Origin of the sequence: Bradyrhizobium sp. 76, from assembly GCF_023073025.1 — a bacterium.
GTDB lineage: Bacteria > Pseudomonadota > Alphaproteobacteria > Rhizobiales > Xanthobacteraceae > Bradyrhizobium.
The window spans coordinates 848188-962590 of record NZ_JADPIS010000149.1 but is presented as its reverse complement, the minus strand read 5'-3'; the positions used below and the strand labels follow the sequence as shown (position 1 = coordinate 962590).

Below are 114403 nucleotides of genomic sequence, written 5' to 3'. Positions count from 1 at the left end.
GCGACCGCGAACACCAGCACGCCGAGGCCCATGCCGGCGCCCATGTACCATTTCCAGTAAGGGAAATTGCTGATCGGCTGGCCCGGCGGATATTTCAGGCTCCGGCGCACCGAATCATAGAGGCCCCAATAGCCGCCGACGGTGCCTTCCAGCTTGCGCTTCCACGGCTGGTCGTAGGACTCGATCAGATTGACGCGGAATTTCTGCGCTTTCGCGAGACTCAGGATCTCCGAGACCACGCGCGCCTGGTTGGTGCGCGACGGCAGCGCGCCCTCGCGCATGCGCCCTTCGCTCGGCCAGCCGGTTTCGCCGATCAGGATCTCCTTGCCGGGAAATGCGACTGCCATGCGCTCGCGGATCTGCTCGACATGGGAAGCGGCAAACTTCGCCTTGACCGGGAAGTCCTCCCAATAGGGCAGGATGTGGATCGTGACGAAGTCGACGGCGTCATAGATCTCGCGGTTCCTGAGCCAGAACTCCCAGACATCGGCATAGGTGACGGGCACGCTGACCTGGGCCTTCACGGAGCGGATGATGGAGACCAGGTCCGCGGTCGTCATCTCGCCGCGCAGCAGCACTTCGTTGCCGACGATGATGCTGGTGATGATTCCGGGGAAATCCTTGGAAAGGCGAATGGCGAGCGCGGCCTGCTCGAAATTCTTGGTGCGGTTGCTGGAGAGCCAGATGCCCTGGAGCACTTTCAGCCCGCCGATCCGGGCCGCGATCGCCGGCACCTGGTCCAGCCCGTTCTCCATCGAATAGGTGCGGACGCAGTCGGTGATCTCCTTGAGCTGGCGCAGGTCCTGCTCGATCTGGTCGGCCTCGATATGAGTCCATGCGTTCAGCGGCGACTGCTCGCCGCGGAACGGCGCGTAGGAGACGCACCGGACCTTGTCGGCGGGATCGATCGGGGCGCGCGCGAGCGAGATCGGCGTGGCAAGCCACCACCACACGGCAGCGATCGCACCCAGTGAAACGAGCAGAAGCGCCAGTGGCGTACGAAGAGAAATCGGTTCCGTCCTCCGCGAAGGGCCGTCGATTACCTGCTAGCACGCCGTCTGCCAAGGGGGTGACTCCGTTATGGATCCATCCCTCCCCTGAGGAATTTACCTGCGGCCGTTCGACCGAGGCCTAGGATCGTGACTTTGCTGGACAAAATTCCAAATTCAGGCCATGGACTCGGGAGGACTTTTCCGCCGCATTGGAGACCCATTTGGACGCCATCACCGGCGCGTCCGCGAAGGTCCTGACGCGGACGGTCAGTGATATATTGGGGAATTCATGCGGCAACGGGTGTTCGAGTTACGAAATGCGGTCCTGCGGCAGTTCGCCGCCACCTTGGCCGTTTCTTCCCTTGTCATCCTGATGGGTATCGGCGCCGCCTCCGCCCAGAGCGGCACGCCCGCCCCGGACCAGAGCAAGGCAACAGCCCAACCCGCCGACGCGGCCAAGGATGCCGCCCAGAACCAGCGCCGCACCGACGAGTTCGCCGAAGCAGCCCAGGTCATCAGCGGCCCGGCCGGCAATCCCGAATGCGTCTGGCTCGGCCGCCGCGTGGTGCGGCTGATGTGGCGGGATGACCTCGATACCGCATTCCGCCATCTCGACCTCTACGACCGCTTCGGCTGCCCCGGCGGCCACATCCAGGCTGCGTTCCGCTGCCTGACCCGCTTCGGCGGCCAGATCGATCCCAAGGTCGCCGAGACCCTGGATAGCCGTGTGCACGCCTGCTGGATCAATCCGGCGTCGCAGCCACAGCAGGCGGCGGCCGCGGCCGCGGCATCGCAGCCGGCCGCGCCGGCCGCGGGCAATGCGCAGCCGCAGCCGGCCGCGAGCCCCTCGCCGGCGGCAAGCCCGTCACCGGCGCCCCCGAAATAGCCGCGATTGTTTCAGCCTCCGTTCAGGAACGATGGGCGATAGAGGCAATTGGCACTGCTGCGAATTCCGAAATGTGCATGCCCTCATATGGTCATGAGGCGATGACAGTTGTGAAACCGCGCGGCAGAGGTATGCTCCATTTGCCGCGGACTTGGTCGGATCTCGGGGTCGGATCCGCTTCCCTGCCCCCTCAGCCCCTTTTTGGTTAGCCGCGATGCGGGTTGTCGCCGCCGTTCTGTTGCTTGTGTCCGCGCTCCACGCCGGCCTCTGGGGAGTCTTGCGCGACAAGGAACCCGCGCCCGACTTCAAGGGCCTGTTGCCCAGCCTCTCCTACATGCCATTCGAGCCAGGGCATGTCGTCGACCTCAACGTCGATCCCGACAAGATTCGCGCGGACATGAAGAAGCTCTCAACCCTCACGCGGGCCATCCGATGCTACGCAGCGGCAGAGGGCAACGAACTGGTGCCGCCGATTGCCGCCGAGTTCGGTCTCAAGGTGATGGTCGGTGCCTGGATCGGCAAGGACGAGGATCGCAATGAGCGGGAGATCAAGGCGGCGATCGAACTCGCCCGCAAGAACAGCAACGTCAACGGCGTCGTCGTCGGCAACGAGGTGATCTATCGCGCCGACCAGAAGGTCGAAGCCCTCATCGAGATGATCAAGAAGGTCAAGGGCTCGGTCCGCGTGCCCGTCACCACCGGCGAAATCTGGAACATCTGGCGCGACAACCCCGACCTCGCCTCCAACGTCGACTTCATCGCTGCCCACGTGCTGCCCTATTGGGAGTTTTTCCACTCGAACGAGGCGGTCGACCAGGCCGTCGACCGATATAACCTGCTGCGCAACCTGTTTCCCGGCAAGCGCATCGTGATCGCAGAGTTCGGCTGGCCCAGCGCCGGCTATAATCTGGGCAGGGCCGATCCGGGTCCGTTCCAGCAGGCGCTGACCTTGCGCAACTTCGTCAGCCGCGCCGACGCCATCGGCATGGAATACAACATCGTCGAGGCCATCGATCAGCCCTGGAAGTATTCCGAGGGCGGCGTCGGTCCGTACTGGGGCATCCTCAACGCCAGCCGCGAGCCGAAATTCGCCTGGACCGGCCCGGTGGAGAATCCCGACTATTGGAAACTGATGGGTGTCGCGCTCCTGGTCGGAATTCTGCTGTCGCTACCGATCCTGCGGCTGCAGCAGCCGACGGCGAAGCAGGCGTTCCTGCTGTCGGCCACCGCCAATGGCGTCGGCGCGTGGGCCGCCACGGTGTTCGCGTTCTGGAACGGGCACTATTTCATCTTCGGCTCCGCCTTCGCGCTCACGCTCGGTATGATCCTGCTTGTTCCCCTCGTGCTGATCGCGATGGCGCGCATCGACGAGATCGCGGCCGTCGCGTTCGGCCGGCCGCCGCAGCGGCTGCTCACAAAGGGCAAGCCGGTCGAGAGCGTTCCGGAGAATTACTTCCCAAAAGTCTCGATCCACATCCCCGCTTATTTCGAGCCGGTCGAGATGCTCAAGCAGACGCTCGATGCGCTGTCGCGGCTGAACTATCCGAACTACGAATGCGTCGTCATCATCAACAACACGCCGGACCCTGCCTTCTGGCAGCCGATCCAGGATCATTGCCGCGCGCTCGGTGAACGCTTCAAGTTCATCAACGCCGAGAAGGTGCAGGGCTTCAAGGCCGGTGCGCTACGCATCGCGATGGACCGCACCGCCGTCGACGCCGAGATCATCGGCATCCTTGATGCCGACTACGTCGTCGATCCCGACTGGTTGAAGGACCTCGTGCCGGCTTTCGCCGATCCCAGCGTCGGCCTGGTGCAGGCGCCGCAGGAACATCGCGACGGCGATCTGTCGATCATGCACTACATCATGAACGGCGAATATGCCGGCTTCTTCGACATCGGCATGGTCCAGCGCAACGAGACCAACGCCATCATCGTGCACGGCACGATGTGTCTGATCCGCCGCGCCGCGATGGACAGGGCCGGCGGCTGGTCGTCCGACACGATCTGCGAGGACAGTGATCTCGGCCTTTCGATTCAGCAACTCGGCTGGACCACGCACTACACCAACCACCGCTACGGCCAGGGCCTGCTCCCCGACACCTACGAGGCGTTCAAGAAGCAGCGTCACCGCTGGGCCTATGGCGGTCTCCAGATCGTCAAGAAGCACTGGCGGAACTTCCTGCCGGGACGAAGCCGGCTGACGCCCGACCAGAAGCGCGAATATGGCCTGGGCTGGCTGAACTGGCTGGGCGCCGAAAGCCTCGGCGTGGTCGTGGCGCTGCTCAACCTGGTCTGGGTGCCGATCGTCGCCTTCGCCGACATCGCCATCCCCGACAAGATCCTGACGCTACCGATCATCGGCGCCTTCGTCGTCTCGCTCGCGCATTTCTTGTCGATGTACCGCGCCCGCGTCGCGATCAAGCCCGGCCAGATGCTGGGCGCGATGATCGCCGCGATGAGCGTGCAGTGGACGGTGTCGCGCGCGGTGGCGCAGGGACTGATCACCGAGCACATCGCGTTCGCGCGCACGTCCAAGGGCGGCCTGTCCAGGATGTCGATCGAGTTCCAGGCGTTCTGGGAGGCCGTGATCGGCGCCCTGCTCCTGATCGGCGCCGGCGTGCTGGTGGCCTCCAACAGCTATCGCCAGATCACCGAGATCTACATCTTCGCCGGCGTACTGGTGCTCCAAAGCCTGCCGTTCCTGGCCGCGGTCGCGATCGCCATCCTCGAGCTCAGCCGCATCAACTCGTTCCAGTTCTGGCGCGACAGCGCGATCCGCACCGCCGAGCTGATCGGCCTGCGCCCGGTCGCGCTGCCGACCCCCGCCGGCACGCCGCAGCAAGTGCCCGTGCCGAGCGAGGTCCGGCGGGAGGCGAACTGACGGGGCTCCGAACGCGGCATCCGTCCTGTGGGGCGGACGTCGCGGCTTCTTCGGCGTGGATGACGGCCGCTATTCCGGTTGAGAATCCCGGCTCAAGCATTGGAAACGGCGAGCGAATTCCCGCTGTTGCCTTCAACTTCGGCACCCTCGCCTGCTATTGACCTCCGGGCCCCGTCCCCCTACACAGCGCGGGCCGAAAGCATGATCCGGAAACAGCCGGTTTTCCGCAACGCTTGCGTCGATGTGGCAGCAAGACATGCTTTTCCAAATGTCCGAAGACGATGGCGATTTCTTCAAAGCCATCGGCGGCCATGGGAGCGCGTAGCTCAGCCGGTAGAGCACGTGACTTTTAATCACGGGGTCCTGGGTTCGAGCCCCAGCGCGCTCACCACATTAAGCAATTACTTACGCCGAGACGACGCGCTCCGATAAGACTGTGTGTCTGCAGATCGGCTGCCGGTGTTGGCACGCGCGGCGCTTCGATGCCCCCTCTGCACCGCGCGCGGCAGGCGCGCCGCGGACATGAGGCCCGACTGGACGGCAAAAGTCCTGCATCGGTGATCGCTGCCCTCTCGCTCTGTGACTATCGCCGGAATGAACGTTCGATCTCGCGCAGCATTGCCAAGACCCGGTCAGTATACCGCCCGTAGGACAACTGCTGGTCTGCGAGACTCGCCGCCGCCAGGACGAGAGCAGCCATGGCCACGCCCTTGATCATGGGCCCTTCCGCTTTTGCGTCACCAGTCGCAATGGAATGTTGTGCAAATTCGCGCGGCCTCGCACGGCCGGTTCTGTCCTGCCCAGCGCCTGCGCGATCTCGCTGGGTCGACACCCGGCCGCCGCCATCGCCAGCAGTTGTTGATGCTCCTCCGGTGTCCACCTCCGGATCAACGGATAGCGTGACTGTGCCATCGCCCGGCGTCCCCAGCCTGTTGCAGTTTATCCTCGGCTGCATTTGCTGAGTCGCGCTTTAACCTATGATAGCCAACCCCCGCAGGACGGGGGCGAGCGGATGGCGCCGGACTGGCGCGTCCACAGGGCCAGGGCTTGGACGTAGGCTCCACGGCGGCGTAAGCCGGTAGTTTTCCGGGCTGTAGATTTTCGCCGGTCTTAATAATTCTGGCGAATGATTGCTCCGATGATTGGAGACCTCGACCATCAAGCAGAAGCCATCGCCGCGATGCAGAAGGCGATCGCCGCGACATGTCCCGCCGAGCGGTTGAAGTGGTTGCGGACCGCCTTGGCCTGGAAGGACCTTGCAAGCCTGGCGAAGGGCAAGGCGGCAGCCTGAAGGTCACAGCCAACCCCTGCTAGCCGCTCAAGATCTCGCGCAGTTTTCGATCATCTTCCCGAGTGCGGAGCGGAGAACCGGCTTCTCCAATCGGGGACATTGCGGAAGCCAACTGACAATCCATCGGATGTGTGGCTGGTCAGGAAGAAAAATGGCAAGCCGCGACCACGAGTGATCTCCGCCACCAGTTCGGTCGTTTCATCGCCAAGCCTCAGGTCGAGAATGGCCAAATCGAAGTCAGCCACCCGCGCGACTTCGATTGCTTCCTTCAGGGTGCCTGCTTCGGCGACGACTTTGTGACCCAACTCCTCGAGCATGTCGCAGACCATCATACGAATGTACGGATCAGCGCTACGTCCTCCACGGCGAAAATTGTGAGTGCGCCCATGCTCCGTCGTTGGCCTGATGTCAATGTACGTCGCGTCATGCGGCCCAACAGTTCCTGGGGCCTCGGCACCCTCCTGTGTTCACTTTTGGACACATTTTGGGGAAAGAAAGCCGGGGCAAAATCGTAGGTTCCAGCCTTCGGAGACGGACAGCGCCGTCGCCTCTCATCCTGGTGGTGGAGGATGAATATCCATTGCAGGCGGTGGTCGAGGAAGCCCTGCTGGAGGCCGGCTTCGCGACTGACATCCTGTCGTCTGCCGAGGAAGCTCTGACTCTCTTCAGAAGCGGAATGAAGGAGTACCGGGCGCTCGTCGCGGATGTAAACCTCAAGGGCAGGCTCAGCGGCTGGGACTTGGCCAGACAGGTCAGAGAACGAGAGCCGACGTTGCCCGTAGTCTACATGACCGGTGGTGTGGCGGACGATTGGGGCTCGCTAGGGGTCCCAAGCAGTATCTTGCTGCAGAAGCCGTTCGCGCCGGCCCAGCTCATCACTGCGGTCTCGCAGCTCCTCAATCACGTCACTCGTGAGTAAAACCGCCGTCGGGCGAACCACAATCTCATTTATATCGACATTGGCGGGTTGCTCCATTGCAAACGCGATTGTACGAGCTACCGCTTCGGGCGAAATCGCATTTTTATAGATCTCAAGCATGCGCGCACTGTCGGACCCTGTGGTCTTATGTTGGATGCCGGTGTCGACGGCACCTGGCGTGATTAAAGTCGACCGTATTGGCGTAGTTGCAAGTTCGGCTCGAAGACCTTCGGATAGCGCCCGGAGCGCAAATTTAGAAGCCGAATGCACTGCGCCGCCTGGCGAAAATCCTTGAGGCCATGGATGGAACTGAGACTGATGATATGCCCGCGCTGCTGGCGCATGAAAACCGGCAGAACAGCCGCGATTGCCCACAGCGCCCCCTTTATATTTAAGTCGATAGTGGCCTCCCATTCCACGGTGTTGATCTCGATCAGCGGGCGGACAAACATGATCCCGGCGCAGTTGATCAGCGTATCCAGCGAACCAAAATCCTGAGCGACCTTCGCGACTGTTGCCCTTACTGCTCTTTCTGTGTCACGTCGACGGGATAGACGCGGCTTTCGCCACCCATGTTGCGTATCGCCCTTGCAACATCCTCGGCCTTCGCTTCGTTGATCTCGGCGACCGCGATCTTCGCCCCTTTTGATGCGAGATCCTTTGCCGCTGCTGATCCGATGCCGCCAGCGCCACCAAGAATATGAACAACTTTGTCTTTAACGTCGCTCATCCACCATCCCTCTACGTTGTGCGAACGTAGCTCACTAAAGTGCCGTGTTGAATGAGCGTTTTTGATTGCCGACGGCGAAAAAATGAGTCGGCTTGATCTGCTTTGGCCCGCACCTCTATCGCGCTCGCAACTCATCGAACTGTTCTTCAACAGGATCAAGCAGTGCGGTCGGGTGGCGACGCGCTACGACAGGCTTGCAAGAACCTACCTCACCTTCGTCCACCTCGCATCTATCCGGCTATGGCTGGCCGCGCGCTATGAGTCCGCGCCCTAGGTTTCACCAACTGCCTGCGCAGACTGGCACAAACTGCACATCACAGCCGTCCAATCTTCGGATACCGTTTGCAACCTTAGCGAGATGAGCGGACACGCTCTGCGGATGGCAGAGCGCATGCGGCATGGATTTGCCGCGTGCTCAAGACGTGCGTGCAAAGGAAAGAGATGTTGACGCAACGCAAGCGTCCGCCTCTCCCCCGAGCGCCAAAAAGAGGAGACCAGACAATGCGTCTAATGAGCAGGGCAAAGAGCTATCGTCGAAGTCTCCCAGAGTTGGCGCAGTAGCATCGGGTGGAATGCGCGTATCGGAGCTTCCACCATGTTGCGAGCGGATCTGGATCACTGCGAGTGGTTGCCGGATGATTTGAAGAGCGGCGAGATGGTCTTCATTCCCGGCGGAACCTTTCGCATGGGTTCGGACCATCATTATTCCGAAGAGGCGCCGAGCCATCGCGTCGCTGTCGACGGCTTCTGGATTGACCGCACGCCCGTGACCAACCGGCAGTTCAAGCAGTTCGTCAACGCAACCGGCCATGTCACCGAGGCGCAGGTCGTTCCCGATCCGAAGGACTATCCAGGCGCGCTGGCGGAGATGCTCTACGCGGGATCGCTAGTGTTCTCCCCGCTGCCGCGCATCACCGATCTCACCGACTGGAGCCAGTGGTGGACTTTCCTGCGCGGCGCCAGCTGGCGCCATCCCTATGGTCCCGGCAGCAACATCAAGGACCTCGACGACCATCCCGTCGTCCACGTCTCCTTCAGCGATGCGGCAGCGTATGCCCGCTGGGCCGGCAAGGACTTGCCGACGGAGGCGGAGTGGGAGTTCGCGGCGCGTGGCGGCCTCGAGGCGGAGGAATACGCCTGGGGCGACGCGCTGATGCCGGGCGGCAAGCACATGGCCAATATCTGGCAGGGCAACTTCCCCGTCCAGAATCTCGGCGAGGATGGGTACGAGCGTACCTCGCCGGTCATGGCCTTCCCGCCGAACGGCTACGGCCTCTACGACATGATCGGCAATGTCTGGGAGTGGACCTCCGACTGGTGGTCGTCAAAGCACGCCGCCGATGCCGCAAAACCCTGCTGCATCCCCAAGAATCCTCGCGGCGGCGGTGAGCACACAAGTTACGACCCGCGCCTCCCCGACATCCAGATTCCGCGCAAGGTCCTCAAGGGCGGCTCGCACCTCTGCGCGCCGAATTATTGCCGCCGATATCGCCCGGCCGCGCGGCACGCCGAACCGGTCGACACCTCGACCAGCCATGTCGGGTTCCGCTGCGTGGTGCGAATGCCGTCTGTGACCGAACACCAACAAGGACGCGCTGCAATCTAGCGAGCGCCGCTGGCGGATGCCGGCGTCAGCGGTGCGCTCCGCGCGTCGGATGATTTCGATATGCAACTTTATCTATCGGCGATCCGACAGACGTCTTCAGCATTTTTGGACAAGGCGGGCCGGTTACAGGCAAGAGCCTGCCCCATTTCCCCGGTAAGAGTCGCCTCATCGCTTTCGCGACGCGCGCGCCGTCAACCCCGAAACGCTCGCGCCCGCGACGTGCCGAGGAGACATGCCATGAAGATCGTCGTGATCGGCGGGACCGGATTGATCGGATCCAAGCTCGTAGCGAAGCTCAAGCAACAAGGCCACGACGCCGTCGCGGCTTCGCCGAAATCGGGCGTGAACGCCGTCACCGGAGAAGGCCTGGCAGCAGTGCTGGCGGGCGCGGATGTCGTGGTCGACGTTGCCAACGCGCCGTCGTGGGAGCCCGCCGCCGTGCTCGAATTTTTCGAGCGTTCGAGCAAGAACCTCGCCGCGACCGAGGCGGCTGCGGCCGTGAGGCATCATGTGGCGCTCTCGATCGTCGGGACCGAGCGTTCGCCCGACATCGCGTATTTTCGGGCCAAGCTGGCGCAAGAGACCATCGTCAAGGCATCTCCGGTCCCCTACTCGATCGTCCGCGCCACCCAGTTCTTCGAATTCCTCGGCGCCATCGGCGATATGGGTGCGGCCGATGGCCGGATCGTCGTTCCCTCGGCGTTGTTTCAGCCGATCGCCGCCGAGGACGTCGCCGATCGCCTCGCGGAGGTCGCAATGGGCCAGCCGCTCAACGGCACCATCGATATCGCAGGACCTGAGAAGGCGCCCTTCAATGACTTCATCGCACGGCGCCTGAAGGCGTCCGGCGACGCTCGACCGGTGGTGGGAGACCCAAGGGCGCCGTACTACGGCGCTCCCATCGACGACACGTCGCTGAACCCTCTCGGCGAGGCGCGGCTCGGGAAAACGTCGCTCGCAACCTGGCTCGCGAAACTTTGAGGAGACTCCCATGCGCAGATTGCTGATCGCAACCGCTGTTTATGCCGCATCATTCCTGACGGCCCATGCCGCCGAGACGGCGACACCCACGGCCAAGGTGACCGTCGTGTTCGACCAGGCGCTGCCCAATGTTCCCGGCAAGAGCATGAAGGGCGTGCTGGTCGAGTACGGCCCAGGAGGCTCCTCGCCCGCCCACATGCACCCGCGCTCCGCATTCATCTATGCCACAATCCTGGAAGGAGCGATCCGCAGCCAGGTCAATGACGAGCCTGCCAAGGTTTATCACAAGGGAGAGAACTTCTCTGAAAAGCCCGGCGACCGCCACGCCGTCAGCGCCAATGCCAGCGACACCGAGCCCGCGAAGCTGTTGGCGGTCTTTGTCGTGGATACTGCTGACAAGGAGCTCGTGACGCCTGTCGCGAAGTAACGCCAGGTCATCGCGTGTAATCAGGTGGCGCGCGGAGCGGCCATCTCCGCGGCGAGCAGCACCGCGGAGATGGCCGGCGCCGAGCGATGCAATGCCCTGGCCGGCGATGTCGTAGGCGCGACCGTGGGCAGGCGTGCAGATCGGGAATGGCCGCTCGGCGGCAATGCCCGCCCTTGCCCCACTTGCGCCGTCTTGCCCGAGACAAGAAGGCCGCTTGCCTCCCGCAACCACTGGGAGCATGCTCAGCCCCGCGGTGCCGGAGATCAAGACCCCTTGAGGTAAGCTGTGAATCTTCCGCAAGAGCCAGATTTATCAATCGAGAGAGACGCTCACGGGAACGTTCGGGAGCTGCGCCATTTGCAGGCCCCGGCAGTGGGCGAAGCGGGCCAATCGGCGAAGCGCGCAGCGCTCGCCTATCTGAAAGAGGCCGCGCTCGACAGAGGGTTGTTTCCACTGGCGCAGAGCGATTGGGACCACCTGAGCGATACGGTCGAGACGGATGGACCGGCTCGATCCGGCAAATCGAGATATCGATGGGAAGCCCCTCGTGAACTGAAGCGGAATTCGGAGCTCGAGACGACGATCGTCTGGTGCCAGCAGACCGCTCCACTTGAGGAGAACTCTGAATTCGTCCCCGATACGCTGGGGCACAGTATACGCGTGGTTGTCCATCATCGGCGGGGGATCCCTCACATCACCAGCCTGCGATTGACGACGATCGGGCACGCAAGTCTGTCGATCGCGTTGGAGAGTATCGAGCGAACGTTCGTCCGCCTCGATCCGGCATGGGCGGACGAGCTCGATGCCAACCTGGCCCTTCGATTTCTAGCCCCGGTTCTTGGCCTTGCCGATTCCGACTCAGAGGGTGCTATCACCGATGCCAGGCTCGTTGCCTATCGTCGTGACGACCGCAACGCGATTTATGGTGGCGTGCTGGGCCTGGCGATCAGCGCCACTGTCTTCATGCCTGCGGCAGGCGGTGATTCGATTGCGCATCAAATCCTGTTCGACCCTCTGGAGGACGAGCTTCTGCGCCGGGCGCCGATCGCCTCGGCTTGCGCCGGTTATGCCTTCCTCAACGATCCCGACAGCAAGACAGGCGCCCTCCATCTGCGTCCAGACAGCGGTGCCGACCTGCTCGATCACGAGCGCGATCCGGTCGGACTGCTCGACCTCGATCATGGCACCGGCGGACGCCGCAAGCTGTCAGGTCCGCGCGTGCGGGTGCTGACACCGGCTACACTCGGGAAAGATTTCGATCCGCCACACCAGCGACCTCCCTTCGCGTTCTCCGCCCGAACCAACGAGTTTGCCGCCGTCAGCGCCTACTGTCATTGCGACTCAATGATGCAACTGGTCGAACAATTCGGATTTGTTCTCAAAGACCATTTCGGAAAGGTCGCCCTGCCTTTGACCGTCGAACACCGGGCCAAGATGTTGACGGGCTCGGGAGCGCGCGATGGCCGTGGCATCAATGCGTATGTAACGCCATTCCGCGCTGACCAATTGGCGCCATCCTGGGACGTCAGGATGCTGTTCGGGCTCGCCGATTTTGCCGATACCTGGAAACACCCGTTGGGGCTCGCCGCCGACGTCCGCTTCGTGTGGCACGAGTTCTGCCATGTCCTGATCCTTGCCGCGACCGGTTCGACGGAGTTCGACTTCGCTCATAGCGCAGGCGACGCGCTGGCGGCGATCATGTGCGATCCCTCATCGAAGCTTCCCGCCCGGTATCGCGGCGTCACGTTTCCCTTCATCCAACTGCCGTTGCGGCGCCACGACCGCAAGGTCGAGGACGGATGGGGTTGGAACGGCACGCAGTATGAGAAACCTCTCCCCACCTACGGGCTACGGGATCCCGCCGGCTACAACGCGGAGCAGATCCTGTCGAGCACACTGTTCCAGCTCTATTGCGCCTTGGGCGGGGACGCGCTCCGCCGCAACGACGCGGGCCAATGTGAGCCGGACGTCGAAAGCCGCAGGGCGTCGGCCTATCATTGTGCATACCTCATCGTGCGCGCGATCGCTTCGCTGGGGAAGGTCAAGACCGAGCCGACCCGTGAGGCCACCCAGTTCGCCACGGCGTTGATGGATGCGGATATCGGCACACCTGATCTCGACTATGACGGATCGCCGATGCTGGGCGGAATGGTCCACAAAGTCATCCGCTGGGCGTTCGAGCAGCAGGGCCTTTATCGGGGCACAGCGGCCGGCACACAGGACGAGCCGGGGCGCGCGACGGCGATCGACATCTACGTCGACGATGGCCGCGCCGGCACATACGCGTACAGCGCGCACTGGCACGCACTTCCTGATGTCCTGTGGATCTGTAGCACTCCGGATTGCAGCGCTCCCGGCGAGCAGCCAATCCCGGAACGGGTCAATTATGTCTACGTCGCTCTGCGCAATCGGGGCGACCAAACGGCAAGGGCGGCGTCAGTTGATGTTTTTGCAGCCTTCGGAGACGCCGCCGAAACCTGGGATGCGACGTCAGGCCTTTGGCAAAAGCTGCAAGGAAGCAACGCGGGCAAGGACGTTGAGAGCGGATACTCAGTGATTTTTGGTCCCTTCGAGTGGAGACCGCGGGCCGACGTCAAAAATGCACTCCTTGTCCGCGCGACCGTTACTGGAGACCAGAGCAACATCGACGACTACTCCACCCTGCCCTGTGCCGTCGGACCCGTGCCGGTCGCAGATCTAGTCCGCGCCGACAACAACCTTGGCTACCGGGCGTGGCCAAGTCCGTAGCCGCCGTGCCAGGGCCAAGCCAACCCGCCACGGCGGGAGGTTCGGTCCGGACGCCGCCGTGGTCTTAAGGGAAGTTGGGGAACGGGTCGCTCGCAGGTGCCGTCGAGAGATTCCACTCGGTCTGGGCATCTTGGAACAGCTTCGGGATCTCGTGGCACTGGTGCTTGATCATGTCCGTGCACGCGCGAGCAATGAATTCACCCGCCGCACTGTCGCTCGGATAGTGCAGGCCGGCACGTTCACGATTGAACGCAACCCGCCTCGCAAGCCATTCGAGCTGTTCCTTGTAGTCGGGCAACACTTCCGCGAGGAAGAGCGACATCAGCCAGCTCTGGAGTGAATGGCCGCTCGGGAACGAGGCATGAGCCGGCGGACCGAAAGCCGGCAACAAGCCGGGACACACGAACGAGGCTCGCGGCCGACTGTAAAACTTCTTGTAGTGGGCCGCCACGATCTGGCCAATGCGCACCGCGAGGTTGATGATCACCAACGTCTTGAAGTGCGAACGGTTGTTGATGTCCAGCATATTCACCCAGTAGCCAGGCGCGTTGTCGTGCTGGAACACGATCTCGTTCATATAGCGTTCGCGATCGGTCTGCATGAGTTGCTGAAGGTGGCGAATCTCGGCGTTGACGAATTTGACGAAGTTCTTCTTGCTCGGCTGCCAACCCAGCAGGTCCGGAGTCTGTCCGGCAAGGTTGATCGACTTCCAGCCGGGACCGCACTTTTCCATGAACTCGGTGAGAAAGAGCAACGAGAGGACGTCGGGATCCCAAGGTCCGACCCTGCCCTGCCAGTCCGCCGTTGGCAGCGACTTGTCCGGGAAACTCGGATCGCTGTTCGGCCCAAGCTCGTATTGCAGCGTGAGAGGTCGGAAGCCGAGTTCAGGCGGGGTGGCCCCGAAGGCCATCCCCATGCCCATCCCCATACCCATTCCCATACCCATGCCCATACCCATTCCCATGCCCATTCCCATGTCGTCCTCCTGAGGTTGTTTTGCGAAAACTGTTTCTCGAAGGCGACCAGGCACTGCGGCGCAATTCGTCTCGCGATCAGCGAGGCAGCCCGGCTTCAATCAATCTTTCACCAAGCAGTGCGCGCCGCGCTGGCTGCTTGATCGGGTACCAAGTGCAATATTTGTCGACAGAGAATGACGGATCAATTCGCATGTGCGCGGCTCCAACTTCGCGCGCCTGATCGAGAGAACCAGCGGCCACCAGGCTCGCCGCGAGAAGCCGCAGGTTTGCGACAAACTGCGGAGCCGCCGCCATCACCTTGGTGCCCCAGTGCACCGCCTCGTCAAAGGTCTCGTTGGTATAATGGGCGTTGGTGAGGGCCGATTGATAGAAATAAGCGTAGGGGTCGAGCGGCGACAGCGACATCCCGTATGACGCGCGCGCGACCGCCCGCGGTCCATCGCCGAGATAGCAGTATGTCGACGCGCTCAGAGACCAGGCAATCGCGGAATTCGGCGTTCCGCCGATTGCACGGTCGAAGGCATCGACAGCGCGATCATAGGCGGCAAACAGAAAGGAATTGATATGCCCGAAGATAGCGAGCGCCATCGGGTCCGATGGCTCGAACTCAAGGGCGCGCGAAGCAAGCCTGAGGGCCTCGCGTGAGTCGGCCTCGAAGTCGGTCGTATGCCCCTCGCCAATGTGCAAGATGTACCACTTGGCCATCAGCGCATAGGCCGCCGCATAGTGAGGGTCATGGTCCAGGGCCCGCTCGAACAGGGTTCGCGCCACCAGCATGTCGTCATGGCCAAGACGGTACAGGCGGTACATCCCTTGCAGCACCAGGTCGTAGGCATTCATGCTTTGCGGGATTTTGCGCTCGGCATGCTTCAGTTCGGATATATGGATGTGGGGCAGTAGCGCGTAAGCGATGCTTGTGGCGATCTTCTCCTGCACGTCGAACAATTGGCTGATCGATGCCTCGTACTGATTGGTCCACAACATGGATCGGGTATCGACGTCGATCAACTCCACCCGCATTCTCAGCAGCTCGCCGCTGCGCTTGAGCGTTCCCGTGACGAGATATCGCACGCCCAGGCGATGGCAAACCGCACCGGGGTCGATGGTAGGGTCGGTGAAACCAAGCGTCGAGGTGCTTGACACGACGAACAGCTCTCGGATGCCCGCCAGCGATGCCACGATATCGTGGACGATACCCTGCGCGAGATAAGCGTCCCCCGGCTCAAGGCCGAGCATCTGCAAGGGCAGGACGGCCACAGATGGCTTCAGCGCATGAGCCACGGAGATGGTCGGAGCCCGGAGATCGCGATGGGCGATCTTGAACGCCCGGATGCGTCGCTCGATGTTCTTGAGCGTGAGAAACCCGAGGTCGGCGGCCTGGTAATGCAGATGATCCTTCACCTGATCGTGGATGGCCCCCGAAATGACGACCCCGCCTGAGCCGGCGAACTCCTGAAGCCGGGACGCAATATTGACGCCGTCCCCATAGATGTCGTCGCGCTCGGCGATGATCTCGCCGACATTAGCCGACATCCGCAACTGGAGCGGGTTACCGCCGTCGGAGGATGATTGGGCCAAATGCAGCTGCGTGCCAAGCGCGAAGCTGATCGCGTCAGCCGGGTTCTCGAATTCTAGGAGCAGGCCGTCGCCGGTGCTCTTGATCACCTTGCCGCCATTCGAAGCAACCCGCGGCTCGATCAGGTCTGCCCGCATCGACATCCATCGTCGATGCGTGCCGTCCTCGTCACTTCCCATCAGCCGGGAATATCCGACGACGTCGATGAAGACAGTGGCAGTGGTGCGCCGTTTCGATCGACTTGGATCGGAGCCGGCGTCCGGGGACGTGTTGTCGACTTTGATCATCATCAAGCGCAACAACCGACGGGCGGCCACACCATTGCGGCGCCTCGAGATTGTAGCAGACAGGGACTGTCGGGCAAATGCAAGGCTTCCACGGCCGCCGCCAAAGCTGACGGTTGGCAACGCCAATCATCTTCACGCCACGGTGACGCGACCAAAGCCTCGTTCAACAAGCAAATGGGAACACTCGCCTTTTACGCGAAAGTGCCTGGACCGTTGCGACAACAGAGCCGCCGCAGACCAGCACCCACAACCATGGGGCGCATTCCCTTCAGGAGACCAACGGGTGTCGAAATTGCGGCCTCGCCCCGAACCGGGACATCGCGCCCTGGGCGGCGTGCCAGGCAATGCGCCCGCGCCTGGCTTGCGGACCCCGAGCCGCCAGCCCTGTCCTCAAGGCCGACATGTGAGCCTGCCGTCCGATACGCTTCAGGCCACGCGGTGCGCGGCCATCTCCGCGGCGAGCAACACCGCGGCGCGGCTGGCACCGATTGATGCAATGCCCTGGCCCGCGATGTCGTAGGCGGTGCCGTGGGCGGGCGTGCAGATCGGGAACGGAAAGCCGCCGAGCAACGTCACGCCGCGATCAAAACCCATCAGCTTCATCGCGATCTGGCCCTGGTCGTGATACATCGTCAGCACCGCATCGAAGGCGCCGCCCTTGGCGCGCAGGAACACCGTGTCGGCAGGGAACGGCCCCTCGGCGGCAATGCCCTCCCGCTGGCCGGCCGCGACCACGGGCGCGATGACATCGATCTCCTCACGGCCGAAATTGCCGCCGTCGCCGGCATGCGGATTGAGACCGGCGACCGCGATGCGCGGCCGGGCGAAGCCGGCATTGCGCATGCACACATCGGTCAGCTTGAGCGCGCGATGGATGCGTTCGCCGGACAGTCGCGCAGCGACGTCCTTGAGCGGGATATGGGACGTCACGCGGGCGTTCCAGAGCCGGTCCAGCACGTTGAACTCGCTTGCGGGGGTTTTGAGCCCGACCACTTCCGCGGAGAACGCGATCTCGTCGTCATACTCGGCGCGGGCCAGCCGCATCGCCTGCTTGTTGAACGGCGTGAAGCAGACGGCATCGACCCGGCCGTCGCGGCCGAGCTCGAGCGCCTGCTTGTAGTTGGCAAGCGCGAACCTGCCGCCGGCGAGGCTCGCGACCCCCTGTTGGACGTCGCTAGGATCGAGGTGCCCGAGATCGACGAACAGCGTTTCGCCCTCCGCCAGGCGCAGATCGGCCCCCGGCTCCACTGTTGTCAGCTCCGGCTTGACGCCGGCAATGCGCGCGCCTTCGTCGAAGATGCGGCGGTCGCCGATCACGACGATCCGGCTACGCGCGCGGATGTCGTCCTGCACCACGAGCTTGGCGGTCAATTCCGGGCTGATGCCGGCGGGATCTCCCATTGCCAATGCAATGAGCGGCTGTGCGGTCATATGATCACTTTCTCCCGAGCGGTCTCTTGAGCTCTCTCTTGGGCTGTAATCTCGTCAGCGGACGGCGCAGGCTTGCGCACCAGGCGCGCAAGCTGCAGCACGAGCGGGAGCAGCAACAGCACGATGCCGGCCACGATCAGGCACGTCACGAGCTTGTTGGCGAAGAATATCCCGAGCGATCCCTTGGACATCAGCATCGACTGCCGAAACGCATCCTCGGCCTTGTCGCCGATGACGATCGCGAGCACGAGCGGCGCCAGCGGATAGAACAGCTTCTTGAAGAGGTAGCCGACGATGCCGAAGCCGAGCATCATGACGACATCGAGATAGGAGTTCGACACCGAATAGGCGCCGACGACGCAGATGATCACGATCAGCGGCGCGATGATCACGAAGGGAATCCGCATCAGGGCGGCGAAGACCGGCACGGTCAGCAGCACCAGCACGACGGCGACGATGTTGCCGACATACATCGAGGCAATCAGGCCCCAGACGAAGTCCTTCTGGTCCACGAACAGCATCGGCCCGGGATTGAGGCCCCAGATCATCAGCCCGCCCATCATGACGGCCGCAGTGGCCGAGCCGGGAATGCCGAGCGAGAGCATGGGCAGAAGCGCGCTGGTGCCGGCGGCATGATCGGCCGTCTCCGGCGAGATGATGCCCTCGACCTCTCCGGTGCCGAAGTATCGGCCGCGGCGCGAGAAGCGGCGGGCGATGCCGTAGCTCATGAAGGATGCCGCGGTCGGGCCGCCTGGCGTGATCCCCATCCAGCATCCGATGGCCGCGCTGCGCAGCAGTGCCACACTATGCCGCGGCAGGCGGCCGATCGCGCGAAATACCTCGCGCCACTCTATCTTCGACGAGACCGCGCGGGCATGAAACTCCTCTTCGACGGCGACGAGCAGCTCGCCAATGCCGAACAGCCCCATCACCGCGACAACGAAGTTCACGCCCTTGACCAGTTCGTCGACGCCCATGGTGAGACGCACGCTGCCGGAAACGGTGTCGATGCCGATGGCGGCAATGGCGAAGCCGATCGCCAGCGCGACGACGGTCTTGATCGGCGCCGCCCCGCCCATGCCCACGAAGCTGGCGAAGGCCAGGAAATAGACCGCGAAATATTCCGCCGGCCCGAAAGCGAGTGCGACCTGCGCCACCCATGATGCGAGGAAGGTGATCAGGATGACGCCGATCAGCGCGCCGAACGCCGCCGAGCCGAAGGCGGTGGCGAGCGCCGTCGTCGGCCGTCCATCGCGCGCCATCGGATAGCCGTCGAAGGTGGTGGCGACAGACGACGGCTCGCCCGGGATGTTGAACAGGATCGAGGTCACGGATCCCCCGAACAACGCGCCCCAATACATGCTGGAGAGCAGGATGATGGCGGAGACCGGCTGCATGCCGAAGGTCAGCGGTAGCAGCAGCGACACCCCGTTCGGAGCACCCAGCCCGGGCAGCACGCCGACAAGAATGCCGAGCAGCACGCCGATCACCATCAGCGCCAGATGCGGCAGCGTGATCGCGATGCTAAAGCCGTGAAGGAGTTCCTGGAGATTGTCCATCGGCCTCTCCGTCAGAAGCCGAAGGCCGCGGCGAGCGCGCCGTGCGGCAAGCTCACCTGGAACATGCGCTCGAACACGATGTAGAGCGCGAGCGCCGTCGCCGCCGCCATGCCAAGCGCGCGCGGCACGGATTGTTGTCGGGGGATCGCCAGCACCGCGAAGATGTACAGGGCTGAGGCGACGTACATCCCGGCCAACGGGATCGCAGCCACAAAAATTGCCGCCGGCACGAACAGGCCGGCAAGGCGGCGCAACTCGATCGACGTGATCGCGATGGGGACATTCGCCAGTGACGTAACCGGCATCAAACCGCGCACCAGATTGTAGAGACTTCCAAGCATGATGATGATGCCGGTCAGGAACGGGAACGTGCCGGCGTCCACGCCCGCGCTCGACCAGCCGATACCGTTATCGAGGCTGGAGACAACGACGGCCACACCAAAGCTGCCGGTGAGGATTGCGGTCGCAAGTTCGAGGGCGCGGCGCGATATCATGGGAGGCTCCGGTCAGGCTAAGTACAATGGCCGGCTATGGCGCACATGTTCCCCAACGCTCGGTGTCGTCCCGGCCTAGTGCGCAATTGCGCACTAGGCCGGGACGACGGAGGGGTTGGAGGCTTGCGCCGCCTCACTTGACCAACCAGCCCTGCTCGCCCGCGACCTGCTTGACGTGTTCGAGGTCGTCCTTGATGAACTTGTCAAAATCGGCGCCGGTCAGGAACGTGTCGACCTGGGAGGTTTTCTCGATGTAGTCCTTCCACTCCGGGGTCGCCTGCACCTTCTTCATCAGGTCAACATAGAACGTCGCCTGGTCCGGGGTGACCTTGCCGGGGAGCCACACCGTCCGCGGCTGCTCATATTGCTTGATGTCGAGACCCTGCTCGACGCAGGTCGGAACGTCGCCCCAGCCTTCGGTGGCGGTGACCTTGGCGCCCTGCGGCAACCGCTTCGGGCTGAAAACGCAAAGCGGCCGCTGCGTTCCACCGCGCCATTGCCCGAGACTTTCGCTGGGATTGTTGACGTGGGAGTCGAGGTGTCCGCCGGCGAGCTGCACGGCAGTCTCGGCCCCGCTCTTGAAGGGGATGTAGGTCAGCTTGATGTGGCCGGCCTTCTCGATCATGCGGGTCAGCACCTCGTCGGTATCCTTCGACTGCGCGCCGCCCATCTTGAACTCGCCGGATGCGGCCGCCTTCAGATAGTCGCCCGCCGTCTTGTAGGGCGCGTCCTGCTTGACCCAGAGCAGGAACTCGTCCTGCGCCATTGCCGCGATGGCAGTGAGATCGGTGTAGTTGAAGGCGACCTTGGAGACGAGCGGCTGCTGCCAGGCATTCGACGTGCCGAAGATCACCTTGTAGGGATCGCCGGCGGATGCCTTGCCGTAGACATAGCCTTCCGCTCCGCTGCCGCCGCCCTTGTTGACGACGACGATCGGCTGCTCCACCAGCTTGTGCTTGGTGATGATGTTCTGCACGGCGCGCGCGAGATTGTCGGTGCCGCCGCCGGGTCCCGCGGTCGCCACGAACTCGATCGGCTTTTGCGGCTGCCAGGCGCTGAGCGCCGGCACCGTGCCGGCGAGCACGGTTGCGGCGGCGGAGAGCAGAAGTATTGACGTCCGACCCATGATGTCCTCCAGCTGATTTTTGTCTCTTGTTCTTGTCGTTTTCGACGCCCGGTCAGGCGACGCGTTCCTCGCGTCTTCCCGATGCCAGCACGATTGCGCCTTCTTTTTCGAGCGCTTCGATCTGCTTCTGGTCGAACCCGTGCTCGACCAGGACCTCGCTTGTATGCTCACCGTAGACCGGCGCGCCCGTACGCACTTTGCCTGGGGTCTCCGAAAACTTGACCGGCAAGCCGATCGTCTTCACCGGACCGAGCGTGGAATGCTCGACCTCGACGACCATCTCGCGCGCCAGCGTCTGCGGATCGCTGAGCGCCTCCAGCATGTCGTGCACGGGTCCGCACGGCACGCCCTTCTCGTCCAGTGCCGCCAGCCAGTGCGCCCGCGTCCGGGTGCGGAAGCGCTCGCTCAGGACGGCTTCGAGCTCCTTCAGATTGGCCATGCGGTCGGCGCCGTTGATGAAACGCGGATCGGATGCGAGCTCGCTCGCACCGAGCGCGTCCAGCATCAACAGCCAGTGCTTCTTGTTGGCGCCGCCGACCACCAGCCAGCCGTCGGAGGCCTCGAAGGCCTGATATGGCGCGTTGAGCGGATGGGCCGAACCCATCGCGCGCGGCGCGGTGCCCGCGGCGAGCGCGATGGTCGACTGCCAGTAGGTCTGCACCAGCGCGGCCTCATAGAGCGAGGTCTCGACCCACTGCCCTTCGCCGGTCTTGAGACGGTGCGTGTAGGCTGCGAGGATGCCCATGCTCGCCAGCAGGCCGGCGGTGATGTCGGACAGCGGCGGGCCGCATTTCACGGGCGGACCATCGGGACGTTCGCCCGTGAAGCTCATGATGCCGCTCATGGCCTGGGCGACCAGATCGAAGCCGCGGCGATGCTTGTAGGGCCCGGTGCGGCCGAAGCCCGACAGCGAGCAATAGATCAGCGCTGGATGCTGCTTGTGCAGGTCTTCATAGCCGAAGCCGAGGCGCTCCATGGCGCCCGGCGCAAAGTTCTCGACCAGCACGTCAGCGCCCGCGATCAGCCGCCGCAACACCCGCTTGCCGCCATCGGTCTTCAGATCCAGCACGATGCCGCGCTTGTTGCGGTTCATCATCAGAAAGGAGGCCGCCTCGTCGCCAATCTTCGGCGGCACCGAATGGCGGGTGTCGTCACCGTTCGGCGATTTCTCGATCTTGATCACGTCGGCGCCCATATCGGCCAGCATCAAGGTGCAGGTCGGCCCTGCCATGACATGGGTGAGGTCGATGACCTTGAGGCCGGCAAGCGGCCCCGAACGGGCGGAGGTTGATTGCGAGCGATCGCTTTGCATCGGGGCGTCCTATTGGCCGCGCCATTGCGGCGCGCGCTTGGTGAGGAAAGCATCGAGCCCTTCGCGAAAATCCTGGCTCGTGTAGCACATCAGGATGAGGTCTTCGCCCTCGTCCGGCGTCAGCCGCCTTTGCAGGCGCGCCACGGCCTGCTTGGTCGCATTCAGCGTCAGCGGCGCGTGGCTGGCGAGCAGCCGGGCAACCTCATCGGCGCGCCGGTCGAGCGCGGCGAGATCCTCGACGATCTCGCCGAGCAGCCCGACGCTGGCGGCCTCCGTCGCGTCGACCAAGCGCGCGGTGAAGATCAGATCCTTGACACGGGCAGCGCCGATCAGCGCGGTGAGACGACTGACATTGGACATCGACAGGCAATTGCCGAGCGTGCGGGCAATGGGAAAGCCGATTTTCGCGCTTTGGGTGCCGATGCGGAGGTCGCAGGCCGCGGCAATGCCGGCGCCGCCGCCGGTGCAGAACCCATTGATCGCGGCGATCGTCGGCACGCGGCACTGTTCGAGTGTGGTCAGCACCCGATCGATGCGGTTCTCGTAGTCGACCGCGTCCTGCGGCGACTTGAAATCGCGGAACTGATTGATGTCGGTGCCCGCGGCAAACGCCTTGTCGCCGGCCCCGCGCAGCACCAGCACCTTGATCGCCTGATCGTCGTTGATCTCCTCGCAGATCGCGGCAAGCCGCTCGTACATCGCGAAGGTGAAGGCGTTGCGGGCCTGCGGACGATTGAAGGTGATCCGCCCGATACCGTCCTGGCGCTCGAAAACGAGGTCTTCCGCCACCACCTGCTGGTCCATTTCCTCATGTCCTTCTGCTTTTCTACATTTTTGAATGCAAAATTGTCGATTTACAAGCTGGAACTTGCCTTAATCCGCATATATCTTCATTTTTGCATTCAAATGGACTTCAGACCCATGCTTCATGAGGAAGTCGTCGGCCGCATCCGGGCCATCCTGCTCGACGGCGAAATCCCGCCGGGCGCGCGGATTCCCGAGCGTGAGCTGTGCGAGCGGCTCCAGATATCGCGCACGCCGCTACGCGAGGCTCTCAAGGTGCTCGCCGCCGAAGGGCTCGTGCAGCTCCTGCCCCACCGTGGCTCGCGTGCGGCAAAACTGACCGACAAGGACATGCGCGACCTGTTCGAGGTCTGCCAGGGTCTCGAGGCGCTCGCCGGCGAACTCGCCTGCGAACGCATCACCGATGCCGAGATCGACGCGATCGCCGCCGCGCACGCAGACATGGTGCGGCATTATCGTGATGGCGACCTCATCCAGTACTATCGCGGCAACCGCGCCATTCACGAAGGCATCGTCGCTGCGGCCGGCAACCCGGTGCTCGCGGGGTTGTATGCGTCCGTGACCGCGCGCATCCGGCGCGCGCGTTATGTCACGCCGATGACGCCCGAGCGCTGGGCGGTCGCAGTGCAGGAGCATGACGCCATCCTGAATGCACTGCAGAGGCGCGACGGCGTCGGCCTCGCCCATATCCTGCGCGCGCATCTACGCCACAAGCGCGAAGAGGTTTTGCAGGCGGGCTTTGCCGAAACGGAAGGCAGTGACCTGGTGCCGCGGATTGCGTGAGACGGCATTCGCCACGCAGAAAGAAACCTGCGGTCCCGCCACAACGCTCGGTCAAGAGACACAATCGCGACACAATCATTGATTGCATTTGACTGCATCGGTCGGATCGTGCTGACGCGAGGCGATCGGCGCAGGCCGAAGGTAACGCGCGAACAATTGCGCAAAACAAAACACAAAAGCGGAGGAAACGCATGACAATCGATGTCTCACGTCGGTCCTTGTTTGCCCTCGGGGCTGGCCTTGGTGCCAGCGCAATGCTCGGCAGCAGCGCGATGGCGCGCGCTCCCAAGCTCGGCACCCAGACGCCTTACTGGCACCGCTTCGTTCTCGGCGATGCCGAAGTCACGATCGTCTCCGACGGACCGCTTCCGCTCGGCGACCCCTCCGGGACCTTCACCGGCGTTCCCAAGGAAGAGGTGAAGAAGATGCTCGCCGACAATTTCCTGTCGCCGGACAATGTCGTGCTCGAACAGAACTCGCCGATCGTCAACACCGGCGACAAGCTCATCCTGTTCGATACCGGCATGGGCAGCTCCAAGCTGTTCGGCGCCACCACCGGCCGGCAGCAGAAGAGCATGACCGAGGCCGGCATCAAGCCCGGGGACATCGATGCGGTGGTCTGCTCACATGCCCATATCGACCACATCGGCGGCATCGTGGACGACGGCGGCAAGCCGCTGTTTCCGAACGCGCAGATCTACATCTCGCAGACCGATTTCGACTTCTGGACCGACGAAGGCAAGCTCGGCAGCGACGCCAAGGATTTCGTCGTTCACGCCCGCAAGAACCTGCTGCCGGTGCGCGACCGCATCGTGTTCTTCAAGGACGGCCAGGAATTCCTGCCGGGCGTGCAGGCGATCTCGGCCCCCGGTCATACCGTCGGCCATACCATCTTCATGGTCTCGTCGGCCGGCAAGTCCTTCGCCTTCATGGGCGACCTCTCGCATCATTCGGTGCTGCTGCTGGAGCGGCCGCGGATGGAATTCTCCTACGACACCGATCCCAAGCAGGCGGCCGAGTCGCGCGTCAAGCTGCTGACCATGCTTGCGGCGAACAAGGTGCCCGTGATGTCCTATCACTTCGCCTGGCCGGGCTATGGCCATGTCGCCAAGGCCGGCGAAGGATTCCATTATTATCCCGAACCGATGCAGATGACGTTGTAATCGCCGGATCAGGTCCGGGTGGCGCAAGCGCCGCCCGGACCATCCGAACGATCACCGCCGTCCGGCTGACCGGCAAGCAACTGCAATCCGCAATGTCTCCGGCGGCGTTGGCAGGCGGACATTTTGGTGTTATTGAATTACATCTACTAATTGCAAACCGAATTTATTCACGCGAATTTGTTTGGGAGCGTCAATGTCCCGCGAGAACGATGGTTTTGTCTTCCATCGCGGCCTGCTCCAATGGGTCCCGGATGTTGTCTATCGGGCCATCAACTTCTTTGTCAGATGGGACAAACTGCCGAGGCTGCTCGGAGCTGCCAATCTCTCGGCGTTCCGCGACCGGCTGCGGGAGCACAATCTGCACCATACCGGCTACGGCACGACATCGCCTCGCTGGAGCACGGGCAATGACCGCTGGCGTTCCGCCGACGGCTCGTTCAACAGCCTCGACCATCCGCGCATGGGTATGGCTGGCGCGCGGTTCGGACGCAATTTCGCGCTGCCTGAATGCGTGCCGGACCGCCTGGACGACCTGCTCGAACCCAGTCCGCGCGTGATCTCGGAGGAGTTGCTGGCGCGCCGCGAATTCATTCCCGCGACCAGCCTCAATCTGCTGGCCGCCGCCTGGATCCAGTTCGAAACCCATAATTGGTTCAGCCATGGGGCCCCTAAGTCGAGAAACGAGTTCAAAATTCCGCTGAAGCCAAACGACGAATGGCCTGCGGATGAGCGGATCGACGGCTGCATGAAGATCCGTCGGACCGTTTGCGACGAGACGCCACGTGAACCATGGCTCGGCGCGACCCCCACGTTCCGCAACCTCAACTCGCACTGGTGGGACGCCGGACAGATCTACGGCAGCGACCGCGCGAGGCAGATGCAGATCCGTTCGCGGGCAGATGGGAAGATCGCAGTCGGCAATGATGGGATGCTTCCAGCCGATCCGGTGCATCCGGGCGCCGATCTCACCGGCTTCAACGACAATTGGTGGGTGGGGCTCAGCCTGCTGCACAACCTCTTCGCACGCGAGCACAATTTCATCTGCGACGGCTTGAAGGCGCGGTATCCGACCTGGAAGGACCAGGAGCTATTCCAGCGCGCTCGCCTGATCAACGCGGCCCTGATCGCCAAGATCCACACCGTCGAATGGACGCCAGGCATCCTCGGCCATCCCGCACTGGACTTCGGCATGCACGCCAACTGGTCGGGGATCCCGTGCCGGGTGCTGCGCGCCGTGCTCGGCAAGAACAGCGAAGCCGCCTTTGGCATCATCGGCTCTCCGACGGATCAGCACAGCGCGCCCTATGCGATGACCGAGGAATTCACCGCCGTGTACCGCCTGCACCCGCTGATCCCCGAAACGATGGATGTACGGCGGCTCGATAGCACAGAGATTACCCCTAGCGACTTGGTCAATATGCAGGGGCGCGCCTCCCGGGAGTTCATGCAGACTCACGGCTTCGTCGACCTGCTGTACTCGTTCGGCACCGCTCATCCCGGCGCCATTCGCCTCCACAATTATCCCAACTTTCTGCGCCGGTTCACGAAAGACGACCAGCCGCTGCTCGACGTGGCGGCGATCGACATCATGCGTGATCGCGAGCGCGGCGTGCCGCGCTACAATCGGTTCCGCGAACTGGTCGGCAAAAAGCGAGTCAAGACGTTCGAGGAAATCACCAGCATCCCCGGCGCGGCCGGGAAGATGCGCGCGATCTACAAGGGCGACGTCGATCGCGTTGATCTGATGGTCGGACTATTGGCCGAGGACCTGCCGGACGGTTTTGGCTTCAGCGATACCGCCTTCCGCATTTTCATCCTGATGGCATCGCGGCGTTTGAAGAGCGACCGGTTCTTCACCGATGACTACCGGGCGGAAGTCTACACCAATTTCGGTCTGGACTGGATCCACAACAACGGAATGAAATCGGTGCTGCTGCGGCATATGCCGCAACTCGGACCGGCGCTCGAGGGTATCAACAACGCCTTCGCGCCGTGGAACGTGCTGCGACGCTGAGCCTTGGCCCTCTGCAAAGTCGCAGCCGCCCTAGCACCCGAGCTTGTCCGCGATTCCGACAAAATCCCTGGCGACGATGTCCCAATTGCCGGTGGCCTCGAAATCGACTTTCTGGAGCGGACCGTATTCGGTCGGCCGCGCCACGAAGGCCGTCTTCAGCCCGTTCTTCTGCGCGGCGGCGAGATCTCCGTTGTGGGCGGCGACCATCATCACCTCTTCCGGCTTGAGGCACAGCAGGCGCGCGGCGCCAAGATAGGTTTCGGGATCGGGCTTGTAGTGCTCGAACAGCTCGGCCGACATGATGAGGTCCCAGGGAAGCCCCGCGAACTTTGCCATGTTGGTCAGCAGCGCGACATTGCCGTTCGACAGCGGCGAGATCACGAATTTCGTCTTCAACCGCGTCAGGCCCGCGACGCTGTCGGGCCACGGGTGCAGGCGGTGCCACCCCTTGGTGAGGTGATCGAGATCGGCTTCGGTCAGGCCTTGAATCGAAAATTGCGCGACCAGCTTTTCCAGCGAGCGGCGATGCAGATCATCGAGCATGACATAGCCGCGCTCGGGATGTTTGCGCACGTCATCCATCGAAGCCATGTACATGCCGCGCCAGCCGTCGACCAGTGCGGTCCAGTCGGCGGAGATGCCGCGGCCCTTCGCCCACCACATGAAGTCCGTGATCAGGCTGGTGCGCCAGTCGACGACGGTGCCGAACACATCGAAGACGAGCGCTTTGACGACGGACAGATCAGACATGGGCGCTCCCCTGATTTTTTTTGTTGTCATTCCGGGACGCAACGAAGTCGCGAACCCGGAATCCAAAAGTTGTGGCGCGAGATTCCGGCTTCTCGCTTTGCGAGCCCCGGAATGACGGAGAAAATCAGTCCAAATGGAACTTCGCCAGTTCGCGGTGCTCGGCCTTGATGTAGCGTACGGTGCCGGTGACGGAACGCATCACCACCGTCTCGGTCTCGATCACGCCGTCCTTGCGGAATTTGACGCCTGACAGCAGCGAGCCCGTGGTGACGCCGGTGGCGGCGAACAGGCAGTCGCCGCGCGCCATGTCCTCGATGCCGTAGATCATCTTGGGATCGTTGACGCCCATCTTGGCGGCGCGCTCCCGCTTTTCGTCGGAGTCGAGGATGAGACGGCACTGCATCTGGCCGCCGATGCAGCGCAGCGCCACGGCCGCGAGCACGCCTTCCGGCGCGCCGCCGGTGCCGAGATACATGTCGACGCCGGTATTGTCGGGGTCGGCGCAATGGATCACGCCGGCGACGTCGCCGTCGGTGATCAGGCGCACGGCGGCGCCGGTCGAGCGCACGCTCTCGATGATGCTGGCATGGCGCGGACGGTCGAGCACGAGCACGGTGATGCCGTCCGGCTTGACGCCCTTGGCCTTGGCGAGGCGGCGGACGTTTTCGGCCGGCGTCGCATCGAGCTCGACGACGCCCTTGTCATAGCCAGGACCGATCGCGAGCTTCTGCATGTAGACGTCGGGGGCGTGCAACAGCGTGCCGCCGTCGGCCATCGCCATCGTGGCGATCGAGCCTGGCATGTTCTTGGCGCACAGCGTGGTGCCTTCGAGCGGATCGACGGCGATGTCGACCTGCGGGCCGGCGTTCATGCCGACCTTTTCGCCGATGAAGAGCATCGGCGCCTCGTCGCGCTCGCCCTCGCCGATGACGATGGTGCCCTCGATCGGGAGCTTGTTGAGCTCGCGCCGCATCGCGTCCACCGCGGCCTGATCGGCCGCCTTCTCGTTGCCGTGCCCGCGCAGACGCGCCGAAGACACCGCCGCCCGCTCCGTCACCCGCACGATCTCCAGCGTGAGAATGCGCTCGAGCAATGCTTGCGGCGGGACTGAAATATGGGTCGACATCGGCTCACTCCTTCGAAACAGTTTTGGACGGACATCTCCGCCGCATCAACTCGTAACACCCACAGTTCGTTCGAACCGTGTCATTGCTTAAGCATGCTCAGTTCTTCTCGATCCGTATCACCTGCGGCCGTCCGCTGATCACCTTGTCCTTCTGCACGGCCGCGAGCGCGCGGCGCACGGCGTCCTCGTGCGTGGCATAGGTGATGAGGATGACGGGCACCGGGACCGCCTTCCCGTCTGCCGGCGCAGCGCCGCCATTGGGATGGCGCTGCACGATCGACTCGATCGAAATCTTCTGCTCCGCGAGCCGCGTCGCGATCGCAGCCGCGGTGCCCGGGAAATCGCGGGCCAGAAGGCGGATATAGTAGCCGCCCTCGTGGCGCTCCATCGGCGCCTTCTTGGTATCGCGCAGCTGCGAAATCGGCCGGCCGAACGGATTGGCGCGGATGCCACGCGCGACGTCGGCGATGTCGGCCACGACGGCGGATGCGGTCGCCGCTCCCCCGGCACCGGGGCCGACCAGCGTGATCGGCGGGATGCCTTCGCCATCGATCGTGACCGCATTGGTGACACCCATCACCTGCGCGATCGACGAGGATTTCGGAACCATGGTCGGATGGACGCGCTGCTCGATGCCCTTGGCGGTGCGAACGGCGACGCCGAGCAGCTTGAGCCGGTAACCAAGATCGTCGGCGGCACGGAGATCTTCCGGCGCGATGGAGGAGATACCTTCGACATACACCGCGCTTTGAGCAACTTTCGTGCCGAAAGCGAGGCTGGCGAGAATGGCGAGCTTTTGCGCGGTATCGTGGCCGTCGACGTCGAACGACGGATTGGCCTCGGCATAGCCGAGCCGTTGCGCGTCCTTCAGGCATTCGGCGAAGGACAGGCCCTCCTGCTCCATCCGGGTCAGGATGTAATTGCAGGTGCCGTTGAGGATGCCGTAGACCCGGTCGATGCCGGTTCCGGCAAGACCTTCGCGTAACGTCTTGATGACAGGGATCGCAGCGCCGACAGCTGCCTCGAAATTCAGCGCGCCGCCGTGCTTTTCGGCGGCCTTTGCCAGCTTGAGGCCGTGCTTTGCCAGCAACGCCTTGTTGGCGGTGACAACGGACTTGCCGGCGTTCAGCGCAGCTTCCACCGCCGCCAGCGCGGGATCGCCGGAGCCACCCATCAGCTCGACGAAGCAGTCGATGCCGGGATGCGTGGCGAGGGCAAGCGGATCCTTGACCCATTCGATGCCGCGCAGATCGACGCCGCGCTTCTTCGCCTTCGAGCGCGCGGTGACGGCGACCACCCGGATGCCGCGGCCGCTGCGGCCGGCAAGCACGCGCGCCTGCGTTTCAATCAGACGGACAACTTCGGCGCCCACGGTGCCGAGCCCCGCTATGCCCACTTTCAGGGGTGCAACCATGATGCCTTGGAAAACCTGCGGAAGAGAACTTAACGCCGAGTGGCGAGCGGAACGACGTTGTGCAACGTTTCGATGCCGCTTTCAAGGAAGCGGCGCACGCCGCGCGCGGCCTGCCTGATCCGTTGCTCGTTTTCCACCATGGCGATGCGGACATATCCTTCACCATGCTCGCCAAAGCCGACGCCGGGCGAGACCGCGACACCGGATTTCTCAACCATCAGGGTCGCGAACTGCATGCTGCCGACGCTGCGGAAGGCTTCCGGCAGCGGCACCCAGGCAAACATCGACGCTTCCGGCGGCGGGATCTCCCAGCCGGCACGGCCGAACGATTCCACCAGCGCGTCGCGCCGCTTGCGGTAGGTGTCGCGCATCTCCTTGATGCAATCGTCCGGTCCGTTCAGCGCGGCGGTCGCTGCGACCTGGATCGGCGTGAACGCACCGTAGTCGAGATAGGATTTGACGCGGCCGAGTGCCGCAATCACCCGCTCGTTGCCGACCGCGAAGCCCATACGCCAGCCAGCCATCGAATAGGTCTTCGACATCGAGGTGAACTCGACGGCGACGTCCATCGCGCCCGGCACCTGGAGCACCGACGGAGGCGGGTTGTTCTCGTCGAAATAGACCTCGGCATAAGCGAGATCGGACAGGATCAGGATCTCGTGCTTCTTCGCGAATGCGACCAGGTCCTTGTAGAAATCGAGGCTCGCGACATAGGCGGTCGGGTTCGAAGGATAGCAGACGACGAGCGCCAGCGGCTTCGGGATCGAATGCACGATCGCCCGCTCGACCGCCTCGAAGAATTGCGGCGTCGGCTCCGAGGGCACCGAGCGGATCACGCCGCCCGCCATCAAGAAGCCGAAGGCGTGAATCGGGTAGCTCGGATTCGGACAAAGGATGACGTCGCCGGGCGCGGTGATCGCCTGCGCCACGTTGGCAAACCCCTCCTTGGAGCCGAGCGTCGCCACCACCTGGGTGTCGGGATTGAGCTTCACGCCGAAGCGGCGGGCGTAGTAGCCGGCCTGGGCCCGGCGCAGCCCGGGAATGCCGCGGGAGGCCGAGTAGCGGTCGGTGCGCGGCTTGCCCAGCGTCTCCTTCAGCTTCTCCAGCACGTGCGCCGGCGCCGGCAGGTCGGGATTGCCCATGCCGAGGTCGATGATGTCGGCGCCGGCATTCCGCGCGGCTGCCTTGGCCCGGTTGACCTGTTCGAACACATAAGGCGGAAGGCGGCGGATGCGGTAAAACTCTTCCATGGCTCTCTCGGCTCCGGGCAACCGGTCAGGACAGAATCGACAGGCCATAAAAGACCAGGCGGAAAGGCGCCCGCATCCCTCGCGAAAATTACTCAAGATCAAATACTTAGAGCAATTATCGACGACGCTGACTGAAGTCGTTCGCCCTGACTCTCGGCTGAACTAAGGTCTTTTAGCACGGCGAGGCGGAGGCGCCAGCGATTACCTTGCAGCGCCCTATTTCGCGTCCTTGGTGGCAACCGCCTGACGGTCGCGCGCGGCAGCAAGTTCGGCCTCGATCTTGGCGCGTTGGTCCGGCGGCATCACCGCCTGATCGCGATCCGGCGGCAGATCGTGCACCGGCAGATAGCTACCGGCCTCCCTGGGATGCGCTTGCGCATCGGAAGGCGTCATATCCGCGAGCTGGCTCGAGCAGCCGCCCAGGGCGAGCGTCGCCATCAGCAGCGCGCCACAGATCCGTCGCGACTTTTGCAGGTCCCTCAACGCCAACACCAGGGAAATCCCCACTTCGTCCCAAAGCACGGCCCCGGGCAACCTTACCCAAGTCCGCGCCCAAGCTCAAACCATTGCTGCCCAAATGGTCCGAGCGAGAAAATAGCCCCGGTCCACCAAGCCGAGCGGTGCGGCTCGATTGTGACGGAACCAAGAAAATTTATCGCACTGCAACACATCTTCGAGAGTGTTTAATGCCAAACATGCGAGCTTCGCGGTGACGAATACGGAATGAATCGTTACTGTTCTGCTCATGAGTATGGCCACGACCGATACGCCCAAACCCGAGACGAAGTTCGATGCGGAAGCCTTCGCGATAAATGTCGCGCGGGCGATGGAAAGCGGCGGCAAGGCGCTCGCCGCGTACCTGAAGCCGCGCGAGAGCGGCGAGGTGCAGGATCGTCCGCCGGCGGAGCTTACCGAGGTCGTCAAGACCTTCACTGCCGTCGCCGAATACTGGCTGTCGGATACGTCGCGGTCCTCCGTACTCCAGACCAAGCTCGCCAAGGACTATCTCGATCTCTGGGGCTCGGCGGCGCGCCGCATGGCCGGTCAGGACGCCCCGCCCGCGATCGCGCCGTCGCCGCGCGACAAGCGCTTTGCCGATCCGGAATGGAAGTCGAACCAGTTCTTCGATTTCCTGATGCAGCTCTACCTGCTCACGACCAAATTTGCGCAGGAGCTTGTGCGCGACGCCGAGGGGCTCGATCCGCTGACCCGCCGCAAGGCCGAGTTCTACGTCCAGCAGCTCACCAACGCGATGTCGCCCTCCAACTTCGTGCTGACCAATCCGGAAGTGCTGCGCGCGACGGTGGCCAGCAGCGGCGAAAATCTTGCGCGCGGGCTGAAGATGCTGGCCGAGGACATCGCCGCCGGCAAGGGCACGCTGAAGATCCGTCAGTCCAATCCGGACAATCTCGTCGTCGGCGTGAACATGGCGACGACGCCCGGCAAGGTGATCTACCAGAACGAGATGATGCAGCTGATCCAGTATGCGCCGGCGACGGAGAACGTGCTGCGCACGCCGCTCCTGATCATCCCGCCCTGGATCAACAAGTTCTACATCCTCGATCTCAAGCCGGAGAAATCCTACATCAAGTGGTGCGTCGATCAGGGCATCACCGTGTTCGTGATCTCATGGGTCAATCCCGACAAGCGGCTCGGTGCCAAGAGCTGGGAAGACTACATGAAGGAAGGCCCGCTCACGGCGATGGACGTGATCGAGAAGGTCACCGGCGAGATGAAGGTGCACACCGCCGGCTATTGCGTCGGCGGCACCATGCTCGCGACCACGCTGGCCTGGCTCGCCGAGAAGCGCCGCCAGCGCGTGGCCTCCGCGACGTTCTTCGCGGCACAGGTCGACTTCACCCATGCCGGTGATTTGCTCGTGTTCGTCGACGAGGAGCAGATCGCATCCCTCGAGCAGGACATGAAGGCGGCGGGCGTGCTCGAAGGCTCGAAGATGGCGATGGCCTTCAACATGCTGCGCTCCAACGATTTGATCTGGTCCTATGTCGTCAGCAACTACCTCAAGGGCCAGCAGCCGAGCGCGTTCGACCTGCTGCACTGGAATTCGGACGCGACGCGCATGACCGCGTCGAACCATTCTTACTATCTGCGCAATTGCTATCTGGAGAACCGGCTCTCGACCGGCACGTTGGTGCTGGACAACACCTTGCTCGATCTCTCCAAGGTCATGGTGCCGATCTACAATCTCGCAACCCGCGAAGACCATATCGCGCCGGCGGAATCGGTGCTGTACGGCTCCCAGTTCTTCGGCGGCCCGGTGAAATACGTGCTGTCCGGCTCGGGCCACATCGCCGGCGTAGTCAATCCGCCCGCCTCGAACAAATACCAGTACTGGACCAACGACAACGCGAAGTCCGCCAACGTCGCCGAGTGGATGAAGGGCGCGGTCGAGCACAAGGGCTCGTGGTGGCCGGACTGGCGGCAATGGCTGGGCGCACTCGATCCCGAGGAAGTCCCGGCCCGCACGGTCGGCAGCGAGGCGTTTCCCCCGATCGAGGACGCGCCCGGCAGCTATGTCAGGGTTCGCGCATAGCAGAATCTTCCGCGCTTTCGTATAAGCTCCACGCCTGCAGCAGAAATTGATGAGGGGACCGGGTTATGACGCGTGAATTGTTCTGGCTGACACTGACGGTGGTCCTGACCGGAATCCTCTGGATTCCCTACACCATCAACCGCTGCCAGATTCGCGGTCTCGGTGGCGCGATGGCCAATCCCTCGCGCACCGACAAGCCGCAATCGGAATGGGCGAACCGCCTGATGTTCGCGCATGACAACGCCGTCGAGAACCTCGTGCTGTTCGCGCCGCTGGTGCTGATCCTGAACGCGATCGACTACTCCTCGCAATGGACGGTGCTTGCTTGCGCCGTCTATTTCTGGTCGCGCGTCGCGCATCTGATCGTCTATGCGCTCGGGATCCCAGTGTTCCGCACGGTGGCCTTCACCGTCGGCTTCATCGCGCAGGCCGTGCTGGCCGTCGCGATTTTCAAGGTGGTTTGATCGGATCTCCGATGGCTTAGCGCCTGCAACAAAGGGGTGAAATGCTCGAAGGCCTGCCGCGGCCGCCGGTGTTGCCAAAGGATGACAGTGCGACAAAAACAGGGATGCGATCCCTAGGCTGACACGAAGGATCACCCATCCACAGGTATATTTGCCCATCGCATTGATGATTCGGGGCAAACATGAATTGGAAGATTGCATCCGCGCTCGCCGGCCTCTCGCTCGCGGCCGTCGCGACCCAGGCCAGTGCCGCAGATCTCGCCGCCCGTCCCTACACCAAGGCGCCGCCGATGATCGCGGCGATCTATGATTGGAGCGGCTTCTACATTGGCGCCAACGGCGGCTATGGCTCGTCGCGCAATTGCTGGGACCAGACTGTTGGTTTCGCGCCCGGCGTTGCGGAAGGCTGCCATGACGCGACGGGCGCCGTCGCCGGCGGCCAGATCGGTTATCGCTGGCAGAGCAGCGCCTTCGTGTTCGGCCTCGAAGCACAGGGCGACTGGGCCGATCTCTCGGGCCGGAACACCAGCACCGTAGCCGGCGTCGCGAACCGCACCCGCGTCGATGCTTTCGGCCTGTTCACGGGCCAGGTCGGCTACGCCTGGAATAACGCACTGCTTTACGTGAAGGGCGGCGCCGCCGTCACCCGCGATCGCTACCGCGGTATCGGAACGGGTGGTCTGGCCGGAGCCGAGTTCGATCATGCCGACGACACCCGCTGGGGCGGCACGGTCGGCATCGGCATCGAATACGGCTTCGCCCCGAACTGGTCGGTCGGCCTCGAATACGACCATCTGTTCATGGGCCGTCACGACGTCACGCTCACTTCCAACGGCGCGCTGACGCCGGTCGGCACGTTCTCACGCACCGACCGCATCGGCCAGGACGTCGATTTGATCACCGCCCGCATCAACTACAAATTCGGCGGCCCGATCATCGCGAAGTACTGAGGAAGCGTCTCGCAACCGTCATGCCCGGGACAAGCCCGGCCATGACGAGCAGCGAATGTTGCTGCTACTCGTCAGCGCATTCGATCGTCTATGCGCTCGGGATCCCGGTGTTCCGCACGGTGGCCTTCACCGTCGGCCTCATCGCGCAGGCCGTGCTGACCGTCGCGATTTTCAAGGTGGTTTAAGATCAGGCCTTGTTGTTTTAGATCAGGCCTTGCGAACGACGAGATGCAGCATGTTCGCCGGCGTCTCGTCAAAGCTCTGGATCACGTTCCTGTCCGACGACAGCGTGATCCATGGGCCTGCGCTGGCGTAAGTCGCATCGAGCCATTCTGGCGACGCATAATTGTAATAGCGCCCGAGACTGTCCCGGCCGTCGCCCTCGCCCATCTTGTAGCTGGCATAGAATACGGCTGACGGCCTGAGCGCACGATGAATCCGCGCCAGGATGCTGGCGAGTTCGTCGCGCGGCACGTGCAGGAGACAGGCGCTGGCCCAGACGCCGTCATAGGCCTCGTGCGCGTCAAGCTGGTCGAACCGCATCGCCTCGACGGCATGACCGAGCCGCTGCGACGCGATCTCGGCCATTTCAGGCGAGCCGTCGGTGGCGCGCACCGAAAAACCTTCGGCCAGCATCACCGCCGAATGATTGCCGGCGCCACAGCCGAGCTCGAGGATCGAGCCGCCGGACGGCAGCAGAGCAAGAAAGCCTCGCAGCCGCGTCGAGGGCGCCTTCGCCCAGTCCGCATAGGACCGGGCGTTGCTGCGATAGAATTGCAAAGTCCCTTCGTCCACGGCGACCACTCCGATCAGGGAAACAGCGCGATCTGCTCCAGTCCAGCGGTCTCGGGGAATCCGAACATCAGGTTCATGTTCTGGATCGCTTGACCGGCCGAGCCCTTCACCAGATTATCGAGCACCGAAATCACGATGGCGCGGTTCTTGATCCGGTCGGCGATGACACCGATCTGGACATAGTTCGAGCCGCGTACGTTCTGGGTCTGCGGCAGCACGCCCTTCTTGACGACATGCACGAACGGCTCTTTCGCGTAGGCTTTCTCGAGGGCGGCCCGCAAATCGTCCGGCGTCGCGCCGTTGAGCTTGACGTAGGACGTGCAGAGTTCGCCCCGCGACATCGGTATGAGATGCGGCGTGAAATTGACGGTCACGCTCGCGCCCGCCGCAACGCCGATCTCTTGTTCGATCTCCGGCGCATGCCGGTGCGTGCCGACCGAATATGGCGAAATCCCCTCGCCCGCCTCGCTGAATAGCGTGTTCTGTTTCAGGCCGCGTCCGGCGCCGGTGACGCCTGACTTGGCGTCGATCAGGATGTCATCGACGTCGATCAGTTTTGCTTTCGCCAGCGGCACCAGCGCCAACAACGCTGCCGTCGGATAGCAGCCGGGACAGGCGACCAGCCGCGCCGCGGTAATCTTCTCCCGATAGAATTCGGTCAGGCCGTAGACGGCTTCGCCCTGCAACTCGAGCGCCTGATGTTCGTGGCCGTACCACTGCGCGTAGGTTTCCTTGTCGCGCAGCCGGAAATCGGCGGACATGTCGAGGACCTTGATCTTCGGGTTGGCCTTCAGCACGGCCGCGATGATCTGCTGCGTGGTGCCGTGCGGCAGTCCGCAGAACACCGCGTCGAGCTTGGTCCAGTCGACCTTTTCCCATCCCACGAGTTGGGGCAAATCCAGCATGAAGAAATGCGGAAACACCTCGCTCATGGCCTTGCCGGCATGGGTATTGGCGGTGAGTGCCGTGATTTCCGCATTCGGATGCCGCGCCAGCAGGCGCACCGCATCGGCGCCGGTGTAGCCGGAGGCGCCGAGAATGCCGATTTTCTTCAAACTCATCACACGTTCCTTTCAGGCGTCGCTGGATCGTCTTGCCGGAGTAGAAAGTTGCAGCGTCGCTTCGTCCACCGGACCGGTCTGGCAGGCAACGCTCATCGGCTACTCCTCGGCAAGGCCCAGCATCAGCCGCATGTTCTGCACTGCCGCGCCGGACGCGCCCTTGCCGAGATTGTCGAGCCGGGCGACCAGCACCGCCTGGTGGTACTTGTCGCTGGCGAAGACGTAGAGCTCGAGCGTGTTGGTCTCGTTGAGCGCTTCCGGCTCGATTCGGCCGCCCCTGGTCGCCTCGTTTTGCAGCGGCATCGCCGAGACGTATTTTGAGCCGGCGTAACGCTTTGCCAACGCGGCCTGGAGATCGGCACTGCTGGGCTTGCCGGGCAGCGTGTCGAGCTGGAGCGGCACCGACACCAGCATGCCCTGCCGGTAGTTGCCGACCGACGGGATGAAGATCGGTCGCCGCGTCAGGTTCGAATAGAGCTGCATCTCCGGCAGGTGCTTGTGCTCGAAGCCGAGGCCGTAGAGCTCGAAGGACGGCGCACTGCCGTCCTCGAAACTCGCGATCATCGACTTGCCGCCGCCGGAATAGCCGCTCACCGCATTGACGGTGACGGGATAGTCCGCAGGCAGCAGGCCGGCATCGACGATCGGTCGCAGCAGCGCGATCGCGCCGGTCGGATAACAGCCGGGATTGGAGACCTTCTTCGCAGCCTTGATCTTGCCAGCCTGATCCGGCGTCAGTTCCGGAAAGCCATAGGCCCAATCGGGCGCGACCCGGTACGCGGTCGATGCATCCAGCACCTTCGGGCCTGACGGTCCCATGCTGTCGATGAGCGCAACCGTTTCCCTGGCAGCGTCGTCCGGCAGGCAGAGGATGACGAGATCAACCTCCTCCATCAGCGCCTTCTTGGCCGCGGGATCCTTGCGCTTGTCGTCGGCGATGGTCTTCACGACCACGTCGTTCTGCAGTTTCAGCCGCTCGTTGATGCCGAGCCCGGTGGTGCCGGAGCCGCCGTCGACGAAGACGGTGGCGGGCTTTGTCGCAGCGCCCGGCTTCGGGGCATTTTTGGTATCAACGAGGCTGGCTTCAGAAAAGGTCATGGCGCGCTCCTTTCGAGCGTGTTGGTTTCGGACGCGAAGGCCTCCGGCCTGACGTCCTGCATCAGTTGCGCGATCTCCCTGGCGTCGGCATGGGCTTGCGCGCCAAGCGCGTTGGCGATCGCCGTATAGTCGGCGTCGGACTTGTGCTGGTTGAGCTTGAAGCTGCCTTCGACCTCTTCGACCGTCATGACCAGACCCACGATTCCCTTCTTCAACGCCTCGAGCCGCCCCGCCGTCATTTTGGCTGAGGTCCACGGCTTCTTCGGCAACAGCCAGCTCTCGAACTTGTCGCTGAGCGTGTCGATCTGCACGGCCAGTTCACCATCCGACAACAACCGCACCGGCCCGGTCAGATGGACCGACTGGTAGAGCCAGGTCGGCACCTGATCCGGCGAGACGTACCAGTCCGGTGACACGTAGGCATCGGGGCCGTTGACCGCGAGCAGCCAGGAGGTCGTCCCGTCCGCAAGCTTTAGCAGCGGATTGTGACGGGCGACGTGAAAGGCGGCATGCGGCGTGCCGTCGGCGGCATAGGTCAAATAGAACGGAATTGGCGAGGCGATCGGCTTGAGGCCGTCGAACGCGCACATGGTGCCGAAGCCGCGCGTGTCGGCGAACTTCAGGCTCGCGGCGCGGTCCTGCTTGAAAAAGGGTGGCGTGTACATCGTTGTCTCCTGCTGGGCCTCCTTGGGGCCGCCGGATCAGATCGCACTGACAGGAGAGAGAATGCCGCGGATCGGATCCAGCGGCAAAGACGATGATCTCAAACGCGATCGACCGCCCAAACCGCTAAAGAGCGGCGGCGGCGACGGGCGAACAAAATAGTCGCGGCGTTGATCATGGCGCGGGGCTATAGGGCCAGTTGCGGTTCGCGTCAAGGTTCGGACGTCACACCACCCGCCAGATCCATTCCATGATCTTCGCGATCACGTCGCCGAACAGCAGGAGCGCCGCCGACCAGATGAGCGCCGAGACGAAATTGGCCGCCTGGAAGCTCCAATAGGGCATCTCGAAAATGCCGGCTGCGAGCGGCACGGAGGCACGCAAGGGACCGAAGAAACGGCCGATGAAGATGCTCGGCACGCCCCAGCTGCGAACGAAGGCCTCGCCCCGGGGCAGGAGTTCCGGATAGCGCGAGAGCGGCCACATCTGCGCGACCTTCTCCTTGTAGCGGTAGCCGAACCAGTAGGAGACCCAGTCGCCCAGCGCGGCGCCGATGCCGCCGGCGATCCAGACCGGATAGAAGCTGATGCCGCTCGCGCCGATCAGCGCGCCGATCGCGACCAACGCGCCCCAGGCCGGGATCAGCAGCGAGATAAAGGCGAGCGACTCCCCGAAGGCGAGCACGAACACGATGGGAGCTGCCCATGTCTGGTGAGCGCGCACGAAATCCGCCAGCGCGTGCGCAAACTGCTCCATTCAAAATAGCCTTTCCGCCCTGCCCGAAGGTGCTGTTCGATGAAAAGGACTGGTAAGCCAAGGACTTGTGTGACATCAAGTCACAAAGTCCGGTCCAGACCGGACCGGACCGTCACATTGCCGGGAATTCGTTGGGGGTGCGGCGCAAAATCGCCGGGATTGGCTCCCAACCACACCGCCCGGCCCGCCCTGCGATAACCTTTCCAGGTCAGAAGTGGCATAGTCGGCCCAACCGATTCGCCGCTCATGCGGCCCTCAAAACGCATAAAGATATATGTCCAAGCAGTTGAAGCCCAAAGCAAAAGACGATTTTTTCGGCGGCGATGAGCCGAAGCCCCGCGCCGCCAAGGCGACCCCGCGCGCAGGCGGTGCCGAGGCCGACTACACCGCAGCCGACATCGAGGTGCTCGAAGGCCTGGAACCGGTGCGCCGCCGGCCCGGCATGTATATCGGCGGCACCGACGAGAAGGCGCTGCATCACCTCTTCGCCGAAGTCATCGACAACTCAATGGACGAGGCGCTCGCGGGGCATGCGACCTTCATCGGAGTCGAGTTGAGCGCGGACGGCTTTTTGACCGTCACGGACAACGGCCGCGGCATCCCGATCGATCCGCATCCAAAATTTCCGAAGAAGTCGGCGCTCGAAGTCATCATGTGCACGCTGCACTCGGGCGGCAAGTTCGACTCCAAGGTCTACGAGACCTCGGGCGGCCTGCACGGCGTCGGCATCTCCGTGGTGAACGCCCTCTCCTCGCTGCTCGAGGTCGAGGTCGCGCGCAGCCAGAAACTCTACCGCATGACGTTCGAGCGCGGGCACCCGAAGGGCAAGCTCGAGGATCTCGGCAAGATCAACAACCGCCGCGGAACCCGCGTGCGCTTCAAGCCGGACACCGACATCTTCGGTGCAAAGGCAGCGTTCAAGCCGCAGCGCCTGTTCAAGATGACGCGTTCGAAGGCGTATCTGTTCGGCGGCGTCGAGATCCGCTGGAATTGCGCGCCTGAACTGCTCAAGGGCGTCGACGACGTGCCGGCCGAAGCGACGTTCCACTTCCCCGGTGGCCTCAAGGATTATCTGGCGGCGGCGATTCACGCCGACACGCTGGTGCATCCCGACATCTTCTCCGGCAAGTCGGGCCGCAACGGCGCGCATGGCGCCTGCGAATGGGCGGTGGCTTGGACCGCGGATGCCGACGGCTTCCTGTCGTCCTACACCAACACCGTGCCGACGCCCGATGGCGGTACGCATGAATCCGGCCTGCGCAGCGCGCTGCTGCGAGGTCTCAAGGATCACGCCGAGCGCGTCGGCCAAGGCAAGCGCGCGTCGTCCATTACGTCTGAAGACGTGATGGTCGGTGCAGCCGTGATGCTCTCGGTATTCGTGCGCGAGCCCGAATTCCAGGGCCAGACCAAGGATCGCCTTGCCACCGCCGAAGCGCAGCGCATCGTCGAACAGGCGATGAAGGATCCGTTCGACCATTGGCTGTCGGGCAATCCGAACCAGGCCAACAGGCTGCTCGACTTCGTGGTCGATCGCGCCGAGGAGCGGTTGCGCCGCCGGCAAGAGAAGGAGACCGCGCGCAAGACCGCCGGCAAAAAGCTGCGCCTGCCGGGGAAGCTCGCCGATTGCAGCGATGCCGGTTTGGACGGTTCGGAACTCTTCATCGTCGAGGGAGACTCGGCCGGCGGCAGCGCCAAGCAGGCGCGCGACCGCAAGACCCAGGCCGTGCTGCCGCTGCGCGGCAAGATCCTCAACGTCGCCTCCGCCGGCAAGGACAAGCTGACGGCGAACACGCAGCTCGCCGACCTCGTGCAGGCGATCGGCTGCGGGATGCTCGCGCAGTATCGCGAGGAGGATCTGCGCTATCAGCGCATCATCATCATGACCGACGCCGATGTCGACGGTGCCCATATCGCTTCGCTGCTGATCACCTTCTTCTACCGGCAGATGCCGCGGCTGATCGACGAAGGCCATCTCTTCCTGGCCGTGCCGCCGCTCTACAAGCTGACCAACGGCACGAAGTCGGTCTACGCCCGCGATGACGCGCACAAGGCAGCGTTGATCAAGAGCGAGTTCAACGCCAACGCCAAGGTCGAGGTCAATCGCTTCAAAGGCCTCGGCGAAATGATGCCGGCGCAGCTCAAGGAAACCACCATGGATCCGGCCAAGCGGACCATGCTGAAAGTGGTTCTGCTCGCCGACGACCGCGACACCACGGCGGATTCGGTGGAGCGGCTGATGGGCACCAAGGCCGAAGCGCGCTTCGCGTTCATCTCGGACAAGGCCGAATTCGCCAATGACGATTTGCTGGACGTCTGATCCGCAGGCGCTGCCCGGTCGCATCCCATCAAGAGCCCCGCATGAAGCCCGGGGCTCTTTTGTTTTTGGGGACGACAACCGCCATTTCCCGACGATCCTGCCCGCCGATCCTGCCAACGGTCCGCCACGGCTTTGGTGATTCCCTGCCTCGTCGCACTGCGACTCGGCCAACGACTCACCCAGCCGGGCTGATGCAGGATTGCCTCCATTTCGGACAAAGCCGGATTTACTAACGAGAAGTTACCAAAATACAAATCGCAAAATTCGACCTACTGAGTTGATAATACAAGACTATTTCGAATTTCCACGATGGTGCTCAGAATCCCTGCCGTGCGGCGTTTCCCGGCGACTGTGCCTGCTCTGCAACAGCATTTCGGAGAGAAGCAGGTATAGTCCGGGACATCAGATCACACGGACTTCAGTGCGCTCGCGCCTTCCAGACAGACCAAAGCTTGGGGATTTTAAGATGAAGAAGATTTTGCTCGCACTGACCGCGGTTGCCGCGATGACCGGTTCGGCCTCGGCCGCTGACCTTGGCGCCCGTCCCTACGTGAAGGCGCCGATGGCGGCCCCCGTCGCCAACTGGACCGGCTTCTACATCTTCGGCGGCGCCGGCGGCGGCCTCTCGGCCTCTGACCAGCGCGTGCAGACCACGGTTGGCGCAGTTCCCCTGACGATCGATCAGCGCCAGGGTGGCTCGGGCTGGTTCGGCACCGTCGGTCTCGGCTACGACTGGCAGTTCAGCGGCACCTGGGTCGCCGGCGTGTTCGCTGACGGTCAGTTCGGCAGCATCCGTGCTACCATTCAGGACCCGATCGCTGGCATCACTGGCAACCAGAAGCTGGAAGATTCCTGGGCCGCTGGTGTCCGCCTCGGCTGGCTGGTCGCTCCGAACGTTCTCTCCTACGTCAACGGCGGTTACTCGGGCGCTCACTTCGGCCAGACCAACTTCATGACCCTGGCCGGCGTGCCCGCCGGTATCCATCTCAACAGCTACAACCGCAATGGCTGGTTCATCGGCGGCGGCGTCGAGAACAACCTGAACATCTTCGGCATCCAGTCGCCCGGCTGGTTCATGAAGACCGAATATCGCTCGGCCTTCTACAACGCCAAGACCCAGAACGAACTGTTCGATGCTGGCAACGTCCCCGTCGGCCGCGACATCCGCGCCAACAGCTGGAACCAGACGATTTCGACCTCGCTGGTCTACCGCTTCAACTGGACCGGTCCGGTCGTCGCGAAGTACTGATCCGAACGCAAGTTCAGACGTCAAAGCCCCGGCATCGTCCGGGGCTTTTTCGTTGTACGGTGCTTCAGCGGACCTTGCGTATGGACATGCATCCGCCCTGCGGCCTGCATCAGCGGCCATTGTATCCGAACCACGGCTACGGCTAGTCTCCCGGCAAGTTTTCGGGCCGCGGCAGTGGTCAGCCGCGTCACGACAGAAGCGGACCTATGGGGACGAATGCATGCGCAGATTTCTGCTTGTAGCAGGCCTGTTTGCCCTTGCCGTCGGGCTGCTCTGGATCGGACAGGGCACGGGCACCGTCGCGTGGCCGCGATCGAGCTTCATGGTCAACCAGTTGCAATGGGCCGGCTATGGCGCAGCCATGGCAGGCTTTGGGCTGGTGCTGATCTGGCAGAGTAACCAATAGAAGAAACCAGGGAATAGCAGCATGACATCCAGTCGGTTCGATCTCCGCGGCAAGGTCGCGATCGTCACGGGAGGCAATGGCGGCATCGGGCTCGGCATGGCCCGCGGCCTCGCCGATGCCGGCGCCAACATCGCCGTGGTCGGACGCAACGAAACCAAATCGGCCGCCGCCGTGGCCGATCTCAGTCAACGCGGTGTGAAGGCGATCAGTGTTGCCACCGACGTCACCGACAAGGCGGCCATCGCCGCGATGGTCGAGCGTGTCGTCGGGGATCTCGGCCGCATCGACATCCTCATCAACAATGCCGGCATGAGCATCCGCAAGCCGCCGCACGAGCTCGAGCTCGACGAATGGAATACGGTGATCAACACCAACCTCACCAGCGCCTTCCTGTGCTCGAAGCTGGCCTATCCGGCGCTGAAGGCGTCCGGCAACGGCAAGGTGATCAACATCGGCTCGATGATGTCGATCTTCGGCGCGAGCTTCGCAACGGCCTATGCGGCGAGCAAGGGCGGTATCGTTCAGTACACGCGCGCCTGCGCCAATGCGTGGGCGCCCGACAACATCCAGGTCAATGCCATCCTTCCCGGCTGGATCGACACCGACCTGACCCGCGGTGCGCGGCAGCAGGTATCGGGATTGCACGAGCGGGTGCTGGCACGCACGCCGGCGGGGCGGTGGGGCGACATCGACGACTTCGCCGGCATCACGGTGTTCCTTGCCTCGTCCGCGTCTAACTTCGTCACCGGCACCGCGATCCCCGTCGATGGCGGGTTCTCGGTGATGGCGTAGGCCGTACGCCAGAAACCTGCACACAAAAAAGAAGCCCCGGACAATGCCGGGGCTTTTGAATTTGGGCAGTGATCGTCTTTTATGGTTGCTTGGTCGTTCGTTGACCCACTCAGTAGCGGGCGATCACAGGCGCGTCGAACTTGTAGCTGGCGCGCACGACGGCCCACTGGAGGTCGCGCGGCTTGGCATCGAAGCTGTAATTGCCCGAGGTGCCGCCGAGCTGATAGGTCTGGCTACCGAAAGCTGCGTAATTGTATTCGAGGCCGACGATCCAGTTGCGGGTGATGCCGTATTCCCAGCCGGCACCGACGGTCCAGCCGTTGGCCCAATGGGTCTGACCGCCAGAACCGGTGGCCGGACCGACCGTATCGGTAACCGACAGACGGTTGTTCACGCCGGCATAGCCGCCCTTGATGTAGAACAGGTTGTTCTGCACGGCGAAGCCCGCGCGACCGACGACGGTGGCAAGCACATTGGCGCGCCAGGAGAACACGTCGTCACCCGCGCCGAACGCGGTGTTCAAGAACGAGCCCTTGTTGTCGAGGCCCGAGATCGTGCCTTCCATACCGAACACGTAGTTGTTGGCCTGCCAATTGTAGCCGATCTGGGCGCCGCCCAGGATGCCGGAGTTGCGCTGACGGTAGCCCTGCCCCGGGGTCAGATCGCCGAACGGCGCGCCGGTCCCGTTGTTGATGAACTGCTCGTTGGTCCATGCTCCGCCGATGTGACCGCCGACATAAAAGCCGGTCCAGTTGAACAGCGGCTCCGCATAGGCGGGCGCCTTCGTGTAGCGCGCACCGAGATCGGCGGCGGAAGCGGCGCCGGTCGAAACCAGAGCGGTCGTGCAGGCGAAGGCGGCAATCAACTTGTTACGCATGGTACACCCCGTGTCCTTTGATGGGTGCACGCTCACACGCAGTTCTTACTCAAATTTGAATCAAGACAGTTAAGACGCCGGATTGGCAAGCAGCGCGCCTTCAATCCATCTGAACTGTTGTACGCAGGCAACGCGCTGAGCGCGATTTAACGCCGCGTTATCCCTACCGAGTCCTTGCGCTACCGTGCCGGCGCAGCCTTCGACTGCACGTGCTCGGGCCGGACGCCGAGCGCGAGCAGACGCGCCGGAATGCCCTGGAGCCACGGCAGCGCGGTGATGAGGCGCACGATCAGCGGCACTTTCAGCGGCCGGTCGCCGCCCTGCAAGGCGCCGCTGATGATGTTGTTCTGCACGATCATCTGCATTCGCTGCGTCATCTTCACCGGGAATTCGCGGCGACGGCGCACGGCATCGAGTTCGTTCTCCGACGGGCAGCCGTTTTGCAGCTTGTCCGCCAGCAAATTTGCGGTCGCGACCGCATCCTGCACGGCGAGATTGACGCCGACGCCGCCGACCGGCGACATCGCATGTGCGGCGTCGCCGATGAGAAGCAAGCCGGGCCGCGTCCAGCGCGGCAGGCGGTTGATCGCGACGGTGAGCAGCTTGAAATCGTCGAACCTCTTCACATCGGCAATGCCGCTCTTCAGGATCGGCGCCATGCGAACGACGTCGTCGAGCAGCGCCTGCAATCCCCTCGCCTTCACCGCGTCGTATTGCCCCTTGGCGATGACATAGGCGCATTGCCAGTAGTCGCCGCGGTCGAAGGTGATCATCATCTTGCCGGGCTCGACGCGCGCGAACACGTTCTCGGTCTCGTTCTCCTTGCGGCCGACGCGGAACCAGAGCACGTCCATTGGCGCGCCGATCTCCTCTACCTCGAGGCCGGAACGCTGGCGCACGGTCGAATGCCGGCCGTCACAGGCGATGGTGAGATCGGCTTCGATGTCCACGATGCCGTCCGGCGTATTCGCCCGCACGCCGGCGATGGTCTCGCCGCGGCGGATCAGATCGACCGCTTCCGTGTTCATCATCACCTTCAGCGAGGCGAAGCGCCGGCCGGCCTCGCGCAGGAAGTTCAGGAAATCCCATTGAGGCATGAAGGCGATGAAGGGGTACTTGGTGCGGAGGCGGCTGAGATCGGCGATGCGAACGGGGGTACCGCCGAACAGGCCGTCCATCTTTTGCAAGCGCTGATGCGGCAACTTCAGGAATCCGTCGATCAGGCCGAGCTCGTCCATCACCTGGAGCGTCGAGGGATGCACGGTGTCGCCGCGGAAGTCGCGGAAGAAATCCGCATGCTTCTCCAGCACCACGACATCGATGCCGGCGCGCCCCAGAAGATAGCCGAGCATCATGCCCGCCGGTCCGCCGCCGACGATGCAACACCGCACTTTCAGCGAGGCGCCCTGGAGATTCTGCGACGTATCGGGTTTCACGGCCGGGTTCTCATTTAGGGTCAAGGTTTCTGTGCAGTGCAGCAAGCAAGATTCATTTGCCGCGATTGTGAATGGCCGTTAGCCTTTACGCCAATTCCGACTCATTCAGGAAATTGCAGTGCAGACAATCCTCATACTGCTCGGCGTCTGGATCCTGATCAACGTGCTTTTCGTCTTGATCATGATCGCACCGCGCAGGCCGCCGCTTGCGCCGGTGCGCATCGAACGGAACGGCTATCCGTACGAGGAGTAGGAGAAGCTCAAGAGCTTCATCAGGAAGCGCCGCGGGTAACAAGAAGCGCGCGCGACGCCTTCGGCCGCCTCATCAATTGTTGCTGCGGTTCGCGCTGCGGAAGCTCTTGATCTCCGACACGCTGCCGTCGCGATAGGTCAGCTCCACCGAGATGAACTGCGTTGCCGGCGCGAGCTTCATGTAGAGCGGCATGCCGGCGCTGATCGCGCTGGGATCGCGCATGTCGCAGCCCGGCATCTTCAACACCTGGTTCGGAACGGCGGTGTCGATGCCGATGCGCACCTCGCGGATGGCGCAGCGGTAAGACACGAGGTGCGTGTAGTAGACCAGCAGCCCGTTGAACTCGCGGAATGACAGCCAGCTCGTCGCGGTCATGTCGAGGATCTTGCGCTGGTCGCGGATCAGCGCGGCTTCGGGATCGAACCTGATCGGGAACGGCCCCTGCATGTCACCGGACTGGTCGACATAGCGGACCTCAATGGTGCCGGCCTGCGCGTCCGGCGGCAATTCGATCGACGGGTTCGGCATTCTCTTGCGCGTGCGCGGGTCGAGCGTATCGATGAAGCCGGTTTCGCGGAAATCGCCATTGCCGGCCATGCGCCAGGAAACGCCAAGCGTCGGATCGGCAAAGGAGAACACCACGCTCCAGCCGCCATTGTGGCGCGAGAAGCTCGCGATCGGCGCGTTGGTGGTCTCCTCCTTCGGCACGCGCGGCACCGACACTGGCGGCAGCGCCGCGAGCTTCTGCGCCGGCGGATCGGCCGGGCGCGCGGCGACATCCTTGGCGATGCCGCTCAGGAAGACGTCGTCGACCATCTGATCAAAATAGACCGGCACCTGCCTGTGCTTGACGGTGTCGGCCATCTCACTGACGAGACGGCGCGTACGTTGCGCCACCTGCACCAGGTTCTCGCCGGGCTGGAGCAGCTCTTTGGCGAAGGTGCGCGTGAACACCGAATTGGGATTGGCGTCGTCGTTGGAGAGGCGGTCGAGCGCGGTCTGGCGCGGGCCCGCGGAGAAGACCGAGAACACGCCTTCGGGCAGCTGCACCATCGGGGCAAGCCCGCCACCGCCGGAGACGGCGCGGGTACCCTTGCGCTCGAACGGGTTGTTGCGGCAGGCGTCGAACACCAGGATCGAGGTTCGCGCCTTCTTGTTCTGGAGGCGCTCGACGATGCGATCGGCCAGGATGGAGGCGTCACGCACCAGCTCTTCCTGCCCTTCCGTCGCTGCCGGCACGTCCGTCGGCAGCAGGTAATTCTGGCCTGCGATCTCGAAGCCGTGGCCGGCATAGAAGAAGAACGCGGTGTCGCCGGGCTCGATCGTCCGATCGAACGCAAGCAGCGTCTCCGAAAATTGCTGCCGGCTCTGGTTTTCGGCGAGCATCACCGAGAATCCGAGCTGCTTCAGCGTATCGCCCATGGTGCGGGCGTCGTTGACCGCCTTGAGCAGCTTCGGAACGTTCCTATAGTCGTTGTTGCCGACCACGAGCGCGACGCGCTTCTCGGCACAGGCGGGAAGCGCGAAACCGCTGAGGCCGGCCGCGAGGCCAAGCGCTGCCAGTACTCTGAGAAGCCGACGTGTCATCGAAAATCCCTCAAGAACGGCCCACGCCGGTTCCTTCGAACAGCGGTTCATGGGAACCGCATCGTTGATGTGATAGTCGGCCCAGCCATAGCGCTGGTTCAACAGCCCTGAGGACTCAGGTCTGTCGTCTAGCCTATGGTAGATGCCACCGGAATTTGCTTTTTCTCGGTCAATTCTTGTGGGCAATTCCGCTGGAAGCGAGGGGACGCCGTGTATCGCTGGTGCACCGACGAGGTCGAGCCGCACGACCGCTTCGACTTTTGGCGCGAGGTGCGCGCCAAGGGCCTGTTCGGCGTCACCGTCGAACTCGAGCGCGAACGCCGCGCGGACTTCTTCGGCGAATTCTCGCTGTGTCAGCTTGGCGGAGCCGGCCTCGTCGAGCTGAAGGCTTCGCATTACACGGTCGAGCGCAGCATGACCGACATCGCTGACGCGCCGGGCGACAGCCTCTGCGTCTATCAGCAACTCGGCAGCGGCGCCTGGTTCGGCGGCATGCGCGGCAGCGACTTCACGATCGCCAACGGCAGCTTCGCCACCAGCCATACCGACCAGCCCTATCGCGCCGCGCCGCTGGGCGCGGGAGGCTTCCACCTGCGGATCCTGAAGATTCCCGTGAGCGGTCTCTCCACGCAGGACAAGCGGATGCGCGAGCTTGCGCCCCGGACGTTCGTCGATCCCAGCCTGGCGCCCCTGCTCGACGCCTGCTTTGCCGACCTCGGTACGGTTGCCGCGGGTGATGACGGCGCCGCCGATGCCGCCCCCCTCGTCCAGGCTTTAGCCCATCTGGCACTGATCGAGCGCGGCATCCTGCGGCCCGGCAGCCGCCTCGGGCAGGCCGCGCTGCGGACCGCCCGGCTCTCGTTGGCACGACGCCTGATCGCGCGTCACCTGCAAGACCCGGATATGGCGCCGACGATGGTGGCCGACCTTCTCGGCGTGTCGGTCCGTCACCTGCACATGCTGTTCGAAAGCGCGGCCAAGAGTTTTTCGCAAACCGTGACGGACGAACGCCTGAACCAGAGCCGCCGCCTGATGCGCGAAGCCCCGGACCGGCTGATCGCCGACATCGCGACCGCCTGCGGCTTCGACAGCCTCGCGACCTATTACAGGGTCTTCAACGCCGCCTATGGGATGGCCCCCGGCGACTTCCGCGCCCAGGGTCCGGAAGTGCGTTAGCCGACGTTTGGACAGCTCCGGCCGACCGCTGGATTGGGCGGAAAACCGCAGCCTCGCCCGCTATTTGAGCGAAAACCTCAGGTTTTTTAGGGCCTTCCCGCGGCTGCTCCATTGACTTTGGCCGATTCCCCCCTATGTTCCGGGTCGACGCGGCTCGGTATCGAAGAGCGATTCCTGAGCTTGGCGCTTTGTTCGCGTGAGTCAGCACCCCCAGCTTCTTTGAGAGCGCGCCGTTTTGGGGTGGAACGCGACAGCCTTATTACCCTCGAATCCGAACGGCGGTTTCGACCAGAGGCTCAATGTCTTTTACCCATCTCGGACTATCCGAAAAAGTCCTCGCCGCAGTGGCGGCCACCGGTTACACCACCCCCACCCCCATTCAGGAACAGGCGATCCCTCACGTCCTTGCTCGCAAGGACGTTCTCGGCATCGCCCAGACCGGCACCGGCAAGACCGCCGCCTTCGTGCTGCCGATGCTCACCATTCTCGAAAAGGGCCGCGCCCGGGCGCGCATGCCGCGCACGCTGATCCTTGAGCCGACCCGCGAACTCGCGGCGCAGGTGAAGGAAAACTTCGACCGCTACGGCGTGGGCCAGAAACTCAACGTCGCCCTCCTGATCGGCGGTGTTTCCTTCGGCGACCAGGATGCCAAGCTGACGCGCGGTGTCGATGTGCTGATCGCCACTCCCGGCCGCCTGCTCGACCACACGGAGCGCGGCGGCCTGCTGCTCACCGGCGTCGAGCTGCTCGTCATCGACGAAGCCGACCGCATGCTGGACATGGGCTTCATTCCCGACATCGAGCGCGTCTGCAAGCTCGTCCCGTTCACGCGGCAGACCCTGTTCTTCACCGCGACCATGCCGCCGGAGATCCGGCGCATCACCGAAACCTTTTTGCACAATCCGCAGAAGATCGAGGTATCGAAGCCCGCCACCACCGCTGTCACGGTTACGCAGTGTCAGGTCCCGGCCGGGCGCGAGGCGCACGAGAAGCGCGAGCTGCTTCGCCGACTGCTCCGCGAGGCCAAGGATCTCCAGAACGCGATCATCTTCTGCAATCGCAAGCGCGATGTCGCCGTCGTTCATAAATCGCTGCAAAAGCACGGCTTCAGCGTCGGCGCGTTGCACGGCGACATGGATCAGTCGGCCCGCACGGCGGCGCTCGAACAGTTCCGCAAGGGCGAGCTGCCGCTGCTGGTCGCATCCGACGTCGCCGCCCGCGGCCTCGACATCCCCGAGGTCAGCCACGTCTTCAATTTCGACGTTCCCCACCATCCCGACGACTATGTCCACCGCGTCGGCCGCACCGGTCGCGCAGGCCGGTCCGGCATGGCGATCTCGCTCGTCACGCCGCCCGACCAGAAGTCGATGGTGGCGATCGAGAAGCTGATCGGACAGAGCATTCCGCGCGCCGAAGGCGATTTCGAAGTCCGCACCGATGCTTCCGATGCGAGCGAGCGTCCGCGCGAGCAGCGCGGCCGTGAACGTTCACGCGGCGGACGCGGCAAGCCGCAACGCGGTCGCGAGCGCAGCCAGGAGCCGCGCGAAGCGCGTGGCGAGGCACAGCCTTCAGCCGAAGCACGGTCCGCTCCCGAAGCAAGGCCCGCTTCCGAAGCAAGGCCCGCGCGCGAGGCAAGGCCTCCGCGTGAAGCCAGATCTTCGCGTGAAGGCAGACCTTCGCGTGAAGCCAGACCTTCGCGTGAAGCCAGGCCTCCGCGCGAAGCCAAGCCATCATCCGAGCCGCGTGACGGTGCGCGCGAGCAGGCCAATCCGTCGCATGTGCCGTCGATCGGCCGTCCCGAGCCGCGCCGCCAACGCGAGGCCGACAGCGAGCCGGGCGACCACTCGCATCTGCCGGCCTTTCTGCTGCGTCCGGTTCGCTCCCCAGCCGGCGCCTGAAGCCCGATGCGCGCCCGGCTTTGGTTGAAATAAAGCTTGCGCGCACTTTTCTGGACGTATTCGTGGACGTATATTTACGGGGCGTTCACGATCGTCCGTTAGCCTACGAACATAATTTAAGTATTGCTGCGGTCGACGGCACGCCGATCGCTGTGGGGTATGTTCCGTGGTCAAGGTGCTCGACGAACACGAACGCACGATGGCGTTCGCCGAGGTAGCGCTCGGTCAGATCCGATCGCTACGACAGACCGCAATTCCCCGCAATTACGAGATCTGGTTCGTCTACGCCACCGGCTACAATGCCCCGCTCAACAAGATTATCAACGAGACACTGGCGCGGAGCGGCACGCTGACCGAAGCCGATCTCGATCAGATCTACGAGACCTACCTCTCCCACATCAAGACCACCGACCGCATCGACAAGGTCGGCGCGCGCGTCATCGGCGAGATCGACGACGTGATGAAGGTACTCGGTGACGCGCTCGGGATGACCGGCTCCTACGATGCCAGCCTGTCGGGCGCGACCGAAAAGCTCTCATCGGCCAAGAGCCGCGAGCAGATCAAGTCGATCGTCGAGACGCTGCTGCATTCGACCAGCGAGATGCGCGAGACCAACAAGGCGCTGGAAGACCGGCTGACGCTGTCGAAGAGCGAGATCAGCAACCTCCAGCAGAGCCTGGAGGCGATCCGCGCCGAGAGCCTGACCGATCCGCTGACGGGGCTCGGCAACCGCAAATATTTCGATCGCATGATCGACATGGCCGTGCAAGGCGCGCTCGCCTCCGGCGATCCGCTGTCGCTGCTGCTGGTCGACATCGATCATTTCAAGTCGTTCAACGATTCCTACGGCCATCTCACCGGCGACCAGGTGCTGCGGCTGGTCGGCCTGTCGCTGAAGCAGACCATCAAGGGCCAGGACATCACCGCGCGCTATGGCGGCGAGGAATTCGCGGTCGTGCTGCCCAACACCGCGCTGCGCCAGGCCCTCACAGTGGCCGATCACATCCGCCGCGCGGTGATGGCCAAGGAATTGAAAAAGAAGTCCACCGGCGAAATCCTCGGCCGCGTCACCATCTCCATCGGCGTCTCCATGCTGAAGCAGGGCGACGACACCGATGCGCTGATCGAACGCGCGGATGCCTGCCTGTACGCCGCCAAACGCAACGGCCGCAACCGCGTGATCTGCGAGGCCGATCCGGAATTCGCGGTCGAGACGCACAACCGGGTGGCGTGAGGCAGAAGCTGCGCACCGCTAGCTGCGCTTGACATTCTGGCCTGACGAACGACATCTCCCTCGCCGTCTCGAGGCGTCCGACTGCGAGCATCCGGAGGACTTGTCGTCTTGCCCAACCCGCATGATTTTCACACGCCGCAACCGTCCTACACCAGGGACGACCTGCTGAGATCGAGCGAGGGCAGCTATTTCGGCCCCGGCAACGCGCAATTGCCGGCGCCGCCAATGCTGATGATGGACCGCATCACGGAGATCAGCCTGGACGGCGGCGAGTTCGGCAAGGGCCACATCGTCGGCGAGCTCGACATCGCGCCAGGCCATTGGTTCTTCGATTGCCACTTTCGCGGCGATGCCATGATGCCGGCGTCTCTGGGACTGGATGCCATGTGGCAGATGATCGGCTATTGGCTCGGTTGGTCGGGCTCAGCGGGCAAGGGCCGCGCGATCGGCGTCGGCGAGGTGGAGTTCACGGGCTCCATCACACCGGACACACGATGCGTGCGCTACGAGGTCGTCATGCGCCAGGTGAGGCGCGGCAGGCTGGTCCTGGGATTTGCCGACGGCCGCGTGCTAGCTGACGGTGTCTGCGTTTACATCGCCAAAGACATGAGGGTTGGCCTGACAAAGGCCCTGGACTGAGCTTAACCCAGTCGCCTGGCCCGCTTCCCAACCGCTTTTTTTTGCTCGCCTTCTTCCGCCCTTTCGCAGACTTGGCGGCCTTCTTCGCCGCCTTCTTGACCTTGGGCCGCTTCTTCACCTTGGCGCGCTGGGCGGCGGCGAGAGCCGCCTTCGTCCATTGCGCAAGCTCCTCGGAATCGTCGAACAGGCGGGCCGGCAGCTCCCAATAGGAGTTCACCAGCACCGTCTTGGCGCGGGTCGAGTATTGGAATGGCTTCGAGCCTTCCGCTTCAAAGTCCGGGATGGTCATCTCGTCGGCGCGAAAGAACAAGCCGGCACGCAGGGACAGCGCGAAATTGATGCCGTCGGCGGAGATGCCGTAGCCGGAAAACATTTTTCGGATGGCGACGGGGCCGAAATCGGTGAACAGGTCGATCAGGAATTCGCGGTCCATGGCAGGCTTCCCGGGGCGAGCAGCCCAGCGTTCATACCACCGCCGTCATTACGAGCGAAGCGAAGCAATCCAGATTGTCGCCGCAGAGACAGTCTGGATTGCTTCGTCGCAAGTGCTCCTCGCAACGAAGGAAAAACTACCCGTCGATCTGCGCCGGGCGCAGTTCGACCGACTCACCGCAGCCGCAAGCGGATATCTGGTTGGGGTTGTTGAAGACGAACTGGGCCTGCATCTTGTCGGCCTTGTAGTCCATCTCGGTGCCGAGCAGGAACAGCACAGCCTTGGGATCGACCAGGATCTTGACGCCCTTGTCCTCGACGACCTCGTCGGTCGGGCGGACATCGTGGGCGTATTCGACGGTGTAGGACTGGCCGGCACAGCCGCCGTTCTTGACGCCGACGCGCAGGCCCACGATCTCGGAATCGGCCCGCTGGGTCAGCTCGTTGATGCGCTGGGCAGCAGCGTCCGTCAGCCGCATCACCTGCGGGCGCGGCCGCCGCGGCTTCGGAGTGGATGCTGGTGTTGAACCCGACGATATCTGTGTCATGTCAGTGATGTGGTCCGTTGCCGAGCGAATTCAATGCCAAGGATCTAACGAGTATCTAAAGCCAGAGGGTTACGCGTCACCACATGTTGAGCACGAGGCGGGCCTCGTCGCTCATGCGTTCCGGCGTCCAGGCTGGCTCCCAGACCACCTTGACGTCGACCACGCCGACGCCGGGGACGCTGGCGACCGCGTTCTCGACCATCGTCGGCAACTCGCCGGCGGCCGGACAATTCGGCGTCGTCAGGGTCATTTTCACGTCGACGGAACGATCGTCCTTGATCTCGACCTTGTAGATCAGGCCGAGCTCGTAGATATCGGCCGGGATTTCCGGGTCGAACACGGTCTTGAGCCCGGCGATGATCTCGGTGGTCAAACGCTCGGTCTCCTCAGGCGGCAGTGCCGACTGGGTTTCCATCGGATTGGCTTTGATTTCGGCCGTGTCACTCATGCGAACAAATCCCGCGCCTTCAACAGCGCCTGTGCCAGATGATCGACTTCTTCCCGCGTATTATACATGCCGAACGACGCTCGGCATGTGGCTGTGACGTTGAACCGCTCTAAAAGCGGCATCACGCAATGGGTGCCGGCGCGCACCGCGATGCCCTGGCGGTCGATCACGGTGGCGACGTCATGGGCGTGGGCGCCTTTGAGCTCAAAAGAGATCACCGGGCCCTTGCCCCGTGCCGTGCCGATCAGCCGCAGCGAATTGATCTCGCGCAGCTTGTCCTGGGCGTAGGTGACGAGATCGTGCTCGTGCGCGGCGATACGCTCCTTGCCGATCGAATTGACGTAGTCGATGGCGGCGCCAAGCCCGACGGCCTCGACGATCGCCGGCGTGCCGGCCTCGAATTTGTGCGGGGGATCGCCATAGGTGACGATGTCGCGCGAGACTTCGCGAATCATCTCGCCGCCGCCGTTAAACGGACGCATCGCGACGAGGTGGTCGTACTTGGCCCAGAGCACGCCGATGCCGGTCGGACCGTAAACCTTGTGGCCGGTGAAGACGTAGAAGTCGCAGCCGAGGTCCTGGACATCGACGGGCAGATGCACGGCGCCCTGGCTGCCGTCGACCAGCACGGGGATGCCGCGGGCGTGAGCGATCTTCACGACGTCCTTGACCGGAACGATGGTGCCGAGCGCATTCGACATCTGCGTGATCGCGACCAGCTTGGTCTTCGATGTCAGGAGCTTCTCGAATTCCTCGATGAGAAAATTGCCCTCGTCGTCGACCGGCGCCCATTTGATCACGGCACCATGGCGTTCCCTGAGGAAATGCCAGGGAACGATGTTGGAGTGGTGCTCCATGATCGAGATGACGATCTCGTCGCCTTCTTTGATGTTCGGTTCACCCCAGGACGAGGCGACGAGGTTGATTGCCTCGGTCGCATTGCGGGTGAAGATCACTTCCTCGGTCCGGGCAGCGTTGATGAACTGCGCCACCTTGGTGCGGCCGCCCTCATAGGCTTCGGTCGCGGCGTTGGCGAGATAATGCAGGCCGCGGTGCACGTTGGCGTATTCGGAGGTGTAGGCCTGCGTCATGCGATCGAGCACGGCGCTCGGCTTCTGCGCAGAAGCCGCGTTATCGAGATAGACCAGCGGCTTGCCGTAGATCTGCATGGCCAGCGCCGGAAAATCCTGGCGCACGCGCGCGACGTCGTAAGAGCCGTTCTTGACTGCCGGATGCGTGCTCATTGGCGCCGCTCCAGCCAGCGCTCGGCAATGCCGATCACGTGCTCGCGCAGATCATCGTCGGCGATCTGCTCGATCGCCTCGCCGACGAAAGCCTGGATCAGCAGCGCCTGGGCCTGCTTCTCCGGCAGACCGCGCGCCTTCAGATAGAACAGGAGGCTGTCGTCGAGCGCACCGGCGGTGGCGCCGTGACCGCAGGAGACGTCGTCAGCAAAGATCTCGAGCTCGGGCTTGTTGTCGGCTTCCGCCTCGTCCGAGAGCAGCAACGCACGGATCATCATCTTGCCGTCGGTCTTCTGTGCATCGGGACGAACGATGATGCGGCCCTGGAACACCGAATGGGCGCGATCGTCGATCACGGCACGGAAAACTTCGCGGCTCACACAATTCGGCACGGCGTGGTCGACCACCAGCGTCGTGTCGCCATGCTCGGTCTTCTGCAACAGGTTCACGCCGTTGACGGAGAGCTCGCTGCCCTCACCCGCCAGCGTGATGAAACCCTGCAGGCGGCTGACCGCAGCACCGGTCGTCATGTTGAAGAAATTGAGCTTCGTGTTCGCACCGATCGCGACGAACTGCGAGGTGATGTTCACCGCATCCGGCGAATCATCCAACAGGCGGATATGCGCGACGTCGGCGTTGTCGCCGACCGAGAGGATGACGGCATCGCTGACCTGGTAAGCCTTGGCGCCGGCCGCGACGAAGCTTTCGATGATGGTGGCACGAGCGCCCTTCCCGACCGCGACCTGCGAGCGGGTGAACGTCGACGCGGAAGAGGTGATCGCGATGTGGATGATCTGGATCGGCGCGGAGAGCTGCACGCCGTCGGCGATATCAAGAACGACACCGTCGGTCGCCATAGCCGCGTTCAGCGCGATCACCGCATCGGTGGCCGCGGTCTTCAACAGACCGGAATCCTTCTCCAGCGTCTCCCGCAAGGTCTTAACGCTCACCTCGGAGGCCAGCGCCTTGACGTCCGAGAGATCGGGAGCGAACACGCCGTCCACCAGCACCAGCTTGCGGGCGCCCGCGATCGCGTGCGCTTTCACGGCGTTCGCGGCGCGCTTCAACGCAGCCGCATCGGGCGCAGCCGCAAGCGGCAGCACCTCGCCGACCAGCGCGCGCAGATCGGTGTATTTCCATTCCTCGATCCGGCGGTGCGGCAGGCCCAGACGCTCATAGGTCTCGAACGCCTCGCGCCGCACGGCGATCACGGAAGGCGAACCCGGCAGACGGCCTTCGGCGCTGGCGAACAGATCGCTCACCGCGCGGCCGTTTCCGGTCTTTGCCACAGCAACGTTCATCGCAAAATTCCTTACGCGTCCTCGTACTGGGCGTAGCCGGACGACTCCAGCTCCAGCGCCAGGTCCTTGGCACCGCTCTTCACGACACGGCCCTTCGACATCACGTGCACGACGTCAGGCACGATGTAGTTGAGCAGCCGCTGATAGTGGGTGATGACGACCATCGCGCGCTTGGGCGAATGCAGCGCGTTGACGCCGTCGGCTGCGATGCGCAGCGCGTCGATGTCGAGGCCGGAATCCATCTCGTCGAGGATGCACAGGCTCGGCTCGAACAGCGCCATCTGCAGCACCTCGTTGCGCTTCTTCTCGCCGCCGGAGAAGCCGACATTGACGCCGCGCTTGAGCATGTCCTGCGGGATGTTCAACGACTTCGAGACGTCGCGGACTTTCTTCAAAAAGTCTGGCGTCGAATATTCGCTCTCGCCGCGCGCCTTGCGCTGCGCGTTCAGCGCGGTGCGCAGGAAATTCATGGTGGAGACGCCGGGAATTTCGACCGGATACTGAAACGCCAGGAACACGCCCTTGGCCGCGCGCTCGTTCGGGGCCATCGCGAGCAGGTCTTCGCCCTTGAACAGGATCTCGCCGTCGGTGACCTCGTAACCGGGCTTGCCGGCGATGACGTGGGACAGGGTCGACTTGCCGGAGCCGTTCGGCCCCATGATCGCGTGGATCTCGCCCTCGTTCACGGTCAGCGTCAGCCCATGGAGGATCTCACGCTCCTCGACACGAACCTTGAGGTCTTTCACTTCGAGCAAAGCCATCTTGGTGTCCAGTTTATTCAAATGATGCATGGGGCGCGCGATGCGCGCCGCGAGGGTCGGCGTTAGCCGACCGATCCTTCGAGCGAGATCGAGATCAGCTTCTGCGCTTCCACCGCGAACTCCATCGGCAGTTGCTGCAGCACGTCCTTGACGAAGCCGTTGACGACGAGGCCGACCGCCTCCTCCTGCGTGAGGCCGCGCTGGATGCAGTAGAACAGCACGTCCTCGGAGATCTTGGACGTGGTGGCCTCGTGCTCGAACGTCGCCGACGAGTTCTTGGCTTCGATGTAGGGCACGGTGTGCGCGCCGCATTTGTCGCCGATCAATAGCGAATCGCAGGCGGTGAAGTTGCGCGCGCCGGTCGCCTTGCGATGCGCCGTGACGAGCCCGCGATAGGTGTTCTGCGACTTGCCGGCGGCGATGCCCTTGGAGATGATGCGGCTCGACGTGTTCTTGCCGAGATGGATCATCTTGGTGCCCGAGTCGACCTGCTGATAGCCGTTCGAGATCGCGATCGAGTAGAATTCACCACGCGAATTGTCGCCGCGCAGGATGCAGCTCGGATACTTCCAGGTGATCGCCGAACCGGTCTCGACCTGGGTCCAGGAGATCTTGGAATTGTTGCCGCGGCAGTCACCCCGCTTGGTGACGAAATTGTAGATGCCGCCCTTGCCTTCCGAATTGCCCGGGTACCAGTTCTGAACCGTCGAATATTTGATCTCGGCGTCGTCGTGCGTGACGAGCTCGACCACGGCCGCGTGCAGCTGGTTCTCGTCGCGCTGCGGCGCGGTGCAGCCCTCGAGATAGGAGACGTAGGAGCCCTTGTCGGCGATGATCAGCGTGCGCTCGAACTGGCCGGTGTTGCGTTCGTTGATGCGGAAATAGGTGGACAGCTCCATCGGGCAGCGCACGCCCGGCGGCACGTAGACGAACGAGCCGTCCGAAAACACCGCCGAGTTCAGCGTCGCATAGAAATTGTCCGAGGTCGGCACCACGGATCCCAGATATTTCTGCACCAGCTCGGGATGCTCGCGGATCGCCTCTGAGATCGGCATGAAGATCACGCCGGCCTTCTTCAGCTCGGCCTTGAAGGTGGTCGCAACCGAGACAGAATCGAACACGGCGTCGACCGCGATCTTGCGCCTGTTGGGGTCTTCCTCGCCGGGCTTCGGCTCGACGCCTTCGAGCATGGCGACTTCCCGCAAGGGAATGCCAAGCTTCTCGTAGGTCTTCAGAATCTCGGGATCGATCTCGTCGAGCGAGGTGATCGTCTTCTTCGGCTTGGGAGCCGAATAGTAATAGAGGTCCTGGAAGTCGATCTTAGGATAGTCGACGCGGGCCCACGTCGGCTCGGTCATGGTCAGCCAGCGCCGATAGGCTTCGAGCCGCCACTGGAGCATCCAGGCGGGTTCGTTCTTCTTCTCGGAGATGAACTTGACGGTCTCTTCCGACAGCCCCTTGGGGGCCTTGTCGGACTCGATCAGGGTCTCAAATCCATAACGATACTGATCGACGTCGATGCGCTTCACGCGCTCGACCGTCTCTTGCACGGCTGGCATTCTATCCTCCGCTCGCGGTTTCAAGGACCGCGGTGGATCATCAAACTCGGACGACTATTACGATGTTTCTTGGCGGGACGCACGCGCTTAGAACCGTTCAAGCCGTGTTTCATCGCTTATCCCTTAAGTAGGGTATTACCGAGCTTTCGCCAAGCCTCTAACGCCCTGTTGATGTCATCCGGCTCCGTGGACCAGCCCAGACTTAGACGCACCGCTCCCTGCGCGACGGTGGGATCATACCCCATCGCCGACAGCACGTGGGACGGCTGCACCTTGCCCGAGGAACAGGCAGAGCCCGAGGACACGGCGACGCCCTCGAGGTCGAAGCCAATCACCGCGGTCTCGGCTTTCAAGCCGGGAGCCGTGAAAAGAACGGTATTTGGCAACCGCTTGACGTCGTCTGAGAAGACCGTGGCGCCGGCCATGGAGCGAATGCCATTTTCCAAGCGATCTCTGAGGGTTGCCATGCGCTCCGCATCTTCCGGCAAAGCCTGAAGGGCAACCCGCACGGATGCCCCGAAGCCGGCAATGCCGGCGACATTCTCGGTTCCGGCGCGCCGGTTCAGCTCCTGCCCGCCGCCCCGCAGCACCGGCGCAAGTCCGGCCACGCCGTCGGCCACGACCAGCGCGCCGACCCCCTTGGGGCCGCCGATCTTGTGCGCAGAAAAGGTCGCAAGGTCCGCGCCGATCACCTTGATATCAAAAGGGATTTTTCCAAGCGCCTGGATTGCATCGACGTGCAGGAGGCCGCCGGCCCCGTGAACGATTCCCGCGACGTCAGTGACCGGCTGCAGCGCGCCCGTCTCATTATTGGCGGCCATGACGGAGACCAACGCCGGCGGGCCCTCGCTGAGCAGCGCCTTCAAATGATCGAGGTCGATCACGCCGGAGCGCGTGACCTTGATCTGACCGATCTCATCTGCCGGGAACCGGCCGCCTGCCAGCACCGAAGCATGCTCGACGGCCGAGACCAGAAGCCGCTCCACAGGCCTGCCAGACGGCCCTCGCAGGCCCGGCGACAGCGCCAGCGCGTTGGCCTCGGTTCCCGCGGAGGTGAAGACGACGTTCCGCGGCAGCGCGCCTACGGCTGCGGCGAGGGCGGCGCGAGCGTCCTCGACCAGCCGCCGCGCCTGTCGCCCCTCGGCATGAACCGAGGACGGATTGCCGATCAGCTCGTAGGCGGCCAGCATCGCTGCGCGCGCCTCGGCGCGCAGCGGCGTGGTCGCATTCCAGTCGAGATAGACGCGGCTCGGCATGGCGCCCTCTTAGCATCTTTTACCCTCGCGCCAATCGGCAGCCGCCGCACATCAGGCCGGCTGTTGCTGCGCAATTCCGGCCGAGGATCGGACCTCTGTCCGGAGGCCAAACAGTGGCCGTAGCCAGGCGATCCGACGCGCGATCTCGTAGGCGACGAGGCAAGTGAGCGCGGTGCCTGATATTACGATGGCGGCTTCGCTTCCGGCTGATAGCCCGCTGCTCTGCAATGCGTGCGCGATCATGATGATCGCGGTCTGATGCACGATGTAATAGGGAAAGATCGCATCGGTCAGATAGCGGCGCACGGGGCCGTCGGCCGTCAGGTGGCGTCGCGCAAAGCCGAGCACCACCGCCATCGCCAGCCATTGGTAGCAGCCATAGGCCGAGCTCGCGAACCATCTCAGCATCGGCGATGGCTCGACCAGGCCGGCACGAAGCAGAATGAACAGGACGAACAGGCTTGCGGCAACTGCGAGCGCAATCCAGCGCTGCCGTTCGATATCGCGCCAGATACCGCCCTCTTTCGCCAGCAGGAAGCCAATCAGGAACGCGGTCGCATGGTCCGCATGGTTGTACCAGTCGCCGAACAGCGCGTGCGTCGACGGGAAGGCCGGAAACAGGAGCAAGCGCCAGGCCGCGAACAAAAGGCACGGCAGGACCAGCAGCCCGGGTCCGGTGAGGAGGACAGCCAGTCTCGGGCCGAGCCGATCGGCCAGCATGGGCCGCAGCCAGAGCACGCCGGCCAGCGCGACGGTGTAGACCCATAGATAGACTACGAACCAGAGATGGTTCCAGGTCGGCAGCACGATACAGGGGTTCGGGCAGAATTGCGCTCCGAACGCCAGATAGTGCCGGACGTAAAAATCGGCGAAGCCGGCGGGGTAACCGAGGCTCTCAACGATCTGGAGGTAGGACTGCGGCGGCACGATCACGAACATGCCAAAGATCAGTGGGATCAGGAGTCGTGCCGAGCGCGTGCGGACGAAGGCACCGAGGTTGTACTTGCCCAGCATGAAACGGGTGGCGACGCCGGAAACCAGAAACAACAGCGACAGCCGCCAGGGATTGATGACCAGCATCAGGGGCTCGAGCCAAGTCAGCCGGTGCTCGCTCTTGATGTGAAACCCCCAGGACACGTAGAGCATGCCGACGTGGTAGAAGATCAAGAGCCCGAACGCTAAAATCCGCACCCAATCCAGATCGATGCGTCGTTCCGAAGTCGAAATTTGTTGCGGTGTTGACATGGTTCTCTGCTCCTCGGCGGGACGGCAAACACGGGTTTTGGGCCATGGCTGACGGCCAAAATGCCCCCGAAACGGAGCGTGTCGAGACGGTTTGGGATCAGGACCGGGCGCGAGGGGACGAGGCGTCGGGGTCCGGGACGAGCGGTTGGCCCGGCGGGATCAGTGGCGACGGGACGATGTTCGCCGCGATCGCCGCCGTCTCGCTCGCCATCGGGATCGTCAATGCGCTCTCCGGCGCGCAGGACGCCGCCTGGCGTGGCGACAGCTATGACATTGGCCGGCGACTGTTCTGGGAGCTGTCGAGCATCATCGTCATCTTGCTGCTGGTGCCGATCCTGGTGCTGGCCGTCCGGCGCATGCGCCAGACACGGCCGCTGGCAATTCGGATCGGAATCGCCGCGGTCGCCTTGCTTGGCTTCTCGGCCCTCCACATCACCGGAATGGTAGCGGTCCGGAAATTCCTGCTCTGGCTCGCGGGAAGTGCCTACGACTTCCATTTCTCGTTGGCGGCGGTCCTGTACGAGTTCCGCAAGGATGCCGTGACCGCTTTGCTGCTCGGAGCAACGCTCTGGCTGCTCGAAAGCCGGCGCGAGCTGCGGAAGGCCGTGCGGGCGGCGATGCCCATCCCGGCCGTTCCATTGGAGCAGTCGTCCCCCGATCTGATCTGGCTCCGGGACGGCACCAGCCGCATTCGCGTCGTGCCGCGCGACATCCTGTGGGTCGCCTCTGCCGGCAATTACATCGAATACAACCTCGCCAGCGGCACCCAGCACCTGATCCGCGGCACGTTGGCCGCGACCGAAAGCGAGCTCGCCCGCTTCGCCATCGTGCGCGTGCACCGGACCAGGCTCGCCAATCTCGACCGGGTGAGCGCCGTGGACTTCAAGCCGTCAGGGGATTTCGAGCTCACATTCGACAATGGGCAGACGCTTGGGGGCAGCCGCCGCTATCGGCCCGCGGTCGCCTCCCTGGGAGATCGCACCGAGCCGGTGTGAATCGCCACCGGCGATCGCCCGACAAACGATAAACAATCGTGATTCCAATTGGTTGTTGCCACACCACCGATCCTGGCCGTCACCTGGTTGGGTCCCGGCAGCCGTCGGCACGACACTGGCATGACCGGGTAAGCTCTTGAGCTCATTGGGCGATGTTCAAGATGCTTGCTTTTTGACCCTCGCCTCATGTTAGAACGCGCGCGTCAGTTCGCCGCGCGCCGCTCGCGCATCATCCGAGGGCGCCGCTCCACCCTTCCATTCGCGGCTTGATCGGCCCAGCAGCCGACGAAGTCCGCACAATCGGTTGATTGTTGAAGAGCGTCTTCAAGGGATCAATCAAGAGATCATCATGCCTGAAGTTATTTTCACCGGCCCCGCCGGCCGTCTCGAAGGCCGCTACCATCCGGCCAAGCAGAAGAACGCGCCGATCGCGATGGTCCTGCACCCGCATCCGCAGTTCCACGGCACGATGAATCACCAGATCATCTACCAGTGCTACTATGCGTTCGCGCATCGTGGCTTCTCGGTGCTGCGATTCAATTTCCGCGGCGTCGGCCGCAGCCAAGGCTCGTTCGACCACGGCACCGGCGAATTGTCGGACGCGGCCGCGGCGCTCGACTGGGCGCAGACCATCAATCCCGAAGCGCGCGCCTGCTGGGTTGCCGGCTTCTCCTTCGGCGCCTGGATCGGCATGCAGCTGCTGATGCGCCGTCCGGAGGTCGAGGGTTTCATCTCGATCGCGCCGCCCGCCAACCTCTACGACTTCTCGTTCCTCGCGCCCTGCCCGTCCTCTGGGCTCATCGTGCATGGCGAGAAGGACGCGGTGGTGCCGCCCAAGGACGTCAACACGCTGGTCGAGAAGCTGAAGACGCAGAAGGGCATCGTGATCGACCAGCAGGTCATCCCCGGCGCCAATCATTTCTTCGACGCCAAGCTCGAGCCGCTGATGGAAACCATCACGGCCTATCTCGACATGCGCCTCGCCAACGTGCGCTAAGGCCTCGTCGCTGAGCCTTGTAGCCCGGATGGAGCGAAGCGAAATCCGGGAAGCTCCATCTGCTGAGACAAGGCCCCGGATTGCGCTTCGCTCCATCCGGGCTACCAAACTAAAGCTCGGTTTTAAGCCAGCTTGAGCGCGACGATTCCCATCAAGACGAGCGCGATGCCCGCTAGTTTCATCGCACTCAAGGTCTCGCCGAACAGCACGACGCCCATGACGAAGGTGCCGGCGGCGCCGATGCCGGTCCACACCGAACAGGCGACGCCGACCTCGAGCACCTTCAAGGCACGCCCGAGCAGGACAACGAAGGTTGCGAGCAGCACGAGCGAGACGATGCTCCAGCCAGCGCGCGTATAGCCCTCCGCATATTTCATGGAGATCGCCCAGCAAACATCGAGTGCGCCAGCGATCACCAGCATCAGCCAGGCCATGGATTGCGACATCGGCGTGGGCTCAGGCCGCAAGCTTGAGCAGATGCGCGTCGTGACGCACGAGGAAGGCGCGCAACAATTGCGGATAATCCGCGCCCACCGCAGTACGGACGCTCGGACGCTTTGCCAACTCGGCGCGCCACGCGCGCACCTTCGGCAGATCCTTGAAGATGCCGAGTTCGGTCACTTCATCGAACACATCGAAATAGCGGAAGACGGGCGCGAACACCGCATCGACAAGACTGAACGCATCGCTGGCAAAGAATGGGCCTGCGCTGAGCGCGGCCTCGACACGCGCGAACTTCGCCACGAGTGCCTGGCGCTTACTCTCAAACGTCGCCGGGTCGGTCGTGGTCTCCAGCCCCCAGAGATCGCCGAGAATCGCCGAGCCGAACTCCATCCAGGCGCGATGCTCGGCACGCTCGAGCGCATCAGTCGGATGCAGTTTTCGGCCGCCTTGCGTCTCCTCGATGTACTCGCAGATCACGTTGCTCTCAAACAGCGCGACCTCGCCCTTCTCGCTCGTCACGACCAGCACCGGCACCTTGCCGAGCGGCGATAGTTTGAGAAACCAGTCCGGCTTGTTGGCGAGATCGATGTCGACCCGCTCGAACGGGACGCCCTTCTCGTTGAGCGCGATCACGGCGCGCTGCACGTATGGACAAAGCTTATGGCTGATCAGTTTGAGTGAAGCGGTCATGGCAAAGATCCCGGCGGTTGGATGCAACTGCATCAAATATAGATGCATTTGCATTCATTCGTCAAGTTCGATGCATTTGCATTGACCGGTATCGATGTAGGATCACCTCACGGCCGCGCGATCACCCCGCCTGTCATCGGCATCGGCACGCCCGTGGTCGCGGGATATGACAGCGGCAGGCCCTTTAGGCCGCGGGCAGCCAGGAAGCCGAAGGCCTGCGCCTCGATGGCGTCGGAGGCCCAGCCGACTGTCTCGGCGGCCTCGACAGTGGCGGACCCCACGCGCTCCCGCAGCATCTGCAGCATGGTCCGGTTGCGGGCGCCGCCGCCGCAGACGATCCAGCTTCGCGGCCTGCGTGGCAGCAGCGGGACGATGCGGGCGATGGCCGCCGCGGTGAAGGCGGTCAGCGTTGCGGCGCCGTCGGCCGGTAGCACCTCGCCGAGCTTCAGTGCTGCAAAATCGTTGCGGTCGAGCGATTTCGGCGGCGGGCTTGCGAAGAACGGCAACTCCAGCGCCCGCGCGATCCAGGCTTCGTCCACCTTGCCGAGCGCTGCGAACTTTCCGTCCGCGTCAAACGCCTGATTCATGGTGCGGTACATGAAATCGTCGAGCAGCGCGTTGCCGGGCCCGGTATCGCAGGCAATCAGCGTGTCGTTGCCGTCGATATAGGTGATGTTGGAGACGCCGCCGATATTGACGACAACGATCGGCCCTTCGCGCTCCAGCGAATGGACGAGCGCCCGGTGGTAGACCGGCACGAATGGCGCGCCCTGTCCGCCGGCCTCGACGTCGGCGGCACGGAAATCATGCATCACGGGGATATGGATCGCCTTGGCCAGCGCCGGCGCATCGCCGATCTGCACGGTCAGTCGCTTCTCGGGGCGATGCAGCACGGTCTGGCCGTGGAAGCCGACGATGTCGATGTCTTCCGGTTTCATCCGGTTCTGGGCGACGAAGGTGGCCACCGCCTCGGCATGCGCGAGCGTCACCGCGCGTTCGGCTTCGGCCAGAATTCCCGGCCGGGCATCGCGCTGCGGCAGGTGCACGGCCTCGCTCAGCGCCTGACGCAGCAGGTTGCGCTCCGCCGGGTTATAGGGCCGGTAGCCGGACGGCCCGAATGCCTTCACCTGCTTTCCGTCGGTTTCGATCAGCGCAACATCCACCCCATCCAGCGAGGTGCCGCTCATCAAACCGAGTGCCGTCAACATCATGGATCAGCGTCCTCAAGAGCCCCATCCGGCATGCCGATCTTGTGCCAGAGGGACACATCTTATAATGCCACAGGCCAAAGTAGCGGGCAGCAACCGAGTTCCCACGGAAGACCCTTAAATTGCTCCCGAAACAGTAAACCAAGAATTGTCAGGCGCTCCGACAAATGACCGCATTCAAATCGGATTTCCTCAACACGCTGCAGGAACGTGGATTCATCCACCAATGCTCCGATTTCGAGGGGCTGGACGCACTCGCCGCCAAGGGCGAGGTGACGGCCTATGTCGGCTACGATTGCACCGCACGCTCGCTGCACATCGGCAATTACCTGACCATGATGATGCTGCACTGGCTGCAGCAATCCGGCAACAAGCCGATCACGCTGATGGGCGGCGGCACCACCATGGTCGGCGATCCCTCCGGCAAGGACGAGACGCGTGCGATCCGCACCGTCGCCGAGATCGAGGCCAACAAGGCATCGATCCGCGGCGTGTTCGCAAAAGTGCTGCGCTACGGCGAGGGCAAAAGCGACGCCATCATGCTCGACAACGCGGAGTGGCTGACCAAGCTCAACTGGATCGAGATGCTGCGCGACATCGGCCGGCACTTCTCGGTCAACCGCATGCTGACCATGGACTCCGTGCGGCTCCGCCTCGAACGCGAGCAGGAGATGAGCTTCATCGAATTCAACTACATGATCTGTCAGGCCTACGATTATGTCGAGCTCGCCAGGCGGACCGGCTGCAGCTTGCAGATGGGCGGCTCCGACCAGTGGGGCAACATCATCATGGGCGTCGATCTCGGCCGCCGCATGGGCACGCATCAGCTGTTCGCGCTGACGACGCCTCTGCTCACGACGGCGTCGGGCGCGAAGATGGGCAAGACCGCTCAGGGCGCGGTCTGGCTCAACGCCGACCAGTTCTCGCCGTATGATTTCTGGCAGTACTGGCGCAACACCGAGGACGCCGACGTCGGCAAATTCCTCAAGCTGTTCACGACGCTGCCAATGAGCGAGATCAGGAAGCTCGAGGCGCTCGGCGGCTCCGAGATCAACGAGGCCAAGAAGGTGCTCGCCACGGAGGCGACCGCGCTCCTGCATGGCCGCGACGCAGCGAACGAGGCGGCCGAGACCGCGCGCCGCACCTTCGAGGAAGGCGCGCTGGCCGAGAGCCTGCCGACCGTGGAAATTCCACGCGGCGAGTTCGACGCCGGCCTCGGCGTGCTCAATGCCTTCGTCAAGGCGGGCCTCGTTGCCTCTAACGGCGAAGCACGGCGCCAGATCAAGGGCGGCGGCCTGCGCGTCAACGACGAGCCCGTCACCGACGAGAAGATGGCGTTGTCGGCGGCCGACCTGACGCCGGAAGGCGTGATCAAGCTGTCGTTCGGCAAGAAGAAGCACATCCTGCTCAGGCCTGCATAGGCGTATGAGATTTTCGCTGCTTGTCAGGGCGCGCCGAAGCGCGCTCCCTGATCGGCAATGGACCAGAACACGCTAGAGGAACAGTCCAAGCAAGCGACCAGGGAACGCGTCACGGCGACACCGCAGGGCGTCGTGCGCACCGCGCTCGTGGTGCTCGCGCTCTGCTTCACACTCGCCGTGCTCGGCCGCGGCCTCAGCGAAAGCTTTACCGTCTTCCTGAAGCCGATCTCGGAAAATTTTGGCTGGGATCGCGCCCAGGTGGTCTCGATCTATTCGCTGACCTGGCTCGTCAGCGGACTGACTGCGCCGTTGGTCGGACGGCTTTTCGATCATTCCGGACCGCGCATCGTCTATGCACTCGGCCTGTTGCTGCTCGGCTCGGCTTTCCTGATTGCGGCGCACGCGCAGTCACTCTGGCAGTTCCAGCTCTCGATCGGACTCTTCGTCGGCATCGGCGTCGCCTTCATCGGCAATGTGCCGAACTCGATCCTGCTGGGCCGCTGGTTCGGCCCAAAGCTGCCGACCGCGATGGCGGTGGTCTACTCGGCCATGGGGGGCGGCGTGCTGGCACTGCTGCCGGCCTCGCAGCTTTTGATCGATCATCTCGGTTGGCGCGAAACCTACCAGCTGTTCGGCTTCGCCGCGCTCGGCCTGCTGGTGCCGCTCATGCTGCTGCCATGGCGGCTGTTCGCCTCGGGCTCGCCGCATATCGCGAAGAAGACCGACCCGGATTTCGTCGATCACGGCTGGACCCTTCCGAGCGCGATGCGCCATCACGCCTTCTGGGCGCTGTTCTCGACCTTCTTCTTCACCGCGGTCGGCATGTACGCGATTGCCGCCCAGATCGTGGCCTATCTGATCGATGCCGGCTTTCCACCGTTGCAGGCCGCGACCGCCTGGGGCTTCTCCGGCGTCGTGCTGGTGTTCGGCATGCTCGGCGTGTCCGCGCTCGATGGCCTGATCGGACGTCGGCCGTCGGTGCTGCTCAGCTACGCGATCTCGATCCTCGGCATCTTCCTGCTGTGGCTGTTGCAATACTCCGCCAATCTCCTCCTGCTCACCGGATTCGTGGTCTGCTTCGGCAGCATGATGGGCTCACGTGGACCGCTGATCACGGCGACCGCGATGAAGATCTTCGGGGGCAAGCGCGTCGGCACCATCTACGGCACGATCTCGATCGGCAGCGGACTCGGCTCGGCGTTCGGCTCCTGGAGCGGCGGCCTGATCCATGACGCGACCCACGGTTACAACGCGCTGCTCGCCTTCGCGCTTGCCAGCGTGGTGCTCGGGATGATCCCGTTCCTGGTCGTGCCCGCCTTGCGGCGCTAGGTCTCCCGAAGGTAACCTGCGGGCATTCGCGTCACCGGGAAATTACGGATGGGCACGACGCGAACAGCTGCAAAAGATGTGGATGGCGCGCGGGTGAAAGTCCCTCCTGCGGTGTTTTGTCCGACATGACAAAAATGTCAGCGCAAATTGCCCTTGGGCGGCTTGCAGGGCAGAACTGAATGCGGTCCTAGTCGCAAGCATTGGATGGAGGGCACAAACCAATGAACTTTCCCTATCTCGTTCGCTTTCAACCGGTTCTCTTGAGCCTGTTTCGCTTCATCACTGGACTCCTGTTGCTCCAGTACGGCATCGCCAAGCTGTTCAAGTTTCCGGTGCTTCCCTACTTCGCAAACATCCCGCCGCTCATCTACGCAGCCGGTACGCTTGAGCTCGTGCTTGGCGCGCTGCTGATGATCGGCCTGTTCACCCGCCTCGCGGCGTTCATCCTGTCGGGTGAGATGGCCTTCGCCTACTTCATGGGCCACATGTTCAAGGGCGAGACGCCGGTGTTCCTGCCGCTGCTCAATGGTGGCACCGCGGCGATCCTGTTCTGCTTCGCCTGCCTCTATCTCTCGGCAGCCGGCGGCGGCTCGGTCAGCGCCGATGCGGCGATGGGCAAGGACTAGCGGCACAACCCTTCGCGTCGCGCGGCGCTGAGATGGCAGCAATTGATTCGCGAATAAGGGGATGGCACCAGTACATTTACGGGTGCCATCTCAGCGCGAGCCCAGCACGTTCCAGACGAGGACGAGGACCGCGACCAGCAGCATCGACATGATGAGGCGGTGAACGAATCGGTTCATGTCCGCTCCCACCGAATTCGGTCGGGACTAAAGACCCACACAATCTTTCTCCCAGTTGACGCGCCATGCGCCCACGTGGCGCATTTCCGCATGGATGTTTGCGCATGCGGCTCGCGGACGCCGCTTGCGCGGCAGCCGTCGCACGCGTCCATTCATGATTGGTAAGAATTTCATGCTACCGACGCGAGCAACAATAACCATTCCGTCGAGGCCGTGATGAAGCTGCTGAGCCACCTCAAGATCCGCACCAAGCTCGCCAGCATGGTCTGTCTTTCGGCACTCACGGTCACGGCCATCATCGGGGTGTCGTCCGTGCTCAGCAAGAGCCGCATGCTTGAGGACCGCGTCCAGCAGATGCGGACCGCGGTCGATATGCTCCACAACCTCGCCCAATCACTTGAAGAAGAAGTCGGCGCCGGCAAGCTGACGCAGGCCGAAGCGAAGGTCCAGTTCCACCAGCGCGGCCGCCGCATGAGCTTCAATGGCGGCCAAGGCTATCCGGTGGTCTATAACGCCGATACGTCCCTCATCGTCAACGGCGCCAACCAGCAGCTCGAAGGCAAGATCACCGGTGCGAAGGACTCCAATGGCGTCCTGATCGCCGACGCCATTATCAAGGCTGGCGCTGAGACCGCACAGGGCGGCGTGACCTCCTATCTCTATCCCCGCCCCGGCCAGACGGAGCCCGTCCGCAAGACCGTGTTCGCGCGCAAATTCGCGCCCTGGAACGCGACGATCAGCTACGGCCTCTATGTCGACGACATCGATGCGGACGTACGAGCCTTGACGCTTGAGCTGGGGGCGATCGGCATCGGCCTGATGCTGCTGATGGCGACGCTGTCCTGGCTGATCGCCCGCGACGTGCTCGGCGCACTCGACCGCCAGAAGAACCGCATGCAGGCCATTTCCCAAGGCGCCATCGACGCGGCGGTCGAGGAGACCGGTCGCGGCGACGAGATCGGTCGCATGGCCGAGACCCTCGAAGTGCTCAGGCAGACCGCGCTGACAGCGCGCAAGCTGGAGGCCGAGCAGGTCGCCACCAAGACCCGCAGCGAACAGGAGAAGCGTGACGCGCTGATCTCGCTTGCCGACCGGTTTGACGCCTCCGTCGGCCAGCTAGTCGGCCTGATGGCCTCGGGCTCCGGCGAACTGGAGGTCACTGCCAAGTCGATGTCGTCGACCGCGGAAGGCACCAACCGCCGCGCCGCCGTCGTGGGCTCGGCCGCCACCGAAGCCAGCCAGCGCGTCCAGACGGTTGCGGCCGCCGCCGAGGAGCTCTCCTCCTCCATCACCGAGATCAGCCGTCAGGTCGCGCAGTCCGCCGTGGTCACCGGCCGTGCCGTGGACAGCGCACGCCGCACCGACACCATCGTGCGCGCCCTCTCGGACGGCGCCCAGCAGATCGAGCATGTCGCCGAGCTGATTTCCAGCATCGCGGCGCAGACCAATCTGCTCGCGCTCAACGCCACCATCGAGGCCGCACGCGCCGGCGAAGCCGGCCGCGGCTTTGCGGTCGTCGCTTCGGAGGTGAAGTCGCTGGCGAGCCAGACTGCGGAAGCCACCCGCGAGATCGGCGACAAGATCGCCCAGATCCAGGGCGCGACCAAGGAAGCGGTAGACGCCATCGGCGGCATCACCGCCACCATCGAGGAGGTCAGCCGGATCGCCACCTCGATCGGCGCCGCGATCGAGGAGCAAGGCGCCGCCACCGCCGAGATCGCCCGCAGCGTCTCGCAGACGGCGGAGGCGACCCAGGAGGTCACCACCAATATCGGCGGCGTCAGCACGGCAGCGAACGAGACCGGCAATGCGGCAGGCATGGTGCTCGCAGCTGCGTCAAACCTCTCCAAGCAGGCCGAGCAGCTCTCCGGCGAAGTCGGAACCTTCCTGGCCGGCGTGCGCGCGGCGTAAGCGGCCGGCATCAAACCCAGCACGTCGTCATGGCCGGGCTTGTCCCGGCCATCCACGTTCTGCGCGCTTGTTGGAAGGAGCTCGGCAGCCTCGCCGCTATCGCCGCGCGAGGGTGCAGCCGCTCGAGAGCTGGCGCGTCGTTCCGGTCGAACCATCGTTCGACTGCGACGGGAATTCCTCGAACGGCGAGTTCTGTTTGCCGGTGTTGAATTCGAAGATCTTGCGGAACAGACCGGGTGCCATCGCCGAAATCGGATTGACGCGCATCACGGGCGCGGCCGGGGTGCCGACGACCTCGTAGGTCACGCCGATCAATCCTTCATTGTTGCCGCCGCCGAGGAAGATGCCGAACAACGGGATCTGGCCGAAGATGTTGTTGACGCCATACATCGGCACGAATGTGCCGCTCATGCAGACCTGATTGCCGGGAAAGTCGATTGAGCCCTCGATGGTGGCGCCGATCATCGGCCCCTTGACCACGCCGTCGCGGATCGTGAGCGCGCCGTTCTGCCGCGTGAACTCCGCACGCATCGCCGTAAAGGCCACGCCGCTCTGCGCCCCGTTGGGAGCGCCCGCCGCGACGCGATCGAGTTGATCCATGCCCTTGACCGAGAAGTCGCGCACATTGATCAGGCCTTCCCGGGTCGTGGGCTCCGACGTCGGCGGCTCCATGGCCACCACCATCTGGCCGCCGAAGACCTTGTTGGTGGTGTCTGTGAAGCGCAGGAAGTTGCCGGCATCGCTGGTCTGGAGATAGATCACCTCGCGGTTGCCTTGGGCCCGGCCGCCGCGCAAATCGGCGGCCACAGGCGTGTCTTTTCCGATCCTGCCGCTCAGCGTGAAGGCTTTGACCGCACCATTGCGCCGCGACATCTTGGCCTCCACGCTGCGCATCGCCTCGCCGTTGAAACCCATGACGGCGCCGAGCTTCACGTCCATGTCGAAATCGACGTTCTTCGTCTTGCTCTTGGCATCGTCCTTGGAATTGCCTGAGATCGCCGATTTCAGAAAGCCGCGGCCGTCGAATACGTCGCCGCGCATGGTGCCCTTGACCACGCCGTCCTGGCTGCGCTCCACCTTCAGCGACGCCTTGTCGCCGTCGGACGGCGCGTAAGTCGGGAAGTTCGCGTTCATGAGATCGCCGTTGGCATCGACCTCGATCGACCCCTTGATCGAGGCGCCGCCGCCTTCGATGACGATCTCCTCCAGGCGCGTCGATTGCGCCGTCGGCACCACCTTGAAGCTGGCCTTGCCCGCTCTGCCCGGCAGCTTGACCCAGCCGGGCAGGATGTTGTCGAGCTTGACCGAGGTCAGGTCGGCCTCGATGCCGAGCTTCGTCGTCTGGTCGGGCCCCCCGGCGATCTTGCCCGACAGCTTGATCGGCACCGATCCGCTGACGGCGGGGCCCAGATCGAACCCGAGACGCGCGCGGCTCGCATCGTCCAGCGTGGTCTGCAATTTGACGTCCGCATCGCCCTCGGCGGGCTTGCGGTAGTCGAGCGAGGCCGCCTGCCCGTTGATCTTGACGTCGCCCTTGACCTGATAGCCCTGGTTGCTCGCGACGATCTTGAGGTTGTTGGCCTCCAGCTTCTGGTTCATCACCAGCTTGTCGGCACCAAAACCGTTGAGATCGGCAGTCACGCTGTAGGTGGTGTCGGCTTTGGTCAGCTCGCCCTTGACCGGCAGCCCAAGCTGGACGTTCGCCGAGAACGTCCCCTTGCTGGTGTTGGGATCGATGACGGTCGACGACAGATCGCTCAGGCGATCGTTGGAAAGCATTTCGGCGGCTGCGGGCACCGGACCCTCGACACGGAACCGGGTCCGCGACGGCGACGGCTTGGGCGCCATATCGGGCACCTCGAAGACGAAGTCGGAAATCGTGACCTTGCGACCCGCCGGCGTATCGGCAATGCCCTGCCCGATGTTCACCATCGCGGTGCGGCCGGTCACGCGCGCCTTCAAATCGGCATCGTGCACCACCGGCAGGCCATCGACAGGGCGAACCGTGACACCGCTCGCCACGATATTGACGGACAGGCCGTCGTCGGGAATGGGTGGGCCCTTGCGCGGAAGATTCTTCGTCGGTGAATTAACGCCTATCTCGATGCGCTGGAGCGTTCCACGCTCGATCCGCTCGATCACCCATTCGCGCAACTCGGGAACGACAAGCGTTGGCCACATCCGCTTGAGCGCGGAGGCCGACATCGGCGTTCCCGCAAAACCCAGTGTCAGCCGCGGCTCGCCCGAATAGTCGATGGCACCGGTGCCGGCGACGCCGATCTCTCCGTTGGAGATGTCGGCCTGCGTCAACAGCAGCCTCTTGTGGTCGGTGTCGAAGCGGAAGCCGATCGCAATACGGTTGAAGACCAGCGGCGGCTCGTTGTCGATGCCGCCGAGCAGGATCGAACCGCCGCTGAAACCGAGCTGCCAGTCATTGACGGTGCCGTTGGGCGGCTCGACATGAGCCAGAAGCGTCAGACGGTTCGCGCCCGAGAGGACCTTGAACGGAGCGACCAGCACCCGCCGATTGGCGTCCCACTCGACATTGATCTCGGCCGAGTCGATCGCCATCGGATAATCGGGTGTATCGGTGTCGATGATGTTGCCCGCACCGACGGCGATCTTGCCGCGAAAGAAGGTCGGCACGCCGTCGCGGCCGAGCTCGCCCTTGAGCTCGCCGGTCAGCGGCAGGTCGGCGGTGTAGGTGAGATCCTTCACCCGCAGCGCCAGCAGGATGTTGGCGGTCGAAACCTTGTCGGCGCGGATATCGACCGAGCGCACGCCGTTCTCGGTGGGGCCGATCGTGGCACGCAACGACCACGGACGCGCGCCCTCCTCGCCGAGGCTGAGCGCGACGCCGCCACGGCTGGGTCGGCGCAGGCTGAGCGTGATGTTCTCAAACGTCCATTTGCTGCCGCGCTGCTGGTCGTCGACGATCAGATTGCCGTTCTTCAGGCCGATCTCGTTGAGATTCTGGCCGTCGAGGCCGGTCATGCTCAGACTGTCGAGCCAGTCGAGGCCCTGAAGAATGCCGGTCGGGGCCGTGGCCTGGGTCGCGGCTTGCGATGCGTCGGGGGTCGCAGGCCCGGTGGCGAATGGCGGCGGTGGGACACCATTGCGCGGGAAAGTCGGCGGCAGCCCCGCGTCCTTCTTGGAGGCGACGCCAGTTGCAAGCGGCTTTGCGGTGTCGCCAGCCGACACCGTGACGGTGCCGTCAGGCGCGATCCGGATCGCGAGCTCGGCATCGACGAGGTTGAGGCTTTCGGCGCGCAAATGCCCCATCAGCAGGCCTGCACCCGACAGCTTCACCTCGGCCTTCGGTGCGGTGGCGACAATGACGTGATCGTGGTCGCGCACGACGATATCACGGATGCGCACGGCGATTCGGATCCGCCCGGCCCGTTCGATCTGCGTGCCGCCGACCTCCACGGTGTTGCCGTGACCGATATTGTCCTCGATCGCGGCCGCGAGCCACGGCGTCGCAATGTCGAGATTGATGGGACCGGCGCCGAGCCGCCACCACAGCGCGCCGAAACAGCCGACGAAGATGACGACCAGGGCACCGACGACCACGGCCACGCGCTTCACCCAGCGACCGCCGCCCAGCCAGCGGCGCAAGGGACCAAACCCGTCAGCGAAGCGATGGAAGCCCGAATTGGAACGCGACAACAGCCGGCGCGCCCGATAGCCCGCCGCCGCTTCCTGATCCGGATCCCAATGGGCGTCGTCCCATTGCTGCTGCTCTGGTTGGCTGCCGCGCCGATCCGAATCCCGATTGTAATCCTGGGGCGACGTATTCCTTGCCATTGCCTCTCGATACAGGCGCCCGTCGTGGGATTGAGCGCCGCCGGGGCCGCAGCCGTCGTCGGGAAGCGAAGCTTCCCGCGCCGGCATTGCCGCCATACCTCGAATATTCCTTCTGTTCGTCATGTCGCCCCGGGAGCGCGTTCAACGAGCAGTGGGGTGGTCCGTGTAATTCTTTGTAACCAGACTTCGCCGTCGTCAGACTCATCCAGCCGAGGGCACGATTCCGGCATACCGGAAAAAGGCTGCAATACCGCTTTGGTTGACCCGCCGAAAGCGACGAAAGGAAGGCGTATGTCCAAGAAATCCCGAAAGAAATCGTCCAAAACGCCCTCCGTCAGTCCGACGGCTAAAAAGACGCCCGTGAAAGCGCGGGCTGCGACTCAAACTAAGTCCGCGAAAACACAGCGGACACCAGCGAGCAAATCAACTGGGATCATAGCAAAGACAGCATCGCATAAGGCCGCACCGAAACGGTTAAATTCTTCCAAATCGGCATCCGCGCCCAAAACGGCGGCGAAGGCCGGCTTAGCCGAGGGTCAGAAGGCCCCCGCCTTCCGCCTGCCCCGCGACGGTGGCGGTGTCGTTGCGCTGTCGGATTATGCCGGCCAGAAGCTGGTCCTGTTCTTCTACCCCCGCGCCGACACGCCGGGCTGCACCAGGGAAGCCATCGACTTCACCCGGCTGACCGGCGCCTTCGCCAAGGCCAGCACCGCCGTGCTTGGTATCTCCGCCGATCCGGTAAAGGCTCAGGACAAGTTCCGCGACAAGCACGGTCTCGGCGTGCCCCTCATCTCGGACGAGACGCACGCGATGCTGGAGGCCTACGGCGCCTGGGGCGAAAAATCCATGTATGGCAAGAGCTTCATGGGAGTTCTTCGCACCACGATGCTGCTTGGCGCCGACGGCAAGATCGCCCGGATCTGGCGCAATGTTCGGGTCGACGGCCACGCCGACGAGGTGCTGGAAGCCGCAAGGAGCCTTTAACCAATCATTTAAATTCAAGCGGTTCCGTTTCCGGAAAATTAACCATGACCGGCCCAGATTGCCGCGGCAATTAGGCCGCACGGACTCATCCGATCGGCGCGGGAGTGCCGATGTCGAAAAGTTCTGCCCAACTCTCGCAGTACCCCCAACATCACCCCCACGACCACGGCCGAGCCTTTCATCGCCGTGCCGCCGCGGTGGCAACCGCACTTCCCCTTCCGGACATCGACGACGCCTACACCATCGTGCATCACGGCAAGCAGGTTCGCCTGGGGCCTGTGGTGTTCTGGATCGTGGTCGGCACGATCGTGTTGCTCGGGCTCTGGTCGGCCGCAACCGCGACCTATTTCGCCTTCCGCGACGACGTCCTCACCCGGCTGATCGCCCGGCAGGCCGAGATGCAATACGCCTATGAGGACCGCATCGCCGAGCTCCGCGCCAAGGTCGACCGCACCACCAGTCGGCAGCTGCTCGACCAAGAGCAGTTCGACCAGAAGCTCGACCAGATCATGAAGCGCCAGACGGCGCTGGAGTCCCGTGCCACGGCGCTCGGGTCCATGCCGGACGTGACCGGATCGATTCCCCGCTCCACCCCGCAGCGTGGCGATGCCAGCCAGACGACGCAGGGCACGCCAAAGCCCTCACCGATCAGCGACACCGTGATCTTCGTGGCGCCGCCGGATCGCGAGGCGCGGCTCGAGTCGCGCGCGCCGACCCTCGCAGCTCCGCCCGTCAATCAATTCGCCAAGAATCAAGGGTTCGACAACGTCGTCGTTCGGCTCACGACCTCGCTGGACCAGGTCGAGCGTCGTCAGATGGCGGCGCTCAACGCCGTCGAGGAAGGCATGGATTCGCGCATGCGCCGGATGCGCGGCGTCGTCAGCGATCTCGGCCTGAACCTCGCAAATCTCGAAGCCGCCGTGCCACGCACGGCAATGGGCGGGCCTTTCGTACCCGTTAAGCTCACCGCCAGTTCGGGGCCGTTCGAGAAGCAGCTCCATCGCATCAACAGCACCCGCGCCGAGATGGACCGGCTCAATCGCACGCTCGCACTCGTGCCCTATCGCAAGCCCGTCATCGGCGAGGTCGAGTTCACCTCCGGCTTCGGCGTGCGCAGCGATCCGTTCCTCGGCCGGCCCGCGATGCACACCGGGCTCGACTTCCGCGCCGCGAGCGGCGATCCCGTTCGTGTCACTGCCAACGGCAAGGTCGTCTCCGCCGGCTGGTCCGGCGGCTACGGCCGCATGATCGAGGTCGATCACGGCAATGGCCTTGCGACCCGCTACGGCCATCTCTCCGAGATCAATGTCCGGGTCGGCGAGATCGTGAAGATCGGCCAGGTCGTCGGGCTCGTCGGGTCGACCGGCCGTTCCACCGGCCCGCACCTGCACTACGAAACCCGCATCGACGGCGAAGCAGTCGATCCGCAGAAATTCCTGCGCGCCGGCGTGCGCCTGAGCGCGGGCTAGGCTCGTTGAGAGTCCGCTCGCCTAGTTCCTGTTTACATCGCGGAACTTCGGAGTTCCCTCGACGTTAGATCGCAGCTCCCTTATCAGCGCGATCTTCCGATGCAACAGACCGATACCAAAGCTCGTCCGGCCAAGGGCAAAGCGAACCAGCCACGTAACAGCGCGGCTCAACTCTTCAGCGATATTGCTAACCGAACATCTCAAGCGGCCGGGCGCGCGCTAACATTCATGATTGCAGCCGGCATCATCCTGGTTTGGGCGGTCACCGGTCCCATCTTCCAGTACTCCGACACATGGCAGTTGGTGATCAACACCGGCACCACCATCGTGACGTTCCTGATGGTCTTCCTGATTCAGAATTCTCAGAATCGCGATAGCGCGGCGATCCAGGTGAAGCTTGACGAACTGATCCGGGTGAGCGCGGTGCAGAATTCCTTCGTCGGAATTGAGCATTTGACCGATGACGAGCTCGACGAGATCCGCACCAAATGTGAGCTTCGCGCCAACGCCGAAAAGGTCGGAGAAGAGACGGTCAAGAATACCGGCAAGAAGGCGAAACGCGCCGCCGATCTCGTCACCGAATAAGCGGGGAGACGCCGAAAATGAGCTGACTACTGTCCGCGCTCGTGGCCGACCTCGCCGGTGATGACGTCGCCGAACAGCTCCCAGGCCTGCCCGTTGAAGCGCATCAGCTGCATCTGCTCGATCGGAAAATAATCGTCGGCGGAGGTGTTGACCATGATGCCGGGCAGCATCAGGTCGGTGTGAAAATCCTTCAGGTTCGTGGCCTGCTTCATGACGTTGTCACGTGTGAGGTTGTTGCCGCACTGCTTCAGCACCTGCGCCATCGCCTCCGCCTGGACGTAGCCGTAAAGGTTGTTGGCGTTGGTCTTGTCCCCTTCGGGATAGTACTTGTCCATGAAGGTGCGCCACGCGATGACCGCCGGATCCTTGTCCCAGGTCGGGTCGGTCGGATCCTTCAGATATGCGGTCGAGATGATGTCCTTGGAATAGTCGAGCCCGGCGGGCTTGAGCACCGAGGCGATCGACGTAGCCGTATTGGCGAGGAAGAATTTCGGCTTCCAGCCGAGCTCGCCGACCTTCCGGATCGCCTGCGCCGAGCCTTTCGGCGCGGCCCATGAGAAGAAGATGTCTGCGCCGGAATCGTGAAGCGCAACGATCTGCGAGTCGATCGAGGGATCGCTGACCTCATAGGATTTGTCGGCGATGATCATATTGGCCTTGTCGCCGAGCCCATCCTTCAGGCCCTTGAACTGGTCCTTGCCGGCGTCGTCGTTCTGCCAGAGCACCGCGATCTTGCTGTTCGGAAACTTGTCACGGATATACTTCGCGTAGATCCGCCCCTCGCTCTGGTAGTTCGGCTGAAATCCCATGGTCCATGGGAAATTCTTGGGGTCGCCGAACTTGGTGCCGCCGGAGGCAACGAAGAGCTGCGGTACCTTCTTGGCGTTCATGTATTTCATGATCGCGGAGTTCGAGGGTGTGCCGAGCGGCTGGAAGATCAGCAACACCTCGTCGCTCTCCACCAGCTTGCGCGCCTGCTCGATCGCCTTCGGCGGCGAATAGGCGTCGTCATAGCTGATGAAATTGATCTTGCGCCCGTTGATGCCGCCCTGATCGTTGATCATCTTGAAGAACGCGGCCTCGGTCTTGCCGATCACGCCATAGGACGATGCCGGCCCGCTATAGGGCATGATATTGCCGAGCTTGATTTCGTTGTCGGTGGCACCGGGATCGTATTTTTTCTGCGCCAGAGCCGATGTTGTGGCCAACACGGCGGCAGCAAGCATGGCGAGGGCTGCAAGTTTATTGCGACAACCCGGCATCGTTCTCTCCCCTGTGTTTTGTAGTCTTGTTTTGCTGGGAGTGTCGCAAGGTGGCTCTCGGCTGGCAAGCGCCGCGATTTTCCGCGAGGTGAAACGGCGGCTCTGGAACTATGTGCCGCGCCGCAGCAGGTTCAGAACGCGCCCATCAATCACCAGCAACGCGCTGCCGATCACGATCGCGCCCGCGATCTCACGCATGGAGATCGGCTCGTCGAGCACAAGCCATCCCAGAAGAATGGCGGTGACGGGAATGAGCAGCGTCACAAGCATCACATTGGTCGCGCCCGAGCGCCGCAGGATCTGGAAGAAGACGATATAGGCGAGCGCTGTCGACAAGCCGGCAAGGCCAAGCACCGCGAGCCATGTCGTGAGGCCCGGCATCGGCAGACGCCACGGCTGCTCCGTTGCGCCCGCGACCAGCGCCATCATTACCGTCGACGCCATGAGTTGGAAGCTTGCCGTCCCCAGCGGAGCCGAGTCCTTCAACAGCCGCCGCGCCGCCAGCGCCGCAAAGCCATAGCTGAGGGCACCGCCGAGGCAAAGCAGGATCCCGAGCCCCTGCCCTGCCCGCGTTTCCGCGCCCCATCCGCGCAGGATAATCACGCCGGCGAGGCCCAGCGCTACGCCGGCGACGCGCCGCAGCTGCAAGGCCTCTTCGCCCACGGCCGCCATCACGATCACCGTGAAGAGTGGTGTGGTCGCGTTCAGGATCGACGCCAGCCCGCTTGGAATGAAAGTCTGGCCGATCACGATCAGCGAGAACGGGATGACGTTGTTGAAGAGCCCAATCGCCACGAACGGCTTCCAGCCCGTCACACCCTTGGGAAAGCCGACGCCCTGGATACGGAGCAGCGGCAGCAGAATGGCCGCGCCAAGCGCGACACGCAAAAGCACCAACGTCAGCGGCGGCAATTCCCGCAACGCAGCGCCGTTGAAGAAGAACGAGCCGCCCCAGAGCACCGAGAGCACAGCGAGCAGCGACCAGTCGCGCGCGTCGATACGGTTGTCGTTCGGGGACATGGCGTCTCATGACGGTGGCCGAGACAGCCGCCTAAGACAACACGGCGAACAGCGCCACCCGATTTCCGACGACGCACCGTTTACAAGGCCGATGCTCGAACGAGGCGAACGAGGCTGCCCCATGTCGATGCGACCGCTAGGACGGTTTCTTCGGCCGCGACACAAGCTCGATCATCTTGCCTTCGTCGTCATCGGGCATCGCGGCCTTCGCCTGTGCGTAGGCTTCCACCGCGGCGCGCGCGACCAGCGGCTTGTCGGCCAGCAGGCTCTCGGCGAGCTTCACCGCGTAGGCGGCATCCTTGTGCCGCAGTGCCGCCGTGAACGTTGCGCCGGAAAAATCGCGGGCGACCATGCGCCTGGAGTGGCGCTGCACCTGCGGGCTCGCGGCGACGCCAGCCTGAATCGAGTCCAGCACCAGATTCATGTCGAGCCCGGCCTGCTCGGCGATGGCAAGTCCCTCGGCGAGGCCGGCGATCTGGATCGCGCCCATCAGATTGTTGATCAGCTTGTAGACCGTGCCGGAGCCGACCGAGCCGAAATGGCGGATGGTCGAACCGATCGGTGTCAGATAGGGCCGCGCGCGTTCGAGATCGGCCGCATCGGCGCCAACGAGCAGCGTCAGCTTTCCGCTCGCGGCCGCATCCGGCAATCCCGTCACGGGGCAATCGATATAGATCAGCCCGCGCGCGTTCATTTCGCGGCCCATCTCGCGCGCATGGTCATAGGAGACGGTGGAGCATTCGATCGCGATGGTGCCGGCCTTCGCCGTCTTGGCTGCGCCCTTGGGGCCGAGCCAGACTGCGCGCGAGGCCTCGTCATCGGCGACCATGGTCACGACGGCGTCGGCGTCGATCGCCGCGTCCTCGGGCGAGGTCGCCCACAGCGCGCCGCGCGCGATCAGGTCTTCCGCTTTTGTTTTGCTGCGATTCCACAGCGTCACCGTAAAACCGGCATCGAGATAGCGGCCGGCCATGCCATGGCCCATCCGTCCAAGCCCGATGAAGGCGATGCGGAGCATCAGTCGACGTCCTCGATGTCGGCGCCGGGAGTGCCGAAGGCGCGCTGCGCCAGGGTTGCGGCCATGAACTCGTCGAGATCGCCCCCGAGCACGCCTGAGGTGTCCGAGGTCTGCACACCCGTGCGCAGGTCCTTCACCATCTGGTAGGGCTGCAGCACGTAGGAGCGGATCTGGTGGCCCCAGCCGATGTCGGTCTTGGCGGCCTGGTCGGCGGCGGCCTTCTCCTCGCGCCGCTTCAGCTCGATCTGGTAAAGCCGGGCGCGCAGCATGTCCCAGGCCTGCGCCTTGTTCTTGTGCTGCGAGCGGCCGGCCTGGCAGACCACGGCGACGCCGGTCGGGATATGCGTCAGCCGTACCGCGGACTCGGTCTTGTTGACGTGCTGGCCGCCGGCACCACCGGAGCGCATGGTGTCGACGCGAACGTCGGATTCCTTGATGTCGATCTTGATGGTGTCGTCGATCACCGGAAACACAGCTACGGACGAGAACGAGGTGTGCCGCCGCGCATTGGAATCGAACGGCGAGATCCGCACCAGGCGGTGCACGCCCGCCTCGGTCTTGAGCCAGCCATAGGCATTGTGGCCAGAGACCTGGATGGTCGCGGACTTGATGCCGGCCTCTTCGCCCTCGGACTCTTCCAGCATCTCGACCTTGAAGCCGCGGGTTTCGGCCCAGCGCGAGTACATGCGGAGCAGCATCTGCGCCCAGTCCTGGCTCTCGGTGCCACCGGCGCCGGCATGCACTTCGAGATAGGAATCGAAACTATCGGCCTCGCCCGACAGCAGCGCCTCGAGCTCGCGCCGGGCGACTTCCTTCTTGAGGGTCTTCAGCGCGGCTTCGGCTTCCTTGACGACGCCCTCATCGCCCTCGGCTTCCCCGAGTTCGATCATGCCGATGTCGTCTTCGAGCTCCTGCTCGACCTTGCCGATGCCGGAGAGTGCATCCTCGAGCGAGGTGCGCTCCTGCATCAATTTCTGGGCTTTCTGGGGATCGTTCCAGAGGTTGGGATCTTCTGCGAGCTTGTTCAGCTCAGCGAGGCGCGCCGTCGATTTCTCGACGTCAAAGATGCCTCCTCAGCAGCCCGACAGACTGCTTGATCTCTTCTACCAACCGTTCGATTTCGGCGCGCATGTGATTCTCTGGTCTCGCGGGATTGTTCCGCGTCTCGTTGCAACGGGATGTAGCGGCGGCGGCTGCAAAGCGCAACCGCCGCGGCGAAGAACGCCCTTATTGTCCTAAGCCCTAGTACAGCCCGCCGGTGCCCGGCCGCATGAAGAAACCGGAATCCGGCTGCTGCTGCTGTGACGCCGGCATGCGGCCGTCGGCATCGGCAACGCCGATGACCGAATAATTATCCGGCGGCGCCGTACCCGGCTTGAAGGCTTCGAGGATGGTTCCGCCGGTCTCGCCTGGACCGGCGCGCATGCCGGACTTGGCGACGACCCGCACCAGCTTGATGCCGGCCGGCACCTTGAACGGGACCGCCGGCTTGTCGGCGAGCGCGAGCTGGAGGAAGTCGCGTGCGATGGGAGCTGCGAGATGGCCGCCGGTCGCGGCGTTACCCTTGCCGAGCGGACGCGGCTTGTCGTAGCCCATATAGATGGCGACGGCCACGTCGGGCGAGAAGCCGACGAACCAGGCGTCCTTGGCCTCGTTGGTGGTGCCGGTCTTGCCGGCGATCGGCTTGCCGACCTGCTTGACCACGGTGGCGGTACCGGCCTGGACCACGCCTTCCATCAGTTCGGTGATCTGATAGGCGGTCATGGAATCCAGCACCTGCTCGCGGCGGTCGATCAGCTGCGGCTCGTTCTGGTTCTTCCAACCACCCGGCGCGTCGCAGCCGCGGCATTCGCGCTGGTCGTGCTTGAAGATGGTGTGGCCGTAGCGATCCTGGATCCGGTCGATCAGAGTCGGCTTCACCCGGCGGCCGCCATTGGCGAGCATTGAATAGGCCGTGACCATGCGCATCGCCGTGGTCTCGCCGGCGCCGAGCGCGTAGGAGAGATAGTTCGGCAGTTCGTCATAAACGCCGAAGCGGCGGGCATATTCGCCGATCAGGGGCATGCCGATGTCCTGGGCGAGGCGCACCGTCACCGTGTTGAGCGACTGCCGCAGCGCATTGCGCAGCGTCACCGGCCCTTGGAATTTGCCCGAGGAGAAGTTTTCAGGCCGCCACACGCCGGCGCCCTGGCCCTGGTCGATTTCGATCGGAGCGTCGAGCACGACAGTCGAGGGCGTATAGCCGTTGTCGAGCGCGGCCGAGTAGACGATCGGCTTGAACGACGAACCGGGCTGCCGATAGGCCTGCGTGGCGCGGTTGAACTGGCTCTGGTCGAACGAGAAGCCACCGACCATCGCCAGCACGCGGCCGGTCCAGGGGTCCATCACCACCATCGCGCCGGACACTTCGGGAATCTGGCGCAGCCGGTACTGGCCCTCGACAGGCTGGGCGTCCTTGTACAGCGGATCGGCATAGATCACATCGCCGGGCTGAAGCACTTGCGACACCGCGCTCGCCGCCCTGCCCTTCGCAGCCCCCGAGGCCGCTCGTGCCCATTTGATGCCGTCGAGCGTGATGAGGCCGGTCTCGCGCTGCTTGCTAATGGCGCCGCCGAGTTCGCGACTTGGCTGGAAGCCGATGCGCGCCGACTGGTCGCTGGTCTCCAGCACCACCGCCATGCGCCATGGCGAGATATCGGACAGAGACTTGATCTCGGCGAGCTTGACGCCCCAGTCGCCCGAAATGTCGAGCTTGCTGATGGCGCCGCGATAGCCCTGCTGCTCGTCATAGTTGACGAGTCCGGCGACCATGGTCTTGCGCGCCATGACCTGGATCTTCGGATCGAGCGTGGTGCGGACCGAGAGGCCGCCCTCGTACAGCTTCTTCTCGCCATAGCGCTCGAAGATGTCGCGGCGCACTTCCTCGGCGAAATATTCGCCGGCGAAGGTGTGGGCGCCGTTGGAACGGCTGGTCACGGCCAGCGGCTCCTTGCGCGCCTTGTCGGCGTCGGCCTGCTTGACCCAGCCGTTCTCAACCAGACGATCGATGACGTAGTTGCGGCGCTCGATGGCGCGGTCGCGGTTGCGAACGGGATGCAGCGTCGCGGGCATCTTCGGCAGCGCCGCGAGATAGGACGCTTCTGCCACCGTCAGCTCGTTCACCGACTTGTCGAAATAAACCAGCGACGCAGCCGCGATGCCGTAGGCACCGAGGCCCAGATAGATTTCATTCAGATACAGCTCGAGGATCTTGTCCTTCGAGTAGGTCTTCTCGATCCGCATCGCCAGCAAGGCTTCCTTGATCTTGCGGGCGAAGGAGACTTCGTTGGTCAGAAGGAAGTTCTTGGCGACCTGCTGGGTGATCGTGGAAGCGCCCTGCGGGCGGCGATTGGATCCGTAGTTCTGGATGTAGACCACGCCGGCGCGCGCCATGCCGGTGTAGTCGATGCCGCCATGCTCGTAGAAATTCTTGTCCTCGGCCGCGAGGAAAGCGTTGATCACGAGCTTCGGCACCGCCTGGATAGGCAGGTAAAGCCGCCGCTCCTTGGCGTATTCGCCGAGCAGCGAGCCGTCGGTCGCGTGCACGCGGGTCATCACCGGCGGCTCGTAATCCTGAAGCTGAGAGTAGTCCGGCAAGTCCTTGGAGAAATGCCAGATCAGGCCTGCGATGGCACCGACCCCGACAAGGAACAACACCGTTCCCGCGGCGAACAGGAAGCCCATGAACCGCACCAGCAAGCGCATTATCTGTTTATCCGTTCAAACTCTGGATCAGCCCAAAGATCAGCCCAAGACCAGCTTAAGATCAGCCCTTGGCACCGAAAACAGGCACCAAACCATCGCGAATTCACCGGCCTTACTCAATACTATCAGTGCCGGACCCACGACGCTTGCCGAGCGGGATTCTCGCCGATTCCGGAACCCCCTGCGGCGTTTTTATAAAGCGCCCGCTGTGGCCAAACTAGGGCTTTTGCGGCGGGACGGAAAATCACTCTCAATTCGACGATCCCCGGGTCGTCAATATCACGTCAGTTCGTCGATCCCCCGGTCGTCAATTGGACGATCCGGCCGTGGCCATCCGCTTGGCCAAAAACCCGTCGATCGCCTGCGCCATCGAGCCCACCGCACGCGAACGCCATCCCTCGGAGACCAGATGCTCGAGGTCGCCCTTGTTGGAGACGTAGCCGATCTCGACCAGGACCGACGGCACGTCGGGCGCCTTTAGCACCCGGAAGCCAGCCGACTTCAGGGGATGCTTGTGCATGCGCACCGTCGACTTCATTTCGCCCATCAACAGGCGGGCAAAACGACTTGAAAAGGTGCGGGTTTCCCGCTGGGTAAGATCGATCAGGATGTCGGCGACATCGGTCGGCTCCTCCGCGAGGTTGAAGCCGGCGATGGCGTCGGCCCGGTTTTCCGCATCCGCCAGCCGCTGCGCCTCGGCGTCTGATGCCTTGTCGGATAATGTGTAGATAGTCGCGCCCTGCGCATCGCCCTCGGCGCGCGGCAGCGCGTCGGCATGGATAGAGACGAACAACGCCGCCTTGAGGTTGCGGGCGACTTTGACCCGGTCGTTGAGCGGGATGAATGTGTCGTCGTCCCGGGTCATCACCACGCGATATTTGCCGGTTTTTTCCAGCCGTTCGCGCAGCGCCAGGCCGAAGGCCAGCACCAGATTCTTCTCGCTCTCGCCGCTCGACTGCGTGCCGTTGTCGATCCCGCCATGGCCGGGATCGATGACGACCACCGCGCGGCCATCGGCCTTCTGCCCGGCTTCAGGGTGCGCAGATGCCGGAACCGTCGCGGGCGGCGGATCGGCAATTGCCGGCCGCAGCTCAGGGCGGTTTTCCGGAGCTAACGACGCCACGAAGGCGGTGCGCTCGACCTCCTCCAGTTCGAGCACCAGCCGCGCCGGCTGACCGTTGGCAGCCTCCACCACGTAGGAATTGGCGATCTTGGCCGGGCCGGTCAGGTCGAACACGATTCGGGAGCCGCCGGGCATCACCAGCCCATAGCGGAAGGCCTTGACCAGTCCGCGTCCGCCGGAACCGGTGCCGGCGGGAAGTTGAAAATTAAGCTGGGGCACGTCGACCACCACCCGGTACGGGTCAGCCAAGGTGACGGCGCGGAAGGTCACGGTCTGGTCGATGTCGAGGACAAAGCGCGTTTGCCGGCCGTCGCCGGCCAGCCGGGCGGCCGAGGCCGTCGGGAAATTCGCAGATGCAACAGGGAGTTGAGGCTGACTTTCCGCAGCCTTCAGGCGCGAGGAATCAGCACACGGCAATGCCGCCGCGCAGAGCAGCACGCATCCCAGCAGGATCCTTTGATTTGCGCGGCTCGCCACCGATTCCGTGCCTCCGAGCAGCCTCTTTAACGCAATAGAACCACAGGGTTAAACGATCCTTAATGACGGACACGCGAAACTCGCTGACTGTGACCGCCGTGCGACGCTCCTTGCACGAATGGCCCAATCCACGTATGTACGGAATGCTGACGGCCGATATTTCCGGTTGTGTCGCATTCAGCCTCCCGGTGCAGCGCCGGAACTCTCAAGGTTTGGGAATTCCAGCGTTTTTCCGTTCCCCTCTAAGTCCAGCGCGGTGCGCGGCAGCGAGGTGAACGGGGCAAGCCCCGGTGGCGGACGGTCCCTGGTTACCACCACGTTTCCGGGACGGTTCTGACAGCGGCGCAACCCGTTACCCGGTCCCTTAATCCCAAGGGAGCGGTTCGTAATACCCAGGCGAGCGCGCTCGCGCCATGCCTGGCCATCAGCAACTGATTGAGGGGCGGCCCCGCCGCCCAATGTTTCATACGGGCCGACGCTTGATGCGCCAGACTGTGCCGACCAATTCCGAAGGACCATTCGCGACGCTGCGGAGTGACAATTCCGTGCGCCGCTTTGGTCCTCCGGCTTTCGGTTCGGCAAGGCGCGAGAGACGGTGTTTCGGCCTTCCCCTCACCCCCGAATCAGGTGGACCGTCGCGTCACCCGGCAGCGCTGATGGCGCCCACGGTGAATCGCGCCCGCCGCCGCCAAGAGTTAAGACATGCCCAACAAGATGTTGATCGATGCCACCCACCCGGAAGAGACCCGGGTCGTCGTGGTCCGCGGCAATCGCGTCGAAGAGTTTGATTTCGAGACCGCGCAACGCAAGCAACTGCGCGGGAATATCTACCTCGCCAAGGTCACAAGGGTCGAACCCTCGCTCCAGGCCGCTTTCGTCGAATATGGCGGCAACCGCCACGGCTTCCTCGCCTTCAGCGAAATCCATCCCGACTACTACCAGATCCCGGTTGCCGACCGGCAGGCGCTGATCGAAGCCGAGGAGCAGGCCCATCGCGAGGCCGAGGAAGAGAGCGAGAACCGCTCCCAAGGTCGCCGTCGCTCCCGCCACCGCAATTCCCGCCGCCGTAGTCATGGCGAGCGCGTCCGCAGCGAAATCGTCGAAGGCAGCGATCCCGCGGCCCGGCAGGTCCAGGGCGAGGCCCTGCCCGAGGGCGCGTCGCACGAGGGCGAGCACCTGCACGCCGGCGCAGAGCATCACGGCGAGCACGAAGGCCACGATCATCATGATCACGGCCACGAAGCACATGACCACGAAGGGCATGACCACGACGACCATCATCATGCCCATGGTGACGATCATCACGACCACGATCATGACCATGGTCATCACGACCATGATCATGCCGACGAGACACCGGCGCCTGTCGCAGCGATCGGTGCCGAGCCCGCGGTCGCCACCGAGGCCGTTGCCGAGCCGCAGGAGGTTGCCTCCGACGCACACGCCGACGACCTTGCCGAGGCCGTGACATCGGCTGCTGAGCCTGCCGACGCCGTGTACGCCGCAGGCGAGAGTGCGGAGCCTCCGCATCACGAATCCGAAGCCACGGCCGAGGATGACGACGAAGACGAGGACGACGAGGAAGCCGAAGAGGACGTCGTTGAATCCGTCGGCGGCGACGATGTGCTGGAGGAAGTGCCGGAGCGCACCTTCCGCCCCCGCCGCCAGTACAAGATCCAGGAAGTCATCAAGCGCCGCCAGGTGATGCTGGTGCAGGTCGTCAAGGAAGAGCGCGGCAACAAGGGCGCGGCGCTGACGACCTACCTCTCGCTCGCCGGCCGCTATGCCGTCTTAATGCCGAACACCGCGCGCGGCGGCGGCATCAGCCGCAAGATCACGAGCGCGCAGGACCGTTCGCGCCTGAAGGAAGTGGTGCAGGATCTCGACGTGCCCGAGGGCATGGGGATCATTCTGCGCACCGCCGGTGCCGCCCGCACCAAGCCCGAGATCAAGCGCGATTTCGAGTACCTGATCCGGATGTGGGAGACGGTGCGCGACATGACGCTGAAGTCGCAGGCCCCGACCCTCGTCTACGAGGAAGGCTCGCTGATCAAGCGCTCGCTGCGCGACCTCTACAACAAGGAGATCGACGAGATCTCAGTTGCCGGTGAATCCGGTTACCGCGAAGCGCGCGACTTCATGAAGATGCTGATGCCCGCCAATGTGAGCGCGGTGAAGCAGTATCGCGACGGCCAGCCGCTGTTCTCGCGCATGGGCGTCGAAAGCCAGCTGGATGCGATGTTCTCGCCGACCGTGCAGCTGCGCTCCGGCGGCTACATCGTGATCAACCAGACCGAAGCGCTGGTTTCGATCGACGTCAACTCCGGACGCTCGACGCGCGAGCATCATATCGAGGACACCGCGCTCAAGACCAATCTCGAGGCTTCTGAGGAGGTCGCCCGTCAGCTTCGGCTGCGCGACCTCGCCGGCCTGATCGTCATCGACTTCATCGACATGGACGAGAAGCGCAACAACCGCGCGGTCGAACGCAAGATGTCGGATTGCCTCCGGCAGGACCGCGCGCGCATCCAGGTCGGCCGCATCTCGCATTTCGGCCTGCTCGAGATGTCGCGCCAGCGCATCCGCGCCAGCGTGCTGGAATCCTCGACCGATCCCTGCACGCATTGCGGCGGCACCGGCCATGTGCGCTCGGTGTCCTCGGTTGCGCTCCAGTTGCTGCGCGGCCTCGAAGAGATCCTGATGAAGGGCGCGACCCACAATCTGGTGGTCCGCACCCGCACTGACGTCGCGCTCTATGTGCTGAACCACAAGCGCGGCCATCTGCGCGACCTCGAGAACGGCTTCAAGGTCACGTTGGCGGTCATCGCCGACCCGAGCGTCAACGGACCTCAGGCCTATGTCATCGACCGCGGCGAGCAGGTGCATACGCTGGAAGCCGCCAAGGCTCTGCTGGCGGCGCAGGCGGCCGCAAGCCCGCCGCCCCTGGTCGAAGAGGCTTATGACGACGAGGAATTCGATCCCGAGACCGAATCCGAGGTCGAGACCGAGGAGACCGAAGGTCTCGCCGAGGAGCAGACCGCAGGCGAGCAGACCGCAGGCGACGCTACCGAGCAGGACAGCCAGCGCCGCAAGCGTCGCCGTCGTCGCCGCGGTCGCGGTGGCCCGCGCGACGAGGAGACGCGCGAGGATGGCGCTCCCGCTCTTGCCGAGACGGCCATGGCGGCCGGCGAAGGCGAAGAGGATGCCGAGGCCGAGCCGGACGGCGAGGACGGCGAGGACCAGGCAGCCCGTGGCGAGCAGCAGGGCAGCGCGGACCGCCGCCGCCGGCGTGGTCGCCGTGGCGGACGCCGCCGGCGTGGTCCTGGCGAGGAAGGTCTCGCCGGCTCCATCGGCGACGAGCTCGCTGCCAATGCGCCGTCGGAAGCGACCGACGCAGTCGCCGATTTCGACGGTTTCAGCGGCGAGGCTGCGCCCTCGATCGCGCAGGCCGAGCACACCTCGGAGCCGCAGGTCGCCCAGCCAGAGCCGCGCGCCGCAGCAAAGATCGAGGCAAGCATCGAGGCAACGGCCCGGCCTGAGCCGGCTCCTGCTGCCGCGGACGAAGAGAACGCCGACGACAAGGCCTCACGACGCCGTTCGACGGTTCGGGAAAAGGTGAGCTTCCTGTCGAGCAGCCAGAGTGAACCGGCGCCGGTTGCTCAGGCGCCCGAGCCGGTTGCCCCGCCCGCACCGGCTCCGGAGCCCGCGCCCGCAGCGGCAAGCGAAACGTCGGCCGCACCGCGTCGTGCCGGCTGGTGGTCGCGCCGCTTCGGCGGCGGCGAATAAAGCGAACAAAACTGTTGAAACCGCCCGGCCAAACCGGGCGGTTTTGATTTGCGAGGTCAGTTCGATGCAAAGCGTGATCGTCCTCGGCGGCGGCATGATCGGCGTGAGCGCGGCGCTGCACCTCCAGCAGCGCGGCTGGTCCGTCACGCTGATCGACCGCAGGGAGCCGGGCCGCGAGACCAGCTACGGCAATGCCGGGATGATCCAGGCGGAAGCGGTGCGCCCCTATCCGATGCCACGCGACCTCGCCACACTCCTGAAGATCGCGACCGGCCGCACCAACGACGTGCGTTACAGCCTGTCGTCGCTTCATCTCCATATCGAGCCCCTGCTCCGCTATTGGTGGCATTCGGCGCCGAAGCGGCATCGCGAGGCGATCGACGCCTGGGCGCGGCTGATCGCCTACGCGACGGCGGAGCACGACATTCTCATTCGCGAAGCCCACGCCGACAATCTGATCCGCCGCGCGGGATACCGACACCTGCATCGCGACGCAGCTTCGTTCGATCTCGCCGTCAAGGCGGCGGAAGAGGACCAGCGCGAATTCGGCGTGAGGTTTCGTGCGCTCTCGGGCGCCGAGCTCGCCAAGGCCGAACCTGTCCTGCGCGACGACCTGCCCGGCGCGATCCATTGGCTCGACACCTGGACCGTGTCCGATCCCGGCGCGCTGGTCACGGCCTATGCCGATCTGTTCGAACGCCTCGGCGGCACCATCGTGCTAGGCGATGCCCAGAGCTTGCAGCAAACCGCGACCGGCTGGTCGGTCGGGACCGACGTTGGACGCATCGACGCCGCCCACGCCGTCGTGACGCTCGGGCCGTGGTCGCCCGATCTCCTGCTCAAATTCGGCTATCGCATCCCGCTGGTGCGCAAGCGCGGCTACCACATGCATTACAGCGGTGGCGCCTCGCTCGATCTGCCTCTGGTCGACAAGGCCGGTGGCTACGCCATGGGTCCGATGGCCAAAGGCATCCGCATCACCACCGGCGCGGAGCTGACCGGCCTGGACGCGCTCGCAACGCCCGTGCAGCTCGCCCGCGCGGAAGCCTCCGCGCGCGAGCTGATCGATCTCGGCAAGCGGGTCGAGCCCGATCCGTGGTTCGGCACCCGCCCCTGCACGCCCGACATGCTGCCGGTGCTCGGCCCCGCCCCACGCCATCCCGGCCTCTGGATGAACTTCGGCCACGGCCACCAGGGCTTTACGCTGGGACCCGCGACCGGGCGCCTGCTCGCCGAGATGATGAGCGGCGAAACGCCCGCGATCGATCCGACGCCGTACCGGCCGGAGCGATTCTAATTCGCAGTGTTGACGGCAAGCACCGCGCGCGCGTCGCCCGATGCAGGTTGAACGCGCGAGTTCGCAAATTCCGTCAGCCAGCGCGCTCGGCGAGAAGTGTCCTGATGCGTTCGGCATCATCAGGCGTCGCCGGATTGTAGACGACCATGCCGAGATCTGGCCTACCATCTACGGCAAAGGCCGAATATTCGAACGCGATCGGACCGAGCACGGGGTGGCGCAGATGCTTGACGCCTTCGCCATGGGCGCGGACGTCGTTGTCGCGCCATAGCGACGCGAATTCGGGGCTAAGGCGGCAGAGCTCATCGACGAAGTCGGCGACATGCGAGACGGCCCCGGCCCGCGCTGCATCCGCCCTGAAGGCGGCGACCACGAAGCGGGCCACACGGCCCCAGTCATGTTGCGCGGCGCGCACCCGCGGCTCGCAGAAGATCAACCGCAAGATGTTGCGTCGCTCCGGCGGGAGCTTGGCGTAATCGGTCAGCACGATGGTCGCGGCGCGATTCCAGGCAACGACGTCCCAGATTGCAGTTCTGATGATCGCCGGGCTGGTCTCCAGCGCGTCGAGCACGCGTTGCAGCCGCGGCGAGACGCCTTCGCTCGCCTGGTAGCGCACCTCGGGCGGGCGGCCGAGCCCGATCAGGAACAGGTGTTCACGCTCGACATCGGTCAGCATCAGCGCTCGCGCGATGCGGTCGAGCACATCGGGCGACGGCGCGCCGCCGCGGCCCTGCTCGAGCCAAGTGTACCAGGTCGGGCTGATATTGGCGCGCTGCGCCACCTCCTCGCGGCGCAGCCCGGGCGTGCGCCTGCGGCTACCCGCGAAGCCGAACGCGGCGGCATCGAGCCGGGTGCGGCGGTCCTTGAGGTAGGTCCCCAAGAGGTTCTCAGCTGTCGCGCTCTCGCTCATCCTGTTAGCAATCATACCCTGATAATGTCACTACTTTACCCGGATAATCCTAGCGCAGATGGTCGTCTCCACCAAGCCTGGAGATACTCATGCGTGTTTTCGTCACTGGCGCCACCGGCTTCGTCGGCTCCGCCGTCGTCCGCGACCTGATCGCCGCCGGCCACCGGGTCACGGGCCTCGCCCGCTCCGATGCGGGAGGCGCGGCGCTCGCCGCGATGGGCACCGATGTCCACCGCGGGTCGCTGGAGGATCACGCGTCGTTGCGCAGCGGCGCCGCCGCCTCCGACGGCGTCCTGCACCTCGGCTTCAACCACGACTTCTCGAAGTTTCTGGACAATTGCGAGCTCGACCGCGGCGCGATCCTGGCGATCGGCGAGGAGCTCAAGGGCTCCGGTCGCCCCCTCATCGTCACCTCCGGCGTCGCGCTGCTTGCGCCCGGCCGCCTCGCCACCGAGGACGATGTGTCGGCGCAGCGCTTTCCGCGCGTGTCGGAAGCGACCGCGCTGTCGCTGGCCGGCGTCCGCGCCGCCGTTGTGCGCCTTCCGCCCTCCACGCATGGCGAGGGCGACCACGGCTTCGTCCCGATCCTGATCAACCTCGCGCGCCAGAAAGGCGTATCGGCCTATGTCGGCGATGGCGGCAACCGCTGGCCCGCCGCGCACCGCATCGATGCCGCGCGCGTCTACCGGCTGGCGCTGGAGCAAGGCGCAACCGCAAAGCACTATCACGCGATCGCCGAGGAAGGCGTGCCGTTCAAGGCGATTGCGGAAGTGATCGGCCGGCGGCTGGGCGTGCCCGTGGTGTCCCAATCGCCCGAGGAAGCGGCCGCGCATTTCGGCTGGTTCGCACAGTTCGCGGCCGCCGACGTTCCGACCTCGAGCGCGAAGACGCGTGCTGCTCTCGGCTGGTCGCCCAAAGAAAAAGGGCTGATCGAGGATCTCGACCAGCCCTATTACTTCAAGATCTGACGGCGCTCGGCACCGCCAAATGCAGATCAGTCCGTCGTGACCGCCGTTTCCATGTCAGTCGGATCGATCTGCCTGGCGAGATTGGCGTTGAGCTTGTCGCGATCGAGTTCGCCCTCCCACCAGGCGACGACCACGCAGGCAACGCCGTTGCCGCACAGATTGGTCAGCGCGCGGCACTCGCTCATGAACTTGTCGATGCCGAGCACGATCGCCATGCCCGGCACGAGGCGCGGATCGACCACGGCGAGCGTCGCCGCCAGCGTGATGAAGCCCGCGCCCGTGATGCCGGAGGCACCCTTCGAGGTCAGCATCGCCACCACCAGGATGGTGAGCTGCTGGCCGAAGGTGAGATCGAAGCCCAGCGCCTGCGCGATGAACAGGGTCGCCAGCGTCATGTAGATGTTGGTGCCGTCAAGATTGAACGAATAGCCCGTGGGCACCACGAGGCCGACCACCGACTTGGAGCAGCCGAGGCGCTCGAGCTTTTCCATCAAGGACGGCAACGCGCTTTCCGAGGACGAGGTGCCGAGCACGATCAGCAGCTCGTCCTTGATGTAGGCAAGGAACTTGAAGATGGAGAAGCCGGCGAAGCGCGCGATGGTTCCGAGCACGACGAATACGAACAGCGCCGCGGTCACGTAGAACGTCGCGATCAGGCCGACGAGGTTGAGGATCGCCCCAGTGCCGAACTTGCCGATGGTGTAGGCCATCGCGCCGAAGGCGCCGATCGGGGCTGCGCGCATCACGATGGAGATGACGCCGAACACCGCATGCGCAGCGTCGTCGATGAAGCTGCGGATGGTGTGGCCGCGTTCGCCGAGCCCCATGATGGCGAAGCCGAACAGCACCGAGAACAGCAGCACCTGCAGGATCTCGCCTTGCGCGAAGGCGCCGACAACGGTGTCCGGAATGATGTGCAGCACAAAGTCGACCGACTTCTGGCCTTCGGCCTGCTTGGCGTAGTTGGCGACGGCCTGCGCATTGGCGGCGGCGCCGCCGAAGCCCGCACCCGGCTTCACCAGATTGCCGATGATAAGTCCGATCACCAGTGCGAAGGTCGAGACGATCTCGAAATAGACCAGCGCCTTGACGCCGATGCGGCCGACCTTCTTGGCGTCCTGGATATGGGCAATGCCCGAGACAACGGTGCAGAAGATGATCGGCGCGATCACCATCTTGATCAGCTTGATGAAGCCGTCGCCGAGTGCCTTGATCCACTCATTGGTAGCGACTGACGGCCAGAGCCAGCCGACGATGGCGCCAAGCACGATCGCGATCAGCACCTGGATATAAAGTACCTTGTACCACGGCTTGGCGGCGGGCGGCGCGACCGGCGCCCCCACCATCGTTGTCGTCGTCATTGTTTCACTCCCCCTCAAAACGCCAGGCCAGCCAAGATCAACTTGGCCGGCCCTGTCAATCGGAACTGCTCGATATTGCGCGCTTTACCCGCGGTCGATCACCCGGCGTATCGCCGGCATCAACGTTGCGCCCAGCGCGTTCTTGACCAGCGAGGCCGCAACGAACGGCATCAGGCCGACCTGCCACGCCTTTGCGGCGCCGAGGCCGAGACCGAAGGCCAGCCAGCCAAAGCCCGCGGCCAGAATGAGGATGTGGCCGACGGCCATGGCCGCAAACAGCAGCATTACGCTGCGATCCCAGCCGCGCTCGGCGAGCCAGCCGGTGACGAACGCGGCGCCAATGAAGCCGAACAGATAGCCTGCGGTCGGGCCGACCAACGGTGCGATTCCACCAACGGGACCGGCGAACACCGGCAGGCCCATTGCGCCCTCGGCGAGGTAGGCGATCATGGTTGCGCTGCCAAGCCGCCAGCCATAGGCGGCGCCGATCATCAACACGACCAGCGTCTGCAATGTCATGGGCACGTAAGGCAGTGGCAGGTTCACCTTGGCTGACAGCGCCATCAAGGCGGTGCCGAGCGCAATCAGCACGACGGCGCGCAAGGCGCCGACGGTTTCACCCGGCCGGATCGGCCACATCAATGCGGCGAGAGGAGAATGCGTGGCGGTAGACGGGACGGAACGGTCAGACAAGTTGCACTCCAGAAGGCTGTCGAAAACTGGCGGCTATTTAAGCCAGTGGGCGATCCGGTCAACTGCTTCCCGCATCTCCGCAGCCGAACGCGCGTAAGAGAGCCTTATGAATGAACGACCATGGATGGGATCGAAGTCGAGCCCCGGCGTGACCGCGACATGGGCCTGTTCGAGCATCTGCTTGGCGAACTCGAAACTGTCGGAGGTGAAATCCGAGACGTCCGCATAGAGATAGAATGCACCGTCGGCCGGCAGAAACCTGGTCAGGCCGGCCTTGGGCAATCCCTCGATCAGGATGCGCCGGTTTTCCTGATAGCCGTGCTTGATCTCCTCCATCTCGGCCGCGCCGTCGAAGGCCGCTTCGGCTGCGATCTGCGACAGCGATGGCACCGAGATCGACAGGTTCTGCTGCAGCCGCTCGATCGGCCGCACCAGAATCTCGGGCACGACCATCCAGCCGACGCGCCAGCCCGTCATGCAGAAATACTTCGAGAACGAGTTGATCACGAGCGCATGATCCGACAGCGCCGCCGCCGTCACCGCGGGAAACGCGTAGTCGAGCCCGTGATAGATCTCGTCCGAGATGAAGCGGATGCCCGCGTCTTCCGCCGCCGCGATCAGGCTGGCGAGCGCCTCGCGGGACATCATCGTCCCGGTCGGATTGGCGGGGCTGCCGACCAGCACGCCCTTCAGCGGCGCCTTGCGATGGGCGGCCAGCAGCGCCTCGCCGGTCAGCGCATGGCGCGTCTCGTTCGTGGTCTCGATCAGCACCGGCTCGCAGCCGAGCGCGGTGAGGATATGACGGTACGGCGGATAACCCGGCACCGTCACGGCAACGCGGTCGCCCGGCTCGAACATCGCCAGGAATGCCAGAATGAACCCGCCGGAAGAGCCGGTTGTCACCACGATCCGCTCCGGACTGACGTCACAGCCATAGGCGTCGCGATAGTGCCGCGCGATGCGCGCGCGCAAGGAGGGGATGCCCAGCGCGGAGGTATAATCGATCCGCCCTGCCTCGAGCGCCGCATGGGCGGCTGCAATCGCGCTCTTCGGCGCGCCGGCGGCCGGCTGGCCGACCTCCATGTGGATGACATGGCCCCCGGCCGCCTCGATTCGGGCCGCCGCGGCCATCACGTCCATCACCATGAACGGGGGAACATCGCTACGGCGGGAGGGCGCGAGCCACTGCCCCAACCGGTTCCTCAATGTCGCATCGTGCATCGATTTCTGCTATTCGCTGGCGGGGCCGATCCGTCCGACCCGGGCAAAACGGGGTGCTTGCGCCCCAGACTGGCCGCATTGTACGGCTCATAAGGGGTACGGCTCAAAGGGGCATATCGCGTATCCGGTCCGCCGCCAATCGCCAAAACCAATCACTGAACTGCTTGACCAGGAATGCCTGACAAGCCTGCTGACAAGACCGTTTGACCCAGACCGCTTGATGTTGTTCCAGATCGCATTGCGCAAGACGGCCACCGCCCTCACCTCCCTCGTCGCGGCGGCTGCGATCGCGCTGACGCCGTTCTCGGCCGCGCATGCGCAGGCCAAGGGGCCGCCGGTCCTGCGCGACACCGAGACCGAGCAGCTGCTGCGCGAATACACGCGCCCGATCCTGCGCGCCGCCGGTCTGGAAAAGCAGAACATCCAGATGGTGATCGTCAACGAGGGCTCGTTCAACGCGTTCGTCGCCGATGGCCGCCGCATCTTCGTCAATTACGGTGCGATCCTCCAGTCGGAGACGCCGAACCAGATCATCGGCGTGCTCGCGCACGAGACCGGGCATCTGGCCGGTGGCCATCTGTCCAAGCTGCGCGAGCAGCTCGCCAATGCCCAGACCCAGATGATCATCGCCATGCTGCTCGGCGCGGGCGCGATGGCCGTAGGCAGCACCCGCGGCAGTGGCAGCGCCGGCAACAATGGCCTTGCCAATGCAGGAGCCGCCGCCCTCGCCGGTCCCCAGGAGATGATCCGCCGGACGCTGCTGTCCTACCAGCGCCAGCAGGAGGAGAACGCCGACCGCGCCGGCGTGAAATTCCTGACTGCGACCCAGCAGTCGCCGAAGGGCATGTACGAGACGTTCAAGCGCTTCACCAGCGAGAGCCTGTTCGCCGCACGAGGCGCCGATCCCTATCTCCAGTCGCACCCGATGCCGGCCGAGCGCGTCGCTTCCTTGCAAGAGTTCGCCAGCTCCAGCCCTTATTGGGACAAGAAGGACGATCCAGCGCTCCAGCTCCGCCACGACATGGTGCGCGCCAAGATCTCCGCCTTCATGGAGCGGCCGGAGACGGTGTATCGCCGCTATCCCCTGACCAATGACAGCATGCCGGCGCGCTACGCCCGCGCCATCAGCACCTATCTGCACGGGGATTTGCGCAGCGCGCTCACCCAGATCGACGCGCTGATCCAGGTCCAGCCCAACAATGCGTATTTTTACGAGGTGCGCGGCCAGGCCCTGCTGGAGGGCGGCAAGCCGGCCGAGGCGATCCCTGCCCTGCGCAAGGCTGTCGCACTTTCGAACAACGCGCCCCTCATCGAGATGTTACTTGGGCAGGCTCTGGTTGGGTCCGATAATAAGGCCTACACCGATGACGCCGTTCGGATTCTCCGGGCCGCGGTCGCACGGGAACCGGAGGCCATTCTCGGCTACATGCAGCTCGCGATGGCCTATGGCCGGAAGGGCGACTATGCCGAGGCCGATCTGGCGTCGGCGCAGGCCGCTTATCTGCGCGGCGACAACAAGACCGCCCGCGAGCTTGCGACGCGCGCGAAAACCCGTTTCGCCGTCGGCACGCCCGGATGGGTCAAGGCCGACGACATCGTGGCGTCGAAACCGCCGCGCAACTGACAAGACCAAGACGACCTGACAAGACGACGCCTTACGCCACGACGCCTTAAGAAACGACGCCTGACGAAACGACGTCACGACACTGAGCTTAAGTCTGCCGGGACGTTTTCTGAAACCTGCTTTGGATAAGAGGATTTGCCTATGCCTTCGCTGCGCCTGCTTGCTCCCGCGCTGTTTGCGCTCGCCATGTTCGGCGCAGCCGCGCCCGCGTCGGCCGACAGCTTCTCCGATGCCCAGCGCACGGACATCGAGGTGATCATCAAGAACTATCTCGTCACCCATCCCGAGGTGCTCGAGGAAGCGATGGCCGAGCTCACCAAGCGCCAGGCCGCGGCCGAGACGCAGAAACACGAGGCCAGCGTCGCGCAGAATTCCGATGCGATCTTCAACTCGCCGCGCCAGGTCGTGCTCGGCAACAAGGACGGCGACGTCACCTTCGTCGAGTTCTTCGACTACAATTGCGGCTACTGCAAGCGCGCGATGGACGACATGCTCACCCTCATGAAGGCTGATCCGAAGCTGAAGGTGGTGCTGAAGGAGTTTCCGGTGCTGAGCCAGGGTTCGGTGGAAGCAGCCCAGGTCGCCGTCGCGGTCCGCATGCAGGATCCCTCCGGCAAGAAATATCTCGATTTCCATCAGAAGCTGCTCGGCGGCCGTGGCGCGGCCGACAAGGCGCGCGCGCTTCAGGCGGCCAAGGAAGCCGGCCTCGACGTCGCGAAGATCGAGAAGGACATCGGCAGCGCCGAGGTGCGCAGCACCATCGAGGAGAACTTCAAGCTCGCCGAAGCAATGGGCATGAACGGCACGCCCAGCTACGTGATCGGCAAGCAGATCGTTGTCGGCGCCGTCGGTGTCGATAGCCTGAAGGAAAAGATCGCTGTGGCCCGCTGCGGCAAAGCGACCTGCTGACAAGGCGACTTGCTGATCAGCGATCTGCTCTACAACTCACGCATGCAAAAGGCCGGCTGAAACGCCGGCCTTTTCATTGCGCCGAAATCTGGCGCGCGCGTTCATCTGGCGTTCAACAAACAAATGCCGCGGAACCGCCAATGTTCCGGAACTCCTGATACCTCCTTTCGTTGTCGGCGCGGGCAATGACGCAGAGAAACACGTGAGGAGAATTCCATGTCTAACCGCTTTATGATCTCGGTCGCCGCGCTCGCGCTCGTCGCCGGCACCGGTCTGGCGAACGCACAGGGCACCATGAACCGCGACAGCGGTGGCGGCGCTGGCGCGCAGCCGACGCAGCACTCGCAGCCTTCCGGCGCCGCCGAGCGCGGCGGCTCGATGGGCCGTGAATCCGCTCAGGAGAAGGGCACCGTCGGCCAGACTGGCGGCGCCATGAAGCCCGGCGGTGCAGCCGAGGAGAAGTCGTCGGGTGGGATGGACAAGTCCGGCGCGATGAACAAGAACGCGGCCGACGAGAAGGCCGGCGCGGCGAAGGGTGAGCACGCCCAAGGCGCGCAGGATAAGTCCGCGCAGGACAAGTCCATGCATGACAAGTCAGCGCAGGACAAGGCAGCGCAGGACAAGTCGAAGAGCACAATGGACAAGTCCCAGACGGACAAGTCCAAGAGCACGGAGACTGACACCAAGAGCGGCAATATGAACGCCCAGACCAAGGGCGCAGACAGTCAGACCAAGGGTGCGGACAACAAGGCTGCCGATACCAAGTCTCAGACCACGACCGGCACGGCCTCCGCGACCGCTTCTGCACCGCCGCCCGAGAAGCGGACCGAGATCACATCCGCGATCAAGTCGACCAAGATCGAGGAAACGACCAACGTCAACTTCAACATCTCGGTCGGCACGACGATCCCTGCCAGCGTTCATTTCCACCCGCTCCCGCCGCGGATCGTCGAGATCTATCCGGAGTGGCGCGGCTACGAGGTGATCTTCGTGCACGGCCAGTACGTGATCGTTCGTCCGCAGACGCGCGAGATCGTGTACGTCATCGAGGGGTAAGCCGGTCCGCTGACCGACCCGTCCGCACGAGCCCCCGCCGAGAGATCGGCGGGGGCTTTCGGTCTCTCGGGAGACCCAGCCCCTCTGGCGCTGCGGCAGCCATGCTTCGGACTGGTTAACAAGCAATTTCCGTAGCTTGCGCACAGGTTTTTGCACCCCGGATGAGGCATCTGAAGCCAGCTCGGAGGTCCTTCAAGGCTTCCCCTCACGCGCTTTGTTACCTATAACCCCCGCCACGCCGAAGCACCTCTTGCGGGATTGGAATGGCCGAACCAGCAACCGACACGATCCTTGTCCTGAACGGGCCGAACCTCAACATGTTGGGGACACGCGAGCCCGAGAAGTACGGGCATGCGTCGCTGGCCGACGTCGAGGCGCTGTGCCGGGAGACGGCAACGACGTTCGGCCTCAAGGCGGACTGCCGGCAGTCCAACCGCGAGGGCGAGCTGATCGACTTCATCCACCAGGCACATGCCCGCAAGATGAAGGGCATCATCATCAATGCCGGCGGCTATTCGCACACATCGATCGCGCTGCACGACGCGCTGCTGGCGGTGCAGATCCCGACGGTCGAGGTGCACGTCACCAACATCCACGCCCGCGAGAATTTCCGACATCACTCCTACACCGCGCGCGCGGCCTTCGCCTCGCTCTGCGGTTTCGGCATCGAGGGCTACCGCCTCGCCATCCAGGGCCTTGCCGCCAAGCTCGGCATCAAGCCCAAAGCCTGACGCTCCCCCTTCACACAGAACATTCGGATCAAACAACATGGCGCGCCAGCCAGACGACAAAGCAGCCGCAAAGTTTTCCAGCGAGGATTCCGCCCTCGTCCGCGAGCTCGCCTTGCTGCTCGATGAGACCAGCCTCACCGAAATCGAGATCGAGCGTGCCGGCCTGCGCCTGCGCGTCGCCCGCAACATCAGCGTCGCCGCGACCATGCCGATGCAGATGGCGGCTGCCCCCGCCGCGCTCCCGGTGGCTGCAGCTGCCGCCGCGCCTCCCGCTGCCGACCTGTCGAAGCATCCCGGCGCCGTAACCTCGCCGATGGTCGGCACCGCCTATTGGGCGCCGGAGCCCGGCGCCAAGCCGTTCATCGAGGTTGGCAGCAAGGTCTCGGTCGGCCAGACGCTGCTGATCATCGAAGCCATGAAGACCATGAACCAGATTCCCTCGCCGCGCGCCGGCACGGTGACGCAGATCGTGATCGAGGACGGCCAGCCGGTCGAGTACGGCGAGCCACTCGTGATCATTGAGTGACGTTCGAGGGCGGTCTCATCGCCCTCGCCGCTTTCCGCGCGTCAGTCCAATAAGGACACCATGTTCGACAAGATCCTCATAGCCAATCGCGGCGAGATCGCCCTTCGCATCCTCAGGGCCTGCAAGGAGCTCGGGATCGCGACCGTCGCCGTGCATTCCACCGCCGACGCCGATGCCATGCATGTGCGCCTGTCGGACGAGAGCGTGTGCATCGGGCCGCCGGCGTCCAAGGACAGCTATCTCAACGTGCCCGCGCTGCTCGCGGCCTGCGAGATCACCGGCGCCGATGCCGTGCATCCCGGCTACGGCTTCCTGTCGGAGAACGCGCGCTTCGCCGAAATCCTCGCCGAGCATAATCTGCATTTCATCGGCCCGAAGGCCGAGCACATCCGCCTGATGGGCGACAAGATCGAGGCCAAGAGGACTGCCAAGAAGCTCGGCATTCCCGTGGTGCCCGGCTCCGACGGAGGGGTCGGCCCCAACGACGACGCGATGGCGATCGCCAGGAAGATCGGCTTCCCCGTGCTGGTCAAGGCCGCGGCGGGCGGCGGCGGCCGCGGCATGAAGGTGGCCGAGAGCGAGGCCGATCTTCAGGTCGCGCTGTCGACGGCTGCCAACGAGGCCAAATCCGCTTTCGGCGATGCCTCCGTCTACCTCGAGAAATATCTGCAGAAGCCGCGTCACATCGAGATCCAGATCCTCGGCGACGGCCGCGGCGGCGCGATTCATCTCGGCGAACGCGACTGCTCGCTGCAGCGACGCCACCAGAAGGTTTGGGAGGAAGGCCCCTCGCCCGTGCTGACCGCGGCTGCACGCGCCAAGATCGGCGAGACCTGCGCCAAGGCGATGCGCGAGATGAAATATCTCGGCGTCGGCACTATCGAATTCCTGTTCGAGGACGGCGAGTTCTACTTCATCGAGATGAACACGCGCATCCAGGTCGAGCATCCCGTCACCGAGAGCATCACCGACATCGACCTCGTGCTGGAGCAGATCCGCATCGCCGCCGGCGGCGACCTGCCGGCGAGGCAGGAAGAGGTCCAGGTCATCGGCCACGCGATCGAGTGCCGCATCAACGCCGAGAATCCGCAGACCTTTCGTCCTTCGCCCGGCCGCATCACGCAATATCACCCGCCCGGCGGGCTCGGTGTGCGGATCGATTCCGCCGTCTATCAGGGCTACACGATCCCGCCTTATTACGACTCGCTGGTCGGCAAGCTGATCGTGCACGGCAAGACCCGCGGCGAGTGCCTGATGCGGCTGCGCCGGGCGCTGGACGAGATGGTGGTCGAGGGGATCGAGACCACGCTGCCGCTGTTCCGCGCTCTGGTGCGCGAAGACGACATCATCAACGGCGACTACCACATCCACTGGCTGGAACAATATCTTGCCGGCAAGGCGGAACCCGCCCCGAAGTAGCCGTCCCTCCGCATGGAACCCTTTGGCCCCAATCGCGTTTGGGACGATGGGGACAGTTCCGAGGGGGCGTTTTGAAGTCCGGCAATCCTGATCGAGCGAGACCGTCGTGACCGCTGACGCGCAGCGACGGCGTACATTTTGGCAGATCCTGCTGTTCGCAGCGGGACTCCTGGTGCTGACCGTGATCAGCGCCGGCTCCGTCTACCTCGTCAACAAGGCGAGAGACGACAGCAAATGGGTGGTTCACACCATCGAGGCGGAGAACCAGATCAACGCCCTCCTGCTGGAAATCCGGCGGGCCGAGAGCGCCGCCCGCGGCTACCTTCTGACACAGGGGACGGATTTCAAGGTCGAGCATGACAAGGCCGTGGCGGCCGTCATCCCCGCTCTCGACAAGCTCACGCGCCTGATCGGCGACAACCCGGCGCAACGCCAAAGCATCGAGAAGCTGAGCGCGGCGATCGAGACCAGGCTCGGGCAGTTCGCGCAGGAGATGGATTTCATCCGGCGGGGTGAGCCGGAGAAGGCCGCAGCGCTGGTCCGCGAGATCGCCTCCACGGACGCAACAGCCGTGATCGCCAATGTCGCGACGGGGATGATTCAGGAGGAGGAGCGGCTGTTCCGGCTCCGAACGGTCAATTCGGATCGCAGCCAGACCCTCGCCGCGTCGATGACCGGCATCGGCTCCGGCCTCGTCGTGCTGCTGGCGCTGATATCGATCTGGCTGGTGCGGCGCTCGGCCGGTGCCCGTGACGATGCCGAGGCGCGCCTGCGCGACGCCAACGTCAACCTGGAGGCCGTGGTCGACGAACGCACGGCCGATCTGCGCGAAGCCAACAACGAGATCCAGCGCTTTGCCTATATCGTCAGCCACGATCTGCGCTCGCCTCTCGTCAACATCATGGGCTTCACCAGCGAACTCGAAGAGCTCGGCGGCGACATTTTCCGCCGTATCGGCGGCCTTACCCACGTCCCGGCCGACGGGCCGCCGCTGCCGGACGGCGAGATCGCGCTCGAAGGTCCCGACAAGCAGCTCTCAGCGGATTTTTCCGAAGCGCTGGGCTTCATCAAGTCGTCGATCGCGAAAATGGATCGCCTGATCTCGGCGATCCTCAATCTCACCCGCGAGGGCCGGCGCGAGTTCCAGCCGGAAAAGATCGACACCGCCGAGCTGATCGAAGCGATCGTATCGACGCTGGCGCATCAGGCCGCCGAGGCGCAGGCGGAGATCCAAGTCGCCCCCCTGCCCAATCTCGTCAGCGACCGCCTGGCGCTGGAGCAGATCTTCTCCAATCTGATCGACAACGCCATCAAATATCTCAAGCCCGGCGTCCCCGGCGAGATCAGAATCCGCGGGCGCACCAAGCTCGGCTACGCTATCTTCGAGATCAGCGATAACGGCCGCGGCATCGACCCCAAGGACCACCAGCGGATCTTCGACCTGTTTCGCCGCGCCGGAACCCAGGACAAGCCCGGTCAGGGCATCGGTCTTGCGCATGTGCGTGCACTTGTGCGTCGCCTCGGCGGCACCATGTCGGTATCATCGGAACTGAATACGGGCAGTACCTTCACCATCACGCTGCCCATCACCTGGAACACCAGCAACCGGAACGCGGATCAATGACTCAACCCGTCAGCATCATCATGATCGAGGACGACGAAGGGCACGCGCGGCTGATCGAGCGGAACATCCGAAGATCCGGCGTCAACAACGAGATCATCTCCTTTGCCAACGGCGCGGACGCGATGAAATACCTGTTCGGGCCCGACGGCAGCGGGCTCGTGCAGAAAGGTAATGCGCTCCTGATCCTGCTCGATCTCAACCTTCCCGACATGACCGGGATCGACATTCTCAAGCAGATCAAGGAGAACAAATATCTGAAGGCCTCGCCCGTCGTGGTGCTGACCACCACCGACGATTCCCAGGAAATCAAGCGCTGCTACGAGCTCGGCTGCAATGTCTACATCACCAAGCCCGTGAACTATGAGAATTTCGCCAATGCCATCCGGCAGCTCGGCTTGTTCTTCTCGGTCATCCAGGTCCCGCCCGCCGCCCCATGAACCAGCGCATGCCCACACTGCTCTACATCGACGACGACGGGGCGCTTGCGCGTCTGGTCGATCGCGGCCTGACACGGCGCGGCTACAAGGTCGTTCGCGCCGCAAGCGGCGAGGAAGGCCTCGAGCTCATCCGCCGCGCGGGCGCGCAGGACAGCATTGACCGCGGCATCGACGTCGTGGCGCTCGACCAGTACATGCCCGGCCTCGACGGATTGGAGACGCTGGAGCAGATCATGGCGATCCCGGGCGCGCCGCCGGTGGTCTTCGTCACCGCTTCGCAGGATTCCAGCATTGCGGTGACGGCGCTGAAAGCGGGCGCGGCCGATTATCTCGTCAAGGACGTCAAGGGCGATTTCATCCCCCTGCTTCACGTCGCGGCCGAGGGCGCGCTGCGCCAGGCCGAAATGCAGAAGGCGCGCGAGGAAGCCGAAGCCGAGATCCATGCCTCGCGCGACCGCTACGCGGCCCTTGCCGCCGAACGCGAAATGCTGCTGCGCGAGGTCAACCACCGCGTCGGCAACTCGCTCCAGATCATCGCCTCCCTGCTGCATCTGCAGGCAAGCTCCGCTGCGCAGGACGAGGTCAAGGCTGCGTTGACCAATGCGATGGGCCGCGTCGCCGCGGTCGCGCAGGTGCACCGCCGCCTCTACACCTCGCAGGACCTGAAGAGCGTGGTCCTGAACCAGTATCTGGACTCGCTGCTCGAGGATTTGCGCCGCTCGGCTGAGGGCAACCGGATGTCGCGCCTGACGCTGAAGGCCGAACCGATCGAGATCGATCCGGACCGTGCGGTCGCCGTCGGCATCATCGTCAACGAGCTGGTGATGAACGCGGTGAAATACGCCTACCCTGACGGCGCCGGCCCGATCCATGTCGAGCTGACCTCGCGGGGCGACGATCTCCTGCTGTCGATCAGCGACGATGGCGTCGGCGACAACGTCAAGGCCGATCCGCGCTCGACCGGCATGGGCCAGCGTATCGTCGCAGCCATGGCCACGAAGCTCGATGCTTCGGTCGAGCGCGACCCCACCCATTCCGGAACCCGCGTCATGTTGATGTTCCGCCGTGTCCCGGCTGCCGCCGGCAAGCCGGCTGCTGCCGCAGCGAACTGATCCGCACCGCCCATCGCAACCGCATTGCGATCCTGCTATTATGGCGAGCCATGACTTCGCGCGACTCTGCCCCGTCTGAAATCACGCCGGCCGTTCTGCTGCGCGCCTATGCCTGCGGCATCTTTCCGATGGCCGAAAGCGCCGATGATCCGACCCTGTTCTGGGTCGAGCCGGAGTTGCGCGGGGTCATCCCGCTCGACGGATTTCGCGTGGCTTCGCGGCTCGCGCGCACCGTGCGTTCGGATTCATTCCGCGTCACCGTCAACACCGCCTTCAAGGCAACGATCGCCGGCTGCGCCGCGCCGCAGGCCGGGCGCGAGGACACCTGGATCAACAAGCGCATCCGCGACCTCTATGGCGGGCTGTACGAGCTCGGCCATTGCCACAGCGTCGAGGCCTGGCAGGGCGAGGACCTCGTCGGCGGGCTTTATGGCGTCAGCCTGGGCCGGGCCTTTTTCGGCGAGAGCATGTTCCACACCGCGCGCGATGCCTCCAAGGTCGCGCTGGTGCATCTGGTCGCGCGGCTCATCCATGGCGGCTTCGAGCTGCTCGACACCCAGTACGTCACCGAGCACCTGAAGAGTTTTGGCGCGGCCGAGATTTCGCGGCGGCGCTACACCGCGCTGCTCGACAAGGCGCTCGCGGGCGAGCCCGGCGATTTCCTGAGGCTCTCCGCCGGCGAAGCAATGCCGGGCGCACGCGCGCTCGAGATCATCGCCGCGCGGCAATAATCAGGGATATTAGCCAACCCCCGGGGATTTGGCCTAGCGGCCGAACCCGGGGATACCGAACAGACCCGGGCGCTGCTCGGGCGGCGGAGGTGGTGGCGGCGGTGCCGGCTGCTGCTGCTGGATCGGCGGCAGCGGCTGCGGCGGACGCTGCTGCACCTGCTTGGGCGCGGCCTTCTTCTGCGCGGGCGGCGGCGGTGCTGCCGGCTTGGTGCCGGGATCCGGTGCCGCGGTCGCAATCGTCTGCTGCGGCTCTTTGCAGTCGGTGAGCCAGATATCGTAGATCGGGTGCTCGACGCCGTGCAGGCCTGGACTTGCCGCGTACATCCAGCCCGAGAAGATGCGCTTCACCTCACCCTGCAAGGTGATCTCGTCGACCTCGACGAAGGCATCGGTGTTGGCGGCCTCGGTCGCCGGCCGCGTGTAGCAGGCGTCGGTTTTGACGCGTAGCGCACCGAACTGCACGGTCTCGCCGATCTCCTCGTCGAAATTGATGATGCGCCCGGTGATCTTGTCGAGACCGGAGAAGGTCGCTTTCTTGTTCACGATCTTCTGGGCCGGCGGCTCGGTGACGACCTCGTCGCCCGGCTGAAGGCTCGCCGGCGTCTGCGGGACTGCGCCTCCGGGCGCGCCCTTCTGCTGCGGCTGGCGCTGACCCGGCGCGCCTTGCGGATTGGGTGGAGCGACCGCGACGGACGGCGGCTGGTTTGGCGGAGCTGCGCTAGACCCTGGCGGCGGCGCCAGAGGCTGGGTCTCGACCGGCCCCGGCATCACATTGCCCTGCCGACCCGGCGGTGGCGCCATGGGACGCGACGGCAGCACACGGCCCTGCGGCGGCAGCTCCGGCACCTCTTCGTCGTCGTCGGGCATCTGCTGCTGCGGCTGGGGCTGGCCACGCGGAATGTTGCCGGGCGGCCGCAGCGGCGGCGGATCGGAGAAGATCGTACCGATCTGCGCCTGCGCCGGCGTCGCAGCCGTCAGTGCGGTGGCGGCCAGAAGCGCCGCAAGACCTGTCAGAGTAAATGTTCGAAACATCTCGCGCGGCTTCAACAGCGAATCGGGCTTGCTGGACATTCTACAGGGGATACCGCCGCTCGCAGGCCATCCGGTTAACACGGCGAATACGGCGGGGGAAGGGCGGCATCCCTGCCCTTCCCGGCCCGGTCTGGCCAGATCGGCCCCCGGATGGGATAGTCGAGCACTCCTCTCAGGGGTCAGGCGGGCATCGCCCCCGAAAACGACGTCCAACGAACAATCAGAAACCCGCAAGGTCGCTCCCTCATGCCCGTCGTGCTCGATCCCGATGCCGCCGCCGTCTACAAGGCCTTCCAGGAGGCCGGTCGGCCCGCCTACGAGACGCTGACCGCCTCGGAAGCGCGGGCCTATTACGCGCAGGCACGCTTTGCGACCAATCCCGAGCCACCGGACCTCGCGCGCGTCACGCCGCTATCGATCCCGGCACCGCACGGCGCCATTCCCGCGCGTCTCTATGTTCCGAAGGAGCCGCGCCGGGATGATGGTTTGTCGCCAGCGCTGGTGTTCTTCCACGGCGGCGGCTGGGTGATTGGCGATCTCGATTCCCATGACGTCGTCTGCCGCCAGCTCGCCGACGCCGGCGCGCTGATCGTGATCTCGGTGGATTACCGCCTAGCGCCCGAGCACAAATTTCCCGCCGCCATTGATGACGCGATCGCCGCGACCAAATGGGTCGCCGCCAACGCGCGCGAGCTCGGCATCGACGCCTCCCGGCTTTCGATCGGCGGCGACAGCGCTGGCGGCAATCTCGCCGCCGTCGTCGCGCTCGCCGCGCGCGACGGCAATGGTCCCGCGATCGCGGCCCAGTTGCTGATCTACCCCGCGACCGATTTCGCCATGACGCATGGCTCTCACCGCGAGCCCGAGACCAGCGTGCTGCTGACGCATTCGGTGATCCGCTGGTTTCGCGACCATTATCTCAACGGCGCCGCCGATATCCACGACTGGCGCGCCTCGCCGGCACGGGCGACAAACCTGGCCGGGCTGCCGCCGGCCTATGTGCTCACCGCCGGTGCCGATCCCCTGCGCGACGAAGGCGACGAATATGCCGAGCGCCTGAGGCAGGCCGGCGTGCCCGTGGCCTACAAGCATTATCCCGGCCAATTCCACGGCTTTTTCACGATGGGGAAATTGCTGCGAGAGGCCAATGTCGCCGTGAGCGAGATCGGCGCGTGGCTGAAAGGATTGGGCTGAAACGCCGTTCCCGATGCCGCCCGTTCTTCAAAGCATATTCGTCCTCCCCCTGCGCTGGCTGACATGGCTTGGCGGCCAAGGCACCCGCGCGGTGGCCGCCGTCGTGTTCATCGCGCTCGCGGTGCCGCCGCTCGGGATGTTGCTGCGCCCCTTCGTCACCGAGGCGATTTTCGTTCTGCTCTGCATCTCCTTCATGCGGGTCGATCTCGCCGCGCTCACCGGCCATCTGCGGCGGCCAGCGCTGGTCGGGACCGCCACCGTCTGGACCATGATCGGCGTGCCCGTGATCGTCGGGCTGATCGTCCATGTCACCGGGCTCACGGCGCGCGCCCCCGACCTTGCCCTGGCCTTGATGCTGCAGAGCATGGCCTCGCCGATGATGGCCGCGCCGGCGCTGGCCGCGCTGATGGGTCTCGATGCCACGCTGGTGCTGGTCACGTTGGTGAGCGCGACCGCGCTGGTGCCGTTCACGGCATCGCTGTTCGCGAGCCTGTTCCTCGGCGACATGCTCAGCATCTCGCCGCCTGCGCTGGGGCTGAAGCTGCTTGGCATCCTCGCAGCATCGCTGCTGGCTGCGACCGTGATCCGGCAGGTCTTCGGCGCGGCCGCGATCCAGCGCCACAGGCAGCCGATCGACGGCTTCAACATCGTCATCCTGCTGGTCTTCGCGACCGCGATCATGGGCGATGTCGCAAGCGATCTCGTCGCCCGGCCGGTCTCCACCCTGGGCTTCGCAGCTCTCGCCTTCGCGATCTATTTCACGCTGCTCGCCGTGACCACGCTGCTGTTCCGCCGCATCGGCTATGAGCGCGCGCTGGCGCTCGGGCTGATGGTGTCACAGCGCAATCTGGGCCTGATGCTCGCCGCGACCGCCGGCGCGCTGCCGCCCACCACCTGGCTCTATTTCGCGATGACGCAGTTTCCCATACACTTGGCGCCCTACATGCTGATGCCGATCGCGCGGCGCTTGACGGCGCGCGCACAGGCCTCGGGCGCCGCGGCGACCGGCGGCAAGGCCGCATCGGGCTGAACCAATCCGAAAGTCATGTCCGCTGCCATGCGACGCCGCTGGTGACCAAGCGAATGTCGTCACGCAGCGCGCCAATGTCCCTTGTGAATATCGAACTTCACGGCACCGTCGTCACGCATCTTCAACAGGAGCGATTGGCAGTCGTCCTGGTTCTTGATGTTCACGCGCTTCATGATGTCGAAAGTCTTCAGAGGTTTTTCGCGAAGGGCAATCAGAATCTTTTCTCGATCGGTCATTGGGGTTCCTTGCACCGGTTTCGGCGACGGTACGTGTTGTACAGATCGTCCGCAACGGCTGCATTCGCTTGAGGAGGTCGGTTCCGGGTCCAAAAGGCGAGATGCCGCGCAATATGCAAGTCTGCTCAAATATCCAAGTGTGTTCACCCGCTCAAGCGGCCTCTCCAAATCGGTGAATTCTCCCTACCCGGCCCTTGCCGCGCGCCGCAGCGCCTGCGGCGGCTGGCCGAAGGCGCGGATGAAAGCGCGCCGCATGCGCTCGGGGTCGCCGAAGCCGGTTGTCTCCGCGACGAGCTCGATCGCCTCGCGCGAGGACTGCACGCGCTCGCGCGCGACCTCGATGCGCAAGCGCTCGATGGCTTTCGAGGGCGTCGTGCCGGTCTCGGCGGCAAAGGCGCGGGCAAAATGCCGCGCACTCATGCCAGCGCGGTCGGCGAGATCTTCGACCGTCAAGCGGGCGTCGAGGTTCTCGCGCGCCCAGGACAGCAGCGCGCCGAAGCGCCCGTTCGGCGTCTTCAATTCCAGAAGTGACGAGAACTGCGACTGGCCGCCACTGCGGCGATGATAGAGCACGAGCTGCCGCGCGGTGTCCTGCGCGATCTGCTCGCCGTGGTCCTCGGTCACCATCGCGAGCGCAAGGTCGATGCCCGCCGTGATGCCCGCCGACGTCCACACATTGCGGTCGCGCGTGAAAATCTGGTCCGGCTCGAACTTCACCTTGGGATAGCGCGCGACGAAATCCCGCGTGCGTCCCCAATGCGTGGTGGCGCGGCGGCCGTCGAGCAGGCCCGCCTCGGCCAGCACATAGGCGCCCGAGCAGACGCTGGCGACCCGCACGCCGCGCCGCGCCAGCCGCTGCACGAAGGCGCGCGTGACCTCGCAGCGCGCGGCATCCGTCACGCCCGCGCCTCCCGCCACGACCAGCGTCGTGATCGTATTCGCCGACTTGAAGTCGCGCGCCATCATCTCCACGCCGGACGAGCTGCGCACGGGCCCCGCGTTCACCGCCAGCACGCGGATCCCGGGTGTCGTCTTGCCCGTGCAGCGCGCCGCGATCTCGAACACCGAGATCGGGCCGGCCGCATCGAGCAACTGGAAATCCGGGAAGATCAGGATGCCGATCATGGTCATGTCCGAAAGCGAGGGAAATACGCCATTTTGGACAGAAGGGCATCATGAGAGGCTGCTTCCGTCAAGCTCATAATTGGAGGCTCTCATGTCGTCCCCGCTCCAGATCGGTCTCCTGGTGTTTCCGCGCGTCACCCAGCTCGATTTTACGGGTCCCTTGCAGGTGTTCTCCTCCGTGCCCGGCGCAAAACTGCATTTGATTTGGAAACGGATCGAGCCGGTGCCGAGCGATTCCGTGCTGACGCTGACGCCGACCACGACGTTCGCCGACTGCCCGCAGCTCGACGTGATCTGCGTGCCCGGCGGCGGCGGCACCAACGATCTGCTCAATGACGAGGAGGTGCTCGGTTTCCTGCGCCGGCAGGCCGAGGGCGCCAAATACGTCACCTCGGTCTGCACGGGATCGCTGGCGCTCGGCGCCGCCGGCCTCCTGAAGGGCTACCGCGCCGCCACGCACTGGAGCGCGATGGAGATGCTCGCTCAGTTCGGCGCGACGCCGACCAAGACGCGCGTCTGTGTCGATCGCAACCGCGTCACCGGCGGCGGCGTCACCGCGGGAATCGATTTCGCGCTGACCCTGGTGTCGATCATGGTCGATCGCACCACCGCGGAAGCGATCCAGCTTCAGCTCGAATATAATCCGGCCCCGCCGTTCAATGCAGGCTCGCCGGATACCGCGCCTGCCGAGGTGCTGGCGTTGCTGAAAGAGCGTGGCGCGCAGGGTCAGGCGCGGCGGCTAGAGGCGGTGAAGCGCGCGGCTGAAAGGATGACCTAGTCTCCGCTCTCGTGTCCCGGGCGCGCTGCAGCGCGTAGCGGTGCTGCGCACGGACGCGACATCCAGTTGTGCCTCCATGAAAGAAAAAGGCCGCCCGGTTTCCCGAGCGGCCTTTCCTGTCTTACGGCGGCTGCACATTTCATCGGGCGATTTCGGAGCTTCCAGACCGGGGGCCTATTTCCCGATCGAGTCCTGGTCGGCGGCCGCTGCATTTCGGGACAGTCGCGAACTGTTGCCCGAACCGAACGCGATGGTCTCCCATCTCCGTAAGATGCGACCATTGAGCCGCATCGCCCGCGTGGCTGCAATGCCCGCGCAGGACTCATCCCCGCTGTTCCCGCTGTCCACAGCAGAGCGAGGCGGATGCGGGTGCATCCACTCCAACGACAAGGGTTGAGACGGGAATCGGAAGCCTAGCTGGGCGTCCAGGGCTGATAGTCGCCGGTCGCCTTGGGCCGCTTGCCGCTGGCGAGCGTCGAGCCCGAGGGACGGTAGGCGTTGGCCGTGCCGGTGAGATTGGGCTGGTGCGGCTTTTCCCACTCGCGCGGCTGGTAGTTGTCCTGCGTCGGCGGCACGTCGACGGTGTGATGCATCCAGCCGTGCCAGGACGGCGGGATACGGCTGGCCTCGGCGTAGCCGTTATAGACCACCCAGCGCCGCTCGAAGCCGAGGGCAGGATCGATCGCCCCGCCGCGGGTGCGATAATAGAGGTTGCCCTGCTCGTCCTGGCCGACCAGCTCGCCATAGCGCCTGGTCCAGAGTTGGGTGCCAAACGTCTGGCCATTCC

At 64.1% G+C, this 114403-nt stretch carries 98 protein-coding genes, 1 tRNA gene and 5 pseudogenes (2 of these 104 running past the window's edge); 51 read left to right on the top strand and 53 right to left on the bottom strand.

Annotated elements, in window-relative coordinates:
* Nucleotides 1-953, bottom strand: the 5' portion of a protein-coding gene (locus IVB48_RS40140; protein WP_247408731.1) for a beta-(1-6) glucans synthase. The gene continues 607 nt to the left of window position 1, outside the view; only the first 953 of its 1560 coding nucleotides appear in the window; its start codon is at nt 951-953; the stop codon falls past the left edge of the window.
* A 328-nt stretch (nt 954-1281) separates the two neighbouring features.
* On the opposite strand from IVB48_RS40140, the gene IVB48_RS40135 reads away from it, so the two are divergent.
* The 4 genes from IVB48_RS40135 (at nt 1282) to IVB48_RS40120 (ending at nt 6053) form a co-directional block, all read left to right on the top strand.
* On the top strand, nt 1282-1878 hold the full coding sequence (locus IVB48_RS40135) for a beta-1-3, beta-1-6-glucan biosynthesis protein (protein ID WP_247408729.1): 597 nt from the start codon (nt 1282-1284) through the stop codon (nt 1876-1878).
* A 214-nt stretch (nt 1879-2092) separates the two neighbouring features.
* Complete coding sequence (locus IVB48_RS40130; protein WP_247408727.1) at nt 2093-4762, top strand: glycosyltransferase; 2670 nt, start codon at nt 2093-2095, stop codon at nt 4760-4762.
* A 315-nt stretch (nt 4763-5077) separates the two neighbouring features.
* A tRNA-Lys gene (locus tag IVB48_RS40125) sits at nt 5078-5153 on the top strand.
* A 747-nt stretch (nt 5154-5900) separates the two neighbouring features.
* Nucleotides 5901-6053: a hypothetical protein gene (locus IVB48_RS40120; protein ID WP_247289894.1), complete on the top strand. Its 153-nt coding sequence runs from the start codon at nt 5901-5903 to the stop codon at nt 6051-6053.
* Nucleotides 6054-6103: 50 nt separating this feature from the next.
* Here the strand turns inward: IVB48_RS40120 and IVB48_RS40115 are convergent, their stop codons facing one another.
* Nucleotides 6104-6370: a response regulator gene (locus tag IVB48_RS40115; RefSeq protein ID WP_247408725.1), complete on the bottom strand. Its 267-nt coding sequence runs from the start codon at nt 6368-6370 to the stop codon at nt 6104-6106.
* Nucleotides 6371-6612: 242 nt separating this feature from the next.
* Here IVB48_RS40115 and IVB48_RS40110 point away from each other — a divergent pair, with 242 nt between their 5' ends.
* Nucleotides 6613-6972 (top strand): response regulator, encoded by a 360-nt coding sequence (locus IVB48_RS40110; RefSeq protein ID WP_346659031.1) that lies wholly within the window; start codon nt 6613-6615, stop codon nt 6970-6972.
* Here IVB48_RS40110 and IVB48_RS41060 read toward each other — a convergent pair.
* On the bottom strand, nt 6874-7242 hold the full coding sequence (locus IVB48_RS41060; RefSeq protein WP_346659030.1) for an SDR family NAD(P)-dependent oxidoreductase: 369 nt from the start codon (nt 7240-7242) through the stop codon (nt 6874-6876). The genes IVB48_RS40110 and IVB48_RS41060 overlap by 99 nt on opposite strands.
* Nucleotides 7155-7702 (bottom strand): annotated as a pseudogene (locus tag IVB48_RS41055) (SDR family NAD(P)-dependent oxidoreductase). The gene IVB48_RS41060 and the pseudogene IVB48_RS41055 overlap by 88 nt, the downstream one beginning before the upstream one ends.
* Nucleotides 7703-7797: 95 nt before the next feature.
* Between IVB48_RS41055 and IVB48_RS40100 the strand changes: the two are divergent.
* From IVB48_RS40100 to IVB48_RS40085, 4 genes and pseudogenes are all read left to right on the top strand, one after another.
* Nucleotides 7798-7976: pseudogene (locus IVB48_RS40100) on the top strand (transposase); the annotation flags it as partial.
* Between the two features lie 321 nt (nt 7977-8297).
* On the top strand, nt 8298-9308 hold the full coding sequence (locus IVB48_RS40095; protein ID WP_247408721.1) for a formylglycine-generating enzyme family protein: 1011 nt from the start codon (nt 8298-8300) through the stop codon (nt 9306-9308).
* 237 nt (nt 9309-9545) lie between these two features.
* The gene (locus IVB48_RS40090) at nt 9546-10289 is read left to right on the top strand and encodes an SDR family oxidoreductase (protein ID WP_247408719.1); all 744 of its coding nucleotides are present in this window, start codon (nt 9546-9548) and stop codon (nt 10287-10289) included.
* A gap of 10 nt (nt 10290-10299) precedes the next feature.
* On the top strand, nt 10300-10716 hold the full coding sequence (locus tag IVB48_RS40085) for a cupin domain-containing protein (protein ID WP_027569894.1): 417 nt from the start codon (nt 10300-10302) through the stop codon (nt 10714-10716).
* A gap of 20 nt (nt 10717-10736) precedes the next feature.
* Here the strand turns inward: IVB48_RS40085 and IVB48_RS40080 are convergent.
* Nucleotides 10737-10866 (bottom strand): annotated as a pseudogene (locus IVB48_RS40080) (4-hydroxythreonine-4-phosphate dehydrogenase); the annotation flags it as partial.
* 207 nt (nt 10867-11073) lie between these two features.
* Between IVB48_RS40080 and IVB48_RS40075 the strand changes: the two are divergent.
* On the top strand, nt 11074-13464 hold the full coding sequence (locus IVB48_RS40075; protein WP_247408717.1) for a hypothetical protein: 2391 nt from the start codon (nt 11074-11076) through the stop codon (nt 13462-13464).
* 64 nt (nt 13465-13528) lie between these two features.
* On the opposite strand, the gene IVB48_RS40070 is transcribed toward IVB48_RS40075, so the two are convergent.
* From IVB48_RS40070 to IVB48_RS40035, 8 genes are all read right to left on the bottom strand, one after another.
* Nucleotides 13529-14440: a phosphatase PAP2 family protein gene (locus IVB48_RS40070; protein WP_247408714.1), complete on the bottom strand. Its 912-nt coding sequence runs from the start codon at nt 14438-14440 to the stop codon at nt 13529-13531.
* Nucleotides 14441-14516: 76 nt separating this feature from the next.
* Nucleotides 14517-16307 carry an adenylate/guanylate cyclase domain-containing protein gene (locus IVB48_RS40065; RefSeq protein WP_247408833.1) on the bottom strand — a complete coding sequence of 597 codons (1791 nt, stop codon included), beginning with the start codon at nt 16305-16307 and terminating at the stop codon, nt 14517-14519.
* Nucleotides 16308-16730: 423 nt separating this feature from the next.
* The gene (locus IVB48_RS40060) at nt 16731-17735 is read right to left on the bottom strand and encodes a 4-hydroxythreonine-4-phosphate dehydrogenase PdxA (RefSeq protein WP_247408712.1); all 1005 of its coding nucleotides are present in this window, start codon (nt 17733-17735) and stop codon (nt 16731-16733) included.
* Nucleotides 17732-19294, bottom strand: coding sequence for a tripartite tricarboxylate transporter permease (locus IVB48_RS40055; protein WP_247408710.1), 1563 nt, complete (start codon nt 19292-19294; stop codon nt 17732-17734). Before IVB48_RS40055 ends, IVB48_RS40060 begins: the two co-directional genes overlap by 4 nt.
* An 11-nt stretch (nt 19295-19305) precedes the next feature.
* Nucleotides 19306-19788 carry a tripartite tricarboxylate transporter TctB family protein gene (locus tag IVB48_RS40050; protein ID WP_247408708.1) on the bottom strand — a complete coding sequence of 161 codons (483 nt, stop codon included), beginning with the start codon at nt 19786-19788 and terminating at the stop codon, nt 19306-19308.
* A 133-nt stretch (nt 19789-19921) separates the two neighbouring features.
* Nucleotides 19922-20914, bottom strand: a complete 993-nt coding sequence (locus IVB48_RS40045; RefSeq protein ID WP_247408706.1) for a tripartite tricarboxylate transporter substrate-binding protein — start codon at nt 20912-20914, stop codon at nt 19922-19924.
* Nucleotides 20915-20966: 52 nt separating this feature from the next.
* On the bottom strand, nt 20967-22226 hold the full coding sequence (locus IVB48_RS40040; RefSeq protein ID WP_247408704.1) for a CoA transferase: 1260 nt from the start codon (nt 22224-22226) through the stop codon (nt 20967-20969).
* Between the two features lie 9 nt (nt 22227-22235).
* The gene (locus IVB48_RS40035) at nt 22236-23030 is read right to left on the bottom strand and encodes an enoyl-CoA hydratase/isomerase family protein (RefSeq protein WP_027569888.1); all 795 of its coding nucleotides are present in this window, start codon (nt 23028-23030) and stop codon (nt 22236-22238) included.
* 117 nt (nt 23031-23147) lie between these two features.
* Between IVB48_RS40035 and IVB48_RS40030 the strand changes: the two genes are divergently transcribed.
* The 3 genes from IVB48_RS40030 to IVB48_RS40020 all read left to right on the top strand — a co-directional run bounded on the left by IVB48_RS40030 (nt 23148) and on the right by IVB48_RS40020 (nt 26990).
* Nucleotides 23148-23813, top strand: coding sequence for a GntR family transcriptional regulator (locus IVB48_RS40030; RefSeq protein ID WP_247408702.1), 666 nt, complete (start codon nt 23148-23150; stop codon nt 23811-23813).
* Between the two features lie 191 nt (nt 23814-24004).
* Nucleotides 24005-24976: an MBL fold metallo-hydrolase gene (locus IVB48_RS40025; protein ID WP_027569886.1), complete on the top strand. Its 972-nt coding sequence runs from the start codon at nt 24005-24007 to the stop codon at nt 24974-24976.
* Between the two features lie 193 nt (nt 24977-25169).
* Complete coding sequence (locus IVB48_RS40020; protein ID WP_247408700.1) at nt 25170-26990, top strand: peroxidase family protein; 1821 nt, start codon at nt 25170-25172, stop codon at nt 26988-26990.
* Between the two features lie 30 nt (nt 26991-27020).
* On the opposite strand, the gene IVB48_RS40015 is transcribed toward IVB48_RS40020, so the two are convergent.
* The 5 genes from IVB48_RS40015 to IVB48_RS39995 form a co-directional block, all read right to left on the bottom strand.
* Complete coding sequence (locus IVB48_RS40015; protein ID WP_247408698.1) at nt 27021-27740, bottom strand: haloacid dehalogenase type II; 720 nt, start codon at nt 27738-27740, stop codon at nt 27021-27023.
* Between the two features lie 124 nt (nt 27741-27864).
* A complete protein-coding gene (glpX, locus tag IVB48_RS40010; protein WP_007609885.1) occupies nt 27865-28866 on the bottom strand; it encodes a class II fructose-bisphosphatase in 1002 nt (333 codons plus the stop codon).
* A gap of 97 nt (nt 28867-28963) precedes the next feature.
* Nucleotides 28964-30280 carry a homoserine dehydrogenase gene (locus tag IVB48_RS40005; protein WP_247408688.1) on the bottom strand — a complete coding sequence of 439 codons (1317 nt, stop codon included), beginning with the start codon at nt 30278-30280 and terminating at the stop codon, nt 28964-28966.
* 29 nt (nt 30281-30309) lie between these two features.
* The gene (locus IVB48_RS40000; RefSeq protein ID WP_027569882.1) at nt 30310-31530 is read right to left on the bottom strand and encodes an LL-diaminopimelate aminotransferase; all 1221 of its coding nucleotides are present in this window, start codon (nt 31528-31530) and stop codon (nt 30310-30312) included.
* A 216-nt stretch (nt 31531-31746) separates the two neighbouring features.
* Nucleotides 31747-32022 (bottom strand): hypothetical protein, encoded by a 276-nt coding sequence (locus IVB48_RS39995; RefSeq protein WP_027517741.1) that lies wholly within the window; start codon nt 32020-32022, stop codon nt 31747-31749.
* Between the two features lie 253 nt (nt 32023-32275).
* Between IVB48_RS39995 and phaC the strand changes: the two genes are divergently transcribed.
* From phaC to IVB48_RS39975, 4 genes and pseudogenes are all read left to right on the top strand, one after another.
* On the top strand, nt 32276-34084 hold the full coding sequence (gene phaC, locus IVB48_RS39990) for a class I poly(R)-hydroxyalkanoic acid synthase (protein WP_247361198.1): 1809 nt from the start codon (nt 32276-32278) through the stop codon (nt 34082-34084).
* A gap of 65 nt (nt 34085-34149) precedes the next feature.
* A complete protein-coding gene (locus IVB48_RS39985; RefSeq protein ID WP_027569880.1) occupies nt 34150-34548 on the top strand; it encodes an MAPEG family protein in 399 nt (132 codons plus the stop codon).
* A gap of 182 nt (nt 34549-34730) precedes the next feature.
* Nucleotides 34731-35498: an outer membrane beta-barrel protein gene (locus tag IVB48_RS39980; RefSeq protein ID WP_247408684.1), complete on the top strand. Its 768-nt coding sequence runs from the start codon at nt 34731-34733 to the stop codon at nt 35496-35498.
* A gap of 74 nt (nt 35499-35572) precedes the next feature.
* Nucleotides 35573-35683 (top strand): annotated as a pseudogene (locus IVB48_RS39975) (MAPEG family protein); the annotation flags it as partial.
* Between the two features lie 22 nt (nt 35684-35705).
* Here IVB48_RS39975 and IVB48_RS39970 read toward each other — a convergent pair.
* The 5 genes from IVB48_RS39970 to IVB48_RS39950 all read right to left on the bottom strand — a co-directional run bounded on the left by IVB48_RS39970 (nt 35706) and on the right by IVB48_RS39950 (nt 39871).
* A complete protein-coding gene (locus tag IVB48_RS39970) occupies nt 35706-36293 on the bottom strand; it encodes a class I SAM-dependent methyltransferase (protein WP_247408682.1) in 588 nt (195 codons plus the stop codon).
* Between the two features lie 14 nt (nt 36294-36307).
* Nucleotides 36308-37354 (bottom strand): N-acetyl-gamma-glutamyl-phosphate reductase, encoded by a 1047-nt coding sequence (argC, locus tag IVB48_RS39965; RefSeq protein WP_247408680.1) that lies wholly within the window; start codon nt 37352-37354, stop codon nt 36308-36310.
* Nucleotides 37355-37453: 99 nt separating this feature from the next.
* On the bottom strand, nt 37454-38452 hold the full coding sequence (gene argC / locus IVB48_RS39960; protein ID WP_247408678.1) for an N-acetyl-gamma-glutamyl-phosphate reductase: 999 nt from the start codon (nt 38450-38452) through the stop codon (nt 37454-37456).
* Nucleotides 38449-39117 carry an FMN-binding negative transcriptional regulator gene (locus IVB48_RS39955; RefSeq protein ID WP_247408676.1) on the bottom strand — a complete coding sequence of 223 codons (669 nt, stop codon included), beginning with the start codon at nt 39115-39117 and terminating at the stop codon, nt 38449-38451. The genes argC (IVB48_RS39960) and IVB48_RS39955 overlap by 4 nt, the downstream gene beginning before the upstream one ends.
* Before the next feature lie 223 nt (nt 39118-39340).
* Nucleotides 39341-39871: a DedA family protein gene (locus IVB48_RS39950; protein WP_027569874.1), complete on the bottom strand. Its 531-nt coding sequence runs from the start codon at nt 39869-39871 to the stop codon at nt 39341-39343.
* Nucleotides 39872-40145: 274 nt separating this feature from the next.
* Here IVB48_RS39950 and parE point away from each other — a divergent pair, with 274 nt between their 5' ends.
* The 4 genes from parE (at nt 40146) to IVB48_RS39930 (ending at nt 44635) form a co-directional block, all read left to right on the top strand.
* The gene (gene parE, locus IVB48_RS39945) at nt 40146-42188 is read left to right on the top strand and encodes a DNA topoisomerase IV subunit B (protein ID WP_027569873.1); all 2043 of its coding nucleotides are present in this window, start codon (nt 40146-40148) and stop codon (nt 42186-42188) included.
* A 466-nt stretch (nt 42189-42654) separates the two neighbouring features.
* Complete coding sequence (locus tag IVB48_RS39940) at nt 42655-43437, top strand: outer membrane beta-barrel protein (protein WP_247408674.1); 783 nt, start codon at nt 42655-42657, stop codon at nt 43435-43437.
* A gap of 220 nt (nt 43438-43657) precedes the next feature.
* Nucleotides 43658-43843: a hypothetical protein gene (locus IVB48_RS39935; RefSeq protein ID WP_007591540.1), complete on the top strand. Its 186-nt coding sequence runs from the start codon at nt 43658-43660 to the stop codon at nt 43841-43843.
* A gap of 21 nt (nt 43844-43864) precedes the next feature.
* Nucleotides 43865-44635 (top strand): glucose 1-dehydrogenase, encoded by a 771-nt coding sequence (locus tag IVB48_RS39930; RefSeq protein ID WP_027569871.1) that lies wholly within the window; start codon nt 43865-43867, stop codon nt 44633-44635.
* Between the two features lie 109 nt (nt 44636-44744).
* Here the strand turns inward: IVB48_RS39930 and IVB48_RS39925 are convergent, their stop codons facing one another.
* Nucleotides 44745-45512: an outer membrane beta-barrel protein gene (locus IVB48_RS39925; RefSeq protein WP_027569870.1), complete on the bottom strand. Its 768-nt coding sequence runs from the start codon at nt 45510-45512 to the stop codon at nt 44745-44747.
* 179 nt (nt 45513-45691) lie between these two features.
* Nucleotides 45692-46948: an FAD-dependent oxidoreductase gene (locus IVB48_RS39920; RefSeq protein WP_247408672.1), complete on the bottom strand. Its 1257-nt coding sequence runs from the start codon at nt 46946-46948 to the stop codon at nt 45692-45694.
* 118 nt (nt 46949-47066) lie between these two features.
* On the opposite strand from IVB48_RS39920, the gene IVB48_RS41250 reads away from it, so the two are divergent.
* The gene (locus tag IVB48_RS41250) at nt 47067-47201 is read left to right on the top strand and encodes a hypothetical protein (protein ID WP_256379190.1); all 135 of its coding nucleotides are present in this window, start codon (nt 47067-47069) and stop codon (nt 47199-47201) included.
* 72 nt (nt 47202-47273) lie between these two features.
* Here the strand turns inward: IVB48_RS41250 and IVB48_RS39915 are convergent, their stop codons facing one another.
* The gene (locus IVB48_RS39915) at nt 47274-48788 is read right to left on the bottom strand and encodes a caspase family protein (RefSeq protein ID WP_247408671.1); all 1515 of its coding nucleotides are present in this window, start codon (nt 48786-48788) and stop codon (nt 47274-47276) included.
* A 210-nt stretch (nt 48789-48998) separates the two neighbouring features.
* Between IVB48_RS39915 and IVB48_RS39910 the strand changes: the two genes are divergently transcribed.
* The 4 genes from IVB48_RS39910 to fabA all read left to right on the top strand — a co-directional run bounded on the left by IVB48_RS39910 (nt 48999) and on the right by fabA (nt 53735).
* Nucleotides 48999-49964, top strand: coding sequence for an AraC family transcriptional regulator (locus IVB48_RS39910; RefSeq protein ID WP_247408669.1), 966 nt, complete (start codon nt 48999-49001; stop codon nt 49962-49964).
* A gap of 299 nt (nt 49965-50263) precedes the next feature.
* Nucleotides 50264-51862 carry a DEAD/DEAH box helicase gene (locus IVB48_RS39905; RefSeq protein WP_247286198.1) on the top strand — a complete coding sequence of 533 codons (1599 nt, stop codon included), beginning with the start codon at nt 50264-50266 and terminating at the stop codon, nt 51860-51862.
* Nucleotides 51863-52028: 166 nt separating this feature from the next.
* Entirely contained in the window at nt 52029-53096 is a 1068-nt protein-coding gene (locus tag IVB48_RS39900) for a GGDEF domain-containing protein (protein WP_247286200.1), read from the top strand.
* 108 nt (nt 53097-53204) lie between these two features.
* Nucleotides 53205-53735 carry a bifunctional 3-hydroxydecanoyl-ACP dehydratase/trans-2-decenoyl-ACP isomerase gene (fabA, locus tag IVB48_RS39895; RefSeq protein WP_247408667.1) on the top strand — a complete coding sequence of 177 codons (531 nt, stop codon included), beginning with the start codon at nt 53205-53207 and terminating at the stop codon, nt 53733-53735.
* 70 nt (nt 53736-53805) lie between these two features.
* Here fabA and IVB48_RS39890 read toward each other — a convergent pair.
* From IVB48_RS39890 to IVB48_RS39850, 9 genes and pseudogenes are all read right to left on the bottom strand, one after another.
* Nucleotides 53806-54168: pseudogene (locus IVB48_RS39890) on the bottom strand (TfoX/Sxy family protein); the annotation flags it as partial.
* Nucleotides 54169-54304: 136 nt separating this feature from the next.
* The gene (locus IVB48_RS39885) at nt 54305-54715 is read right to left on the bottom strand and encodes an iron-sulfur cluster assembly accessory protein (RefSeq protein ID WP_081747958.1); all 411 of its coding nucleotides are present in this window, start codon (nt 54713-54715) and stop codon (nt 54305-54307) included.
* A 76-nt stretch (nt 54716-54791) separates the two neighbouring features.
* A complete protein-coding gene (locus IVB48_RS39880) occupies nt 54792-55163 on the bottom strand; it encodes an SUF system Fe-S cluster assembly protein (RefSeq protein ID WP_027569862.1) in 372 nt (123 codons plus the stop codon).
* Entirely contained in the window at nt 55160-56407 is a 1248-nt protein-coding gene (locus tag IVB48_RS39875; protein ID WP_247408656.1) for a cysteine desulfurase, read from the bottom strand. Before IVB48_RS39875 ends, IVB48_RS39880 begins: the two co-directional genes overlap by 4 nt.
* A complete protein-coding gene (gene sufD, locus IVB48_RS39870) occupies nt 56404-57708 on the bottom strand; it encodes a Fe-S cluster assembly protein SufD (protein ID WP_247408654.1) in 1305 nt (434 codons plus the stop codon). Before sufD ends, IVB48_RS39875 begins: the two co-directional genes overlap by 4 nt.
* A gap of 11 nt (nt 57709-57719) precedes the next feature.
* A complete protein-coding gene (gene sufC / locus IVB48_RS39865; protein WP_027569859.1) occupies nt 57720-58469 on the bottom strand; it encodes a Fe-S cluster assembly ATPase SufC in 750 nt (249 codons plus the stop codon).
* 62 nt (nt 58470-58531) lie between these two features.
* Nucleotides 58532-60028, bottom strand: a complete 1497-nt coding sequence (gene sufB / locus IVB48_RS39860; RefSeq protein WP_027569858.1) for a Fe-S cluster assembly protein SufB — start codon at nt 60026-60028, stop codon at nt 58532-58534.
* A 116-nt stretch (nt 60029-60144) separates the two neighbouring features.
* Nucleotides 60145-61284, bottom strand: a complete 1140-nt coding sequence (locus tag IVB48_RS39855) for a cysteine desulfurase family protein (RefSeq protein ID WP_247286210.1) — start codon at nt 61282-61284, stop codon at nt 60145-60147.
* A 51-nt stretch (nt 61285-61335) separates the two neighbouring features.
* Nucleotides 61336-62529 carry an acyltransferase family protein gene (locus IVB48_RS39850; protein ID WP_247286211.1) on the bottom strand — a complete coding sequence of 398 codons (1194 nt, stop codon included), beginning with the start codon at nt 62527-62529 and terminating at the stop codon, nt 61336-61338.
* Between the two features lie 176 nt (nt 62530-62705).
* Here IVB48_RS39850 and IVB48_RS39845 point away from each other — a divergent pair, with 176 nt between their 5' ends.
* Nucleotides 62706-63524, top strand: coding sequence for a LytTR family DNA-binding domain-containing protein (locus tag IVB48_RS39845; RefSeq protein ID WP_247408651.1), 819 nt, complete (start codon nt 62706-62708; stop codon nt 63522-63524).
* 349 nt (nt 63525-63873) lie between these two features.
* The gene (locus tag IVB48_RS39840; RefSeq protein ID WP_007591562.1) at nt 63874-64521 is read left to right on the top strand and encodes an alpha/beta hydrolase; all 648 of its coding nucleotides are present in this window, start codon (nt 63874-63876) and stop codon (nt 64519-64521) included.
* A 122-nt stretch (nt 64522-64643) separates the two neighbouring features.
* On the opposite strand, the gene IVB48_RS39835 is transcribed toward IVB48_RS39840, so the two are convergent.
* The 3 genes from IVB48_RS39835 to IVB48_RS39825 form a co-directional block, all read right to left on the bottom strand.
* On the bottom strand, nt 64644-64967 hold the full coding sequence (locus tag IVB48_RS39835) for a multidrug efflux SMR transporter (protein ID WP_247408649.1): 324 nt from the start codon (nt 64965-64967) through the stop codon (nt 64644-64646).
* A gap of 10 nt (nt 64968-64977) precedes the next feature.
* On the bottom strand, nt 64978-65655 hold the full coding sequence (locus tag IVB48_RS39830) for a glutathione S-transferase family protein (RefSeq protein ID WP_247408647.1): 678 nt from the start codon (nt 65653-65655) through the stop codon (nt 64978-64980).
* Nucleotides 65656-65762: 107 nt separating this feature from the next.
* Nucleotides 65763-66866 (bottom strand): anhydro-N-acetylmuramic acid kinase, encoded by a 1104-nt coding sequence (locus tag IVB48_RS39825; protein ID WP_247408645.1) that lies wholly within the window; start codon nt 66864-66866, stop codon nt 65763-65765.
* A 164-nt stretch (nt 66867-67030) separates the two neighbouring features.
* Here IVB48_RS39825 and tyrS point away from each other — a divergent pair, with 164 nt between their 5' ends.
* From tyrS to IVB48_RS39805, 4 genes are all read left to right on the top strand, one after another.
* The gene (gene tyrS, locus IVB48_RS39820) at nt 67031-68284 is read left to right on the top strand and encodes a tyrosine--tRNA ligase (protein WP_247408643.1); all 1254 of its coding nucleotides are present in this window, start codon (nt 67031-67033) and stop codon (nt 68282-68284) included.
* Nucleotides 68285-68341: 57 nt separating this feature from the next.
* On the top strand, nt 68342-69613 hold the full coding sequence (locus tag IVB48_RS39815; protein WP_247408641.1) for an MFS transporter: 1272 nt from the start codon (nt 68342-68344) through the stop codon (nt 69611-69613).
* 221 nt (nt 69614-69834) lie between these two features.
* Nucleotides 69835-70239 (top strand): DoxX family protein, encoded by a 405-nt coding sequence (locus tag IVB48_RS39810; protein ID WP_027569850.1) that lies wholly within the window; start codon nt 69835-69837, stop codon nt 70237-70239.
* Nucleotides 70240-70632: 393 nt separating this feature from the next.
* Entirely contained in the window at nt 70633-72327 is a 1695-nt protein-coding gene (locus IVB48_RS39805) for a methyl-accepting chemotaxis protein (RefSeq protein ID WP_247408639.1), read from the top strand.
* A gap of 96 nt (nt 72328-72423) precedes the next feature.
* Here IVB48_RS39805 and IVB48_RS39800 read toward each other — a convergent pair whose 3' ends face one another.
* The gene (locus IVB48_RS39800) at nt 72424-76221 is read right to left on the bottom strand and encodes a DUF3971 domain-containing protein (RefSeq protein ID WP_247408831.1); all 3798 of its coding nucleotides are present in this window, start codon (nt 76219-76221) and stop codon (nt 72424-72426) included.
* Nucleotides 76222-76425: 204 nt separating this feature from the next.
* Between IVB48_RS39800 and IVB48_RS39795 the strand changes: the two genes are divergently transcribed.
* The 3 genes from IVB48_RS39795 (at nt 76426) to IVB48_RS39785 (ending at nt 79172) form a co-directional block, all read left to right on the top strand.
* Nucleotides 76426-77118 (top strand): peroxiredoxin, encoded by a 693-nt coding sequence (locus IVB48_RS39795; RefSeq protein WP_247408827.1) that lies wholly within the window; start codon nt 76426-76428, stop codon nt 77116-77118.
* Nucleotides 77119-77228: 110 nt separating this feature from the next.
* The gene (locus tag IVB48_RS39790) at nt 77229-78587 is read left to right on the top strand and encodes a M23 family metallopeptidase (protein WP_247408637.1); all 1359 of its coding nucleotides are present in this window, start codon (nt 77229-77231) and stop codon (nt 78585-78587) included.
* 99 nt (nt 78588-78686) lie between these two features.
* A complete protein-coding gene (locus IVB48_RS39785) occupies nt 78687-79172 on the top strand; it encodes a low affinity iron permease family protein (RefSeq protein WP_247408635.1) in 486 nt (161 codons plus the stop codon).
* Between the two features lie 26 nt (nt 79173-79198).
* Here the strand turns inward: IVB48_RS39785 and IVB48_RS39780 are convergent, their stop codons facing one another.
* The 6 genes from IVB48_RS39780 to IVB48_RS39755 form a co-directional block, all read right to left on the bottom strand.
* Nucleotides 79199-80434 (bottom strand): ABC transporter substrate-binding protein, encoded by a 1236-nt coding sequence (locus IVB48_RS39780; RefSeq protein ID WP_247408634.1) that lies wholly within the window; start codon nt 80432-80434, stop codon nt 79199-79201.
* Between the two features lie 108 nt (nt 80435-80542).
* On the bottom strand, nt 80543-81454 hold the full coding sequence (locus IVB48_RS39775; RefSeq protein WP_247408633.1) for a DMT family transporter: 912 nt from the start codon (nt 81452-81454) through the stop codon (nt 80543-80545).
* Nucleotides 81455-81590: 136 nt separating this feature from the next.
* Nucleotides 81591-82472, bottom strand: coding sequence for an NAD(P)-dependent oxidoreductase (locus IVB48_RS39770; RefSeq protein ID WP_247408632.1), 882 nt, complete (start codon nt 82470-82472; stop codon nt 81591-81593).
* Nucleotides 82472-83603, bottom strand: a protein-coding gene (prfB, locus tag IVB48_RS39765) for a peptide chain release factor 2 (protein WP_155809971.1) whose coding sequence is annotated in 2 segments (ribosomal slippage) — nt 82472-83533 and nt 83535-83603 — 1131 coding nt in all. Because the reading frame shifts where the segments join, the coding sequence is not laid out codon by codon here. The genes IVB48_RS39770 and prfB overlap by 1 nt, the downstream gene beginning before the upstream one ends.
* 111 nt (nt 83604-83714) lie before the next feature.
* The gene (locus tag IVB48_RS39760) at nt 83715-86216 is read right to left on the bottom strand and encodes a penicillin-binding protein 1A (RefSeq protein WP_247286227.1); all 2502 of its coding nucleotides are present in this window, start codon (nt 86214-86216) and stop codon (nt 83715-83717) included.
* 307 nt (nt 86217-86523) lie between these two features.
* Nucleotides 86524-87816: an N-acetylmuramoyl-L-alanine amidase gene (locus tag IVB48_RS39755; protein WP_247408631.1), complete on the bottom strand. Its 1293-nt coding sequence runs from the start codon at nt 87814-87816 to the stop codon at nt 86524-86526.
* Between the two features lie 702 nt (nt 87817-88518).
* Here IVB48_RS39755 and IVB48_RS39750 point away from each other — a divergent pair.
* Together IVB48_RS39750 and IVB48_RS39745 are read left to right on the top strand one after the other, a co-directional pair.
* Complete coding sequence (locus IVB48_RS39750; protein ID WP_247408630.1) at nt 88519-91602, top strand: ribonuclease E/G; 3084 nt, start codon at nt 88519-88521, stop codon at nt 91600-91602.
* 64 nt (nt 91603-91666) lie between these two features.
* Nucleotides 91667-92899 (top strand): FAD-dependent oxidoreductase, encoded by a 1233-nt coding sequence (locus tag IVB48_RS39745; RefSeq protein ID WP_247408629.1) that lies wholly within the window; start codon nt 91667-91669, stop codon nt 92897-92899.
* Nucleotides 92900-92972: 73 nt separating this feature from the next.
* Here IVB48_RS39745 and IVB48_RS39740 read toward each other — a convergent pair whose 3' ends face one another.
* Nucleotides 92973-93809: a helix-turn-helix transcriptional regulator gene (locus tag IVB48_RS39740; RefSeq protein WP_247408628.1), complete on the bottom strand. Its 837-nt coding sequence runs from the start codon at nt 93807-93809 to the stop codon at nt 92973-92975.
* A gap of 89 nt (nt 93810-93898) precedes the next feature.
* On the opposite strand from IVB48_RS39740, the gene IVB48_RS39735 reads away from it, so the two are divergent.
* Nucleotides 93899-94777, top strand: coding sequence for an SDR family oxidoreductase (locus tag IVB48_RS39735; RefSeq protein ID WP_247408627.1), 879 nt, complete (start codon nt 93899-93901; stop codon nt 94775-94777).
* A gap of 26 nt (nt 94778-94803) precedes the next feature.
* On the opposite strand, the gene IVB48_RS39730 is transcribed toward IVB48_RS39735, so the two are convergent.
* From IVB48_RS39730 to IVB48_RS39720, 3 genes are all read right to left on the bottom strand, one after another.
* Complete coding sequence (locus IVB48_RS39730; protein ID WP_027569833.1) at nt 94804-96138, bottom strand: dicarboxylate/amino acid:cation symporter; 1335 nt, start codon at nt 96136-96138, stop codon at nt 94804-94806.
* Between the two features lie 84 nt (nt 96139-96222).
* Nucleotides 96223-96777: a biotin transporter BioY gene (locus IVB48_RS39725; RefSeq protein ID WP_247408826.1), complete on the bottom strand. Its 555-nt coding sequence runs from the start codon at nt 96775-96777 to the stop codon at nt 96223-96225.
* Between the two features lie 87 nt (nt 96778-96864).
* Nucleotides 96865-98052 carry an aminotransferase class I/II-fold pyridoxal phosphate-dependent enzyme gene (locus IVB48_RS39720; RefSeq protein ID WP_247408625.1) on the bottom strand — a complete coding sequence of 396 codons (1188 nt, stop codon included), beginning with the start codon at nt 98050-98052 and terminating at the stop codon, nt 96865-96867.
* Between the two features lie 220 nt (nt 98053-98272).
* Between IVB48_RS39720 and IVB48_RS39715 the strand changes: the two genes are divergently transcribed.
* From IVB48_RS39715 to aat, 10 genes are all read left to right on the top strand, one after another.
* Nucleotides 98273-99676: a M48 family metalloprotease gene (locus tag IVB48_RS39715; protein WP_027517691.1), complete on the top strand. Its 1404-nt coding sequence runs from the start codon at nt 98273-98275 to the stop codon at nt 99674-99676.
* Between the two features lie 141 nt (nt 99677-99817).
* Entirely contained in the window at nt 99818-100585 is a 768-nt protein-coding gene (locus tag IVB48_RS39710; protein WP_027517690.1) for a DsbA family protein, read from the top strand.
* Between the two features lie 216 nt (nt 100586-100801).
* Entirely contained in the window at nt 100802-101641 is an 840-nt protein-coding gene (locus tag IVB48_RS39705; RefSeq protein ID WP_027569829.1) for a DUF1236 domain-containing protein, read from the top strand.
* Nucleotides 101642-101904: 263 nt separating this feature from the next.
* Complete coding sequence (gene aroQ, locus IVB48_RS39700; protein ID WP_247408624.1) at nt 101905-102372, top strand: type II 3-dehydroquinate dehydratase; 468 nt, start codon at nt 101905-101907, stop codon at nt 102370-102372.
* A 37-nt stretch (nt 102373-102409) separates the two neighbouring features.
* Nucleotides 102410-102898, top strand: coding sequence for an acetyl-CoA carboxylase biotin carboxyl carrier protein (accB, locus tag IVB48_RS39695; RefSeq protein ID WP_247408622.1), 489 nt, complete (start codon nt 102410-102412; stop codon nt 102896-102898).
* A gap of 60 nt (nt 102899-102958) precedes the next feature.
* On the top strand, nt 102959-104317 hold the full coding sequence (gene accC / locus IVB48_RS39690; protein ID WP_007609734.1) for an acetyl-CoA carboxylase biotin carboxylase subunit: 1359 nt from the start codon (nt 102959-102961) through the stop codon (nt 104315-104317).
* Nucleotides 104318-104423: 106 nt separating this feature from the next.
* Nucleotides 104424-105941 carry an ATP-binding protein gene (locus IVB48_RS39685; RefSeq protein ID WP_247408620.1) on the top strand — a complete coding sequence of 506 codons (1518 nt, stop codon included), beginning with the start codon at nt 104424-104426 and terminating at the stop codon, nt 105939-105941.
* Nucleotides 105938-106378 (top strand): response regulator, encoded by a 441-nt coding sequence (locus IVB48_RS39680; protein ID WP_247408618.1) that lies wholly within the window; start codon nt 105938-105940, stop codon nt 106376-106378. The genes IVB48_RS39685 and IVB48_RS39680 overlap by 4 nt, the downstream gene beginning before the upstream one ends.
* Nucleotides 106375-107490 (top strand): histidine kinase dimerization/phosphoacceptor domain -containing protein, encoded by a 1116-nt coding sequence (locus tag IVB48_RS39675; RefSeq protein ID WP_247408616.1) that lies wholly within the window; start codon nt 106375-106377, stop codon nt 107488-107490. The genes IVB48_RS39680 and IVB48_RS39675 overlap by 4 nt, the downstream gene beginning before the upstream one ends.
* A 50-nt stretch (nt 107491-107540) precedes the next feature.
* Nucleotides 107541-108221, top strand: coding sequence for a leucyl/phenylalanyl-tRNA--protein transferase (gene aat, locus IVB48_RS39670; protein WP_247361269.1), 681 nt, complete (start codon nt 107541-107543; stop codon nt 108219-108221).
* Nucleotides 108222-108254: 33 nt separating this feature from the next.
* Here the strand turns inward: aat and IVB48_RS39665 are convergent, their stop codons facing one another.
* Nucleotides 108255-109292: a DUF2155 domain-containing protein gene (locus IVB48_RS39665; protein WP_247408614.1), complete on the bottom strand. Its 1038-nt coding sequence runs from the start codon at nt 109290-109292 to the stop codon at nt 108255-108257.
* Between the two features lie 207 nt (nt 109293-109499).
* Here IVB48_RS39665 and IVB48_RS39660 point away from each other — a divergent pair, with 207 nt between their 5' ends.
* Nucleotides 109500-110447: an alpha/beta hydrolase gene (locus IVB48_RS39660; RefSeq protein ID WP_247408612.1), complete on the top strand. Its 948-nt coding sequence runs from the start codon at nt 109500-109502 to the stop codon at nt 110445-110447.
* A gap of 13 nt (nt 110448-110460) precedes the next feature.
* Entirely contained in the window at nt 110461-111477 is a 1017-nt protein-coding gene (locus IVB48_RS39655; RefSeq protein WP_027569820.1) for a hypothetical protein, read from the top strand.
* A gap of 59 nt (nt 111478-111536) precedes the next feature.
* Here IVB48_RS39655 and IVB48_RS39650 read toward each other — a convergent pair whose 3' ends face one another.
* Entirely contained in the window at nt 111537-111713 is a 177-nt protein-coding gene (locus IVB48_RS39650) for a hypothetical protein (RefSeq protein WP_008137831.1), read from the bottom strand.
* A gap of 183 nt (nt 111714-111896) precedes the next feature.
* Nucleotides 111897-112838 carry a GlxA family transcriptional regulator gene (locus tag IVB48_RS39645; RefSeq protein WP_247408610.1) on the bottom strand — a complete coding sequence of 314 codons (942 nt, stop codon included), beginning with the start codon at nt 112836-112838 and terminating at the stop codon, nt 111897-111899.
* A 91-nt stretch (nt 112839-112929) separates the two neighbouring features.
* Between IVB48_RS39645 and IVB48_RS39640 the strand changes: the two genes are divergently transcribed.
* Complete coding sequence (locus IVB48_RS39640) at nt 112930-113616, top strand: DJ-1/PfpI family protein (protein WP_247408608.1); 687 nt, start codon at nt 112930-112932, stop codon at nt 113614-113616.
* A gap of 413 nt (nt 113617-114029) precedes the next feature.
* Here the strand turns inward: IVB48_RS39640 and IVB48_RS39635 are convergent, their stop codons facing one another.
* On the bottom strand, nt 114030-114403 hold the 3' portion of the coding sequence (locus tag IVB48_RS39635) for an NADH:ubiquinone oxidoreductase subunit NDUFA12 (RefSeq protein WP_027569817.1). 34 nt of this gene lie beyond the right edge of the window; only the last 374 of its 408 coding nucleotides appear in the window; the start codon falls outside the window, past its right edge; it ends in the stop codon at nt 114030-114032.

Excerpts from the sequence above, each read along its gene's own strand:
- IVB48_RS40135 (WP_247408729.1), top strand. The coding sequence starts at position 1,282 with ATGCGGCAACGGGTGTTCGAGTTACGAAATGCGGTCCTGCGGCAGTTC.
- IVB48_RS40130 (WP_247408727.1), top strand. The coding sequence starts at position 2,093 with ATGCGGGTTGTCGCCGCCGTTCTGTTGCTTGTGTCCGCGCTCCACGCC.
- IVB48_RS40120 (WP_247289894.1), top strand. The coding sequence starts at position 5,901 with ATGATTGGAGACCTCGACCATCAAGCAGAAGCCATCGCCGCGATGCAG.
- IVB48_RS40115 (WP_247408725.1), bottom strand. The coding sequence starts at position 6,370 with ATGCTCGAGGAGTTGGGTCACAAAGTCGTCGCCGAAGCAGGCACCCTG.
- IVB48_RS40095 (WP_247408721.1), top strand. The coding sequence starts at position 8,298 with ATGTTGCGAGCGGATCTGGATCACTGCGAGTGGTTGCCGGATGATTTG.
- IVB48_RS40090 (WP_247408719.1), top strand. The coding sequence starts at position 9,546 with ATGAAGATCGTCGTGATCGGCGGGACCGGATTGATCGGATCCAAGCTC.
- IVB48_RS40085 (WP_027569894.1), top strand. The coding sequence starts at position 10,300 with ATGCGCAGATTGCTGATCGCAACCGCTGTTTATGCCGCATCATTCCTG.
- IVB48_RS40070 (WP_247408714.1), bottom strand. The coding sequence starts at position 14,440 with ATGGGAATGGGCATGGGAATGGGTATGGGCATGGGTATGGGAATGGGT.
- IVB48_RS40065 (WP_247408833.1), bottom strand. The coding sequence starts at position 16,307 with ATGATGATCAAAGTCGACAACACGTCCCCGGACGCCGGCTCCGATCCA.
- IVB48_RS40060 (WP_247408712.1), bottom strand. The coding sequence starts at position 17,735 with ATGACCGCACAGCCGCTCATTGCATTGGCAATGGGAGATCCCGCCGGC.
- IVB48_RS40055 (WP_247408710.1), bottom strand. The coding sequence starts at position 19,294 with ATGGACAATCTCCAGGAACTCCTTCACGGCTTTAGCATCGCGATCACG.
- IVB48_RS40050 (WP_247408708.1), bottom strand. The coding sequence starts at position 19,788 with ATGATATCGCGCCGCGCCCTCGAACTTGCGACCGCAATCCTCACCGGC.
- IVB48_RS40045 (WP_247408706.1), bottom strand. The coding sequence starts at position 20,914 with ATGGGTCGGACGTCAATACTTCTGCTCTCCGCCGCCGCAACCGTGCTC.
- IVB48_RS40040 (WP_247408704.1), bottom strand. The coding sequence starts at position 22,226 with ATGCAAAGCGATCGCTCGCAATCAACCTCCGCCCGTTCGGGGCCGCTT.
- IVB48_RS40035 (WP_027569888.1), bottom strand. The coding sequence starts at position 23,030 with ATGGACCAGCAGGTGGTGGCGGAAGACCTCGTTTTCGAGCGCCAGGAC.
- IVB48_RS40030 (WP_247408702.1), top strand. The coding sequence starts at position 23,148 with ATGCTTCATGAGGAAGTCGTCGGCCGCATCCGGGCCATCCTGCTCGAC.
- IVB48_RS40025 (WP_027569886.1), top strand. The coding sequence starts at position 24,005 with ATGACAATCGATGTCTCACGTCGGTCCTTGTTTGCCCTCGGGGCTGGC.
- IVB48_RS40020 (WP_247408700.1), top strand. The coding sequence starts at position 25,170 with ATGTCCCGCGAGAACGATGGTTTTGTCTTCCATCGCGGCCTGCTCCAA.
- IVB48_RS40015 (WP_247408698.1), bottom strand. The coding sequence starts at position 27,740 with ATGTCTGATCTGTCCGTCGTCAAAGCGCTCGTCTTCGATGTGTTCGGC.
- glpX (WP_007609885.1), bottom strand. The coding sequence starts at position 28,866 with ATGTCGACCCATATTTCAGTCCCGCCGCAAGCATTGCTCGAGCGCATT.
- IVB48_RS40005 (WP_247408688.1), bottom strand. The coding sequence starts at position 30,280 with ATGGTTGCACCCCTGAAAGTGGGCATAGCGGGGCTCGGCACCGTGGGC.
- IVB48_RS40000 (WP_027569882.1), bottom strand. The coding sequence starts at position 31,530 with ATGGAAGAGTTTTACCGCATCCGCCGCCTTCCGCCTTATGTGTTCGAA.
- phaC (WP_247361198.1), top strand. The coding sequence starts at position 32,276 with ATGAGTATGGCCACGACCGATACGCCCAAACCCGAGACGAAGTTCGAT.
- IVB48_RS39985 (WP_027569880.1), top strand. The coding sequence starts at position 34,150 with ATGACGCGTGAATTGTTCTGGCTGACACTGACGGTGGTCCTGACCGGA.
- IVB48_RS39980 (WP_247408684.1), top strand. The coding sequence starts at position 34,731 with ATGAATTGGAAGATTGCATCCGCGCTCGCCGGCCTCTCGCTCGCGGCC.
- argC (WP_247408680.1), bottom strand. The coding sequence starts at position 37,354 with ATGAGTTTGAAGAAAATCGGCATTCTCGGCGCCTCCGGCTACACCGGC.
- argC (WP_247408678.1), bottom strand. The coding sequence starts at position 38,452 with ATGACCTTTTCTGAAGCCAGCCTCGTTGATACCAAAAATGCCCCGAAG.
- IVB48_RS39955 (WP_247408676.1), bottom strand. The coding sequence starts at position 39,117 with ATGTACACGCCACCCTTTTTCAAGCAGGACCGCGCCGCGAGCCTGAAG.
- IVB48_RS39950 (WP_027569874.1), bottom strand. The coding sequence starts at position 39,871 with ATGGAGCAGTTTGCGCACGCGCTGGCGGATTTCGTGCGCGCTCACCAG.
- parE (WP_027569873.1), top strand. The coding sequence starts at position 40,146 with ATGTCCAAGCAGTTGAAGCCCAAAGCAAAAGACGATTTTTTCGGCGGC.
- IVB48_RS39940 (WP_247408674.1), top strand. The coding sequence starts at position 42,655 with ATGAAGAAGATTTTGCTCGCACTGACCGCGGTTGCCGCGATGACCGGT.
- IVB48_RS39935 (WP_007591540.1), top strand. The coding sequence starts at position 43,658 with ATGCGCAGATTTCTGCTTGTAGCAGGCCTGTTTGCCCTTGCCGTCGGG.
- IVB48_RS39930 (WP_027569871.1), top strand. The coding sequence starts at position 43,865 with ATGACATCCAGTCGGTTCGATCTCCGCGGCAAGGTCGCGATCGTCACG.
- IVB48_RS39925 (WP_027569870.1), bottom strand. The coding sequence starts at position 45,512 with ATGCGTAACAAGTTGATTGCCGCCTTCGCCTGCACGACCGCTCTGGTT.
- IVB48_RS39915 (WP_247408671.1), bottom strand. The coding sequence starts at position 48,788 with ATGACACGTCGGCTTCTCAGAGTACTGGCAGCGCTTGGCCTCGCGGCC.
- IVB48_RS39905 (WP_247286198.1), top strand. The coding sequence starts at position 50,264 with ATGTCTTTTACCCATCTCGGACTATCCGAAAAAGTCCTCGCCGCAGTG.
- IVB48_RS39885 (WP_081747958.1), bottom strand. The coding sequence starts at position 54,715 with ATGACACAGATATCGTCGGGTTCAACACCAGCATCCACTCCGAAGCCG.
- IVB48_RS39880 (WP_027569862.1), bottom strand. The coding sequence starts at position 55,163 with ATGAGTGACACGGCCGAAATCAAAGCCAATCCGATGGAAACCCAGTCG.
- IVB48_RS39875 (WP_247408656.1), bottom strand. The coding sequence starts at position 56,407 with ATGAGCACGCATCCGGCAGTCAAGAACGGCTCTTACGACGTCGCGCGC.
- sufD (WP_247408654.1), bottom strand. The coding sequence starts at position 57,708 with ATGAACGTTGCTGTGGCAAAGACCGGAAACGGCCGCGCGGTGAGCGAT.
- sufC (WP_027569859.1), bottom strand. The coding sequence starts at position 58,469 with ATGGCTTTGCTCGAAGTGAAAGACCTCAAGGTTCGTGTCGAGGAGCGT.
- sufB (WP_027569858.1), bottom strand. The coding sequence starts at position 60,028 with ATGCCAGCCGTGCAAGAGACGGTCGAGCGCGTGAAGCGCATCGACGTC.
- IVB48_RS39855 (WP_247286210.1), bottom strand. The coding sequence starts at position 61,284 with ATGCCGAGCCGCGTCTATCTCGACTGGAATGCGACCACGCCGCTGCGC.
- IVB48_RS39850 (WP_247286211.1), bottom strand. The coding sequence starts at position 62,529 with ATGTCAACACCGCAACAAATTTCGACTTCGGAACGACGCATCGATCTG.
- IVB48_RS39845 (WP_247408651.1), top strand. The coding sequence starts at position 62,706 with ATGTTCGCCGCGATCGCCGCCGTCTCGCTCGCCATCGGGATCGTCAAT.
- IVB48_RS39840 (WP_007591562.1), top strand. The coding sequence starts at position 63,874 with ATGCCTGAAGTTATTTTCACCGGCCCCGCCGGCCGTCTCGAAGGCCGC.
- IVB48_RS39835 (WP_247408649.1), bottom strand. The coding sequence starts at position 64,967 with ATGTCGCAATCCATGGCCTGGCTGATGCTGGTGATCGCTGGCGCACTC.
- IVB48_RS39830 (WP_247408647.1), bottom strand. The coding sequence starts at position 65,655 with ATGACCGCTTCACTCAAACTGATCAGCCATAAGCTTTGTCCATACGTG.
- IVB48_RS39825 (WP_247408645.1), bottom strand. The coding sequence starts at position 66,866 with ATGATGTTGACGGCACTCGGTTTGATGAGCGGCACCTCGCTGGATGGG.
- tyrS (WP_247408643.1), top strand. The coding sequence starts at position 67,031 with ATGACCGCATTCAAATCGGATTTCCTCAACACGCTGCAGGAACGTGGA.
- IVB48_RS39815 (WP_247408641.1), top strand. The coding sequence starts at position 68,342 with ATGGACCAGAACACGCTAGAGGAACAGTCCAAGCAAGCGACCAGGGAA.
- IVB48_RS39810 (WP_027569850.1), top strand. The coding sequence starts at position 69,835 with ATGAACTTTCCCTATCTCGTTCGCTTTCAACCGGTTCTCTTGAGCCTG.
- IVB48_RS39805 (WP_247408639.1), top strand. The coding sequence starts at position 70,633 with ATGAAGCTGCTGAGCCACCTCAAGATCCGCACCAAGCTCGCCAGCATG.
- IVB48_RS39800 (WP_247408831.1), bottom strand. The coding sequence starts at position 76,221 with ATGCCGGCGCGGGAAGCTTCGCTTCCCGACGACGGCTGCGGCCCCGGC.
- IVB48_RS39795 (WP_247408827.1), top strand. The coding sequence starts at position 76,426 with ATGTCCAAGAAATCCCGAAAGAAATCGTCCAAAACGCCCTCCGTCAGT.
- IVB48_RS39790 (WP_247408637.1), top strand. The coding sequence starts at position 77,229 with ATGTCGAAAAGTTCTGCCCAACTCTCGCAGTACCCCCAACATCACCCC.
- IVB48_RS39785 (WP_247408635.1), top strand. The coding sequence starts at position 78,687 with ATGCAACAGACCGATACCAAAGCTCGTCCGGCCAAGGGCAAAGCGAAC.
- IVB48_RS39780 (WP_247408634.1), bottom strand. The coding sequence starts at position 80,434 with ATGCCGGGTTGTCGCAATAAACTTGCAGCCCTCGCCATGCTTGCTGCC.
- IVB48_RS39775 (WP_247408633.1), bottom strand. The coding sequence starts at position 81,454 with ATGTCCCCGAACGACAACCGTATCGACGCGCGCGACTGGTCGCTGCTC.
- IVB48_RS39770 (WP_247408632.1), bottom strand. The coding sequence starts at position 82,472 with ATGCTCCGCATCGCCTTCATCGGGCTTGGACGGATGGGCCATGGCATG.
- IVB48_RS39760 (WP_247286227.1), bottom strand. The coding sequence starts at position 86,216 with ATGCGCTTGCTGGTGCGGTTCATGGGCTTCCTGTTCGCCGCGGGAACG.
- IVB48_RS39750 (WP_247408630.1), top strand. The coding sequence starts at position 88,519 with ATGCCCAACAAGATGTTGATCGATGCCACCCACCCGGAAGAGACCCGG.
- IVB48_RS39745 (WP_247408629.1), top strand. The coding sequence starts at position 91,667 with ATGCAAAGCGTGATCGTCCTCGGCGGCGGCATGATCGGCGTGAGCGCG.
- IVB48_RS39740 (WP_247408628.1), bottom strand. The coding sequence starts at position 93,809 with ATGAGCGAGAGCGCGACAGCTGAGAACCTCTTGGGGACCTACCTCAAG.
- IVB48_RS39735 (WP_247408627.1), top strand. The coding sequence starts at position 93,899 with ATGCGTGTTTTCGTCACTGGCGCCACCGGCTTCGTCGGCTCCGCCGTC.
- IVB48_RS39730 (WP_027569833.1), bottom strand. The coding sequence starts at position 96,138 with ATGACGACGACAACGATGGTGGGGGCGCCGGTCGCGCCGCCCGCCGCC.
- IVB48_RS39725 (WP_247408826.1), bottom strand. The coding sequence starts at position 96,777 with ATGTGGCCGATCCGGCCGGGTGAAACCGTCGGCGCCTTGCGCGCCGTC.
- IVB48_RS39720 (WP_247408625.1), bottom strand. The coding sequence starts at position 98,052 with ATGCACGATGCGACATTGAGGAACCGGTTGGGGCAGTGGCTCGCGCCC.
- IVB48_RS39715 (WP_027517691.1), top strand. The coding sequence starts at position 98,273 with ATGTTGTTCCAGATCGCATTGCGCAAGACGGCCACCGCCCTCACCTCC.
- IVB48_RS39710 (WP_027517690.1), top strand. The coding sequence starts at position 99,818 with ATGCCTTCGCTGCGCCTGCTTGCTCCCGCGCTGTTTGCGCTCGCCATG.
- IVB48_RS39705 (WP_027569829.1), top strand. The coding sequence starts at position 100,802 with ATGTCTAACCGCTTTATGATCTCGGTCGCCGCGCTCGCGCTCGTCGCC.
- aroQ (WP_247408624.1), top strand. The coding sequence starts at position 101,905 with ATGGCCGAACCAGCAACCGACACGATCCTTGTCCTGAACGGGCCGAAC.
- accB (WP_247408622.1), top strand. The coding sequence starts at position 102,410 with ATGGCGCGCCAGCCAGACGACAAAGCAGCCGCAAAGTTTTCCAGCGAG.
- accC (WP_007609734.1), top strand. The coding sequence starts at position 102,959 with ATGTTCGACAAGATCCTCATAGCCAATCGCGGCGAGATCGCCCTTCGC.
- IVB48_RS39680 (WP_247408618.1), top strand. The coding sequence starts at position 105,938 with ATGACTCAACCCGTCAGCATCATCATGATCGAGGACGACGAAGGGCAC.
- IVB48_RS39675 (WP_247408616.1), top strand. The coding sequence starts at position 106,375 with ATGAACCAGCGCATGCCCACACTGCTCTACATCGACGACGACGGGGCG.
- aat (WP_247361269.1), top strand. The coding sequence starts at position 107,541 with ATGACTTCGCGCGACTCTGCCCCGTCTGAAATCACGCCGGCCGTTCTG.
- IVB48_RS39665 (WP_247408614.1), bottom strand. The coding sequence starts at position 109,292 with ATGTCCAGCAAGCCCGATTCGCTGTTGAAGCCGCGCGAGATGTTTCGA.
- IVB48_RS39660 (WP_247408612.1), top strand. The coding sequence starts at position 109,500 with ATGCCCGTCGTGCTCGATCCCGATGCCGCCGCCGTCTACAAGGCCTTC.
- IVB48_RS39655 (WP_027569820.1), top strand. The coding sequence starts at position 110,461 with ATGCCGCCCGTTCTTCAAAGCATATTCGTCCTCCCCCTGCGCTGGCTG.
- IVB48_RS39650 (WP_008137831.1), bottom strand. The coding sequence starts at position 111,713 with ATGACCGATCGAGAAAAGATTCTGATTGCCCTTCGCGAAAAACCTCTG.
- IVB48_RS39645 (WP_247408610.1), bottom strand. The coding sequence starts at position 112,838 with ATGATCGGCATCCTGATCTTCCCGGATTTCCAGTTGCTCGATGCGGCC.
- IVB48_RS39640 (WP_247408608.1), top strand. The coding sequence starts at position 112,930 with ATGTCGTCCCCGCTCCAGATCGGTCTCCTGGTGTTTCCGCGCGTCACC.